This is a genomic window from Mangrovibrevibacter kandeliae (assembly GCF_024519155.1).
GTDB lineage: Bacteria > Pseudomonadota > Alphaproteobacteria > Rhizobiales > Rhizobiaceae > Mangrovibrevibacter > Mangrovibrevibacter kandeliae.
The window spans coordinates 113,591-226,356 of record NZ_JANIFJ010000001.1 but is presented as its reverse complement, the minus strand read 5'-3'; the positions used below and the strand labels follow the sequence as shown (position 1 = coordinate 226,356).

The following is a 112,766-nucleotide window of genomic DNA, read 5'->3' as shown; positions in this document are numbered from 1 at the left end:
CGTGCCGCTCTTTGCCTACGGCTTCGGCTTCGCGCCCGAGGAGCTGGACGACACCGAGCGGGCGAACGCCACCCGCTACGCCTGCATGCTCACCGACAAGCACGGCGAGTGGGAGGCGATGGGCCTGCCCTCGCGCGAGCAGGAGCATCTCGACGACATGGTGACGGGCTACCGCACCGAGCGCCTGCCGCTCGACGGCGAGGGCGAGAGCCACACGCTCGACACCAAGGCGGCCTGCCGCAAGCTGCTGGGCAGCCTCGACAACGCCAAGATCGGCGGCCTGCACTTCTGGACGCAGCCGAACTCCTGGCACCACTTCATGGGCGACCACATCGTCACCTTCTCGGTGCTGCCGCTCGACGCCGAGCGCTCGCTGCTTCGCACCAAGTGGCTGGTCCACAAGGACGCGGTCGAGGGGGTCGACTACGATCTCGACAACCTGATATCCGTCTGGATGGCGACCAACGCGCAGGATTCCGAACTCGTCGGCTTCTGCCAGCAAGGCGCGCGCACCGCTGCCTACGAACCCGGGCCCTACTCGCCGCACACCGAGATGCTCGTCGAAAAGTTCGCCAACTGGTACGTCAAGCGCATGCGGGCGCACGCCGACCCGCGCACGGCCGAGTAAGGGCAAGCTGCGATGGATGCGCCCGCGCCGACCGCCGGCCCGATTCCGACCGGCTACTTCCGCTGGGAGCCGGAAGAGGACGACGTCCTGATCTGCCGCGCCGTGCGGGAGGAGACGCACGACGTCAAGACCTTCGTCTTCGCGCCGCGCAACCGCCGCCAGTTTGAGTTCATCTCCGGCCAGTTCCTGACCTTCGAGTTCGAGATTTCGGGCGAGACGATCCACCGCTGCTACACGATCTCCTCGCCGCCATCCCGGCCGGACACGGTGTCGATCACCGTCAAGCGCGTGCCGGGCGGGCCGGTCTCGAACTGGCTGCACGACGAATTCAAGCCTGGCATGATGCTGAAGGCGACCATTCCGATGGGCACCTTCTCCTGGTCCGGGATGGCGGCGACGAAGTACCTCTTCATCTCCGGCGGCTCGGGCATCACGCCGCTGATGTCGATGACGCGCTCGTCCTACGATCTCGCGCTGATCGCCGACATCGTCTTCCTGCACGCGGCGCGTTCGCCGTCCGACATCGTGTTCCGCGACGAGCTGGATTTCATGGCGCGCCGCAACCGCTCGATCCGGCCGTTCCACGTCGTCGAGCGCGACGCGCCGGGCGAGCCCTGGAGCGGCCTGCGCGGACGGATCAATCTCGACGTCCTCAAGGCGGTGGCGCCGGACTTCCTGGAGCGCGAGATCTTCGTCTGCGGGCCGACGCCCTTCATGGACGCGATGCGCACCGTCTTGCGCGGCGCCGGCTTCCCGATGACGCGCTACCACCAGGAGAGCTTCAACTTCGAGGACTTCACCGAGGAGGCGCAGGAGGCGATCGCCGAGGCGCAGGCCGAGATCGACTCGGCGGTGAAGACCTATCGCGTCGAGTTCGCCAAGACCAAGCGCGTCGTCGAGGTGCCGGCCGACCTGACGGTGCTCGAGGCGGCCCGTCGTGCCGGCATGCGCCTGCCCTCCTCCTGCACCAAGGGCGTCTGCGGCACCTGCAAGTCGAAGCTCGTCTCCGGCACCGTCGACATGAAGCACGGCGGCGGCATCCGCCAGCGCGAGATCGACAACGGCATGACGCTGCTCTGCTGCTCCAAGCCGACCAGCGACCTCGTGATCGACCGGTAGCAACGATGCTGCGGCATGGCGCGCGCTCCCCCTCACCCCCTGCCGGGACTTCTCTCCTCAGGGGAGAAGGACGCGGCTTCGCTGTTTGCGGCTTCGCCCTCAGACACAGCGGCCCCGGATGGAACGCCCCTCCTCTCCCCTCGGGGGAGAGGGTGGCGGCGCAGCCGCCGGGTCAGGGTCGCGGCGGTGCGCCTTCCGCAGGACGGAATGATGCTCTTCACCCCATGCCCTCATCAGGCGCCTGGGCACTTCCCCTGAGCGGAGACCCCGCCTCTCATCACGGCCTGCCCTCATGATCGCCAATGCCGACGCTCTCCTGAAGCCGCTGACCATCAAGGGCCTCACCATCCGCAACCGGGTGATGTCGACCAGCCACGCGCCGGGTTACGGCAGCGGCGGGCGGCCGCAGGAGCGTTACCAGCTTTACCACGAAGAGAAGGCCAAGGGCGGCATCGGGCTGACGATGTTCGGCGGCTCCTCCTCGGTCGCGCTCGACAGCCCCGCCGCGCCCTGGAACCAGATCTCCGTCGCCGACGACGGCGTCATCCCCTTCTTCCGCGAGTTCTCCGACCGCATCCACCGGCACGGCGCCAGGCTGATGATCCAGCTGACCCACATGGGCCGGCGCACCAAGTGGGACACCGAGCACTGGTTCCCGGTCAAATCCGCTTCGCCGACGCGCGAGCCGGCCTCCCGGTCGATCGCCAAGGAGCTGGAGCAGGAGGAGATCGACCGCATCGTCGCCGACTTCGCCAGCGCCGCGCGGCGCTGCAGGGACGGCGGCCTCGACGGCTGCGAGATTTCGGCGGCGCACGGCCACCTCGTCGACCAGTTCTGGTCGCCCTCCTCCAACCATCGCACCGACAAGTACGGCGGCAGCCTCGCGAACCGCATGCGCTTCGGCATCGAGGTGCTGTCGGCGATCCGCGAGGCGGTCGGCGACGACTACGTCATCGGCATCCGCATGTCGGGCGACGAGATGCTGAAGGGCGGGCTCAGCCACGAGGACTGCCTGACCATCGCCAGCGAATACGTCAGGCGCGGCCTCGTCGACTTCCTCAACATCATCGGCGGCCAGGCGCGCGATCACATCGCCCATGCCGTCTCGCTGCCCAACATGAGCTTCCCCGTCGCGCCCTTCCTGTTCCTGCCGAGCGCCATCAAGCGTGAGGTGGACGTGCCGGTGTTCCATGCCCAGCGCGTCACCGACCTCGCCACCGGCGCCCGCGCGGTCGCAGAGGGCCATGTCGACATGATCGCGATGACCCGCGCTCACATCGCCGACCCGCACCTCGTCAGGAAGCTGTCCGAAGGCCGCGCCGACGACATCCGCCAGTGCGTCGGCGCCGGCTACTGCATCGACCGCATCTATGTCGGCGGCGACGCGCTCTGCATCCAGAACGCGGCGACCGGGCGCGAGGCGACGATGCCGCACGTCATTCCCAAGGCCGAGAAGCGGCTGAAGGCGGTGGTCGTCGGCGGCGGCGTCGGCGGCCTCGAGGCGGCGCGCGTGCTGGCCGAGCGCGGCCATGCCGTCGTGCTGTTCGAGAAGGAGGCGCGGCTCGGCGGCCAGATCAACACCGCCGCGAGGGCCACCTGGCGCGAGGCGCTGTCCGGCATCCCGCGCTGGCTGGTCGGCCAGGTCGGCAAGCTCGGCGTCGACCTCCGCCTCGGCACCGAGGCGGGCGAGGCCGCCATCGCCGCCGAGGCGCCCGACGTCGTCATCCTCGCCACTGGCGGCCGGCCGAGCCTCGGCCATGCCAAGGGCGCCGAGCACGTCGTCTCGACCTGGGACGTGCTCGACGGAACCGTCGAGCCGACCGGCTCGGTCCTCCTCTATGACGAGATGGGACAGCACAATGCGGCCTCCGCGGCCGAGCATCTCGCCAAGCGCGGCTGCCTCGTCGAGCTTGCCACCCACGACCGCATGGCGGCCGAGGAGGTCGGCACCACGAACCAGCCGGTCCACCTGCGCGAGCTCTACAAGCTCGGCGTGATCATGACGCCGAACATGGAGCTGATCGAGGTCTACCCCGAAGGCAACCGGCTCGTCGCGGCGCTGCGCAACACCATGACGGATGCCGAGGAGGAGCGGGTCGTCGACCGCGTCGTCGTCGACTACGGCACGCTGCCGGTGGACGGGCTTTATCCCGGGCTGAAGGACCGCTCGATCAACAAGGGCCAGATCGACCAGGCGGCGATCGTCGCCGGCCGGCCGCAGCCCTGGACCTCCAATGGTTCGGGCGGCTTCGCCCTCTACCGCATCGGCGATGCCGTCGCCGGGCGCAACATCCACGCCGCGATCTACGACGCGCTGCGCCTGTGCAAGGACATCTGATGGGCGCGGTGCGGCTTCGGATGCTCAAGCCGACCGGCCCGGTGGCGACAGTCGGCGGGGGCGGCTGCCGGTCCGCGGATCATCCGCCGTCCCGTGGGGCGCATTGGGCTCCGGTACCCCCCTCTGCCTGCCGGCATCTCCCCCTCAAGGGGGGAGATCACGCGGCTTGGATGGTTTTGCCGTGCCTTCCAAGCCGAGAGACCAGCGCCCGCTCGGACGGCCATCCGAGCCTCATCAATGCCGCCTCGCGAACCGTTGCAGACAGGCGCCAGCAAGAGCGCAGGCCGATCTCCCCCCTTGAGGGGGAGATGCCCGGCAGGGCAGAGGGGGGTGCCATGGCGGCGCCGCCCGTCCAGCAGGCTCCGGCATGACCCCCGCCGCGCTCCTCCCCTACGTCGTCCTCGCCATGCTGGCGCTCGCCGCGCTCCAGGCCTGGCGACGCTTCCGGCACTGGCGCGCCGGCCGGCCGGCCTTGGTCGACTGGGCACGCGGTCTGGTGGCGCTGCCGAAGCGCTACCTCGTCGACGTCCATCATGTCGTTGCGCGCGACGCGTATGCCTCGCGCATGCACATGGTGGTCGCCGGCGGCCTTCTCGCCGCCTCGGCCCTGTCGGTGCTGACCGCCGTGCCGCCGCTCGGCCAGAGCCGGATCTGGCTCGGCCTTGTCGCGCTCGCCTTCGCCGTCACCCTCGCCGGCGCGCTCCTGGTCGGCGCGCGTCGGTATCCGCAGCGGCCGAGACGCCTGTCCGGCGGCAGGTTCCAGATCCTGCCGATCCTGCTCCTCGCCTATGCGCTCGGCGGCCTCCTCACCGCGGGCCTTGCCGCGGCGGGCGCTTCCCTGCCGCCGCTGTCGGCGCTCGGCCTCCTCCTCGCCGCCGCAGGCGGGCTCGGCCTTGCCTGGCAGGTGCGGGCGGGACCGATGCGCCACGCGCTCGCCGGTGCGATCCACCTCGCCGCCCATCCGCGCCCCGGCCGCTTCGAGGGCGAGCGCGCGAGCGCCCTGAGGCCGCTCGACCTCGACGCTCCCAAGCTCGGCGTGGAGACGCCGGCCGATCTTGCCTGGAACCAGCTCGCCGGTCTCGACGCCTGCATCCAGTGCGGCCGCTGCGAGACCGCCTGCCCGGCCTTCGCCGCCGGCCAGCCGCTGAACCCGAAGCGGCTGATCCAGGATCTCGCCGCAGCGATCGCCCCGGAGGCCGACAACCGGCACTATGCGGGCAGCCCCTATCCCGAGGCACGGCCCGTCGCCGGTATCGGCGGCCTGACGCGACCGGTGATCGGCGCGGACGCGATGATCCATCCGGACACGCTGTGGTCCTGCACCACCTGCCGGGCCTGCGTCGAGGAATGCCCGATGATGATCGAGCACGTCGATGCCATCGTCGGCCTGCGGCGCTTCCAGACGCTGGAGCTCGGCGCCGTTCCGATGAAGGCGGCGGAGACGCTGGGCGAGCTGCGCGGCGCCGACGAGCCGGGCGGCCGGGCGCTCGCCGCGCGCACCGACTTCGCCGCCGGGCTCGACCTGCCGCGGCTTGCGGACACCGGCACCTGCGACGTTCTGCTCTGGCTCGGCGAAGGCGCCTACGACCTGCGCTACGGCCGCACGTTGCGCGCGCTGGTGACGCTCCTGCGGCGAGCGGGCGTCGACTTCGCCGTGCTCGGCGCCGAGGAACGCGACTGCGGCGACACTGCCCGCCGCCTCGGCGACGAGGCCACCTTCCAGCGGCTCGCGCGAGACAATGTCGCGACCCTTACCCGATACCGCTTCGCCCGCATCCTCACCGCCGATCCGCATGCGCTGCATGCGCTGCGCAACGAGTATCCCGCCTTCGGCGGCACCTTCGACGTGGTCCACCACACCGCCTTCCTGCTGGAGCTGATCGAGGCGGGGCGGCTGCCGGCGGGAAGTGTCGCAGGACTCTCCGTCGCCTATCACGATCCCTGCTATCTCGGCCGCTACAACGGCGAGGTGGAGGCGCCGCGGGCGCTGCTCGATCGGATCGGCGCCGAGCGCCGCGAAATGGCGCGCTCGGGCAGGCGCTCGATGTGCTGCGGCGGGGGCGGCGGGGCGCCGATCTCCGACATCGCCGGCGAGCGGCGCATTCCCGACATCCGTATGGGCCAGGCGAAGGACACCGGCGCCGGCATCGTCGCGGTCGCCTGCCCCACCTGTACGGCGATGCTGGAGGGCGTCACCGGCGAGCGGCCTGACGTGCGCGACATCGCCGAGCTCGTGCTGCAGGCGGTAGACGCAGGCGCGCAGGCTGCCTCCGCGCGCCCTCCAGTTGCAGCGGCGATGCCGATGTCCGCCCTGGAGCCGGCCGAATGAGCCGGCCGCGCAAGGATCCGCGCGCCGAGCGGCAGGCCAGGGCAGTGCCCGGGCAGCGACCGCGCTACGACCTCGCCAGGCGGCCCGAGACGCCGGGCGGGCGTCCGCGACACGACCCGCGTGTCGAGATCGCCCGAGCCCGCGTGCCCGGCGGGGCCCGTCTGCGGCTCGACCGGACCCAGCACGCGGGCTCGTCGCCCTCCGTCGCGATCGGTGCGATGAGCGCCACCCCGCCGGCCAGCACGACTCTTTTGGCCGCGCCGACCCCGCGCGTCGTTGCCGAGCCGGCCTTTCTCGTCTTCGCGGTTGCCGACGCACCGGACGGCCGGCTGACGGGACACGACCGGCAGGTGCTGGGTGGCGCACGGCTCCTGGCCGATGCGGACGGGGGCGCCGTCGTGCTTCTTGCGCCGCCACTGGTCGACGATGCGGGCGCGGCGGGTGCCGACCGGCTGCTGGCGCTGCCGTCCCTCGGCTATGCCCCGGAGACGCTCGCCGCGGCCCTTCTCGCCGAGATCGCAGCCCGCGCGCCGCGTCACATCCTGTTTCCCGAATCGCCCGATGGCGGCGACCTCGCCCGCCGAGTCGCCGTCTCCCTCGGCGAGCCGTTGTTTGCCGATGTCGAGCAGCTGTCGGCCCGCACGGCGATCCGTCCGACCGGCGGCCGCAGGCGCGAGCAGGCCGGTGCACCGCCGCGCCTGATGACGCTTGGCGAAGGTCGGGTGGCGCCGCATCTGGGCGACCCGCACGAGGCGCGCACGATCGACCCGTGCGAACCAACCGAGACGACGCCCGGCATCCTCCGCGCCGAAGCGGTTCCGGCCGATCCCGCGACGGTGTCGCTGGCAGATGCGCGCTTCGTCGTCTCGGCGGGCAACGGCATCACCGACTTCACGAGCTTCAAGCATCTCGCCGCCGCCCTCGGCGCGACCCCAGGCGCGAGCCGCGTCGTCTGCGATGCCGGCCTGATGCCGCGCGCCGCGCAGGTCGGCGCGTCGGGAACCGTGCTCGACGCGGACTGCTATTTTGCTCTCGGCATTGCCGGGGCGCCGCAGCATCTGCAGGGCATTGCCGGATGCGAGCACGTCGTCGCGGTCAACACCGACCTGCATGCGGCGATGGTGGAGCGCGCGGAGCTGTCGATCATCGCGGACGCGCAGGCGGTCATGCCGGCGCTGCTTCGGCTGCTCGCCGAAGGTGGCGCATGAAGATCACCGTCCTCCTGTCGCCTGGCCTGCACCCGCTGTCCGGCAAACCCGTGCTGCCGCGACTCGAGGCGCAGGCGATCGCGCTCGGCAAGAGCCTCGGCGGCGTCCTTTCCGGCCTCGCGGCCGCGTCCTGTCCGGACGGCGTCGCCGATGCCCTCGGCCATGGCCTCGCACAGCTGGATCTGATCGCGACCACCGAGGGCGAGGACCCGATGCCGCTTCTCGCCGCAGCGCTGGCCGAAGACGGGCCCAAGCTCGTCCTGGCCGGCCGGCGCAGCCAGGGCGGCGAGGAGAGCGGGCTCGTGCCCTATGCTCTGGCGAAGGCGCTCGGCCTCGGGGTCGTCGCCGATGCCGTCGCCATCGAGCCGGGCACCGAACCGGGCACGCTCAGCATTTTGCAGGCCCTGCCGAAGGGCGCCCGGCGTCGGGTCGTGGCGCGACTGCCCATGGTCGTGACCGTGCATCCCGCGGCTCCGCCGGCCCTCCCCTACGCCTATGGCGCCGCCCGACGCGGCACGCTTCGCGCGCGACGGGTGCAGGCCGCGCCCGGTGCCCCGGACGCGGCGCCCGGGCTCTTCGAAGAACGCGCTTATCGCAAGCGCCCGAAGCTGATGCGCGGCGCAGGCACCGGCGGCTCGGCGGCCGAGCGCCTGAGGGCCGCCACCGAAGCCGGTGGCGCCGGCGGCCGCGTCCTCACCGATCTGTCGCCGGAACAGGCTGCACGGACGATCCTGGACCATCTCGCCGGGCTGGGAATCCTGCGCTGAGCGCTACATAGCGCAGGTATGGCACCGGCCGCCTCGATGGCGACCGGCGGGCTTGCGCCGGCACCGGAACATTCGTGCTGCCGCAACGTTCGCTAGTGCTCTCTCGTGCGGGGAATTCCATGAAGCGAAGTGTGACGTCGAAGCAGGCCCCCAAGGCCGCCGTGCCAACCCAGCGCGCCACCGTCCGGGAGGGCCGTCCCTTCCCGCTCGGCGCCACCTGGGACGGCCTCGGCGTCAACTTCGCGATCTTCTCGGCCAATGCGACCAAGGTCGAACTCTGCCTCTTCGACAATGACGGCGAGACCGAGATCGAGCGCGTCGAGCTGCCCGAATACACCGACGAGGTGTGGCACGGGTATCTTCCGGAAGCCCGTCCCGGCACCGTCTACGGCTTTCGCGTCTACGGCCCCTATGAGCCGGATGCCGGTCATCGCTTCAACCACAACAAGCTGCTGATCGACCCCTATGCCAAGCAGCTCGTGGGCAACCTGCAATGGGGTCCGGAGCTGTTCGGCTATCAGCTCGACTCGCCCGACAAGGACCTGTCCTTCGACGAGCGCGACAGTGCCCGTCTGGTGCCGAAGTGCCGCGTCATCGATCCGGCCTTCACCTGGGGCAACGAGCGCCGTCCGATGGTGCCGTGGGATCGGACGATCTTCTACGAGGCGCACGTCAAGGGCTTCACGCGGCTGAACCCGCACGTGCCGGAGGACGAGCGCGGCACCTTCGCCGGGCTGGCGCACCGGCGGGTCGCAGAATATCTGCGCTCGCTCGGCGTCACGTCGATCGAGCTCCTTCCGACCCACGCCTTCGTCGACGACAGCTATCTGGTCGAGAAGGGCCTCGTAAACTACTGGGGCTACAACTCGATCGCCTTCTTCGCGCCGGCGCCCCGCTATCTCCACTCGCCCTTCGTGAACGAGTTCAAGGAGATGGTGAACCAGTTCCACAGCGCCGGGCTCGAGGTGATCCTCGACGTCGTCTACAACCACACCGCCGAGGGCAACGAGCTCGGCCCGACGCTGTCGCTGAAGGGCATCGACAATTCCAGCTACTACCGGCTGCTGCCCGACAAGAAGCGCTACTACATCAACGACACCGGCACCGGGAACACGGTGAACCTGTCGCATCAGCGGGTTCTGCAGATGGTGGCGGATTCGCTGCGCTACTGGGCTCAGGAGATGCGCGTCGATGGCTTCCGCTTCGATCTGGCGACGATTCTCGCCCGCGAACCCTACGGCTTCGACGAAGGCGGCGGCTTCCTCGACGCATGCCGACAGGATCCGATCCTGTCGAGCGTCAAGCTGATCGCCGAGCCGTGGGACATCGGCCCCGGCGGCTACCAGGTCGGGCAGTTCCCGCCGGGCTGGGCAGAATGGAACGACAAGTTCCGCGACACCGTGCGCTCCTACTGGAAGGGCGACGGCGGCGTGATGCCCGAGTTCGCCAAGCGCATCTCCGGCTCGGGCGACCTCTTCAACAAGCGCGGCCGCAAGCCGTGGGCGAGCGTCAACTTCATCACCGCCCATGACGGCTTCAACCTCAACGACCTCGTCTCCTACAACGACAAGCACAACGAGGCGAACGGCGAGGAAAACCGCGACGGTCACTCCAACAACCACTCCTGGAACCATGGCGTCGAAGGTCCGACGGACGACGCGGAGATCGTCGAGCTGCGCGAGCGGCAGAAGCGCAACCTCCTCGCGACGCTGCTCCTCTCCCAGGGTACCCCGATGCTGCTCGCAGGCGACGAGTTCGGCCACACCCAGGGCGGCAACAACAACGCCTATGCCCAGGACAACGAGATCAGCTGGCTCGAGTGGGACAAGATCAAGCCGGAAGGCCGCGACCTCATGGAGTTCGTGCGCAAACTGATCGCCGTCCGCCGCGCCTACCCGATCCTGCACCGTGGGCGCTTCCTGACGGGCGAGCACAATCCCGAGCTGGACGTGAAGGACGTCACCTGGATCTCGCCGGCGGGCAGCGAGATGACCCAGGAAAACTGGATGGACGGCAACGCCAAGTGCTTCGGCATGGTGCTGGACGGGCGCGCGCAGCCGACGGGTATCAAGAAGCGCGGGGACGACGCGACCATCCTGATCATCGCGAACTCGCACTACGACGTCGTCAACTTCACGCTGCCGGAGGTGCCGGAGGGCAAGCGCTGGTTCTGCCTGATCGACACCAACGCGCCCAAGCGCACCGACATCCCAGTCTTCGAGTTCGGGCACGAGTTCGCGGTGACGGCGCGATCCCTCCTGGTCTTCGTCCTGAGCATGGACGACCGGCAGCCGCGCAACCTGCGTGAGGCCATCGGCGCGATCCTCGACATCGCCGAGCGGCCGATGGCATCGACCATCGCCTGACGCGTATCCGGGCGAACCGTTCGCAGCGGCCCTCCGGCTGGATCGGAGGGCCGCTGGACGGAATCTGGCGACGATGAGCGAACGCGACGACATCCGCTTCGACACGGAGTTCGACCCCTGCTGGGGCGAGCCCGTCGAGGTGCGCGCGGGTGTCGCGCGGCTGACGGCGCGAAACGCCGGGCCGATGACCTTCAAGGGCACCAACACCTACCTTCTCGGCGAGACGCGGCTGGTGGTGATCGATCCCGGACCCGCCGACGACGGTCACTTCGAAGCTCTTCAGCGGGCCATCGGGGCGCGGCCCGTCGAGGCGATTCTGCTCACGCATCGCCATCGCGACCACACCGGCCTCGTCGACCGCCTGCGGCGCTCGACCCGCGCGCCGGTGCTCGCCGCCCCGCCAAGAGCCGTCGCGCCGACGGATCGTTCGGGTGCAACGGACGATTCGCCGGACGACGAACTCCTCGTCGACCGGTATCTCGCCGACGCCGAGACGCTCGCAACGCCCGCCGGCACGCTGGAAGTCGTCGCCACGCCCGGCCATACCGCCGATCATCTGGCCTTCGCCCTCGCCGGTCCGGGCATTCTCTTCAGCGGTGACCACGTGATGGCCTGGTCGACGACGGTGGTCGCCCCGCCGGAGGGATCGATGGCCGCCTTCATGGCTTCGATCGAGCGCCTCCTCGCACGCGAGACCGACCGCATCTACTTGCCGGGCCATGGGGGGCCGGTGACCCGACCGCAGCCGTTTCTGCGTGCTCTGCGCACGCATCGGCGGATGCGCGAGGCGGGCATCCTCGAGCGTGTCCGGGCCGGCGACGGCAGCGTTGCCGAAATCGTCGCCGCGCTCTATCGCAGTCTCGACCCGCAGCTGAGGGGCGCCGCGGCGCTGTCGGTGCTGGCCCATCTGGAGGCGCTCTGCCAGGCCGGGCTGGTCCGTACGGATAGCGAAGGGGCTCCACGGGTGGACGGGCTGTTCTGGCCGGCCTGACGGCGGCTCATTCGTCTGCGGCCGGCGCGCCCTGAATGCCGGCCAGCGCGATGTCCAGACGCGCGAGGATGTCCTCGATGAATCGCCGGTTCTGGCCGAGATCGTACGGCGCCACCTGCGACTGCGCGCGCATGTCGAGAAGCGCTTCGCCGTCGCTCTCCGCGATGTGGATCGTCACCTCGCTCGGCAGCTTCAGGACGAAGTCCCTGGCGAGGACGTGGAGGGTATACTCCGCCGATTCCGGCGGCTCGTCGGGCGCGGGACCGCCGGCGGCGCCGTCGGCCTCTTCGCGTGGATCGGGCAGCGGGATCGGGATCAGGCCGTGGCGCGCCGGGTCGACGCCGAGCGCGCCGGGCAACGGCATCGGCGGCGGGTTGATCGGGCGCGCGGTCGACACCTCCTGCAGTGTCCAGCCCTTGTCGGCGACGATGGTGCGGACGGCGGCAAACACCTGCGCCGCGCTCGCTGCAAACCGCCGCCCCGGCAGGGTCGCGGTCCCCGCAGAAGCGGCTGGCGCCCCGGCCTCCCGCGTGCGCACCGGGTCGGGTTCGGCAAAGCCCTCCGTCGTTGCAAGGTTGCCGCCGGCCGAGGACTCGTAGAGAATCACGGCGCCCGCGAACGGCAGGGACACCAGCGTGGCCATGAACAGCGCCGCGATCGCGCGGCCCGCCCCCACGTCGCCGCGGTGCCAGGCACGCGCGATGGTCACGACGGCGAGCAGTGCCGCCAAGACCGCGAGGACCGCCGCCGTCGCGAGCGACCCGTACAGCGTCTGCAGGGTGATGGAGCCGAAGCGGAAGGCGGCGAGCGCGACCACGAGAAGGAGCGCCGCAAAGGCCGAAAAGCGCCAGGCGTAGTCAGCCGTGCGCAGGCGACGGCGCAGATAGTGTCCGGTCGCGCGGGTCGGCCCGTGCAGGATCGTCATGGCAGGTCTCGCACGGCGAGGTGTCGGATCAGACTGGAACTTTAGCCGCTTTGCCGGGCGAGCGTAAGCCGCGCGCCACGCGATCGAGCGCCGATGGGGGGAACGCCGGCGCGGCCGCCGAAGTTCTTGCTGCAGGCGAGGACGCGACGATCCGGCGCGGCCGCCACAGTTCAGCCGTTTGGCGGCGCGAGCCTGCGGCCATAGATCATCCGAGGATGAAAGCAGATGCTCCAGAATTTCGGACGGCACGATGCCGGCGAGGCCGTGCTCGATCCCTTCGATGCGGTCGAGTTCGAGCTCGCGCTCGATCTTCAGGATCCGACGCAGGATGACTTCGAGACATGCGTGCGCCGGGCTGCGGGTGTCGTCGGCGGCGAGATTCTGTTCGCCGTGCCCTCCGACGCCACGCTCGAGGACGCGACGGAGATCGCCGCCGTCCGCTTCCCCGAGACCGGGCCGGACGACGAGCGCCAGAGAATCCTGTTCGCGGTCCTGAGCGGCGATGGCACCGTGATCCGGGTCGCCGACCGGTCGGAGATCGGGGAGCGCTTCTATGGCTTCGCCCGCGCCTTCGTCGGCGTGCTGGAGCGCATCCGCGACACCGGCTCCGACGCGCATCTGGCGCCGGCCGGCACCGCCTGAACCCGCTGCGAGGGCCTCAGCTCTCGCTGCGATGGCGGCCGCGGGACTTCGGCGGCGCCGCACCCATCAGTGCCTGTCCGCTGCGGATCGCGGCCTGCGCGGCTGCGAGCCGGGCGATCGGCACGCGAAATGGCGAGCACGACACATAGTCGAGGCCGGTCCGTTCGAAGAAGCCGATCGACAGGGGGTCGCCGCCCTGCTCGCCGCAGACCCCGAGGGAGATGTCGGGGCGGGTGCGCCGCGCCTTTTCCACCGCCATCGCGATCAGCTCGCCCACGCCGTCGACATCCACGGTCTGGAACGGGTCCCGGTCGATGATCCCCTGCCGCTCGTAGGTGGCGAGGAAGCCGGCCGAGTCGTCCCGCGAAATTCCAAAGACGGTCTGGGTCAGGTCGTTGGTGCCGAAGGAGAAGAAGTCGGCGGCCTCGGCGATGGTATCGGCCCGCACCGCGGCACGCGGAAGCTCGATCATCGTGCCGACGAGATAGGCGACCGAGCGGCCCCGCTCGGCCATGACCCGGCCCGCAACGCGGTCGATGATCGCCTTGACGAAGTCGAGCTCGCGCCGCAGGCCGACCAGCGGCACCATGATCTCCGGCACCACGGCCGCCCCGGCGCGCTCGCCGGCCTCGATCGCAGCCTCCAGAATGGCACGCGCCTGCACCTCGATGATCTCCGGATAGGAGATCGCCAGGCGACAGCCGCGATGACCCAGCATCGGATTGTACTCCTGCAGCGAAGCGATCCGCCGCATCAGAACGGCAGGCTCCAGGCCCAGCATCGCGGCCGTCTCGGCGATCTCGCCGTCCCCCGTCGGGAGGAACTCGTGCAGCGGCGGGTCGAGCAGGCGGATCGTCACCGGCAGTCCGGCCATGATCTCGAACAGCTCGATGAAATCCGAGCGCTGCATCGGCAGGAGGCGCTCCAGCGCGGCGCGCCGTCCGGCCTCGTCGGCGGCGAGGATCATCTCGCGCATCGCCTGCACGCGCGGCCCCTCGAAGAACATGTGCTCGGTGCGGCAGAGCCCGATGCCTTCCGCCCCGAAGCTGCGGGCGGCCCGCGCCTCGAGCGGCGTTTCGGCATTGGTGCGCACCCGCATGCGGCGGGCCCGGTCGGCGAACTCCATCAGCACCGCGAACTCGCCCGACAGCGCCGGCCGCTGCAGCGGCAGGCGACCCTCGATCACCTCGCCGCTCGAGCCGTCGATCGTGATCCAGTCGCCGGCGCGGAAGATCCGGTTGCGGGCCTGCAGCACCCCGGCCTCGGGATCGATCCGCAATGCGTTGACGCCGGTCACGCAGGGCTTGCCGATGCCGCGCGCCACGACGGCGGCGTGGCTCGTGGTGCCGCCGCGCACGGTCAGGACGCCGTCGGCGACATGCATGCCGTGGATGTCTTCAGGATGCGTCTCGTTGCGCACCAGGATCACCGGCACGCCCTGCGCGGCCCGCTCGCGCGCCGCCTCGGCGCCGAACATGATCTCGCCCGATGCCGCACCCGGCGAGGCCGGCATGCCCTTGCCGATCACCGTCTCCTCGCCGTTGCGCAGGATGGTCGGATGCAGGAGCTGGTCGAGCGAGGCCGGCTCGATCCGCAGGATCGCTTCGGCCTCCTCGATCAGCCCCTCGCGCACCATCTCCACGGCGACGCGGATGGCCTCGGCCGCGCTGCGCTTGGCGACGCGCGACTGCAGGAGGAACAGCTCGCTGTCGCCGACCATGAAGTCGACCTCGACGGCATCCCCGACATGCGCCTCGATGCGGCGCACATGGTCCGACAAGGCACAGATGTCGCCCGGGAAGCCCGTGAGTTTCGCCGATCCGTCGACGTCGCAGAGGTCCGAGAGGGGCCAGCTCTGGACCTCGCCCCCGACGGCCGCAAGGTCGCGTCCGCCGAGCATGAACTCGCCGGTCAGCTGCGATCGCCCGGTCTTGAGGTCACGCGAGAGCGCGCGGCCGGTGCCGGAATTCTGGCTGCGCTCGTTGAAGATCATCGCGTGCGCGGTAACCGCAAGGCCGGCATTTTCCGGGATCGAATGAAGGATGCGGAAGGCGCGGGCCACGGGGTCGCGCCAGCTGACGAAAGCCGCCTGGATGACGGCGTAGAGTTGCTCCAGCGGCGTCTGCGGAAAGGTGCGGCCGAGTTCGGTCTCGATGAAGCGGAGGTAGCGGGCCGTCAGTGCCCGCCATTGCTCGGGCGTCGTCGGACCGTCCGTGCGCCAGCCGGCGAGCTTTCGCTCGTCGTCGGCGAGATCCTCGAACTCGGCCGGATCGGCCTTGTAGACCACCGCCGCGAAGGACTCGATGAAGCGCAGGTAGCTGCGGAAGGCAAAGCCGAGATCCTCGAGTTCGCGCGCCAGGAGCTCGACGGTGCGGTTGTTCAGGCCGACGTCGAGGACCGTTTCGGCAAGGCCCGGCATCGCGGTCCGCGCGCTCGTGCGCACCGCGAGGAGCAGCGGCCTCTGGTCGCCGTCGAAGCGCCGGCCGGTCGTCGTCTCCAGCCAGTCGATCGCGTCGCGGATCTCGCCGCGCAGGGCCGGCGACAGTCCCGATTCGGGCGACGACGCCTCGCGCCAGGCTGCGGTCGACAGGGTGAAGCCCGGCGGCACTGGAAGGTCGAGCGAGGCGAGCAGCGACAGGTTGGCGCCCTTGAGGCCCAAGGTCTCGGCGGCGTCGACTGGACGCGCCGCCGCGCCGCGTGAAAAGGTGAACAGTCGCTTCGACATCGCACTCTGCGCCCGGACCGGGGGATCGGTCCCGAAGGTCGGATGCTAAGGCAAAGCGTCCGCCTCCGCCACCTGCCGCGCTGCGGGATGAACGGGCGCCCGCAGGCGCTGCGTCGGCTGGTGATGCCGCGGGTCAGGTTTGCCGCGCTCGCGCGGCGAACCTGAAGCCGGCAACGGATCACTTCTTGGCGTGCGCCTCGATCACCGCCGCCATCTCCTCCGGCGACAGGTCGCCGGCATACTTGTCGCCGTTGACGAAGAAGGTCGGGGTGGCGTTGACGCCGAAGACGGTCTCACCGCGCTGCTGCACGGCGACGACCTTCTGCTGCAGGTCCTTGTCGTTCAGGCAGGCCTTGAAGCTCTCCTCGGTGAAGCCGGCCAGTCGGCCGATCTGCAGCAGCGCCTCCGACGCATTCTGAGCCCGCGCCCAGGTGTCCTGCTGGTCGAAGAGGACGTCGACCATCGCGGTGCGCTTGTCGCCCGGCGCGCAGCGCGCCAGCATGAAGGCCGCGAGCGCGCGCGGGTCGAACGGGAACTCCCGCAGGATCAGCTTGGCCTTGCCGGTGTCGAGGTAGTCGCGCTTGATCACCGGATAGGTGCGGGCGTGAAAGTCGCGGCAATGGGTGCAGGTCATCGAGGCGTATTCGATGATCGTCACCGGCGCGTCGGCCTTGCCGATCACGACGTCCGGCAGAGGCTGGTCGGCCATCAGCGCCTCGACGTCGGCGTGCCCGTCGGGCTTCGGCGCCTCGGCCGCCGGCGTCACCGGGGCATCGGTGGCCGGCGCGTCGGCCTGTGCCACGAGCAGCGTCGCATCCGCCGCCGCAATCGGGCTGTCCTTGGCCTCGTCCGAGCAAGCCGCGAGCGCCAGTCCGGCGACCCCGGCGAAGAACAGCGCCAGCACCCGGTGGCGAGGCGCGCCCGGGCGCGTCTTCGATCTCGACGGGAAAGGCTTCATGCTCGATCTCCAGAACCTTGCAAGGGATGGCGGCTCCGCCGCCACGTGCGCTGTCATAAGACAAAGACTGCGGCATTTCCAAGCACTGCCGACCGCCACGCCGGCAAAGGCTTGATCACGTCGAGGTGCGCTGACGCGCAAGGATGCTTTCGGCGAACTGCTTCAACGCCTCGCGCAGCTTGTCGTCCGCGATGTTGGCGACCATCGCCTCCACCCGGCGATGATCCTCGGCAGCCAATGGCCGCAAACGCGGCCGCCGGTCCGGGGGAGCCGTCCGCACGGCACGCTGCACCAGCTTCAGCCGCGCCACCGCGTGAAAGCCGAAATAGCCGTCGATGCGCGCCAGGATCTCGCCGGCCTGATGCTGCAGTCGCAGCACCGCCGTCCCCTCGCAGGCGACGACGAGGGTTGCGGGCTCGAACGGATCGTCCTCGCTGCGGCGGGGCGGCCAGAGGAGCTTCTCCGGCCGCGACACGTCGGCGAGCGAAGGACCCGCGATGTCGGCCCAGGAGGCGAGCAGACCCGTGGTCATTCCCGCCTTGCGGGCGAGGATGGGATCCATCACCCCCGACACCAGTTCGCCCACCTGCCGGGTGCCGCGTGTCACTCGGTCGTTCATCGCTGCTCCGCCTCGCTCTCCTCCGCGTGCACCGGTGCTGTGACGGAGGCCGCGATCAAGGACAGCGAGTATATCCAGACGGCATCGAGGATGTCGTGGTAAAGCATGATGTTGGTGAGCCCCGGCAGCAGGAAGGACGTCACCAGGATCACCGCGAAGCCGAGGCGCAGCCGCCCCTCGACGCCGTGACGGGCGCGCCACGCGGTCCACAGCGGCGCGACGATCATCGCCAACAGCGACAGGAGACCGAGAAGGCCGCTGCCCACCCCGACGGTCAGGCCGATGTCGTGCAGGTGGCTGTAGCGGTAGCCGGGGAAGGTCTGTTCATCGAGATAGGGCGTGATCGCTTGCCAGATGTTCTGGGGCCCGTAGCCGAACAGCGGGCGCTCCAGGAAGGCCTCGACGGACGCGACATAGATGGCCTTGCGCTGGTTGAGCGAGGTGGCGTCCTCCGGCAGCGTCGTCATCCGTGCCAGATCCGACCAGAACGCGTCGACGCGCGCATCCATCGCCGGCGCGACGACGGCGACGATACCGCATGCGAGCAGGATGCAGAGCGAGGCGGCTGCGATGCGCCTGCGGCGCGAGGCCCGCCGCCACAGCGCCGCGATGTCGCTCTTGCGGATCGCAAGCCCTGCCAGAAGCACCAGCGGCAGGGCGGGCCAGGCGCCCCGCATCCCGGACAGCAGGACCGCCGTCGAAGCGCCTGCCGCGCCGAGGATCGCCAGGACGTTGTAGGCGCGCGAGCGGCTACGGCTGAGACCGAGAAGCGACAGGCCGCAGGTGAGGAGCGCGGTGATCGAGAGGGGCCCTGGATTGCCGGAAAAGCCTTGGACGCGGTCCGTCCAGAGCGCGTACTCGATGCCGATGATCGGCAGGAGAAGCGTGCCGCCGATCGCCGCCCCGAAGAGAGCCGGTCGAAGGGTGTGGCGCAGTCGGCTGAGGCGCATACGCGGCACCAGGAAGATCGGCGCGAAGTAGATCACCATCGGCAGGATCAGCCGAGACGCGTCGGCCCCACCCGGCTGCGCGAGCACCGCGCCGATCGTCACCAGCGCGAAGGCCGTGGTGGTGACGACGATGGGCAGCTCCTCGCGGCGCAGCGCGAGCGGAAAACGGCCGAGCACGGCGGAGATGACCGCCCAGCACGCGAGGAGCGCACAGACGATCGAGGCACCGGAGCCGAGGCACGCCGCCGCGACGTAGAAGAAGCCGTTCGACAGGCGATTGCGGCGGCCGAGCGCCTCCGGCGGAGCGGTCAGGAGCGTTGCGAGGGGGTGCGGGAGCTGCTTGGCGATGTACCGATTGACGGAACGCTGCATGGATGATCTCTCGCCACCATGCCCCATGCCGACCCCTCGATCACTGTTACGCTGCTCGACTGGTACGGCCGTCACGGCCGCGCTCTGCCCTGGCGCATGCCACCGGGAGCGGATGCCCCACCGCCGGACCCCTACCGCGTGTGGCTGTCCGAGATCATGCTGCAGCAGACCACCGTCGCGGCGGTCAAGCCGTATTACGAGCGGTTTGTCAATGCGTGGCCAACGGTCGCTGACCTCGCTGCGGCCGAGCCTGCAGCCGTGATGAGCGCCTGGGCGGGGCTTGGCTACTATGCCCGCGCCCGCAACATGCTCGCCTGTGCCAAGGCGGTCGTCGGCGAGCATGGCGGTCGCTTCCCACCGAACGCCGCGATGCTGCGCGAGCTTCCCGGGATCGGCGACTACACCTCGGCTGCCGTCGCGGCCATCGCGTTTGGCGAAGCGGTCGCCGTGGTCGACGGCAACGTCGAGCGCGTGGTGACCCGTCTCTTCGCCATCGAGGCCCCGCTGCCCGGCGCGCGTGCGAGCATCCGGCGACACGTCGTCGCGCTGGTGCCGCCGGATCGCCCGGGCGACTTCGCCCAGGCGACGATGGATCTCGGCGCGACGATCTGCACGCCGAAGTCACCTGCCTGCGTGATCTGCCCGGTCGCCGCGCCATGTGCGGCGCGCGCCGAAGGGCGCCAGACGCTGTTCCCGGTCAAGCCGCAGCGAGCCAGGAAGCCGCTGCGGCGCGGCGCCGCCTTCGTCGCGCTGCGGCCCCACGACGGGGCGATCTGGCTGCGCCGGCGACCGGAGGGCGGCCTTCTCGGCGGCATGAGCGAGCCGCCGACCACCGGCTGGAGCGCCCGGGCTGACGGCGCCGTCGATGCCTCCGAAGCGCCGGTCGCGGCCGCCTGGGCGAGCATCGGCAGCGTGTCGCACGGCTTCACCCACTTCGATCTCGAGCTGACGGTGTGGCGCGCCGAGGTTGCGGCCGATCCGCCCGGCGAAGGCTGGTGGTCGCCGCCTGCGGCCCTGGCGCACGAGGCGCTGCCGACACTGATGCGCAAGGTCGTCCGGCTCGCCCGGCCGGAGCCTGCGCTCGCAAGCGGCTGATCGTCGAAGGCGTCTAGGCCGCGACGGCGGCCATGCGGGTGCGCAGCTCCTGGCGCAGCGTGTCGATCAGCGTCAGCCGGTCGCCCTCCCGCAGATGCCAGAAGGTCCAGCCGTTGCAGGCGTCCAGCCCCTGCACCTTCGCGCCGAGGCGATGGATCGAGGCGGCCTCCTCGCCGATCGCGATGGTTCCGTCGGCTCGCACCGTCGCCGTCCAGCGTTGCTTGGCATCGGTCAGGCGTGCCCCCGGCGCCAGGAGCCCGGCCTCGATCAGGCTGACGAAGGGGATCCGGGGCTCGGCACGCTTGCCCGCGGCGATGCGGATCGACAGCGGATCGAGGGGCTCGATGGCCGCGATGCGGGCCTCGGCAGCGGCGATGTAGCCGGCGTCGCGTTCGATGCCGACGAAGCGTCGCCCGAGCCGCTTGGCGACCGCACCCGTGGTACCGGTGCCGAAGAACGGGTCGAGGACGACGTCGCCCGGCCGTGTCGACGACAACAGGATGCGGGCGATGAGTGCCTCCGGCTTCTGGGTCGGATGAACCTTGTGTCCGTCGGCGTCCTTCAGGCGCTCGCTGCCCGAGCAGATCGGGAACAGCCAGTCCGAACGCATCTGCAGGTCGTCGTTGGCGGCCTTCATGGCGTCGTAGTTGAAGGTGTAGCCCTTGGCCTCCTGATCGCGGGCCGCCCAGATCAGCGTCTCGTGCGCGTTCTGGAAGCGGCGGCCGCGGAAGTTCGGCATCGGGTTGGTCTTGCGCCAGACGACGTCGTTGAGCAGCCAGAAGCCGAGATCCTGCATCATCGCGCCGACGCGGAAAATGTTGTGATAGGAGCCGATCACCCAGATCGAGCCGGTCGGCTTGAGCACGCGGCGTGCCGCGAGCAGCCAGGCGCGGGTGAAGGCGTCGTAGGCCTGGAAGCTCTCGAAGCGGTCCCAGTCATCGTCGACCGCGTCGACCTTGGACTGGTCGGGGCGCGTGAGGTCCCCGCCCAGCTGCAGGTTGTAGGGCGGGTCGGCGAAGATCGCATCGACCGAGCGATCCGGCAGAGCCGACATCCGAGCGACGCAATCGCCCTTGAGGATCGTGTCGAGCCACTCCCGGCTCTCTGCTTCGACCCGTGCTGCGGCACCTTTTGCGACCATCGACATCCACCGGCTACGCGTGACCTGAATCCTCGGTCATGGTTACCGAATGGCGTTAACAGCGGGTGAAGCGGGCACCGATCGCCGTGACGGTTCCCGCGTGGCCGGCGCCAGCGGCCCGTATGAGGCGTCTCCCGTGCGCTTCCCTTGCAGCGCGGCGGCTCGGCGTTTAGCTAGTCGGCCATCACCGACCACCCGGAGTCCGCATGTCTTCGCTCGCCCTCGCCATCTTCGACTGCGACGGAACCCTGATCGACTCGGAGATCATCGCCGCCGAGGTGCATGCCGAGAACTTCCGCGAGTTCGGACTCGAGATCGACGCAGGCGAAATCGCCGGCCGCTTCGCCGGCCTGACCGGGGCACGGATGCTGGAACTGCTGGCGGAGGAGAACGAGATCCGCTTTCCCGACGACTTCCTGAAGCGCGCCAACGAGGAGATCGATCTTCGGCTCGGCCGCGACGTGAAGGCGATCGCCGGCGCCGACGACGTGCTCGATCGTCTCGATCTCGCCCGCTGCATCTGCTCGAACTCCTCCTCCGAGCGGCTCAGGATCTCGCTGACCCATGTCGGCCTGTGGGACCGCTTCCGGCCTTACGTGTTCGCGGCCAAGGAGGTCGGCACCCGGCGGGAGAAGCCGGCCCCGGACGTCTTCCTGTATGCCTGCAAAGAGTTCGAGGTGACGCCGGAGCAGGCCATCGTCCTGGAGGACTCGGTGCATGGGGTTGCGGCAGCCGCGGCCGCCGGCTGTCGTGTCGTCGGCTTCACCGGCGGGCGCCACAGCTATCCCGGCCACAGCGACAGCCTGAGCGACGCCGGCGCCGAGACGGTGATCGCCCGTCTGTCCGATTTTCCCGCCGTCGCCGAAGCTCTAGGCGGATGGGAGCGGGCCTGACCGCTCCCGGCCCGCTCACTTCTTGGCGGGCGCGCCCTCGTCGAAGCCGGCATAGATGATGATGTTCTTCTCCGGCGGCTCGGGAATGACGATGGCGTCGTCGACATAGGTGAAGCTGTCGGCGCCGCCGCCGCCCTTCACCGGCACGCCGACCGTGCCGAGCTTGGAGTAGAGCACGTCGGTGCCGCGCACCACCGCGACGCGCACCGGCAGCGGCTCGGTGCGGGCCTTTGCCGCCGCGCCCGCCGTCAGGCGGCCTGCGACGCCGACCGAGATGTGCAACTGGCCGTCGATCAGCCGGCAGCTGCGCGAGGTGTCGCCGATCGAGGCGATGTAATCGATGTCCTCGCCGACCTTCTTGCGCAGGATCGCCGTCCCCTCGCGCAGCGAGATGCGCGGACAGTAGTCGGGGATTCGCCCCTCCTGCTTTTGCGCGACCGGCTGCGCCGCCTCCTCGAGAGCGGGGCCGGAAGCCGTGGAATTACAGCCAGCTAGCGCAGCCGCAACTGCCAGGAAGGCCGTCATGCGGGCGACACGAGACATATGCATCCTTCGGTTCTTCCCTTCTTGTGCCGGGCCGTTCTATATCAGCGGATCGCCGAATGCGCGACCGACGCGGCCCCACGCGCCGCCGGCACAGATCCGCGCGAAGCAGAGCGAAGTGGAAACGACGTGGAATATCTGAGTTCGCGGGGGGAGGCCCCCGTTCTCGGCTTCGCCGACGTGCTCCTGGCGGGCCTGGCGGAGGATGGCGGGCTCTACCTTCCGAAGACCTGGCCGCAGCTGTCCGCCGCGACGATACGCGGCTTTGCCGGGCGCCCCTATGCCGATGTCGCGCTGGAGGTCATCAGGCCGTTCGTCGGTGGCGACATCGCCGAGGCCGACCTGAAGCGGATGATCGACGACGCCTATGCGACCTTTCGCCATCCGGCGGTGGCGCCGCTGGTGCAGATCGGCCCTTCGCATTTCGTGCTGGAGCTGTTCCACGGCCCGACGCTCGCCTTCAAGGACGTCGCCATGCAGCTGATCGCGCGGCTGATGGACCACGTCCTGAAGGAGCGCGGCGAGCGGGCGACCATCGTCGGCGCCACCTCTGGCGACACCGGCGGCGCCGCGATCGACGCCTTCGCCGGCTCCGAGCGCTGCGACATCTTCATCCTGTTCCCCGAGGGCCGCGTCTCTACCGTGCAGCAGCGGCAGATGACGACCTCCGGCTCGGCCAACGTCCATGCGCTGGCGGTCGATGGCACCTTCGACGACTGCCAGGCGCTGGTGAAGGCGATGTTCAACGACCGGCGCTTCCGCGGCGCGGTCGGCCTGTCCGGCGTCAACTCGATCAACTGGGCGCGCATCATGGCGCAGGTGGTCTACTACTTCACCGCGGCCGCCGGGCTCGGCGCGCCGGAGCGCACCGTCTCCTTCACCGTCCCGACCGGCAATTTCGGCGACATCTTCGCCGGATACGTCGCCAAGCGCATGGGCCTTCCGGTCGACCGGCTGGTGATCGCCACCAACGACAACGACATCCTCGCCCGCACGCTCGAGACCGGGCGCTACGAGACGGCGGGCGTCGTCGCCACGAGTTCGCCGTCGATGGACATCCAGATCTCCTCCAACTTCGAACGCCTGCTGTTCGAGGCATGCGGACGCGACGGCGCCGCCGTACGCCGGATGATGCAGCAGCTTCAGCAGTCGAAGAGCTTCAGCCTCCCGGCCGACGCCCTTGCGGCGATCCGCGCCGAGTTCGAGGCTGGACGCTCCGACGTCGCCGGGACCGGCGCGACGATCGCGTCGACGCTCGCCGCAACGGCCTACCTCCTCGATCCCCACACCGCCGTCGGCGTCGGCGTCGCTCAGCGGATGCAGGGCGAAGGCGTGATGGTGACGCTCGCCACCGCGCATCCGGCGAAGTTCCCGGATGCGGTGCGCCAGGCCTGCGGCCTCGCGCCGGACCTGCCGCCGACCCATGCCGGCCTGATGGAGAAGGCCGAGACGTTCGACCGCCTGCCGAACGCGCTCGACGCGGTGGAGGCCTACATCTCCGAACGCAGCCGTGCGGCATGGACGGGAGCGACGGCATGAGCGTCGAGATCAGCCGGCTCGCGAACGGCCTGACGATCGCCACCGACACGATGCCGCAGCTTGAAAGCGCGGCGCTGGGCATCTGGGTCAAGGCCGGCGCGCGCGACGAGGCGCCGGAGGAGCACGGCATCGCCCATCTCCTCGAGCACATGGCCTTCAAGGGCACCAGCCGGCGCTCGGCACGGCGCATCGCGGAGGAGATCGAGGACGTCGGCGGCGAGTTGAACGCGGCAACCAGCGTCGAGACGACCGCCTACTACGCGCGTGTCCTCAAGGACGACGTGCCGCTGGCGCTCGACCTTCTCGCCGACATCATCACCGATTCGCGGTTCGATCCGCAGGAGCTGGAGCGCGAGCAGCAGGTGATCCTGCAGGAGCTCGGCGCTGCCGAAGACACGCCGGACGACATCGTCTTCGACCACTTCCAGGAGGCGGCCTTCCGCGGCCAGATCATCGGCCGCCCGATCCTCGGCACGCGCGACACGGTGAAGTCCTTCACCTCCACCGGCCTGCGCGCCTATCTCGGCCAGCACTATGCGCCGGACCGGATGATCGTCGTCGCGGCGGGCGCGGTCGATCACGACAAGGTCGCGCGTCAGGCCTCCGACGCGTTCGGCGGCATGGCCGCGCCCGGCCCGGAGAAGCGCCGGGCGATCGCCCGCACGCCGGCGAGCTACACCGGCGGCGAGTTCCGCGAGGTGCGCGACCTGATGGACGCGCAGATGGTGCTCGGCTTCGAGGGCCGGCCCTACTATGCGCGTGACTTCTATGCCTCGCAGATCCTGTCGATGATCCTCGGCGGCTCGATGTCATCGCGCCTGTTCCAGGAGGTCCGCGAGCGACGCGGCCTGTGCTACGCGATCTCCAGCTTCCATTGGAGCTTCTCCGATTCCGGCATCTTCGGCGTCCATGCGGCCACCGGCGAAGCCGAGCTGGCGGAGCTCGCCGAGACCATCGTCGCCGAACTGATGAAGGCCGCTGAGGGAATCGGCGAGGACGAAGTGGTGCGGGCCCGAGCGCAGATGCGCTCCAGCCTCCTGATGTCGCAGGAAAGCCCGGCCTCGCGTGCCGGTCAGATCGCGCGTCAGATCCTGTTCAACGGCAATCCGATCACCAACACCGAGCTCATGGACCGGCTGGGAGCGATCACCGCCGACCGGCTGGCCGATCTCGCCGGCCGGATCTTCCAGGACAAGACACCGACCCTCGCCGCCATCGGGCCGGTGGGCAAGCTGCCGACGCTCGACGACCTCGCCGGGCGCATGCGCGGCACGACCTCCTCGCGTCGGGCAGCCGGGGGGCGCTGATTTCGAGCGATGAGCGTGCTGGACACCCTCTTCCGGCCCGTGCTTCCCAGCCTGGAGGGAGAGGGCGTCGTGCTGAGGATGCCGCAGAGCGGCGACTATCCGGCCTGGCGCGAGCTGCGCCAGCAAAGCCGGGCGTTCCTGACGCCCTGGGAGCCGGCCTGGTCGGCGGACGAATTGAGCCGTCGCGCCTACCAGCTGCGCCTGCGCCGCTACCGCCACGAAGCGCGCGAGCGCACCGGCTACACCTTCTTTCTGTTCGACGCCGAAGGCCGCATCCTGCAGGGCGGCGTGACGGTCGGGCTGATCCGGCGCGGCGTCGCCCAGTCCTGTACGCTCGGCTACTGGATGGGAGCGCCTTTCGCTGGTACCGGGCGGATGCACCGCGCGGTCGAGGCGCTGAAGCACCTCGTGTTCGAGCTGGAGGGGCTGCACCGGATGGAGGCCGCCTGCCTGCCGAGCAACGAGCGCTCGATCCGCCTCCTCGAAAAGGCCGGGTTTCGGCGCGAGGGCTATCTGAAGAACTACCTCAAGATCGCCGGGCGCTGGGAGGACCATTACCTTTATTCGTTGATTGTGGACGACTGGACCCGTTCGCCCGCGTCAGCGCCCGCCCGATCTGCTAGCATCGCCTGACCCCTGTCCGGGGCGCATCTCACCTGCCCGGAAAGAGGCTGATTCCCCGTCGATGTCCGTGTTCAGCCGCCTCGCCGCGTTTCTCGTCCTGCTTCTGGCGATGCCGTTCCTCGGCGCCGGTCCTGCGGCAGCGCTGGAGCCTGTGCAGATCTCGCAGGAGGACGTCGCCATCGACCTGATGCCGGCGGTCGACCTCTATCGCGACAAGGGGCGCAGCTTCCAGGTCTCGACCGTGCCGGGCGCCGACGGCATCGTTCGCCGCATCGAGGTCGAGGCGAACTCGGCGAATGCCTCCGGCAGCTGGGCGGTCTTCGCGCTCGCCAACAACACCGACGAGCAGATCGACCGGCTGATCGTGGTGCCGCACTTCAAGCTCGCCGGCTCCGGGCTGCTCTGGCCCGATCTCGGCGCGCAGCGGGTCGCGGCGATCACCCCGTCCGAGGGCTTCGCGCTCGAGCGCCAGCCGAGCAGCGAGGCGGACGTCTTCCTCGTCACCCTCGATCCCGGCTCGATCATCACCTTCGTGGCGGAGATGTCGTCGGACACCCTGCCGGAGATGCGGCTGTGGGAACCCGACGCCTACAAGGACACGCTGAACGCCTACACGCTCTATCGCGGCATCGTGCTCGGCATCGCGGGCCTGCTCGCGGTGTTCCTGACCATCCTGTTCGTGGTCAAGGGATCGGCGATGTTCCCGGCCGCCGCGGCGCTCGCCTGGGCCGTGCTCGCCTATATCTGCATCGACTTCGACTTCTGGCAGAAGCTCGTGCCGCTGATCGCCGGCGGCGAGCAGGTCTGGCGAGCCGGCACCGAAGTCGCCCTCGCCTTCACCTTCGTCCTCTTCCTCTACGCCTATCTCAACCTCAACCGCTGGCACGGCGTCCTCTCGGCCTTCACGCTGATCTGGCTGATCGGGCTGCTCGGACTGGGAGCCGCCGCGGCGGTCGACCCGCCACTTGCGGCCGGCGTCGCCCGGCTGTCGCTCGGTCTCGCGGCGGTGGTCGGGCTCGGGCTCATCCTCTATCTCGCCTGGCTCGGCTTCGACCGCGCGATCATGCTCGTGCCGAGCTGGCTCCTGATCCTCGTCTGGCTGGCCGGGGCGTGGATGACGGTGACCGGCCGCCTGTCGAACGACATCATCCAGCCGGCGCTCGGCGGCGGCCTGGTCCTGATCGTGCTCCTGATCGGCTTCACCGTCATGCAGCACGCCTTTGCCGGCAGCGGCATCGGCAGCGGCCTCATCTCCGACCTCGAGCGCCGTGCCCTGGCGCTCGCCGGCACCGGCGACGCGGTCTGGGACTGGGACGTGACGCGCGACCGGATCTTCGCCGCCTCCGACTTCGACGGAGCGGCCGGTCTGCCGATCGCCTCGATGAACGGGCCGGCGCGCAACTGGCTGCCGATCCTCCACCCGGACGACCGCGACCGCTTCAAGCTGACGCTCGACACCATCGTCGAACACCGCCGCGGGCGCATCGCGCAGGAGTTCCGGGTGCGCAGCGAGGACGGGCACTATCACTGGATGTCGCTGCGCGCCCGGCCGATCCTCGGCAGCGACGGCGAGGTGGTGCGCTGCGTCGGCACGCTGAAGGACGTCACCGACCACAAGAAGGCCGAGGAGCGCCTGCTCCACGACGCGCTGCACGACCAGCTGACCGGCCTGCCGAACCGCGAGCTCTTCATGGACCGCCTCGCCGCCATCGGCAGCCTTGCGGCGTTGCGCCCCGAGCTGAAGCCGAGCGTCTTCGTCATCGACATCGACCGCTTCCGGCAGGTCAACGACGCGTTCGGCATCGCCACCGGCGACACCATCCTCCTCACCATCGGTCGGCGCCTGAAGCGTCTCCTGAAGCCGCAGGATTCGCTGGCGCGTCTGTCGGGCAATCAGTTCGGGCTGATCCTCGTCTCGCAGACCGACGTGGAGGGCGTCGCCGTCTTCGCCGAGACGCTCCGCGAGGCGATCACCGCGCCGATCCAGTTCAACAACAGCGAGATCGTGCTGACCGGCGCGATCGGCCTCACCGGCTGGTCGGATACCCGCTGCGAGGACGTGCTGCGCGAGGCCGAGCTCGCGATGTATCAGGCCAAGCGCCTCGGCGGCGACCGGATCGAGCCCTTCCGCCCGGCCTTCAAGGTGGCCGGCTTCAGTCGCCTGGAAATGGAGTCGGACCTGCGCCGCGCCTTCAGCCGCAACGAGCTGTCACTCGCCTTCCAGCCGATCGTCCGGCTCGAGAGCGGCGCGACGGCCGGCTTCGAGGCGCTCTTGCGCTGGGAGCATCCGCGCCGCGGGCCGGTGTCGCCGTCGGAGTTCATTCCGATCGCCGAGAGCACCGGCCTGATCGTCCAGCTCGGGCAGTTTGCGCTCGACGAGGCAGCGCGCCGCCTGTCGGACTGGCAAAAGCTGACGGGTGACCCGGCGCTGACGATGTCGGTCAACATCTCCAGCCGGCAGCTGATCCGGCAGGACCTCCTCAACGACGTCAGCGCGATCCTCAAGCGCTACGAGCTGGCGAGCCGCACCCTGAAGCTCGAGCTGACGGAGTCGCTCGTCATGGACAATCCCGAGCGCTCGGCCCAGCTCCTGACGCGCCTGCGCGAAATGGGCGTCGGCCTGTCGCTCGACGACTTCGGCACCGGCTACTCCTCGCTCGCCTATCTGATGCGCTTCCCGTTCGACACCCTGAAGATCGACCAGTCCTTCCTGAAGAACGACCGGCGGCCGCAGCGCCCGATCATCGTCAGTTCGATCGTGACGATGGCGCACGAGCTCGGGCTGAAGGTGGTGGCGGAAGGGGTCGAGACGGAGGCGGATGCCGAGCAGCTGCGCAAGCTCGGCTGCGAGTACGCGCAGAGTTTCTTCTACGCCGCCCCACTCTCCGCCGACGACGCACGCCGGCGGCTGCAGGACGGCATGGGCGGGATGAAGCGGGCGGTGTGACGCGTGGACAGGGACCGGTGGTCCGCCGCCCCAACGGGATCAGGCGTGGCCGGCGTCCGCCGTCAGGAAGGTCGGGTCAACGCCGAGCAGCGCCAGCGCCCGATTGTACTTGGTGTCGAGATCGGCGTCGAAGATGATCGTCTGGTCGGCCTTGCAGGTCAGCCAGCCATTGGCCGCGATCTCGGCCTCGAGCTGCCCCTCGCCCCAGCCGGCATAGCCGAGCGCCATCATCGCGACCCGCGGCCCGATCCCTTCCGAGATCGCCTTGAGTATGTCCAGCGTCGGCGTCAGCGCGATCGCCTCGTCCACCGCCACGGTGGACTCGGAATCGTAGTCGCTCGAGTGCAGCACGAAGCCCCGCCCCTTCTCGACCGGTCCGCCCGCGCAGACGGAGATCTCGCGGCCGTGGCCCGGCAGGCGGATGTCGTCCTCGCTCTCTACGATACCGAGCTGGGTCAGCAGCGCGGCGAAGCTCATGGGCTGCGACTTGTTGATGACGAAGCCCATCGCCCCGTTGGGCGAGTGCGCGCAGATGTAGACGACGCTGCGGGCGAAGCGTTCGTCCTCCATGCCGGGCATGGCGATCAGGAAGTGACCTTCCAGCGACGGCACTTCGTCGTCGGCGTCGGCTAAATGTAGATCCATCATCCGCAGATAGGACCTCTCGCACGCGATTGCACGGCCGGGCCGGCGGCCCTCGGCCTGAAGCCCAGTCTGATCATAACGCACCTGCGAGGGAAATCACGTTTCTCGCGATGGTGACTGGCTTGCTGGAGAGGCGGCGTCTAGGTCACGACAGAAGGCAACGGGTGGATCGGGCACGGCGGAGCGAGGCGATGGCGGACATGCGGAACGGGACAGCCTGGCTCCTCCTCATTGCGTCGGCATGGCTCGCCTGCGCCTCGGCGGCGGCCAAGGGCGCTGCCGCCTCCTACGAGGACGAGCACGTCGCCCTGCATCTCGATGCTGGTGCGCCTGCGAAAGACGGCAGCGGCCGCGCCGCGCTGACGATCGAGCTCGCCCCCGGCTGGAAGACCTACTGGATTGATCCGGGCGACTCCGGCGTTCCGCCGACCCTGGACGTTCCACCCAGCGGCGCCGTCACGCTCTCGCAGATGCGCTTTCCCGCGCCGCACCGCAGCGACGACGGCTACGGCCAGTCGAACGGCTACACCGGAACGGTCGGCATCGCGCTCGACTACAGCGCCAAGGCGGACGCGCTCGACGCCGTGCTTGCGATCAACGTCACGCTCGGCGTCTGCCGCGAGATCTGCATTCCGGTCAGCGCCAGCCTCGCCGCACGGCTCGGCGACGGCAACGTCTCCCGCATCGCCGCCGCCTTCGACGGCCTGCCTCAGGCGAGCACGGCGGACGTCGGGATCCTCGGCGCCCAGCTCGCCGCTGACGCACAGTCCGTCGATATCACGACGGCTCTTCCGAACGGGAACGGCGAGCCCGATCTCTTCGTCGCGGCAACGGGCGGCTGGTATTTCGGTGCCCCCCGGAGCGTGGCGCGGGCCGAAGGAGGGCGGCTCGTCTTCACCGTGCCTGTGCTGCAGGCGCCGCGAAAGGCTGATCCGGACAAGCTCGCGCTCGACATCGTCCTCACGCGCGGCGATGCCGCCTGGGAAGCCCGCGAGCTCGCCGCTACGCCGGAGGCGGACTGATCTCGACATTTCGCGCCGCCCGCCTAGTCTCCCGCGCGACGCCGCGCATGCAGTGACCGGCGGCAACGTGAGGAAGGCTTCAGATGACCATCACCGTCGGCGACAAGATCCCGAACGCCACCTTGAAGACGAAGACGGCCGATGGCCCGACCAACCTGTCGACCGACGAGATCTTCGCCGGCAAGCGCGTCGTCCTGATCGGCGTACCCGGCGCCTTCACCCCCACCTGCTCGATGAACCACCTGCCCGGCTACATCGCGCAGGCCGATGCGCTGCGCGCCAAGGGCGTCGAGACGATCGCCGTCGTCGCCGTCAACGACGTGCATGTGATGAACGCCTGGGAGAAGTCGACGGACGCGGACGGCAAGATCCTGTTCCTGTCGGACGGCAACGGCGAGTTCACCAAGGCGCTCGGCCTCGACGCCGACCTCTCGGTCGCCGGCATGGGTCTGCGCTCCAAGCGTTACTCGATGCTGGTCGAGGACGGTACGGTGAAGGCGCTCAACGTCGAGGATTCGCCCGGGCAGGTCGACGCCTCCGGCGCCGACGCGCTGCTCGCCAGCCTCTGAAGGCCGTCAGCGCGTGGCGGGCATCCCGCCGCGCTTCGGCTTGAACGGCGCCATGCCGGCGCGGGCGAGTTCGTCCGCGCGCTCGTTCATGTCATGGCCGGCATGGCCGCGAACCCAGCGAAACGCGACGTCGTGGCGTTGGCGCTGGGCGTCCAGCGCCTGCCACAGTTCGGCGTTCTTCACAGGCTTCTTGTCGGCCGTCTTCCAGCCGTTCTTCTTCCAGCCGTGGATCCACTTGGTGATGCCGTCGCGCAGATACTGCGAGTCGGAGTGGAGATCGACCGCGCAGGCGCGCTTCAGCATCGTCAGCGCCTCGATCGCGGCGGTCAGCTCCATCCGGTTGTTGGTGGTCACCGCCTCCCCGCCGGAGATCTCCTTCTGCTGGCCGTCGAAGCGCAGGATCGCGCCCCAGCCGCCCGGGCCGGGATTTCCCGAGCAGGCGCCGTCGGTGTAGATCTCGACCCGCTTGCCGGGCTCGTCAAGCGCACTCATGCCGCCCCCTCGACGCCATCGATACCGTATTCGGCGGGCGATATGATCGCCCGGTGGAAGCGCAGCTTGCGCAGATACTCCCGCGGATCCTTCTTGGTGACGAAGGTGCCGTCCGGCACGTGCAGCCAGTCGTAGAGCCGCGTCAGCAGGAACCGCATCGACGCCCCGCGGGCAAGCATCGGCAGCGCGGCGATCTCGGAGGCCGAAAGCGGCCGCACGGCACGATAGCCCTCGATCAGCGCGCGGCCCTTGGTGAGGTTGTAGGCGCCATCGGGCTCGAAGCACCACGCGCAAAGGGCAATGGCGAGATCGTAAGCGAGGATGTCGTTGCAGGCGAAGTAGAAGTCGATGAGGCCGGACAGATCGCCTGAGAGGAAGAAGACGTTGTCGGGGAAGAGGTCGGCATGGATGACGCCCGTCGGCAGCTCGGTCGGCCAGCCGGCCTCGAGGATGGCGAGTTCCGCGTCGATCTCCGCGACGAGACCCGCCTCGACCGTGTCGGCCTTCGGCCGGGATCCCTCGAAGAGGGGGCGCCACGCGTCGACCGAGAGCGCGTTCGGCCGCGTCATGGCGAAGTCGGCACCGGCGCGATGCATCCGTGCCATCGCGCCGCCGACGGCACGACAGTCCTCGGCGCCGGGACGGCGGGTCCACATGCCCTCGAGAAAGGTGAAGACGGCAGCCGGGCGGCCGGCGAGTTCGCCGAGCGTCTCGCCGCCGCGCATCGCCACGGGCAGCGGACAGGACAGACCGCGTGCGTTGAGGTGCTGCATCAGGCCGAGGAAGAACGGCAGGTCGCCGCGCTCGACCCGCTTCTCGTACAGCGTCAGGATGAAGCTGCCGGCCGAGGTGCGCAGCAGGAAGTTCGAGTTCTCCACGCCTTCGGCGATGCCCTTGTAGCTGAGCAGCTGGCCGAGATCGTAGTCGGCGAGGAAGCCGGCGAGCTGCGGCTCGGTCACGTCGGTGTAGACCGCCATTCAGCCCCTGCTCCGCGGCATCGTCGTCATCGCGCTGTCCTTGCTGGCCGTTCGTTGCGGCGCGTCAGCCGCGCCCGTTCACGAAGGCCATGTCTTCGCCGAGGAGCGGCGTGTCGCGCAAGCTGCGCATCACCGGAAAGTTCTCGTTCTCCTCCGCCGTCTGCACGAGCTCGAGCCGCACCTCGAATCGCTCGCGAAAGGCGGCGATGATCGCGTCGACGAGGATCTCCGGCGCCGAGGCGCCGGCGGAGATGGCGACCGTCGCGCCGTCGCCGAGGATCGCCCAGGGGATCTCGGCCACGCCCTCGACCAGCCGGCCGACGAGCGCGCCCGCCCGCTCTGCCACCTCGACGAGGCGGCGCGAATTCGACGAGTTCGGCGCGCCGACGATGAGGAACAGATCGGCGCCCGAAGCCGCCGCCTTCACCGCCTCCTGGCGGTTGGTCGTGGCATAGCAGATCGATTCGGAGGACGGCGCCTGAAGCGCCGGGAACTTCGCCTGCAGCGCCGCGACGATGCCGACCGTATCGTCCACCGACAGCGTGGTCTGGGTGACGAAGCCGAGCGCCTCGGGATCGGCGGGCGTCAGCCGCACGACGTCGTCCTCGCTCTCGACCAGCGTGACCGATCCCGGCGGCAGCTGCCCCATCGTCCCGATCACCTCCGGATGACCCCGGTGGCCGACGAGGACGACGTGGCGGCCGCGCTTGACGTGCAGCATCGCCTGCTTGTGCACCTTGGAGACCAGCGGACAGGTCGCGTCGAGATAGAGGAGATCGCGGGCCTGCGCCTCGGCCGGCACCGACTTCGGCACGCCATGTGCAGAGAACACCACCGGCTGGCCGTCGTCCGGCACGTCGCCCAGTTCCTCGACGAAGATCGCGCCCATGTCGCGCAGGCCGTCCACGACATAGCGGTTGTGCACGATCTCGTGGCGGACATAGACCGGCGCGCCGTACTTCTTCAGCGCCAGCACGACGATCTGGATGGCTCGGTCGACGCCGGCGCAGAAGCCGCGCGGCTCGCACAGGCGCAACGTCAACTTCGGCTTGTCGGATGCTTCGGCCAAGTCGGCCTCCCGGATCTCTGTCGCGCGCAATGAAGGAATGGCGGCGCCTCGTGTCAAGGCGCGCTAGCCCGGCGGCGCTTGATCCACACCGCGATGAGGACGCCGGCGAGGCCGAGCGCGAGCCCGTACCATGTGATGGCGTATTGCAGGTGGTCGTTCGGCAGGTCGATGATGGTCTGGCCGCCGATCGGCAGGCGCTTCGGATCGGAGCCGAGGGCGGTGTCCACCGTGAAGGGCAGGATCTGCGCGGCAGCCGACACCTCGACGCCCTTCGCCATCTCACCGACGCTGCGCCAGAAGAATGTCCCTTCCGCCGTGTCGTTGTCCGGCAGGAACCAGTCGGGCTTCTGCGTCGGCGCGCTGCGGGCGAGCCCCGTGACGACCGTCTCGCCCTCGATCTGGCTGTCCGGGCGACGGGACGGATCCCGCAGGGCGTAGGGCACGAACCCCCGGTTGACGAAGACCAGCCGCTCGTCGTCGGTCAGGAAGGGCGTGTAGACGTTCCAGCCGGCATCACCGTCATAGGTCGCGAGGAAGTAGCGCTCATAGGCGTTGAGGTACTGGCCCTGCATCGTCACCGGCCGGTAATCCACATCGTCACTGGCCGCAGCCCGCGCGGCCACGGCGTCGAGGCTCTCAGGCGTCGCGTGGATGCGCTGGTCGATGGTGGCGAGCAGCGCCTCCTTCCAGTGCAGGCGCTGGATCTGCCAGCTGCCGAGGCCGCACAGGATCGCAATGCCGACGAGCCCGGCGGCGATGCCGATCCAGCCGACGCGGCGCCCCGCCGGCAGTGCAGGACCTGTCGCGTGCGGCAGCGGCTCAGTCTTTCCGGTCATGGTCGAGGCGGCCCTGGCCGGCGCGGTTGCTGTATTGCAGCGTGATCAGAACCCCCTTCAGCATGCGCAGCATCGGCAGACAGAGGAGAAGCGTGACGGGCAGCCAGAGCATGGCGTGGACCCAGACCGGAGGACTCCAGGTCACCTCGACCCACAGCGCCATTCCGGTCACGATGATCCCGGCAAAGAGGATCACGAAGACCGCCGGTCCGTCGCCCGCGTCGATGAAGGAATAGTCGAGCCCGCACGCGCTGCATTCGGGCGCCAGCGACAGGAGGCCCTTGAACAGGGGGCCCCGGCCGCAGCGCGGGCAGCGCCCCGCGAGCCCGGCGCGGATCGGCTCCACCTGCGGATACATCGAGTCGTCGTGGCTCATCGGGTTCTCCCTGCGCGCAGGCCTGCCTGTGAGGAGACCGGTTGAGGCCGCTCCCCACCCGCTTCAAGTGGCGCTCCCTCGCCAAAGCAAAAGGGCGGCCGCTCGACGCGCCGCCCTTTGCAGACCCGGGTCGGACCTCGGCCTCAGCCCTGATGGATGACGCCGCCCCAGCCGCCCCACACGTAGATGCAGAAGAACAGGAACAGCCAGACGACGTCGACGAAGTGCCAGTACCAGGCCGCGGCCTCGAAGCCGAAATGCTTCGTCGGGGTGAACTGGCCGGACACTGCGCGGATCAGGCAGACGATCAGGAAGATCGTGCCGATGATCACGTGCGCGCCGTGGAAGCCGGTCGCCATGAAGAAGGTCGCGCCGTAGATCGAGCCGGAGAAGGCGAAGGGTGCGTGCGCATACTCGAAGTACTGCACGTAGCTGAAGATCAGGCCGAGGACCACCGTCAGCGCAAGACCCTGGATCAGACCGCGGCGGTCGCCATGGATCAGCGCGTGGTGCGCCCAGGTGACCGTGGTGCCCGACAGGAGCAGCGTGATCGTGTTGAACAGCGGCAGGTGCAGCGGATCGAGCACCTCGATGCCGGCCGGCGGCCACTGCCCGCCGAGCACGTTGGTGCGGGCGGCCTGCACCGCCTCGTTGGGATACAGCGAGGCGTCGAAGAAGGCCCAGAACCACGCCACGAAGAACATCACCTCGGAGGCGATGAACATGATCATGCCGTAGCGAAGCGACAGCGACACCACCTTGGTGTGGATGCCGTGCAGGCTCTCGCGCACCATGTCCGCCCACCAGGCGTACATCGTGTAGAGCACGATCACGAGGCCGGCGACGAAGATCCAGGGCGTGGCGAGATCGGCGCCGAAGACGACGAACTGGCCGCCGTTCGAGTAGCGCATCAACCCGACGAGGCCGAAGAACATGATGAAGGCGCCGACGGAGCCGACCAGCGGCCACGGGCTGGGGTCGACGATGTGGTAATCGTGATGTTTGGCGTGCGTGTCGGCCATGTGCGCTACCGCTCTTCCCTCTCGTCCAGCCGATCTTCCCATATACGAGATCGCCGGCAAGCTCCAGTTTCCTACCCCGCCCGGCGCCACCTGTCGCCGGCCGGCTCCCCAGTCGTCACAACTTGCTGCCCGCCTTCGCACCGTCCTTCGCCGGAGCCTCCGCCACGTCTTCCGAAGCGACGGTGAAAAACGTGTAGGACAGGGTGATCGGCGGCGCCGTCGTCAGCTCCGGCTCCTTCACCATGTCCGGGTCGACGAAGAAGACGATCGGCATCTCCTTTTCCTCGCCGGGCTCCAGCGTCTGGTCGGTGAAGCAGAAGCAGGCGATCTTGTTGAAGTAGCTGCCGGCGAGCTCGGGCGTGACGTTGTAGGTGGCGCGCGCGGTGATCCGCTTGTCGGAGAGGTTCTTCACCCAGTAGGCGGTCTGGCGCGTCTCGCCGAGCTTGACCTTGACCTCCCGTTCGGTCGGCCGGAACGTCCAGGGCACGCCGGGCGCCGCATTGGAGTCGAAGCGCACGGTGACGGTGCGATCGGACACGCGCGTCGACACGTGCTCCACCCGCTGCGTCGTGCCGCCATAGCCGGTCGCCTGACAGAACATCTGGTAGAGGGGCACCGCGGCGTACGCGGCGCCGACCATGCCGACGGCAAGGCCGGCGCAGATCGTGGCGATGACGACGCCGAGGCGATCGCCGCCAGCGTTCGTCCGGCGCGGAGTCGGGTCTTCGGTCATTTCGGCACCGCCAGCTTGGCCAGCGTGATGACGTAGAACAGGATCACCAGCGCCGCCAGCGCGACGCCGATCGCGAGCGACCGGCGCCGGCGGGCACGTTGCTGCTGGTCCGTGAGCCGGATGCGGTCCTCGGCCACCTCAGCCACCGACCGCCGGCAGGAGCTTGGCGACGACGGCTTCGCCGAGGAGCAGCGCGTAGAGCGCGAAGAGATAGACGATGGAGAAGCCGAACAGGCGCTTGGCCGGCCGCATCACCGGATCGGCGTCGGCCATCCGGTAGGTCGCCCAGGCCTGGCGCAGGAACTCGAGGCCGAGCAGGACCGAAGCCACGCCGTAGACGGGGCCGGCGAAGCCGAGGATCCAGGGCGCGACCCCGACCGGCACCAGGATCACCGCGTAGAGCAGGATCTGGAACCGCGTCGCCGCCTCGCCCGCGACGTTCGGCAGCATCGGGATGCCCGCCGCCTCGTAGTCACCCCGCTTGAACAGCGCGAGCGCCCAGAAGTGCGGCGGCGTCCAGAGGAAGGTGATCATGAAGAGCACGATGCTCTCCATCGACACCGATCCGGTGACGCAGGCCCAGCCGATGATCGGCGGGAAGGCACCCGCGGCGCCGCCGATCACGATGTTCTGCGGCGTCGAGCGCTTCAGCCCCATCGTGTAGATGACGGCGTAGAAGAAGATGGTGAAGGCGAGGAGGCTCGCCGCGACCCAGTTGACCGCGAGACCGAGGATCGTGACGGAGAAGGTCGCGAGCGTCAGGCCGAAGGCGAGCGCACCCTCCGGCGAGACCCGGCCGGCCGCCACAGGCCGCTTGCGGGTGCGCGACATCACCCGGTCGATATCGGCGTCGTACCACATGTTCAGCGCCCCAGAGGCGCCGGCGCCGATGGCGATGCACAGGATCGCGACGCAGCCGAGGACGGGATGGATCGAGCCCGGCGCCAGCATGAAGCCGGTGATCGCCGTCAGCAGGACCAGCGACATCACCCGCGGCTTCAGGAGCGCGAGATAGTCGCCGGGCTCGGCGAGTCCGCCGTCCGTCACAAGGGGAGACTGTGCGTCGAGAACCGTCAAAAGCTGAACCCCGGGCATGCCCACCGTCGGGCGATGCGACCGCCGCCGCGACCGTCGCCGGCGGCCGTCGAGAACGTCGTGGTCCCGCCGTTGGCCGGCGGGACCCTCTTCAGGCGTCGCGCGTCAGGAGATGCGCGGCAGCTCTTCCCACTGGTGGAACGGCGGCGGCGACGACAGCTGCCACTCGAGCGTCGTGGCGCCCTCGCCCCAGGGGTTGGGCCCGGCGACGCGCTTCTTCATGAAGGCCTCGACGATGCCCCAGATGAACACCAGGACCGCAGCGCCCGCGAGATAGGAGCCCATCGAGGAGATGAAGTTCCAGTGCGCGAAGGCATCGGGGTAGTCGGCATAGCGGCGCGGCATGCCGGCAGCCCCGAGGAAGTGCTGCGGGAAGAAGACGAAGTTGACGCCGATGAAGGTCATCCAGAAGTGCAGCTTCCCGATGAACTCGTTGTACATGTAGCCCGTCATCTTCGGGAACCAGTAGTACCAGCCGGCGAAGATCGCGAACACCGCGCCGAGCGACAGGACGTAGTGGAAGTGGGCCACCACGTAATAGGTGTCGTGCAGGTAGCGGTCGATCGAGGCGTTGGCCAGCTTCACGCCGGTGACGCCGCCGACGGTGAACAGGAAGATGAAGCCGAGCGCCCAGATCATCGGCGTCTTGAAGGAGATCGACCCGCCCCACATCGTCGCGATCCAGGAGAAGATCTTGATGCCGGTGGGGATGGCGATGACCATCGTGGCGAAGACGAAGTAGCGCTGGGTGTTGAGAGAGATGCCCGTGGCGTACATGTGGTGCGCCCAGACGACGAAGCCGACCGCGCCGATCGCGACCATCGCATAGGCCATGCCGAGATAGCCGAAGACCGGCTTCTTGGAGAAGGTCGAGACGATGTGGCTGATGATGCCGAAGGCCGGCAGGATCAGGATGTACACCTCGGGGTGACCGAAGAACCAGAACAGGTGCTGGTAGAGGATCGGGTCGCCGCCGCCCTCCGGCGCGAAGAAGGTCGTGCCGAAGTTGCGATCGGTGAGCAGCATCGTGATGGCGCCCGCCAGCACCGGCAGCGACAGGAGCAGGAGGAACGCCGTCACCAGCTGCGACCAGACGAACAGCGGCATCTTGTGCAGCGTCATGCCGGGCGCGCGCATGTTGAGGATCGTGGTGATCAAGTTGATCGCGCCGAGGATCGACGAGGCGCCGGAGACGTGCAGCGCGAAGATCGCGAGATCGACGGCCGGGCCGGGATGGCCGGCGGTCGACAGCGGCGGATACATGGTCCAGCCGGTACCCGCGCCGGTGGAACCGGGCGCGCCCTCGACGAACATCGAGAGGATCAGCAGCAGGAAGGACGGCACCAGCAGCCAGAAGGCGATGTTGTTGATGCGCGGGAAGGCCGTGTCCGGCGCGCCGATCATCACCGGGACGAAGTAATTGCCGAAACCGCCGATCAGCGCCGGCATGACCATGAAGAAGATCATGATCAGGCCGTGGCCCGTGGTGAACACGTTGTACATCTGCGGATCGCCGAAGATCTGCAGGCCCGGCTCCTGCAGCTCGGCGCGCATGGCGACCGACAGGGCGCCGCCGATGACGCCGGCGCAGATCGCGAAGATCAGATAGAGGATGCCGATGTCCTTGTTGTTGGTCGAGAAGAACCAACGGGTAAAGAAGGACGGGCGGTGGTCGTCGTGATCGTGAGCGGCCGCGTAAGCCATGGGCGATCTCTCCTTGAAGCTCGTGTCAGCGGCCGGCGAGCGCGACGCGCTTGGCGGAGTCGAGCTCCGCGTTCAGCTGCTTGTTCGCATCGTCGACGCTGGTGCCGGCAGCGGCCAGCCAGCGCTGGAACTGATCCTTCTCGACGGCGCGCACGGCGATCGGCATGAAGGCGTGGTCCTTGCCGCACAGCTCCGAGCACTGGCCGTAGAACAGGCCCGGCTTGTCGATCGAGAACCAGTACTCGTTGAGGCGACCCGGCACCGCGTCGACCTTCACGCCGAGCGAGGGCATCGCCCAGGAGTGGATGACGTCGGCGCCGGTCGTGATGACGCGGATGACCGTGCCCACCGGCAGCACCAGCTCGTTGTCGACCGCCAGGAGCCGCGGGTAGGTGCGCATGTCGGTCTTGCCCGAATCCGCGCGATCTTCCTCATGCAGCATGTAGGAGTCGAACGAGACGTTCTGCGCCTCGTTGGCAGGATCCTGTCCCACCGGCTGATACTCGTAGCCCCAGTACCACTGGTAGCCGGTCGCCTTGATCGTCAGCTCCGGATCGCTCGGCGGATTGTACTGCGCCGTCAGGATCTGGAAGGAGGGGAAGGCGATGCACAGGAGCACCAGGATCGGCGCCACCGTCCAGATCACCTCGATCACCGTGTTGTGGCTGGTGCGCGAGGGCACCGGATTGCGGGCGGCGCTGTAGCGGTAGATGCACCAGCCGAGCAGGCCGGCGACCAGCGCGGTGATCGGGATGATGAAGAAGAGGACGTAGTCGTTGAACCACACCATCTGGTGCTGCACGGGCGACAGGGCCGTCTGCATGCCGATCTGCCAGTCATGCGGCTGGCCCAGCGGCTGGTCGGCGTCCTGCGCCAGTGCCGCAGCCGGCATAGCCGCGATGACCGATGCTGCGGTGAGTAGTCTCTTCACGAATAGGCTCTCCCCTGTCGGCCGCATCCGCCACTGCGCCTCTCGACCACCGGTCGAAGCAGCCGGACCTCCGGCGGCGGCCGGGCGCACTCGGCGCATTGGGCAGCTTCAAATCATGAAAATGCCGATTTCGCAACATTCTAAACGGTCGGAAAGATTGCGACAAAAGCGCTGAAACGGCGGGCGTGCGGGCTCGCAGGCGGTGGCGCGGGGCGCCGACCTGTTCCGCTGGACGGTGACGCCTCGCCCCGGGCGCGATAGCATCGCGTCGCGTCCGGCCGGCAAGCTTCTGTTATCCATATCCGTGCAAGGTCGCAGGGACAGCTGATTCGGAAAGTCTTTATGGGACGCTTATTGTTTTCGGCGACGCGCGTGGTTCTCTTGCTGTGCGCTCTCGCCTTCGCCGGCACGGTTCTGCCGGCGTTCGCGCAGCCGAGTCCGGCCGCCACGGGCACCGTCCGTTCCAAGCACGGCGCCTGGGCCGTCGTCTGCGACCAGCCGGCGGGCGCGGCGGGCGACCAGTGCGCGCTCCTGCAGACGGTGGTCTCGGCAGAACGGCCCGATATCGGCCTCGCCGTGATCGCGTTGAAGACCGCCGACGGCAAGGCGCGCATCCTTCGCGTCCTGACGCCCCTCGGCGTCATCCTGCCGGCGCAGATCGGCGTCTATCTCGACGGCGTGCAGGTCGGGAGCCTGGAGTTCAAGCGCTGCTTCGAGGACGGCTGCTACGCCGAGGCGATCCTCGACAAGGTCGAGACCATCAACGGCCAGCAGATGAGCCTGCTCGATGCGCTGACCAAGGCGAAGAAGGTGGTCTTCACCGTCTTTGACACGCTCGAGGTCGGCATCGGCTTCGACATCGACATGAACGGCTTCCCGGAGGGCTTCGCCGCCCTCCCCTGAGGCCCGCCGGGGTGCCTTGCGTGCCGGCACGCAGGACACCCCGATATCCGACGCTGCCTGCCGCATTGGCAGCGCCGGGCGAAGCGCCTATGTGCGGACCGACGCAACCCGCCGAGGATCACCGCCATGGCCGCCTCCCTGCTCGACCATTTCGACCTTTCGCGTGACGGGGTCGAGGCGCTGCTCGGCGAGACGCTTCACGGCGCCGACGACGGCGAACTCTTCCTCGAGTACCGCGAGTCGGAGTCGCTCGTCTTCGACAACGGCCGGCTGAAGTCCGGCAGCTTCAACACCGGACAGGGCTTCGGCCTGCGCGCCGTCGCCGGCGAAGCCGTCGGCTATGCCCATGCCGGTGACCTCTCCGAAGCCGCGCTGCGCCGGGCTGCCGATGCCGTTCGCGCCGTCACGACCGGCCACAGCGGGCGCTACAGCGAGCCGCCGCAGGGCACCAACCAGAAGCTCTACGGCGAGGAGAACCCGATCCCCGCTCCGTCCTTCGAGGCGAAGGTCCGCCTGCTGCAGGAGATCGACGCCTATCTGCGCGGCAAGGACGAGGCGGTGCGGCAGGTTTCGGCAACGCTCGGCGCGACCTGGCAGACGGTGGAGATCCTGCGCGCCGACGGTCAGCTGGTGAAGGACGTGCGGCCGCTGGTGCGCATCAACGTGTCGGTCGTGGCCGGCCGCGGAGACCGCCAGGAGACCGGCTCCTACGGCGCCGGGGGGCGGCTCGGCTTCGGCGAGTTCTTCGCGGCCGACAGCTGGCGCAAGATCGCCGACGAGGCGCTGCGGCAGGCGCTGGTCAATCTGGAGGCCGTCCCGGCCCCGGCCGGCAACTTCGACATCGTGCTCGGCGCCGGCTGGCCCGGCGTGATGCTGCACGAGGCCGTGGGCCATGGTCTGGAAGGCGACTTCAACCGCAAGAAGACATCGGCCTTCGCCGGCCTGATGGGCCAGCAGGTGGCGGCCAAGGGCGTGACCGTGGTCGACGACGGCACCATCGCCGAGCGGCGCGGCTCCCTGACGATCGACGACGAGGGCATGCCGACCAACCACACGGTGCTGATCGAGGACGGCAAGCTCGTCGGCTACATGCAGGACCGGCAGAACGCCCGGCTGATGGGCATGCGTCCGACTGGCAACGGCCGACGCGAATCCTACGCCCACGTGCCGATGCCGCGCATGACCAACACCTTCATGCTCAACGGCGACAAGACCCCGGCCGAGATCATCGAGTCGGTGAAGGACGGCATCTATGCCGTCTCCTTCGGCGGCGGCCAGGTCGACATCACCAGCGGCAAGTTCGTCTTCGGCTGCACCGAGGCCTATCGCATCCGCGACGGCAAGGTGCAGGAGCCGCTGAAGGGCGCGATGCTCATCGGCAACGGCCCTGACGCCATGCACCGCGTCTCGATGATCGGCAACGACATGGCGCTCGACACCGGCATCGGCATGTGCGGCAAGAACGGCCAGGGCGTGCCGGTCGGCGTCGGCCAGCCGCATCTGCGGATGGACCAGATCACGGTCGGCGGCACGCAGGCCTGACGACGTCCTGCGGCGCGGGCGTCGTCTGCAGCGCCTTATTTGTACCAGTGTTCCTTGCCGGTGTGCTCCTTGTCGTGCCCGACCTCCGTCTTGCGGTGGCCGTCCGAGTATTCGTGGCACTTCATGATGATCTGGCAGCGCATGCCGCAGCGGGTCGGGCAGTTCGTGCCCGGCTCGTCGGATTCGCTTGCAGCCCAGACGGTCTCGATGAGCGAGCCCGGCTCGAAATGGTCCTCGATCGCGTACCGCAGCACGTTGGCGCGTCGCTCGACGTCGGTCCGCTCGACGAGGATCGTCGGAGACTGCGGGTCCGCGAAGCGGAAGTACCGGCGCTCGAAGGCGCACAGGCCGATGGTCTGCGTCGCCTCCATCTCGACAAGGGCCGCGGCCATCTCGCCGAGGAAGGCCGTCTCCCCCTTCAGGCGATCCCCGACCCTGCGCACGCCCTCGTCCGCGCTGAACTCCACGGGATGCCATCCGTCGGGTGTCAGCGCCCAGCTGTTCGGTGCAGCCGTGATCGCGCCGTCCGTGAGCGGCCGGGTGGTCAGCTGGACGACGGCATCCTCCGCAAGTTCCTCATCCTCGACCATCGCCTCGCCCGGCTCGATGGGGCAGTGGCTGTGCAGGAGACGCAGCCCGACCAGATCGCCGAGCTGATGCTTCACGATGATCGCGATCAGCCGGTCGATCGCGTCGTAGCGGCCGAGGCGCGTGACATGCGCATTGGCGTCCATGACGTCTGGAAGGGCGTTGTAGAAGTCGGCGGCGGGGCGGAGCGGGCTCAGCAATGCGGTCGCAAGCATCGGGCACCTGTCGATCGGACGCCACATCCGCAGGCACTCTATGCAGGGGTGCAACGTCCGGTCAATGCTCCTTATGGGCGCACTTTCTGTTCAGGGGAACAGCCGCGTCACCGTCCACGCCTCCTCCGGCGCCCGTCGCCGGTAGACGATGCGGTCGTGCAGGCGGAAGGTGCGGTCGCGCCAGAATTCGATCTCGCTCGGAACGATGCGGAAGCCCGACCAGTGCGGCGGCCGCGGCACCTCGCCGGTCTCGCCGTAGCGGTCGCCGACGGCGGCGACGCGCTCCTCGAGCAGCTGGCGGCTCGCCAGCGGACGCGACTGGTCCGAGGCCCAGGCGCCGATGCGGCTGCCGCGGGCGCGCGAGGCGAAATAGGCGTCGGCCTCCGCGTCGCCGACGATGTCCACCGGCCCGCGAACCCGCACCTGCCGCCGCAGGCTCTTCCAGTGGAAGCACATCGCGGCCTTGCGGCTCGCCAGCACCTCGCGGCCCTTGGCGCTCTCGAAGTTGGTGTAGAAGACGAAGCCGCGGGAATCGACGCCCTTCAGGAGCACCATGCGCACGTTCGGCAAGCCGTCCGGGTCGACGCTCGCCACCGCCACGGCGTTCGCATCGTTCGGTTCGCTGGCCTGCGCGTCTTGCAGCCAGCCCTCGAACACGGCAAAGGGGTCGGCACCGGTCGGGATCTCGGTCTCGGTTAAGTCTTTGTTCGTCATGCGCGTGCGATCCTCGGGCTGCTATGGCTGCCGATATAGCTCGGGCGTTCTGCAAACATAAGGTTCGACGCGTGTGATGATCCGAAGCGCCGCCCTCCTGAGCCTCGGCCTTGCGCTCGGTGGCTGCACGATCTCCGGCGGCGGCCTGAGCGACATGGTCGACGACAGCATCCAGACCGGCTCGATCACAAAGACCACGGCGCCCGCCCCCGAACCCGACCAGTTGTCCGACAGCCGCACCGTGCGCAACGCGGTCTCGGCGGCGAACGTCGAGCGCGTCCAGTCGCAGCCGCTCGCCTGGAGCAATGCCGACACCGGCGCCAGCGGCGAGATCACCGCCATACGCGAGGTCCGCGAGGGCAACCGGATCTGCCGCTCCTTCCAGACCTCGCGCCAGCGCTTCGACGGCATAGCGCTCTACAACGGCGAAGCATGTACGCAAGGACAGGGCCAGTGGGTCCTGACCCGCTTTGCCGAAGGCAAGCCGCAGACGAGCGACGCAGCGAACTGAGCGCCGCAGGGGGAGCCACCTCCGCAAGCCCTTTCAAATGCCGTTGACGGAGCCCATATGTGGGCTGTCTGCGCGGATGTCGCCGCGCCGTTCCCGCCAGTTTCCTCCGGAGGACCCGAGCCCGATGCGTGATCTCTATGCCGTCCTCGGCGTTGCCAAGTCGGCCGATGAGAAGGAGATCAAGTCGGCCTTCCGCAAGCTCGCCAAGCAGTACCACCCGGATGCCAATGCGGACGATCCGGCGGCTGGCACCCGGTTCAACGAGATCAACCAGGCGTACGAGATCCTCGGCGACAAGGACAAGCGGGCCAAGTACGACAGCGGCGAGATCGACGCGGAGGGCAAGCCGAAGTTCACCGGCTTTCCCGGCGGCAGCCCGTTCGGCGCGCGCGCCGGCGGCACGCGGTCGCACAACTTCAACTTCGGCGGCGGGCCTGGCGGCGCGGGCGCCGGCGCGGACGCCTTTACCGACCCGGACAGCCCGTTCGCGGACCTTTTCGAACAGGCGCTCGGCGGTGCCTTCGGCCGCGGCGGGCGCCCGCCGCGCGGTGGCGGCTTCGCCGGTGCGCGCAGCGCGTCGATGCGCGGCGAGGACCTGCGCGCCAACCTCAAGGTGCGGTTGGAGGACGTGGTCTCGGAGGACAAGGTCGAGGCGGTGTTCCCGACGGGCAAGCGTCTTGCGATCCGGTTGCCCGAGGGCGTCGAGAACGGCCAGGTGATCCGCCTGCGCGGCCAGGGCCAGCCGGCGCCCTTCGACGGCGGCCAGCCGGGCGACGCGCTGGTGACGATCGAACTCGTCAAGCATCCGCGCTTCGAGGTGACGGGCCGCGACCTGACGCTCGATCTCGCGGTGCCGGTCGAGGACGCGGTGCTCGGCGGCAAGCTGCAGGTGGACACGCTGGACGGACGTGTCTCGATCAGCGTGCCCGCATGGTCGTCCTCCGGCAAGACCCTGCGCCTGAAGGGCAAGGGGCTGACCCGAAAGGAGGGTGGGCGAGGCGACATTCTCGTGCGTCTCCAGATCGCGCTGCCGGCCGAACCGGACGAGGCGCTCATCGCCTTCCTGCGCGAGCGCGGACGTAAGGCGGCCTGAGCAGTCCGGGCGTGCGCAGCTTGAAGGCACCCGGACCCTATGCCATACCCGCGACCGTAACGTGCGTGACGAGACGGTCCGGAGGATGCCCAGCATGGTTCAGTCGAGCGGGATGATGGCTGGCAAGCGGGGCCTGGTCATGGGCGTCGCCAACAACCGCTCGATCGCGTGGGGAATCGCCAAGGCTCTCGCCGACCAGGGTGCCGAGATCGCCCTCACCTACCAGGGCGACGCCCTGAAGAAACGGGTCGAGCCGCTGGCGCAGGAGCTCGGCGCAGTGCTCGCCGGCCATTGCGACGTGACCGACGAGGCGACCATCGACAGCGTCTTCGAGGACGTGAAGGCGCGCTGGGGCACGATCGACTTCCTCGTCCACGCGATCGCCTTCTCCGACAAGGACGAGCTCACCGGCCGCTATGTCGAGACGTCGCGGGACAACTTCCGCAAGACGATGGACGTCTCGGTCTACTCCTTCACCGCGGTCGCGGCACGCGCCGAGAAGCTGATGGAGAACGGCGGGTCGATGCTGACCCTCACCTATTACGGCGCCGAGAAGGTGATGCCGCACTACAACGTCATGGGCGTGGCCAAGGCGGCCCTGGAGGCCTCGGTGCGCTATCTGGCGGTCGATCTCGGCGGCAGGGCGATCCGCGTCAATGCCATCTCGGCCGGGCCGATCAAGACGCTGGCCGCCTCCGGCATCGGCGACTTCCGCTACATCCTGAAGTGGAACGAGTACAATTCGCCGCTGAAGCGCACCATCACCATCGACGAGGTCGGCCAATCGGCGCTCTACCTCCTGTCGGACATGTCGCGTGGGGTGACCGGCGAGGTGCACCACGTCGATTCCGGCTACCACACGGTCGGCATGAAGGCGGTCGACGCACCGGACATCTCGGTCGTCAAGGACTGACCCTCGCCGGATGGCGCTGCCGCTCCTCTATTTCGTCCGCCACGGCGAGACCGACTGGAACGCGCAGGGGCGCTTCCAGGGCCAGCGCGATATCCCCCTCAACGCGACCGGACGCGCGCAGGCCCGGCGCAACGGCGCCTTTCTGCGCCAGACGCTGGGCGATGCGCTTGGCCGCTTCGACTTCGTCGCGAGCCCCCTGTCGCGGGCAGCCGAGACGATGCGGCTCGTGCGCGCCGAACTCGGCCTGCCCGAGACCGGCTACCGCAGCGACGAGCGGCTGGTGGAACTGCACTACGGTGGCTGGGAAGGCCGCACCTTCGTGGAATTGCGTGGCCTCGACGCCGCGCTGATGGACCGGCGCGAGGCGGACAAATGGCGCTTCGTGCCGCCCGGCACCGGGGCGGAATCCTATGAGATCCTGGCGCTGCGCATCCAGCCCGTGCTCGACGCGCTGAAGGGTCCGACGGTGATGGTGGCCCATGGCGGCATCGCGCGTGTGCTGCTCCTCGCCTATGGCGGAATGACGCCGCAGCACGCGGCGCATGTCGGCATTCCGCAGGACCGGGTGCTGCGCATCGAGAACGAGCGCGCCATCTGGCTCTGACGATTTGCGTCCTCCAGAGGCCTCAGCCCGGTGGGTCCTTACGAACCGTCACTCCCGCAGCCCCGACAGGGCAGCGCCCTTGCTGCACACGGCAATCGCCGTGGTCCGGGGTGTCACTGCTCCGGCTGCAGGTCGATCACCGGGTGCGTCGCATCGGTCTCGTCGAAGATCACCACGACTTCCATTCCGGGCTTCACCGCGGTGTAGTCGAACTCGCCGGGCAAGGCATAGGTCGAGCCGTCGTCGAGGGTCAGCGTCGCCGAGGCCTGGTCGATCGCCTTGATCGTGCCGGACACCTCTTCCGCAAGCGCCGGTATGCTCATCGCCACGCACAGGAAGGAGGAGGCGAAAAAGGCGACGATATGCTTGGTCATGACCGATCCCCTGCTCTCACGACTGCGCCGGCCACCCGATGAGCCCCGCGCCGCAGGACTTGCCTACCCGCTGCGTCGGCCGAACGGTGCGATGTTTTCCGTCGAATTGTGTCTTTTTGCGCGGTGCCGCAGGGTTAAAAGACGGTAAAGCCTCGGCGGGAACACGCAGCGCGCCGATTTGACCTTAGAGGTTCCGCCGGCCTAAACCCGCCCGACACCGCCTCATCCCCGGATCCCGCCCGCATGTCGCACAACAGCTTCGGCCACCTCTTCCGCGTCACCACCTGGGGCGAAAGCCACGGACCGGCGCTTGGCTGCGTCGTCGACGGCATGCCGCCGCAGATCGCCTTCTCGACCGCCGAGATCCAGGCCTGTCTCGACCGCCGCCGGCCCGGCCAGTCGCGCTTCACCACTCAGCGCCAGGAGCCGGACCAGGTGAAGGTGCTCTCCGGCGTCATGCCGGGCCCGGGCGAAGGCGAATGGATCTCCACGGGCACGCCGATCGCGCTGATGATCGAGAATGTCGACCAGCGCTCGAAGGACTATTCGGAGATCGCGACGCGCTATCGGCCCGGCCATGCCGACATCACCTACGACGTCAAATACGGCATCCGCGACTATCGCGGCGGCGGGCGCTCCTCGGCCCGCGAGACCGCGGCGCGCGTCGCCGCCGGCGCCTTGGCCCGCAAGGTGGTGCCTGGTGTCACGGTCCGCGCCGCGCTCGTCCAGATCGGCGAGATCGAAATCGATCGCTCGCGCTGGGACTGGGAGACGGTGGGCGACAACCCGTTCTTCTGCCCGGACCCGCAGACCGTACCGCTTTGGGAGAACTATCTCGACGGCATCCGCAAGGCCGGCTCCTCGGTCGGCGCTGTGATCGAGGTGGTCGCCGAAGGCGTGCCCGCCGGCCTCGGTGCGCCGATCTACGGCAAGCTCGACCAGGACATCGCCAGCCTCCTGATGTCGATCAACGCGGTGAAGGGCGTCGAGATCGGCGACGGCTTCGCGGCCGCCAGGCTGTCCGGCGAGGCCAATGCCGACGAGATCCGCATCGGCGCCGACGGGAAGCCGGAGTACCTGTCGAACCATGCCGGCGGCATCCTCGGCGGCATCTCCACCGGCCAGCCCATCGTCGCACGCTTTGCGGTGAAGCCGACCTCCTCGATCCTCACCCCGCGCCGTTCGATCTCGGCCGAGGGCGAAGAGGTCGAGGTGCGCACCAAGGGCCGGCACGATCCCTGCGTCGGCATTCGCGCCGTGCCGATCGGCGAGGCGATGGTCGCCTGCGCCGTGGCGGACCATTACCTGCGGCACCGCGGGCAGACCGGGCGGGTTTGAGCCGCGCCGCCGTGGCCAAGACCATCTCGCCACGGCGGATCCAGCGTAGAAGATGCCGAGGTCGCTTCGCCGCCTCTTCGGGAGGCGGCGCTGCGACCTCGACCATTCAGGCCTTCGCCGCATCGGCCGCGATGCCTTCGGCGAACGCGCGATATGAATGCAGCGGCCGACCGAGCAGTGTCGTCAGCCGTTCGACGTCGCCAGCCTTGGGGATCATGCCCTCGCTGACATAGCGCTCGGCCATCAGGCGCATCTCGTAGGCCGTCCATTTCGGCATGAAGGTCGCCATGTTCGCCTCGAACCCGCTCGGATCATCGCCGCCATAGGCGATGGGGCGGCCGAGCACGTCCGACCAGATCGCCGCCACCTGAGGGCCGGTCAGCGTGTCCGGGCCGACGAGGTTGATCGTCTCGATCGGCAGCTTGCCGGCGGCCTGGTCGCGGCGGATCAGCTCGATCGCCGCGACTTCGGCGATGTCCCGTGCGTCGACCATCGCGAGTCCCTTGCTGCCGATCGGCATCGGATAGACGCCGTGACCGAGGATGACGTCCTTGATCATCACCTCGTTGTCGATGAAGTAGCTGGGGCGCAGGATCGTGGCGCTGAACCCCATCTGTACGAGCATCCGCTCTGCCCCGGACTTCACCGCGAAATGCGGCACGTTCACCGCTCGATCGGCGTCGAAGACGGAGAGGTAGACCACCCGCTCGACGCCCGCCTCGCGGGCGACGTTGAGGGTGATGATCGCCTGCGCGAATTCGTCGCCGGTCACGGCATTCAGGAGGAACAGCGTGCGCACGCCCTCGAAGGCGCGGCGCAGTGCGTCGAGGTCGAGGATCTCGCCCTCGGCGACCTCTACGCCTGCGGGAAAGACGACCTTGGAGGGGTCGCGGGTGAGGACGCGCACCGCAGCATTGCGCTGGACGAGCTGGTCGACGACGTGGCGGCCGACGCGGCCGGTGGCGCCGATAACGAGGATGGTCATGGGGATCTCTCCGGGTTGGTGTCAGAAGACAGCCCGTATTTGATCGATCCACATTCGGTGAGATAGACGATAGATCTAGACGCGCCGTCTCACAGGTGGAACAGATGGATCTCCTCGCTCTGACCGACTTCAACCTCGTCGCCCGCCATGGCGGCTTCGGCCGGGCGGCGCGCGCTGCAGGACGACCGAAGGCCACGCTGTCGCGCCGGGTGGCGGACCTCGAGGCGGCGCTGTCGCTGCGCCTGTTCGAGCGTGGAGGACGGATGCTGAAGCTGACCGAGGAGGGTCGTGCGCTCCATGAGCGCACGGGCGCCCTCTTGACCGAGCTCGACGAGACCGCAGCGTCCATCGCAGCGGGTGGGGGACGCCCGCGCGGACCGCTGCGGATCAGCGCGCCGCTCGTCTTCTCGCAGACCGCCATGGGCCGGCTGGCCGCGAGCTTCGCCCTGCAATATCCGGAGGTTCGCTTCGAGGTCACCACCGAGGACCGGGCGGTGGACATGGTGGAAGAGGGCTACGACCTCGTCATCCGGGTCAATCCGGCTTCGGACGAGAGCCTCGTCGGCCGGGCCTTCCTGCACGACCGCCTCGTCGTCGTCGCCAGCCCCGACGTGCCTCGATCCACCGATGACCGCGCGGTTCCGGCGGTGGTTCGGGATCGGATCGGCGGCAGCGCAAGCTGGGACGTCACGGCGCAAGCCGGACGCACGCGGATCGCGATCGAGCCCGTGCTTCGCCTCTCGTCGCTGATCATGGTGCGCGACGCGGTGCGCGCAGGGGTCGGCGCGGCCCGCCTGCCGATCTCGCTCGTCAGCCACGACCTGTCGACCGGCCGGCTGGTGCATTGGGGTGACGTCGAGGGCTCGCAGATCGCCTTGTGGGCGCTCTATCCCTCGCGACGCCTCCTCAGCACGCGCGTCTCGGCGTTTCTCGACCACCTGAAGGCAGCCTTTCCCACCGGAACGCCGGAGGAGCTGGCGGCCTATGTCTCGGGATGATGCGGGCGGGCGGGGTGACCCGCCGCCCGTCGTCCTTCCCGCCGGCGCGTCAGCTCTTGCCCTTGGTCTTGTCGGAACCGAGGCTGCCCTTGCCGAGCGGGGGCGTTGCCGATGCGGCGGGGGCCGCCGTCTTGTCCTTCTTCGGCTTGCGGACTTCCTTGTTGCTGCGCTGCTGCCCCTTGGCCATCGTCACCTCCCGAAGAGGCCGCCACCGCCCGACGGGCGGTCATGCGCGGCCTCAGATACAGAAATGGCCCCGCATCCGGTCAGGAGCAGGGCCACCCGTGGCACGAGCGGCGTTTCACCGCTCCAGTGCCGCCCGCATGGCTTGGAACCGCCAGTACATCCGTGGTCGGTCCGCCGCAATGCGGGAAATTCTTGTCCGCAGCCGCCTGGGCTGCGACGGCGCGCCTTAGTCGGCGGCTGCCAGGTTGTCGGCGCTCATCTTGCCGGTGCGGCGATCCGACACCAGCTCGTAGGAGACCTTCTGGCCTTCGCTGAGGGTGCCGAGGCCGGCACGCTCGACGGCGCTGATGTGGACGAAGGCGTCCTTGCCGCCGTCTTCCGGCGAGATGAAACCAAAGCCCTTAACGCTGTCGAAAAACTTCACGGTTCCCGTCGTCATGGGAGACCTTTCTATAGTGGAGAACATGCGGCACGCACGTTTTGCGCGCCGTCGCATCGATCGTTGAGAAGGAAATTAGATGAACAGGCGCTGTAGTTTCAGCGCAGGCCAAATGATCCGGCCGTCTACCGACTACGCTGATGTGCGCCTTATCCACCGAAATTACAAGCCCCGCACGGAAATCGATTTCGAAAGATCTATTCGACCCGCCGCAGCTCGTCACGAAATCGGCGGATATGCGGCGGCATTGAGACGGCGCGGCGCGCGCGGACCTGTTGCACGCGTCCGGCTTCGAAAGCGAACAGGCAGCAGCAAAGGCGATACGATGCCCATCGAGACACGCATGCTCTATCGCAGTTCCAACGGCGACGACTGGTTGCTGGCAAGGGAGGACGGCCGGGTCTTCGTCCTGCACCGGCCAAACGCAGGGTCCGGCGGCCGCGAGAGCCGGATCGAGATCGGTGAATTCCTGTCGCGCGGCAGGCGTCGCGATGATTTGATTCGTTTGTGCGCGGTGCTACTTCCCTTGCCCATGCGCACCCGCCTCTACCATCACGCGATCTTCGCCGAACACCTGACCGGCCCGGGCCATCCGGAGCGGCCGGAGCGCATGGCGGCGGTCGCCGGCGCGCTCGAGGCGGAGGCGTTCCAGAACCTGGAGCGCGAGGAGGCGGCGGAGGGTGACGTTGAGGCGGTCTATCGCTGCCATCCCGAGAGCTACGTGCGCAAGATCGCGCTCGCGGTTCCGGAGGAGGGCCTGACCCGGCTCGACGCCGACACGCTGATGAGCCCGAAGAGCTTCGCCGCGGCCATGCATGCGGTCGGCGCCGCCTGCGCGGCGGTGGACGCTGTGGCCTCGGGCGAGGTGTCCAACGCCTTCGTGGCGGCCCGGCCACCGGGCCATCATGCCGAGCGCGAGACGGCGATGGGCTTCTGCCTGTTCGCGACGGCCGCCATCGCCGCGCGCCATGCGCAGGCCGCGCATGGCCTCGGACGCATCGCGATCGTCGACTGGGACGTGCATCACGGCAACGGCACACAGGACATCTTCTGGTCGGATCCGAGCGTCTTCTACGCGTCCACCCATCAGATGCCGCTGTTTCCCGGCACTGGCGCGAAGGACGAGACCGGCGCCGGCAACATCGTCAATGCTCCGCTCCTCGAGGGGGACGGGACCGACGCCTTCCGCGAGGCCTTCCGATCGCGCATCCTGCCGGCGCTCGACGCCTTCCGGCCCGACCTCGTCATCGTCTCGGCCGGCTTCGACGCGCACTGGCGCGACCCGCTCGCCGGCATCCAGCTGACCGAGGCCGACTTCGACTGGGCAACCGCCGAGATGATGGCGGTGGCCGACCGGCACTGCGACGGGCGCCTCGTCAGCCTGCTCGAAGGCGGCTATGACCTGACCGGACTGGCAGGGTCCGTCGCCGTCCACGTCAAGCGCCTGATGACAGGCTGACACCGACCGAAGAAGAGCACCCGATGAGCGAAGACACCGTCCCGGCAGACGATTCGGACATCAAGCGCATGAGCTTCGAGGAAGCGCTGGCCTCGCTGGAGCGGATCGTGGCGGATCTGGAGCGCGGCGATGTGCCGCTCGACCGGTCGATCCGCATCTACGAGCGCGGCGAGAAGCTGAAGAACCACTGCGACCGGCTGCTCTCCGCGGCCGAGGACAAGGTGGAAAAGATCAAGCTCAACCGCGCCGGCAAGCCGGTCGGGGTCGAGCCGCTCGATCCCGCCTGAGCCCGGCCCGGCACTGCCGCCTGCGCGAGACGCGCGTCCCTGGAACCCGTCCAGACTTGATCCCGTCCGGCGAAAAGCCGATGTTAGAGCGACATCATGCGCGGGCTGATCGTCCGTGGCCGGGCGTATCAGCCCCGATGACGACGCAGAAGGTCCGAGGCCATTGACCGACATCTCCCAGACACCGCTGCTCGACCGCGTCCGCGATCCGTCCGATCTTCGCAAGCTCGACGAGAAGGAGCTGAAACAGCTTGCTGACGAGCTGCGCACGGACCTCATCGACGCGGTGTCGAAGACCGGCGGCCATCTCGGCGCCGGCCTCGGCGTCGTCGAACTGACGGTCGCCCTCCACTACGTGTTCGACACGCCGCGCGACCGGGTCATCTGGGACGTCGGCCACCAGGCCTATCCGCACAAGCTGCTGACCGGCAGGCGCGAGGCGATGCGCACGATCCGGCAGGAGGGCGGGCTCTCGGGCTTCGCCAAGCGCACGGAGAGCGACTACGACCCCTTCGGCGCCGGCCATTCCTCGACGTCGATCTCGGCCGGCCTCGGCATGGCGGTCGCGCGCGACCTGTCCGGCGGCACCAACAACGTCGTCGCGGTGATCGGCGACGGCGCGATGTCGGCGGGCATGGCCTACGAGGCGATGAACAATGCCGGAGCGCTGAACGCGCGGCTGATCGTCATCCTCAACGACAACGACATGTCGATCGCCCCGCCGACCGGGGCGATGAGCGCCTATCTCGCCCGCCTCGTCTCCGGCAAGACCTACAGGACGCTGCGCGGCCACGCGAAGAGCTTCTCGCGGCGCCTGCCGGAGTTCATGCGCGAGGGCGCCCGCAAGACCGAGGAGTTTACCCGCAGCTTCTTCACCGGCGGCACGCTGTTCGAGGAGCTCGGCTTCTACTATGTCGGCCCGATCGACGGCCACGATCTCGACCATCTCCTGCCGGTCCTGAAGAACGTGCGCGACGCCGGCGAGGGGCCGATCCTCGTCCACGTCGTGACCAAGAAGGGCAAGGGCTATCCGCCGGCCGAAAACTCCGCCGACAAGTATCATGGCGTGTCTAAGTTCGACGTCATCACCGGCGCGCAGGCGAAGGCCAAGGCGAACGCGCCGAGCTACACCAACGTCTTCGCCGACAGCCTGATCCAGGAGGCCGAGGCGGACGACAGGATCGTCGCGATCAATGCGGCAATGCCGAACGGCACCGGGCTCGACCGCTTCGCCGAGCTGTTTCCGACCCGATCCTTCGACGTCGGCATCGCTGAGCAGCACGCGGTCACCTTCGCCGCAGGCCTTGCGAGCGAGGGCTACAAGCCCTTCTGCGCGATCTACTCGACCTTCCTGCAGCGCGCCTACGACCAGATCGTCCACGACGTCGCGATCCAGCACCTGCCGGTCCGCTTCGCGATCGACCGCGCGGGCTTCGTTGGCGCCGACGGGCCGACCCATGCCGGATCCTTCGACACCGGCTTCCTGGCGCCGCTGCCGGGCATGGTGGTGATGGCGGCGGCCGACGAGGCGGAACTGCGTCACATGGTGCGCACCGCCGCGCTCTACGACGCCGGGCCGATCTCCTTCCGCTACCCGCGCGGCAACGGCACCGGCGTCGACCTGCCGGAGCGCGGCGAGGCCCTGCCCATCGGCAAGGGCCGGGTGATCCGAGAGGGCACCAAGGTCGCGATCCTGTCCTTCGGCACGCGCCTCGCGGACGCGGTTTTGGCGGCCGAGGAACTCGAGACCTTCGGCCTCTCGACCACCGTCGCCGACGCGCGCTTCGCCAAGCCCCTCGACGCCGACCTGATCGCCCGGCTAGCGCGCGAGCACGAGGTGCTGATCACCGTCGAGGAGGGCGCAGCCGGCGGCTTCGCGGCGCAGGTGCTGCAGTTCCTGGCCGCGCGCGGCCTGCTCGATCAGGGCCTCAAGATCCGGCCGCTGGTGATGCCCGACCGCTTCGTCGATCATGCGGCCCCGGAGGCAATGATCCGCCAGGCCGGGCTCGACCGTGCCGGCATCGTCGACGCCGTCTTCGCCGCGCTCGGCGACCGAGCGAAGCGCGTGATGCAGGCCTGAACGGCGACGCTCCGGCACACGCAGCCTTGCCATCGGCCGGCGCGGGCCGCATGAGAGGCGCCATGCCCGTCCCCGATGCGACCTCCGACGCGGCGCGCCTGCGCCTCGACCTCCTGCTTGCCGCCCGCGGCCTTGTCGAAAGCCGCGCCCGTGCGCGCGACGCGATCCTGCGCGGCCACGTCATGGTGGATGGCATGGCCGTGACGAAGCCGGGTCAACTCGTCGGACCGGACGCCGTCGTCACCGTTTCCGACCCCGCCGGCGCCTATGTCTCGCGTGCCGCGCTGAAGCTGAAGGGCGCACTGGAAGGCTTCGGGCTCGACGTCAGCGGCCGCACCGCGCTCGACGTCGGCGCCTCGACCGGCGGCTTCACCGAGGTGCTTCTGGAGGCCGGCGCCGCCCATGTGATCGCCCTCGACGTCGGCCACGGCCAGATGCACCCGCGCATCGCCGGTGATTCCCGCGTCACCTCGATCGAGGGGCTGAACGCCCGCGCGCTGACGCGCGAGCATCTCGGCGGCCATCACGTCGACCTCGTGGTGTCCGACGTCAGCTTCATCTCGCTGAAGCTGGCGCTGCCGCCGGCCCTGACGCTCGCCGAGACGGGAGCCGTCGCGGTGCTTCTCGTCAAGCCGCAGTTCGAGGCGGGTAAGGCGGCGATCGGCAAGGGCGGGCTGTTGCGCGATCCGGATAGCGCACCGGCGGTCGCCGAAGATCTGCGGGCCTGGCTCGGCACTCTGCCCGGCTGGCGCGCGACGGGCCTTGTCGAATCGCCGATCACCGGTGGCGACGGCAACCGGGAGTTTCTTCTGGCCGGGGTGAAGGCGTGAGCGAGACGCTGACGATCACCGCGCTCGCCGGCAAGGGCGACGGCCTCGCCGAATCGAACGGACGGCCGGTCTTCGTGCCCTTCACGCTGCCGGGCGAAACGGTCGAGGCGGTGCGCGAAGGCGACCGGGGTCGTGTCGTGTCGATCATCGAGCCTTCGGCCGAGCGCCGCGGGGCGCCCTGCCCGCATTTCGGCGAGTGCGGCGGCTGCGACCTGCAGCATGCGAGCGAGCCCCTCTATGCCGACTTCAAGCGCGACCTCGTCGTCGGTGCCCTCCGGCAGAAGGGGATCGCGGCCGAGGTCGAGCCGCTCGACCCCTGCCCGCCCGCCTCGCGGCGGCGCGCCGTCTTCACCGCCCGGCGCGCCGGCCCGCGGGTCGTGTTCGGCTTCCACGAAGCCGGCAGCCACCGCATCGCCTCGATCGAGACCTGCCTCGTCGTGGTGCCGGAGATCGAGGCGCGCCTGCCGCTCCTGCGCAAGCTGGCGAGCCTCGCGATCGACCGGCGCCGTCCCCTGCGGCTGACCGCGACCTGGACCGCCAGCGGCCTCGATGTCGCGCTCGCCGACGCGGCGCCGCTGAAGGACGACCTGCGCCAGGCGCTGGTGACGCTCGCGCTCGCCAACCGGCTGGCGCGGCTGTCGCTCGGCGACGAGGTGCTGATCGAGGCGCAGAAGCCGGTCATCGACGTCGACGGCGTGCCGGTCACGCCCGCGCCCGGCGGCTTCCTGCAGGCGGTCGCCGCGAGCGAGGCGGCGATGGCCCGTCTCGTCACCGATCATCTGGCCGGCTGCAAGAGCGTCGCCGACCTCTTCTGCGGCATCGGCACCTTCGCGCTCCGCCTCGCCCGTCACTCGGCCGTGCATGCGGTGGAGAGCGAGGCGCCGGCGCTCGCCGCGCTCGATCAGGCGGTGCGTGGCGCGCGCGGGCTGAAGCCGGTGACGAGCGAACGGCGCGACCTGTTCCGCCGGCCGCTCACGGCAAAGGAACTCGCGCGCTTCGAAGGGCTCGTCTTCGATCCGCCGCGCGCCGGCGCCGAGGCGCAGGCGGGCGAGCTCGCCCGGTCGCACTTGCGCAAGATCGCGGCGGTATCCTGCAACCCGGTCACGCTCGCCCGCGATGCCCGTCTTCTTCTCGACGGCGGCTTCAGGCTCGTGCGGGTGGTGCCGGTCGATCAGTTCCTGTGGTCGTACCACACCGAGGTCGTGGCGCTGTTCGAGCGCTGAGGCAGCCCGCCGCGCACTGGCGCAGCGGCCTTAAGGCTGGCAAGAGGGAGCCCGCATGTACGATACCGCCCTCTTCTACCTCGAGCACTACGGCTATTCGGTCCTCTTCGGCATCGTGTTCCTTGAATCGACGGGGATCCCGCTGCCCGGAGAGAGCCTCGTCATCGCCTCCGGCATCCTCGCCGGCCAGGGCACGCTCGGCATCGGCTGGGTGCTCTTCTTCGCCTGGCTCGGCTCCACGCTCGGCGACAATCTCGGCTACTTCGTCGGCCATCGCTACGGCCGCAAGCTGGTGGTGCGCTACGGCGCCAAGGTCGGGTTGACCGAGGAGCGCTTCGAACTCGTCGAGGAACGCTACCGCAGGAGCGGGCCGGCGCTGGTGCTGATCGCCCGCTTCATCCTGATCCTGCGGCAGCTGAACGGCTTCGTCGCCGGCACCATGCGGATGCACTGGATCCGCTTCGGCCTCTACAACGCGATCGGCGCGGCGCTGTGGGTCGGCGGCTACGCCCTCGGCGCCTACCTCTTCGGGCAGGCGCTGCAGAGCTTCTTCGAGCGCGACATCACCTGGATCCTGATGCTCGGCGCGCTGGCTCTGGCGCTCACCGGCTGCATCGGCACCTTCCGCTACCTCTTCGCGGCCGAGCGCAAGCGGGAGCCCGCCGACGGGCGGTAACCATCCCGGCAAAGCCTTCTCGCCGCCCTTCGCTTCCGCCATCTCCCCTTGGCCGTCTGCCGCCTTATCTGTGGCGCCACGGCGTCGCGGCAGAACCCTCGCGCCGGCTCTTGCCCGGGTTCCGGGCGGGCAATCGGGAGGAGCAGTGGATGCGTCTGGTACGCTTCGGCGACCGCGGAATGGAAAAACCGGGAGTCCTCGACAAGAACGACAAGATCCGCGACCTTTCGCATCATGTGACGGCCCTTGGCGGGCCGCAGCTCGACCCGGACGCCCTCGCCGCGCTACGCGGGATCGACATCGACGCGCTGCCGCGCGCACCGGAGGGGGTGCGCGTCTGTGCGCCGGTCTCCCGGATCGGCAAGATCATCGGCGTCGGGCCGAACTTCCAGGACAGTGCGCGGCTCGCCGGCTTCAAGATCAACCCGGAGCCGACCATCTTCATGAAGGCGCCGAGCGCGGTCAGCGGACCGAACGACCCGATCGAGATCCCGCGCATGTCGACCCGCACGGACTGGGGCGTCGAGCTCGGCGTGGTGATCGGCCGGACCGCCAAATACGTGACCGTCGAGCAGGCGATGGAGCACGTCGCCGGCTTCACGCTCGGCAACGACGTCACCGAGCGCAGCTTCCAGCTGCAGCGGGCCGGTCAGTGGTTCAAGGGCAAGTCGCACGACACCTTCGCCCCCCTCGGTCCTTGGCTCGTGACCAAGGATGAGCTGCCGAACTACGACGAGCTGCCGCTGTGGCTCGACGTGAACGGCGTGCGCCAGCAGGTCGGCAACACCCGCGAGATGATCTTCAAGGTGCCCTACCTCGTCTCCTACATCTCGCGCTTCACCCGGCTCGATCCCGGCGACGTCGTGCTGACGGGCACGCCCGGCGGCGTCGGCCTGTCCTTCGATCCGCCGCGCTTCCTGACGCCGGGGGACCGGGTGCGGCTGGGCGGCGAAGGGCTGGGCGTGCAGGATTGCGTCTGCGTCGCGGTCTGACCGCCGGGCCGGCGGCTGCCGGCCCCTCAGCCTTCAGCGGCGGCGCCAGCCGAAGAGCGCGAGAACCGCGAGCAGAACCAGCACGACGCCTGCCGGAAACGCCGCGAGCGGACTGCCGGCGACGGTGAGGCTCGCCGCGCCGGCCCAGCCGATGGACATGATCGTCTCGCACAGCGTGGCGAGCCGTGACGCATGCTGGCGCCGGCGGAAGGCGCTGCGGCTTGCCGGCCGGCGGTGGACGGTCTGGACGAAGCAGTTGCTGGCGACGCCGAGCGCCACGAACAGGATCGCCACGAGCGCCGCCCGGCCATCATCGAGCGCGAGGAGCAGGATCAGGGGTGCAGCGACGGCACCCACCGCCACGAGCACCGCCTCGACCTTGGCGTGCAGCGCGCCGCCGCGGCCGACCGGCGCCGTGCTGACGAGATCCGGCGCATCCTCGGCCGACAGGGCGAGCCAGGCGAGCCCGCCGGCCAGCTGCGAGGTCGCCATCACCAGCACCGGGACGAGCAGCGGACCGGCTCCCGCCGCGTTGCCGAAGCTTTGCCACAGCAGCAGCGCCGGCGGCAGGAGGTAGAGGATCTGGGTCAGGCTTTGGGACAGGAGCCAAGGATCGCGCAGAATGAGGCGCAGCTCCTTGGCGCGCAGCGCCGATCGCGGCGAGGCCGGCAGCCGCAATGCGACCCGGCTCGGCCGCCGCCGGCGCTGCCCCGTCTCCATGCCGACGGCGGCCGTCGCCATCTCGGCGAAGCCGGGTGCGGTGGCGAGCACCGCCGCCCCGAGCAGGCCGGCGCTGACCGCGAGGAGGCCGGCAAGCACGCCCCAGTCGCCGTGCACGGCCCGCGACGGCACCCAGACCAGGCTGCCCGGTCCAGGCAGGCCCGACAGCACCCAGGGGTCCGACAGGTGGCCGGCGACAGACAGGCTGCCGAAGTGCAGGATGAAGGGGACCTGCGCGCCGACCACCGTCACCGCGCCGATGACCGCCGCAGCGACCTGCGCCAGCAGCCGCGTGCGCCTGGCGCCGAAGCCGCGGAACAGGAGGTAGGTCACCGTCACCGCCAGCGCCGAGGCGGCGAAGGCGAGCGACAGGAGCACGCCGAAGGCGCTCGCCCACGGCCAGCCGCGCTGGAAAACGAGGACATCGGCGATCGGCAGCACCAGAAAGCCGCCGAGCCAGAGCGTGGTGACGCTGGTCGCGGCCATGCGCGCCGCGAACAGGCGGCGCGGCGGCACCGGCGAGGCGAGGATCAGGTCGAGGTCGCCCCGCACGAAGATCGCCCGCGCCACCGACTCCACCGCCTGCGCCGCCAGCATGAAGAACAGGGAGACGAGGAAGAAGGTGATGAGGACGGCGGCGAAGTGCCGCTCGGCCGGCGTCCCGACGGTCGGATCCGGCAGCGCGCCGGCAACCCACAGGCCGACGAGATGCATGGCGGCGACGAGCGGCAGGAGGGCGAGCGCCATGCGCCAGCCGCGCCCGGCCCGCACGCGGTCGCGGATCGCGAGCCTCAGGTCGTGGCCAAAGAACCAGAGGACGCCGCCCGGCGCCGGCGCCCGGCCCTGAAGCGGCCGCGGCCGCGACGGCAGCCGGCCGGCGAGCATGTCGGTCACGCCGCGTCCGCCTGCCGGGCGAGAAGGTCGAGGAAGAGGTCCTCCAGATGCCCGTCGCTGCGACCGGCGGCGGCGCGCAACTCCTCGAGCGTGCCCTCGGCGATCAGCCGGCCGCGAGCGATGAGGCCGATGCGATCGGCCATCCGCTCGGCCACCTCGAGGATATGCGTGGTCATCACGATGGCCGTGCCGGCTCGCGCCCGCGCGATCAGGACGTCCTTGACGAGGCGTGCCGCGCCCGCGTCGAGGCCGGTCAGCGGCTCGTCGAGGATCAGGAGCTTCGGGTCGTGGATCAGCGCGCCGGCGAGCGCCACCTTCTGGCGCATGCCTTTCGAGAAGCCCTCGCAGCGCTCCTGCGCATGCGGGCGCAGCTGCAGCCAGTCGAGGAGTTCGACCGCGCGCGCCTGCGCGAGCTCCGGCGGCACCGACCACAAGCCGGCGACGAACTCCAGATACTCGACCGGCGTCAGCTTGTCGTAGATCAGCGGCTCGTCAGGCACCCAGGCGGTGATCCGCTTGGCCGCGATCGGCTCGCGCAGGACGTCGACGCCGAAGACGCCGATCGACCCGGCATCCGGGCGCATCAGCCCGGCGACCATCCGGAGCGTCGTCGTCTTGCCCGCGCCGTTCGGTCCGAGGAGGGCGTAGAAGCAGCCGGGCTCTACCTTGAGATCGAGGCCATCCACCGCGGGACGGCCAAAGCGCTTGGCGAGACCGCGGATATCGAGGGCGAGAGGCGTCACGGCGGCTCCGGCGTCAGAGGATCGGCCGAAGCATAAGGCCAATACCCTTACCGTTTGCTCGCCTCCGTCCGGACAATTCACCCGAGCGGCTCTAGTGGCGCTGCGGCACCCCGGCTGCGTCAGCCGAGCGACTGCCAGCCCGGGTCCGGCCGGAAGCGCTCGCCATGCACCGCCTGCAGCGCCTCGAGCCGTCGGACGATCTCGCCGATGCCGCGGGTGCGCGCATAGGCGATCGGCCCGCCGCGGAACGGCGCGAAGCCGGTGCCGAAGATCATCGCGCCATCGGCGATGTCCTCGCTCGCCACGACCCCCTCGCGCAGGCAGGCGACGACGGCGTTCAGCATCGGCAGGATCAGCCGGTCGAGAAGATCGGGGTCGTCCTTCGATTCGTCCGGCAGCGCGTCGACCCGCATCTTGCGCGGCTTCCCGTCGCTGTCCCATTCGTAGAGGCCTGAGCCGGTCTTCCGGCCGAGGCGCTTGTCCGCCACCATCCGACGCAGCCGGTCCGGCACCTCCGGGAATACCGGACCGAGGCGTTCGCGCAGCGAGGTCGAGACTTCGAGCGCGATGTCGAGGCCGACCTGATCGGCGAGCTCGACCGGCCCCATCGGCATGCCGAAACGCTCGGCGCGATCGTCGATACGCTCCTTCGGGATGCCCTCCTCCAGGAGGATCATCGCTTCGGCGAGATACGGCGTCAGCGCCCGGTTGACGAGGAAGCCCGGTGCCGAGGCGACGGGCGCCGGCAGCTTGCCGAGTTCGGTCGCGAAGGCCGTGGCGCGTCGCTCGGTCTCGGGATCGATGCGGTCGTGGCCCACCACCTCGATCAGCTGCATGCGCGAGACCGGATTGAAGAAGTGCAGCCCGACCAGGCGCGACGGATCCGCGAGCCCCTCGGCGAGATCCGGCAGCGGAATCGCGGAGGTGTTGGTGGCGAGCAGCGCGCCGGGCTTCAGCTTCGGCTCGACTTTGGCATAGATCTGCCGCTTCAACTCGATGCGCTCGGGCGCCGCCTCGATGACGATGTCGGCATGGCGCACGCCGAGCCCACCGGGATCCGGCACCAGCCGGTCCAGCGCGTCGCGCACCAGAAGCGGGTCCTTCAGCGTCGCCGCCAGCATCTTGCCGGCGCTGCGGATCGCCTTGCCGATCGGTGCGAGGGCGATGTCCTCAAGCGTGACGTCGAAGCCCTGCTTGGCCGCCCAGGCGGCGATCTCGCCGCCCATCGCGCCGGCGCCGATGACGTGGACGTGCCGGACACCGGACCGGCCCTTGCGCAGGCCCTTCATCGCCTCACGCAGGAAGAACACCCGCACGAGGTTGCGCGAGGTGTCGGTGGCGATCAGGTCGACGAAGCTGTCGATTTCCCCCGCCTGCATCGCCTTGGCGTTGCCACCGTGCGCCTCCCACAGGTCGATCAGCCTGTAGGGCGCGGGATAATGCTCGCGCGGCGCCTTCTCGGCGACGCTCTTGCGCATCCGGGCCGCCGCGAGCGTGCGCGCCGGGCGGAACTGCAGCGCTCGCGACTGGAAACTGCCGGACGTCGTTCTCAGCTCGCCGTGAACGGCGGCGAGCACCGCGTCGTGGACGTGGCGCTCCTCGGTAACCGCGTCGACAAGGCCGATGCGCTTGGCCTGGCGCGCCTGGAGCGTCTTGCCGTTCAGCATCAGCGTCATCGCCTCGATCGGGTCGGCGACGCCCGTCGCGCGAAAGGTTCCGCCGAGGCCCGGATGGAAGCCGAGCATCACCTCGGGAAAGCCGAGGCCCGCGCCCTGGATCGCGATCCGGTGGCGGCAGGCGAGCGCGAGTTCCAGCCCGCCGCCGAGACAGTGCCCGTGGATGACCGCGACGCAGCGCGGCAGCGCGGCGAGCCGGTCGAACACGCGGTGACCGTCGCGCAGCATCGCCAGGATCTCGTCGTGCGGCAGCGCGACGAACTGGTTGATGTCGGCTCCCGCGGCAAAGCCCGAGGGCTTGGCCGAGCGCAGAACGACGCCGGCCGGCTTCTCCGCCTCGATCCGGTCGAGGAGCGCGTCGAGCTCCTCCAGCACCGCCCGGTCGATGACGTTGACCGACTTGTCGGGCCGGTCGAGCACCAGCCAGAACAGGCCCTCCCCGTCACGCGCCGCGCGCCAGTTGCCCTCGCGCTCGACGTGGCGCGTCGGCCCGAGCTCTAGCGTGCGGTCGGCCAGCGCGTCCAGCATGCGTCCCATCACTTCGCCCCGCCGTGTTCGAGAAGGTCCGTCATGCCGCCTCCAGCAGCATCGCGCCGCCCTGGCCGCCGCCGATGCACTCGGTGGCGATGCCGCGCCGCTTGCCACGCCGTCGCAGCGCATTCGCCAGATGCAGCGTGATGCGGTTGCCGCTGGTGCCGACCGGATGACCGAGCGCGATGGCCCCGCCGTCGACGTTCAACCGGTCCTGGGCAATGGTGCCGAGCGCGCCGTCGAAGCCGAGCACCTTCCGGCAGACGGTCTCGTCCTCCAGCGCCCGCAGGCAGGCGAGCACCTGCGCCGCGAAGGCCTCGTTGAGCTCCCACAGGTCGATGTCGTCGAGCGACAGCCCCCCGCGCTTCAGAAGCGGCGCGGCCGAGACGACCGGTCCAAGGCCCATGATCGACGGATCGAGCGCGCCCCACTCCGAATCGAGGATGCGCGCGATCGGCTTCAGCCCGTATTTCGCCACGGCCTCCTCCGAGGCGAGGATCGTCCAGGACGCGCCGTCGGTGATCTGCGAGGAATTGCCGGCGGTCACCTTGCCCCAGGGCCGCTCGAAGGCCGGCCGCAGCTTGGCGAGCGCCTTGGCGTCGGAGTCGGGCCGGACGCCATCGTCCCGGTCGAAGGCACCGCCGTCGCGCGAGACGGCCGGCACCACCTCGTCGGCAAAGGTCCCGTCGGCCTGCGCCCGCGCCACCCGGCGGTGGCTTTCGGCGGCATAGGCGTCCGCGTCCCGCCGCTCGATGTGGAAGAGATGGGCGAGCACCTCGGCTGTCTGGCCCATGTTGAGCTCGGTGATCGGGTCGGTCAGGCCGCGCTCGAGACCGATCACCGGCTTCAGGAAATCCGGGCGCAGGCCGGACAGCGCCTTCAGCCGGTCGCCGGCGGTCTTGGCGCCGTTGAGCCGGGCGAACCAGTCCACCGCGCCGCGGCGCAGCACCAGCGGCGAATGGCTCAGCGCCTCGGTGCCCCCCGCGAGCACGATCTCGGCGGTGCCGCGCTCGATGTAGCGGAACGCCGTGTCGATCGACTGCATGCCCGAGCCGCAGTTGATCTGCGTGGTGAAGGCCGGGATCTCCTCCGACAGCCCAAGCCTCAGGCTCGCGACGCGCGCCGGATTCATCTCGTCGGCGATGACGCTGACGCAGCCGAGGATGACGAGGTCGATCGCGTCCTTCGGGAAGTCCTGGCGCAGGAGCAGCGGTCGGCCGCACTGGACCGCGAGATCGACGGGGGTGAACGGGCCCGGCTTGCCGCGCGCCTTGAGGAACGGCGTGCGGGCGCCGTCGACGATGTAGACGGCGCGGGTCATTCGGCGGCCTCCGCCTCGGCGTCTCTCGGATCCGGATCTTCGGCGAAGGCGGCGGCGCGCTCGCGTCCGGCGAAGGCCTCCGGTGGAAAGGCATCGACCGCCACGACCGTGTCGACCGCCGCCTTGGCGGCGGCCAGACGCTCGCGCTCCCCGGTGGTGATCAGGCCGGCGGCGAGCGCCGCCTCGGGATCACGCAGCTTCGCCTCGCGCATCCGCCTGGCGATCGGCTCCACGGCGGTGACGCGCTCGAGCGCGATCTCCAGATCCTTCAGCGCATAGTCCGTCTTGCCTTCGCCGAGATAGATGTCGGCGGTGAGCCGGTCGCGCTGCGACGAAGGCGCCATCAGGATCGAGGCCACCTCGCGGGTCAACTCGTCCGACGGCGCCGGCACGGGCACTCCGAAAGGGAAGGCGACGGTCCGCGTCAGGACCGCGGCCCAGCGAGCCGGCAGGTTGTCGAGGACGCCGATGAAGGCAAGGCCCATGCGGTTGTAGCCCTTCTGCAGGATGAACTCGACGAGCGGGCGGTCGACCTCCGGCCGCCCTTCGCTTTCGAAGCGCTTCAATGTGGCGGCGAGGAGGTAGAGCTCGGACAGGATGTCGCCGAGCCGAGCCGACAGCATCTCGCGCCGCTTGAGCGCGCCGCCCAGCGTCAGCAGCGCCAGATCGGCGAGCAGCGCGAAGGCGGCGCTGTAGCGCGACAGCTGCCGCCAGTGCCGCACGAAGCTGACGCCCTCCGGCGCCGGGCCGACGAGGCCGCCGGTCCAGCCCCGCAGCCAGGTCCGGGCGAGGTTCTTCGCCGAATGCGCCACATGCCCCCAGAAGGCCTCGTCGAAGGCCGTCAGCCCGCGCTTCCGGTCCTCGTCGGCGAGGGCGCGCATCTCCTCGAGCATGAACGGATGTGCGCGGATCGCACCCTGCCCGAAGATCATCAGGCTGCGCGTCAGGATGTTGGCGCCCTCGACCGTGATGCCGATCGGCACCGAGCGATATTGCAGCCCGACGGCGTTCTTCGGCCCGTCGATGATCGCCTTGCCGCCGTGGATGTCCATCGTGCGCTCGATCGACTCGCGCATCCGGTAGGTCGCGTGTGCCTTCATGATCGCCGACAGGACCGCCGGCCGATGGCCGGCATCGAGTGCCGCCAGCGTCAGCCGACGCGCCGCGTCGATCTGATAGACGTTGCCCGCGATGTCGGCGAGCGGCTGCTGGATGCCCTCGAAGAGGCCGATCGGCACGCCGAATTGTGTGCGAATACGGGCATAGGCGCCGGTGGCCCGGGCGCAGAGCGCGGCCGAGGCGGCCGACTGCGACGGCAGGGAGATCGCCCGACCCGCCGCGAGTGCCGTGACGAGCATCGTCCAGCCCTTGCCGATCTGCGCCTCGCCCCCGAGCACCCAATCGAGCGGGATGAAGACATCCTCGCCGCTGATCGGCCCGTTCTGGAAGAAGGTCATCTGCGGAATGTGCCGCGCGCCCTGCACCACGCCCGGCGTCTTCGTCGGGATCAGCGCGACGGTGATGCCGAGATCGACGCCGCGGCCGAGGTGGTTCTCGGGGTCACGCAGCTTGAAGGCGAGGCCGAGCACGGTCGCGACCGGCGCCAGCGTGATGTAGCGCTTGGCAAAGCTCAGGCGGATGCCGAGCACCTCGCGGCCCTCGTGCTCGCCGAGGCAGACGGTGCCGGTGTCGGTCATGGCCGCGGCATCCGAGCCGGCCTCGGCCGAGGTCAGGCCGAAGCAGGGGATCTCGCGCCCGTCGGCGAGACGCGGCAGCCAGAAGTCCTTCTGTGCCTCGGTGCCCCAGTGCAGCATCAGTTCGCCCGGGCCGAGCGAGTTCGGCACCATCACCGTGACGGCGGCGACGACGCTCGAGGACGAAATCTTGCGCACCACCTCCGAATGAGCGGTGTTGGAGAAGCCGAGACCGCCGTAGCGCTTCGGGATCACCATGCCGAAGAAGCGCTTCGCGCGCAGGAAGGCCCAGACCTCGGGCGGCAGGTCGCGGTCTTCCCAGACCACACGCCACTCGTCCACCATGGCACAGAGCTCGGTGACCGGGCCGTCGAGGAAGGCCTGTTCCTCGGGCGTCAGGCGCACCGGCGGCATGTCGACCAGCGCCTGCCAGTCCGGCGTGCCGGTGAAGATGCCGCCGTCGATCCAGACGGTGCCGGCGTCGATGGCGTCGCGCTCGGTCGCCGAAACCGCCGGCAGCGCGGACTTCGCCCAGCGATAGATCGGCTTCGTCAGCTTTTCTTTGCGGAAAGACACTGCCGACCTCGTCCCCGGCTCCGGTGCGCGGAACTTAGGAAAGCGGCGCCGATTTGCCAAACGCAAAAGCGCGCGGTGCTTTGCGCGCGACTAAGGTCGTGGATCAGTCCTGCTCGCGCATGATGGCGCGATGGCCGATGTCCGAGCGCCAGAACCCGTCGGCCCAGTCGACCTTCTCGACGAGACGATAGGCGCGCTGCGCAGCGTCCTTCACCGTGCGCCCGGTCGCGGTGACGTTGAGGACGCGCCCGCCGTGGGCGGTCAGCGCCTCGCCCTCCCGCCGCGTGCCGGCCTGAAAGATCATGGCGCCCGGCTCGACCTGCGGCAGGGCGATCAAAGTGCCGGTCGCGTAGGCGCCGGGATAGCCCTTCGCCGCCATCACCACCGTCAGCGCCGCGTCGTCGGTCCATTCGGGCGCGACGGCCGACACGTCGCCCTTCGCGGCGGCCAGGAGCATCGGCAGGAGATCGCTCTTCAGCCGCGGCATCAGCACCTGGCACTCCGGGTCGCCGAAGCGGACATTGTACTCGATCAACTGCGGCCCGGTCTCGGTGAGCATGATCCCGGCATAGAGGATGCCCTTGAACGGCGTCCCGGCGGCGCGCATCGCGTCCATCGTCGGGCGGACGATCTCGCGCATCACCCGCTCGGTCATGCGCGCGTCGAGGATGTGGGCCGGCGAATAGGCGCCCATGCCGCCGGTGTTGGGGCCGCGGTCGCGGTCGAAGGCGCGCTTGTGGTCCTGCGCGGTGCCGAGAAGCAGCGCACGCTCGCCGTCGCACAGGCAGAAGACGCTGGCCTCTTCGCCCTCCAAGCACGCCTCGACGACGATCTCGACGCCCTCGCCCGCGCCTTCGAAGCAGGCGTCGATCGCCTGCAGGGCCTCCTGCGCCGTCTGCGCGACGGTGACGCCCTTGCCGGCCGCCAGTCCGTCGGCCTTGACGACGATCGGAGCGCCCTCGCGCTCGATCAGCGCGCGCGCCGACGCCGCGTCGGTGAAGCGGTGGTAGCGGGCGGTCGGGATGCCGTTCGCCCGGCACAGGTCCTTGGTGAAGGCCTTCGAGCCTTCCAGCCGCGCAGCCGCCGCCGAAGGGCCGAACACCGGCACAGCCTCGGCTTCCAGCCGGTCGGCGAGGCCGGCGACCAGCGGCACCTCAGGCCCGACGACGACGAGCCCGATGGCTCTGTCCTTGCAGAAGCGGACGACGGCCTGCTGGTCGGCCGGATCGAGCCCGACGAGTTCGGCGTGTTCGGCAATGCCCGGATTGCCGGGCGCGGCATAGAGGCGGCCGAGGTCCGGCGACTGCGCAAGCTTCCACGCGAGTGCGTGCTCGCGGCCGCCCGCACCGATGAGAAGAACGTCGATCGCCACGCCGAAGAGATCCTAACCTTTTTTTGACCGAGGTCGCTCGGACACGCGCGGATACGGGCAGCCAGCCCGCATGGTCAAGTGCAGCGGCGTGACAGCGCCCGGAAATTCACTTGACCACTGTGGCAAACTCGGCACTGTCGCGGCATGGCGAATCTGCATGACGGGCTCTTGGCCGACTCGGGGCGCGTCGCCGATGCGCCCTCGCACAACTGGGTCTACCGTGCCCTGCCGCGACGCTTGTGGCCCTATGCGCAGCTGGCACGGTGGGACCGACCGATCGGCTGGCAGCTCCTGATGTGGCCGTGCTGGTGGTCGGCCGCGCTCGCGCCCCAGGCGCTGGCGCCGACCGCGCTCCTCACCGGCCTGCCGAGCCTCTGGCACCTCTTCCTGTTTCTCCTCGGCGCGATCGCCATGCGCGGCGCCGGCTGCACCTACAACGACCTCGTAGACGAGGACTACGACGCGAGGGTGGCGCGAACCCGCTCGCGCCCCCTGCCCTCCGGCCGGGTGACCCGCCGGCAGGCGAAGGTCTTCCTCATGCTGCAGGCGCTGGTCGGCCTTACCGTGCTCGTCCAGTTCAACCTGTTCGCGATCCTGCTCGGCACCGCCTCGCTCGCGGTCGTCGCCATCTACCCGTTCCTGAAGCGGGTGACGGATTGGCCGCAACTCGGACTTGGCCTCGCCTTTTCCTGGGGTGCCCTGATGGGCTGGGCCGGCTACTGGGGCTCGCTCGCCACGGCGCCGCTCCTGCTCTATGCGGGCAGCATCCTGTGGACGATCGGCTACGACACGATCTACGCCCATCAGGACAAGGAGGACGACGCGCTCGTCGGCGTGCGCTCGACCGCGCGGCTGTTCGGGCGGCACACCCGGGCTGCGCTGGCGGTCCTCTATCTCGGGGCAATCGCGCTGTTCACCCTCGCCTACCTCGCGACGGGCAGCGACGGGGTCGGCCCCTCCTGGCCGGCCTATCTCGGCCTGGCGCTCGGCGCGGTCCAGATGGTCTGGCAGCTGCGCGTGCTCGACATCGACGATGCCGACCAGTGCCTCAGGCTGTTCAAGTCGAACAGCCTGTTCGGCTGGATCCTGTTCTTCGGCCTGATCTTCTCGGCGCTGTGGCAGCTCTCGGTGCCGGTCGCGCCCTGAGGGTCCGGCCGGCCGCGGCCGACCGCACACCCGCCCAAGATCAGTTCCGGGCGATGATCTCCTCGCCGCTGATCTTCATGTGGATGCCGAGGCCCGGCTTGCGGCGCGCCAGGAAGCGCGGGCGGCGGTTCTTGTGGCCGGCGTGACGACGTGGCGCGGGCTCGCCCTTGCGCAGCTGGCCGATGGTGTCTTCCAGCGAGGTGACGGTGCCGTCCGCCTCGACCATCAGCATCGGCAGGCCGAAGAGATCGGCCCACTCGCGCCAATCGGCAGCGACGTCGAAGAGGTCGGTGGCGACGAGCAGCGGCACGGACAGCTGCGCATCGTCGTGGTAGAGTTCCAGGGTGACGGTGACCTCGCCGGCCTCGTCTTCCATCGCCCGGGCCGCGACGCCGCGGAAGGCGCGGGGCGACAGCGCGATCGAGATCGGCACGCCGCTGCGCTCGAGCTTGCGGCGGATCACGGCGCCGCGGTGGTCGACGCGGTAGCTCACGGTCTCGTCGCCCTCGACGGCCTCGAACACCTGCTTGCGGTGGCTGGCGGACGGGTCGAGCCGGACCGGCAGGTTTGCCCACAGGGGCCGGACCGCCGCCGGAAGGGTGCTGGGTGCAGTGTTCATGTGACGCCTCATGCCTCTCCTGAGAGCCGCTTAGCGGTCTTCTCGTGGCCGATGTGTCCCGGCCTTGTTGATGAGAAGCTACGGGCGCACGCCTTGCAGGCGCGCTAAGAAGTTCGGTTAAGTGAAGGTCACCATTTTTACGGTTACCGAGACCAATATCTGATAAACTTTTCAGACAACTTTGCCCGGATTCAGAATACAGTAAGGGTCGAGCACCTGCTTGATCCCGCGCATCATTTCCATCTCGACGCGATCCTTGGTGCGGGCGAGTTCGTCGCGCTTCAACTGGCCGATCCCGTGCTCGGCCGAGAAGGTGCCATCCAGGTCGGCGACGATGCCGTGGACGATCGCGTTGACCTCGCTCCAGCGGTCCAGGAAGGCGGCCTTGTCGGCCCCGACGGGCTGCGAAATGTTGTAATGGATGTTGCCGTCGCCGAGATGGCCGAAGGCGACGATCCGCGCACCCGGCACAGCCTTCAGCACCGCCGCGTCCGCCGCCCTCAGGAACTCCGGCACGCGCGCCACCGGCACGGCGACGTCGTGCTTGATCGAGCCTCCCTCCGGCTTCTGCGCCCAGCTCATGTCCTCGCGCATCCGCCAGAAGCGCTTGGCGTCGGCGAGCGACTGCGCGACCACGGCATCCTCGACGCCGCCCGCCTCGAACGCCTCGGAAAGGATCGTCTCCAGCATCTCGCGCGCGTCCTCGGCGGAGCGGCCGGACGAGATTTCGATCATCACGTACCAGGCGTGCGGCTGGGTCATCAGATCGCGCGCGCCCTCGGTGTGGCGCAGGGTGAACTCCATGGCCGTGCGGCCCATGAGTTCAAAGGCTGTCAGCTGGGTGCCGGCCCTCGCTTGCGCCGCCTTCAGAAGATCGAGCGCAGCCTCGGGATCGGCAAGACCGACGAAGGCGACCTCGCGGCCCGCCGGCTTGGGGAAGAGACGCAGCACCGCGGCGGTGATGATGCCGAGCGTGCCTTCGGAGCCGACGAACAGGTCGCGCAGGTCGTAGCCGCGATTGTCCTTCCTGAGCCGGCCGAGACCGTGGAACACCTCGCCGGACGCCAGCACCGCCTCGATGCCGAGACACAAGGCACGGGCGTTGCCATAGGCAAGGACGCCGATGCCGCCGGCGTTCGAAGCGAGGTTGCCGCCGATCTGGCAGGACCCCTCCGAGCCGAGCGACAGCGGGAACAGGCAATCGGCCTCGTCCGCCGCGGCCTGGACCGTGGCCAGCACCGCGCCGGCCTCGACCATCATCGTGCGGCCGAGCGGGTCGACGTCGAGGATCCGGTTCATGCGGGCGAGCGAGACGACGATCTCCGCGTCCGACCGCGGCTGCTGGCCGCCGACGAGGCCCGTGTTGCCGCCCTGTGGCACGACAGGCGTTCGCGTCTCGCTCGCAAGACGCAGGATGGCGGAGACCTCTTCACGCGAGCCCGGACGCAGCACCAGCCGCGTCCGGCCGCGGAAGAGGTCGCGCGGCTCGCTGAGGAACGGCGCCTTCAGCGCCTCGTCGGTCAGCGCGTTCGCCGGCCCGACGATCGCCGCAAAGCGCTGCAGAAGCGCATCCGACAGAGCTTCGGCCATGAAAGGTCCTCCCTCGCCTCTTCAGTCGCGCGGCGCAGCGGCGCGGCGCAGGCGATCGTTGATCGCCTCGCCAAGTCCCTGGCGCGGGATCGGCGCGACCGCGATCCGTTCGATGTCCCCTCGGTCTGCTTCGTTCAGCACCGCGAACAGGTTCGCCGCGGCTTCCCGAAGATCGCCTGCCGGGCTGAGATCGACGATCTCCGCAGCATCCTCGACGCCTTCGGGCCGATAGCGCCCGAAGGTGATCAGCAGTTCGCCCGGCTCGACATGTCCCGCCTCGAGCCGCACCCGTCCTTGCGGCGCATAGTGGGATCTCATCTGGCCCGGTGACTGGAGCGCCGCACCGGGCTCGGGGCGCAGCACGGGAAGGCCCGAAGCCTGCGCCAGGTCATCCGCCGAGATGGCGCCCGGTCGCAGCAGGCGCACGGCGGCCGGCTCCAGCGCGATCACCGTGGACTCCAGTCCGAAGGCGGTCGGCCCGCCATCGAGGATCAGGTCGATCCGGCCGCCGAGGCTTCGCGACACGTGCTCGGCCGTGGTGGGGCTGACCCGGCCCGACCGGTTGGCGCTCGGCGCCGCGAGCGGGCGCCCGAGCCGGGCGACCAGATCGCGCGCGACGCCTTGCGGCATCCGCACGGCGAGCGTCGGCAGACCGCCGGAGACGAGCGGGTGGACGCGCGCATCCGGGCGCGCCGGTGCAACGATCGTCAGCGGGCCCGGCCAGAACCGCTCAGCCAGCGCAAGCGCGGCCGCGTCGAGTGTAACAAGCGCCTGCGCATCCTCGGTCGCCGCGACATGGCTGATCAGCGGATTGAAGCGCGGCCGGCCCTTCGCCTCGAAGATGCGCGCCACCGCCTCTCCGTTCGCCGCATCGGCGGCGAGGCCGTAGACCGTTTCGGTGGGTACGGCCACAAGCCCGCCCGCCGCGAGGCATGCAGCCGCTTCGGCAAGACTTTGTGGATCCGAAGCGGGAAGGGTGCGGGTGTTCATCGCCAATCCATAGGGCGTGACCGCGCATAGAAAAAGGGCAGCGGCCCGAGGGGGGATGGCCGCTGCCCTTAATTCGTCCGGAGGGGGCCGGACGGGGGTTCCAAAGACTACTGGGCGGGCGCGGGGGTCGCCGGACCAGTCAACCGGCCTGGGGATGCCGTTTCAGCAGTCCCGGCACCGGCAGGAAGGTCGTTCGGATCTCCGGAACTGCGCACCACGAAAAACCAGATCGCGGCGATGGCCACCACAATGAGGATGACCGCAAGAACCAGCTTCACCGTACCTCCCTCACGACATCACGTCGTTCAGTCCAGACATGAACCGTCAGGCGAGGCGCTGGTTCCCTCGCCTGATAAAAAAGTTTTCGCAGCGACTGGGGTAGTCCAGCGCCGCTCCTGCCAGCGCCGATCGGACAGCGGAGCTCCAGACAGCAGAAAGCCCGGCACGGGCCGGGCTTTTGCAGACTTCGCGCCTTAAGGCAGACGTCAGCGAGTCGTGTCGAAGGCGCGCGAGACACGCCGCTCCGCGAAGGAAAGTTCGGCCAGCACCGGGCCGGCCGGCATCGCGACGCGCGGGCCGCGTCCGGACAGGTCCGACGCGCCGTCGAAGCTCGCCGGCACCAGCCGCTGTTGCGCGTCCTTCGACTGCGCGGCGAGGAGCAGCTTCAGGACCTTCGACTTCTGCACGGGGCTCAGCTTCCGGGCGACCAGCGCATTGCCCTGGAGGTCGGCGCGCTTGTCCTCGGCAGCGGCGGCGGGAGGCGTTGCAGGCTTGTGCGCGTCCTCGACCACGCGGCGCACCTGGCTCATCTCATCCTTGAGGTCGCCCAGTGCGGGCAGCATCGCGTTCACTTCGGCGTTGCTCGCGGCGCGCGCGGCCGGCGCCGGCACCGGCGCCGCGGCACGGGGCGTGGTCGCCTTCGCCGCAGGCGCGCCTTCGGCCTTCCAGTCCCCGGCCTGCCGTTCGCGCATCGCCGTCTCGGTGATCAGCTTCAGCGGATCGACCGTCGCATGGCGGGTCGCCGGCCCGTAGGCGGCGAGCATGCCCTCGCCCACGCCGGGTGCCGGTGCGGTCTTCGCCGGCTCGGCCGCGGCGGTGAGAAGGCGCTGGCCCTCCTCGCCCTTGACCAGATCCCCGACCTCGGTGGCGATGCTGGCGACCTTGCGCATCGTCGACTGCGCCGTATCGTCGAGCGCGGCCATCAGCATCGAGCCCGCATCGTCGTCCTGCGGCGGCAGCAGGCCGTCAAAGGGCCAGGCCTTCTGCAGACCGGCAACGTCGAAGGAGGAGACATTGACGTCGATGTCGGCCTTGGCACCCTTCACCCGGTACGGGCACTGCTTCTCGGAGCAGTTGTGCATCGAGGAGAACTGCCACAGCGCGTAGCTCGGCCAGTTGTCCTCCGGAAACAGCCCCGTGATGTCCTCGCGGTAGCGCGCGTACCAGAGCGGCAGGCGCGACAGCAGCGGATACTCGTCCTTGTGCTCGGCGACCCACTTGGCGGTGGAGCCGTTGGTGTAGAGGACCGGATAGCGGCCGATGCGGATCTTCACCTGCTGGGCGAAGATCTCGGCGTCCTTGAGCGACATCCACTCATCGGTGTTGTCCTCGATGTCGAGGGCGATGAGGTCGTCGGCTTCCGGCTCGGCGAAATCGACGAAGTGATCGGCCTGCTCGCGCGGATTGCCAGGGCGGCCGAGATGGTAGGCGCCCCACTTCAAGCCGAGCGTCTTCGCCATCGCCCGGCGGGTCATGTAGAGTTCCTTGGTGACCGAATACTTCCACCAGCGGTTCTTGCAGAGCAGCGCCTCGTCGCCGCTTTTGCCGCTGCAGTTCCACTCGGGGGGCAGGCCGTCGGACGCCTTGTTGATGAAGCCGGCGATGCGCTTGTCAGAGGTGAGTTCCTTCCAGTCGATCGGATTGAACTCGTAGGCATCGATGACCAGGGCCCGGTCATCCTTCTCCCAAGGCTTGTTGTAACCCGTCGCCGAAGCCGTGGCATGGCTGACGACGGTGATGGCAACGATGGCGCAGGCAAGCTTCATGGCTGCCGCAAAAGCGGCGCGCATCTTCGGCATTCGCTGTGTCCCCTCGAAGTCGCTCTAACGTTCAATTCAGCGGGTCGGGTGTCCAGTCCGTCCCAAGCGGCTGTGGCTCTTCTGCCGCACGTTTGGGGCAGGTTCCAGGCAGCCGCATCACGAATTATTTCAAAGAGGCGATTTCTTAGGAGTTTTTGCGCATGTCCCGCGCCTGCCGGGACATTTCCGGCGGGTGCGCAAGCCTGAGGTCAGCTCCGGCGCCCGAAACCGGCCGGGCGGTAGAAAAACGTGGCGTGGTTCAGCCGGTGATTCGTGCGAAATCGGCAACACGCAACGTCAGCGCGCGGATCCGCTGCAACAGCGCCAGGCGGTTGGCCCGCACCGCCTCGTCCTCGGCGTTGACGAGGATCCGCTCGAAGAAGGCGTCCACCGGCAGGCGCAGTTGCGCGAGCGCTGCCATGGCGTGAGCATAGGTCTCGGTCGCCAGGGCCTCGTCGAGTTCGAGCTCGGCCCGGTCGATGGCGCCGGCGAGGGCCTTCTCCTCGGGTTCGACGAGGAGCGCGAGATCGACCTGCGGCGCGACATGCGTGCCCTTCTTCTCCTCGGCGGCGAGGATGTTGGCGGCGCGGCGATAGCCGGCGAGGAGGTTGGCCCCGTCTTCCGTCGCCAGGAAGGCGCCCAGCGCCTCGATCCGGCGAGTGATGTCGAGAAGATCATCGCCGTCCGAGGGGGCGAGCACCGCGTCCACCAGGTCGTGCCGGGCGCCGGCGTCGCGCAGCTGCACCTTCAGTCGATCGTGGAAAAAGGCGACGAGATCGCCCGCCGGCACCAGCGCACCGAGCCCGAGCCGCAGCCCGTTGTCGACGAGAATGCGGATCACGCCGAGCGCGGCGCGGCGCAGCGCATACGGATCCTTGGAGCCCGTCGGCTTCTCGTCGATCGCCCAGAAGCCGACCAGCGTGTCGAGCTTGTCGGCGAGCGCCACGCAAAGCGCGACCGGGTCGGTCGGCACCGTGTCGGTCGGGCCGAGCGGCTTGTAGTGCTCGGCGATCGCGGTCTGCACCGAGGGATGCTCGCCCTGCAGCGCCGCATAGTAGCGACCCATGACGCCCTGCAGCTCGGGGAACTCGCCGACCGCCTCGGTGGTGAGGTCGGCCTTGGCGAGAAGCGCCGCGCGTCGCACCAGCACCTGCAGCTCCGCCTTCGACACCGGTGCGCCGTCGAGGGTCGTGCCCTTCGGCCAGAGGCTCGCGGCCAGCGTGTCGGCGAGCGCGGCGATGCGCTCGACCCGCTGGCCCTGCGTGCCGAGCTTGGCGTGGAAGGTGACGCCGAGCGCGTCGAGCTTGGCCATGCGCTGGTCGAGCGGCCTGGCGAGGTCGAGACCAAGCCGGTCCGCCGCGGCCCGCAGGCCATCGAGATCGGGCAGGTCGCCCTGGTCGGTCTGCCAGAAGTAGAGCGCGTCGGAGAGCCGGGCGCGCACCACCTTGCCGTTGCCGCGTGCAATCTCGGCCCCGCCATCGACCGCATCGATGTTCGCGACGAGGATGAAGATATCGGACAGCTTGCCGCCTGCACTGCCCTGAGGCCGGGTGACGAAGCACTTCTGGTTGGTCCGGATGGTCAGCTGCACGACCTCCGGCGGGATCGCCAGGAAGTCCGACTCGAACGTGCCGGCCAGCGCGACCGGCCACTCGACGAGGCCTGAGACCTCCTCCAGCAGCCCCTCGTCCGGCACCACCTCGAGCCCGCGCGCGAAGGCGAGGTTCTCGGCGTCATGCCGGATGATCTCCTTGCGCCGATCGGCGTCGAGCACGACCCGCGCCCGCTCGAGCGCCGTGACGTAGTCGTCGAAGCGCCGCACCCGGATCGGCTCCGGCGCATGGAAGCGGTGGCCGTAGGTGAGGTTGCCGGAGCGGATGCCCTCCACCTCGAACTCGACGACCACCGGCTCGGACGTCTCCGGACCGAAGGTGCAGAGGATCGACTGCAACGGACGCACCCAGCGCAGCGACCCCGGCTCGCGCGACGCCTTGCCCCAGCGCATCGACTTCGGCCAGGGGAAGTCCCGGATGATCTCGGGCATCAGCGCCGCGACGATGTCCTCCGCCGGCCGGCCGGGCGTTTCGATGACCGCAACGTAGAAGTCGCCCTTCTTCGGATCGGAACGGACCTCGGCCTCGGCGACCGAGGTCAGGCCGGCACCGCGCAGGAAGCCTTCGACGGCCTTCGCCGGCGCGTCCGTCCGCGGACCCTTGCGCTCTTCGCGCAGGTCCTTGGACCGGGCGTCGACGCCGCGGATGTCGAGCGTCAGGCGGCGCGGCGTCCAATACTCGCGTGCTGCCTCGTACGTGAGGCCTGCGGCGACGAGCCCACCGGTAACGAGCGCCTTCAGATCGCCTGCCGCCTTGCGCTGCATGCGCGCGGGGATCTCTTCGGAGCGGAGTTCGAGAAGCAGGTCGGGCATGGCGTCAGTCTGATGTGGCCGGGTCGGCCGCTTGCACCATGACACCACCACGAATGCAAGCCGATGCCGATCCCCGGACGAGCGGGCGATCTCGCTCTGTCACCGCGCCCAACGCACAACAGCGCTGGGCGAACCTCCCTCACCTGCAAGCCCGGCGCGCCTTCCTCGCGCGTCGGGCCTCCGGCGAAGCCGCTGTCAGATCCCGCCCTTGAAGGTATCGCAGGCGTTCATGTCGCCGCTCAGGTAGCCCGTGCGGAACCACTTCACGCGCTGCGCCGAGGTGCCGTGGGTGAAGCTGTCGGGCACGACGACGCCCTGGCTGCGCTTCTGCAGCGTGTCGTCGCCGATCTGGTTGGCCGCGTTCAGCGCCTCCTCGATGTCGCCGTCCTCCAGATAGCCGGCATTGGCGTCGTCATGAGCGAAGATGCCGGCATAGCAGTCGGCCTGCAGCTCGATGCGGACGGAGGTCGCGTTGGCGCCCGCCTGGTCGGCGCCGCCCTGCTTGCGCTGCAGGGTACCGAGCACGTTCTGGACGTGGTGCCCCACTTCGTGCGCGACGACATAGGCCTGGGCGAAGTCGCCCGGCGAGTTCAGCTGGCCCTGCAGCTGCCGGAAGAAGCCGAGGTCGATGTAGAGCTTCTGGTCGTTCGGGCAGTAGAACGGACCCATCGCCGACTGCGCGGTGCCGCAGGCCGAGCGCACCTGGTTGTCGAAGAGGACGAGCGTCGGCAGGGGATAGTCCCGCCCCATCGACTGGAAGCGCTTCGTCCAGACGTCCTCGGTGTCGGCAAGAACGGTCGCGACGAAGTCGTCGGTCTCGTCCTGCGTGCCCTGCACGCCTGGCCCGCTGTTCTGGCTGGTCTGGTAGCTGCCGCCGCCATCCTCCATGCCGAGAAGGGCGAGCGGGTTGATGCCGAAGCCGAGCCAGAGGATCAGGGCGAAGATGATCAGGCCGATCCCGCCGAACCCGCCGCCGCGGATCGGAATTCCCATCCCGCCTCCACCGAGGCCGCCGCCGAAGCCGCCGCCGCGGCGATCTTCGATGTTGCTCGACTGTCTGCGTCCGCGCCACTGCATGATCAGGCCCTCGAATGGTCGGCGGCTAAACGCGGCAGGATCGATTTCGTGCCACCGCACGAAAAAGGCGCCCGAACCGTGGTTCGCGCGCCTTCCCTGCCCCTTATGGCTCCGGCTTACTTGCCGGGCGCCTGGACGTTCACGTCGGGCAACTTGACGTTGATGTCGCCGCTGCCGCCGCCGAACAGTCCGCCGCCGAAGAGGTAGATCGCACCGATCACCACCACGACGAGGAGGATGCCTGCGAGGAGGAAGCCCGAGCCGCCTGCGGCCGCAGGCGCCGAGCGGTCATTGTTGACGATCACCGTCCGCTCACGCGGCTCGTTCGGATCCACTGCACTCATACTGATGAACTCCTTCGTGGAAGGGCGGGTCGCCGCTCCAGGCCACCCGCCGTCATCCTGTTCAGCGAACGACGTAGACGACCTGACGCGTGCGGGGGTCGACCAGCATCGGCTGGCCGTTCACGTAGACGTAGTCGTAGTCGTAGTCGGGGATCGGACGCAGCGGCACGGCCTCGGGCAACTGGGCGCCCACCACGGCCTCGCCTTCGAGATAGACCGGATCGACCGGGTTCGACTCGATGTACTGGATGCGCTGCTGCGGCGGTGGCGCGATGCGCTCGACCTGCGGGCCGGCAACGAAGCGGCCGACGGTCGGCCGGCGCTCGTAGGTCTGCTCATAGGTGACGACCGGCACGTCGCGGCGCTGGGTCACGATTACGGTCTGGCCGCCGACGTCCTCCGACAGGTAGTCGCTGTAGGCCCAGCCGGTGACTCCGTTGTAGTCCACCTGGCACCAGGATCCGGTGTCGTTGCAGCCGTTCAACATGGCGGCATCGCCGCCCGGGATGACGGTCACGACCTCGAACTGCGGGTCCGGACCGGCGCGCACGTTGAGGTCGGTGGTGGCGGAAACCGCGGTCTGCGCCAGCGCCGGGGCTGCGGCAAAGGCGCAAAGCGCCGCCGCGCCGGCGAGCAGCGTGGTACGAATGGTCATTGGATCGAACTCCTGCTTGTCCCTTGCCCGGCGTAATGGCGGGACTGCGCAGTTGTTCCAGAACGGGCCGTCGCCGCCGGCTCAGCCGATGCCGGTTTTCAGCTCCTGCCAGATCGCCACGGCGCCGAGCACGGCCTGCATCTGCGCCGTCTGCTGCAGGACGAAGTCGTCGCCATAGACCGTCTCGTCCGGTGCCTCGGTGATCAGGCTGACCGGTGTCCCGTAGTTGGTGGTTTCGTTGATGAAGAACGGAATGCCGTTCATCACCTCGAAGGTGATGCCTGCCGTGTGGGCGCGAACGGCGTCGAGCTGGCGGGCGTTGTGGGCGACCAGTGCCGAATTCTCCGCCAACCGCTCGGTCAGGCGCTCGACGAGGGTTCGGGCGGTCGCTTCCCAGCCCGGCTGATGGCTGCCGATCAGGAAGAAGCCCTTCGGGATGGTCCACATCTCGAAGCCCTGCGGCAGGTAGCCGGACAGCGGCCGCGTCCACTCGTGGGCCGGATAGCCGTGCAGGTTGACGTGCAGTTCGGCGCCGCTGAGGGCGAGGCCCTCCAGCCGGGCGCGGCGCTCGTCGTCGGGCTCCTCCAGCCGATGCGACATGTCGTTGCCGCAGGCGGTGTAGCGTGCGGCATGATGCATGTGCCGCGGATTGTGACGGATCAGGCGCTGGTGCAGCTCGTAGCCGTCGATGTTCTCCACCGGGACGAGAGCGAAATGCGCCGCCGGGTCGGCGGCCAGCACCTGCGCCGCCCTCAGCGCGCCGACGACGCCGCTCGTCTCGTTGGCGTGCTGGGCGGCCGTGATCAGCACGGGCGCCCCGGATCCCTCCTTGTAGTAGCCCTGCGAGACGCGGCCCTGCCGCGACGCGGCGGTGAAGCGCCGTCCGCCCGGCAGCGCGTCGAGCTCGGCGCGCACCTGCGCGATCGTCAGTGGGCGGTCCGCGCTCGCGAGCGTCACAGCAGGGCCCTCGGTCTCGGCTCCCGCCTCCGCGGCATGGATGCCCGTCGCGATCTCGAGCCGGGCCGGTCCGTCGCTGCCGCGGATGTCGGGGATGATCTGGCCCGGCCGGGCCGCGAGCCGGCCGCTCGCAGCGCCGGTCGAAGCGTCGCGCACCTCGCGCGCGGCAAAGTAGAGGTCCTCGTGCAGCGCCTCGCGCAGGCTCAGCACCTCGTCGCCCCAACCGAGCGGCTCGTCGGCGGCGGCGATGTCCGCCCGCAGCGTCAGGCGCTCGAAGGGATCGGCCGAGCGGACGGCCCCGACCGCAGTCGCAAAGACGTCCTCGTAGTCCGTCGCGATCGCCGCGCCGGCCTCGCCTGCGACGCGCAGCCAGCCGCAGGAGGACAGGACGTCCTCCCCGAGCGTGCCGGGGTGCAGGCGATTGGGTGCGAAGACGCGCCGCTCCTCCGTCCGACCATCGGCGAAGCGGAGCTCGACCTCGTAGTCGAGCCCCTCCGCGCCCGGCTCCATCACGATCTCCGCGTCGGCGAAGAGCAGCTTGAGCGGGTAGGCTTCGAGCAGGAAGCGCTCGGGGTGGGCGTTCGGATGCCGCGGGTAGCGGATGCGCGCGCCGACAAGCGCGTCCGCATCCACCTCCTCGCGGAAGGCGCACAGCAGCGGCTTGTAGGCACTGCGGATCCGCACGGTGATGCCGCGGGCCGCCAGCGCCGCCTCGCCGGCCCGGCGCGCCCCGGCATCCTCGAAGAGCCACGCTTCGAAGCTCGCACCGGGCGCCGCAGCCGGCAGGAGATCGGCAAGGCCGTCGAGGGTGCGCTGGAAGGTCTCAGTCAGGAGCGTCGTCATCTTGAACTCGTCGGATCGAGGCGGTCGCGCAGCCAGTCGCCGAGAAGGTTCAGGCCGAGCACGGTGAACATGATGGCGAGCCCGGGAAAGACGGTGACCCACCAGGCGGTCTGCACGTAGGTGCGCCCGTCGGCGAGCATGCCGCCCCAGCTCGGCACCGTCGGATCCACCCCGAGGCCGACGAAGGTCAGGCTGCTCTCGAGGAGGATGTTGTTGGCGACGTTGAGCGTCATCAAGACGATGATCGGGCCGGCCGCATTGGGCAGCACGTGCTTCCAGATGATCACCGGCGCGGCGACGCCGATCGCCCGGGCGGCCTGCACGAACTCGCGGTCACGCAGGGTGAGCGTGATGCCGCGCACGAGACGCGCATACTGCACCCACTGCGCCACGATCATCAGGGTGATCAGGATCGGCAGCCCCGGGCCGAGAATGGCGATGAAGGTGATCGCCATCAGCATGAAGGGCAGCGCCAGCTGGATGTCGGCGATCCGCATCAGGATCGTGTCGGCGATGCCGCGATAGTAGCCGGCGACGAGTCCGGCCAGCGTCCCGACGCTGACGGCACCGAGCACCGAGACCACGCCGACGACGAGCGAGATGCGGCCGCCCGTGGCGATGCGCGCAAAGACGTCGTGCCCGAGCGGATCGGTGCCGAGCCAGTGCGCGAGATCGGTGAAGGGCGGCAGCAGGCGGGCCCGCAGGTCCATCTTGTTGACGTTCGGAAACAGCGTCGGCGCGACGAGCGCGAGAGCGACCATCGCCGTCGTCAGGATGCCGCCGGCGATCAGTTCGAAGTTGCGGATGCCGGCGCTCCGGCGCCGGCCGCGGACGGGAAGAGCAAGGCTCATCGCAGGCGCACCCTCGGGTCGACGAGGCCGTAGGCGATGTCGACGGCAAGGTTGACGAGGACGATCAGCGTGGCGAGCACCAGCACCACGCCCTGGATCACGGGGTAGTCGCGGGCCGAGATCGCGTCGAAGGCAAGGCTCCCCATGCCCGGCCAGTTGAACACCTTCTCGACGATGACGACGCCGCCGATGAGGTCGCCGAACTGCAGGCCGACATAGGTGAGGATCGGGATCAGGCAGTTGCGCAGGGCGTGCTTGTAGAGCACCAGCCGCTCGGCGAGGCCCTTGCTGCGCGCGACGAGGATGTACTGCGTCGACAGCGTCTCGAGCATCGCGCCGCGCACGAGGCGCACGTTGATCGCGCACAGGATGAGCCCCAGCGTCGCCGCCGGCATCACCAGGCTGGACGCGCCGAAGAAGCCGCTCGTCGGAAGCCAGTGAAGGGTGATGGCGAAGATCAGCACGAACATCATGGCCAGCCAGAAGTTCGGAAAGGACAGGCCGACCAGCGACAGCAGCCGCACGGTCTGGTCCGACCAGGAGCCGCGGTGGACGGCGGCATGGATGCCGAGCGGAATGGAGATGAGAAGCGACAGGCCGAGCGAGAGGAAGGCGAGCAGCAGCGTCGCCGGCAGCGCCTGCGCGATGAGGGCATTGACCGAGGTCTTGCCGAAGAAGGTCAGGCCGAGGTCGCCGTGCAGCACGCCGCCGAGAAAGTCGAGATACTGGGCGACGAACGGTCGGTCGACGCCGAGGGCCGCGCGGATCCGGTCGATGTCGGCCTGGGTGATGTTGCCCGAGCCGGTCAGCAGCATGGCCGTCGGGTCGCCCGACAGCCGCACCGAATAGGCGACCAGCACGGTGACCGCCAGGATGACGAAGACGGCAAGGCCGATTCGCCTGAGGAGAAAACCGGTCATCGAAGCGTCCGGAAGAGGGCGGGGACGGCGCGCCCATCGACCGGCGCGCCGCGTCTCTGGATGTCGCTCAGTCGAGCGTGACGCCGTTGAAGCGGAAGCGGATGTCGGGCGTCGGCGGCAGGTCGTGCACCCGCTTGTTCATCGCGTAGATGGTGTTGAGGTTGTAGAGCGGCATTTCGATCGCCTGGTCGGCGACATAGTCGGCGATCTGCCGCAGGATCGTCTGGCGCGCATCCTGATCGTAGGTGTTGCGCTGCTTCTCCAGCATGTCGTCCAGCGTCTGGTCCTTGTCGTACGGGTTCCAGTACTGGCCGCTGTGGTAGAGGAGGTAGGCGGTGTTGTCGTAGTCGAAGGTCCAGCCGCCCCAGGTCATCTGGAAGAGATCGCCGGTCTTGCCGTTGGGGATGACGTCCTTGAACAAGACGTTGGTCTCGTAGGACTTGAGCTGCGGGTCGAGACCGATGCCCTGCAGGAAGGCCGCGACGGTCTGTGCCACCTCGCGGAAGGTCGCGTCTGAGCCGACGAAGTCGAGCTCGACCTTGCTCCCAGGCGCGACGCCCGCTTCCGTCAGCGCGGCCTGCGCGGCATCGGGATCATAGGGGATCGGCTTCAGGTCGGGATCGTTGCCGAAGGAAAGCGAGCTCTGGAAGCTCGCGATCGGCTTGCCGTTGCCCTGCAGGATCTGCTCGATGATCGCCTCGCGGTCGACCGCCTCGATCAGCGCCTTGCGGACCTTCGGGTCCTTGGTGATGCCGTCCTTGGTGTTGAAGCGCAGCGCCACGGCGTTCGGGCCGGTGATGCTCTCCACGGTCAGATTGGAGTCCGCCTTGATGGTGTCGAGAAGGCTGATCGGCACCAGCGTCGCGATGTCGATGCCGCCCGACTGCAGCTCGGCCACCTGCGTCGCCGCCTCCGCAATGAAGCGGTAGACGAGCTTGTCGACCTTCGGGGCGCCGTCCCAGTAGTCCGGGTTCGCCTCCAGCGTCAGGCTGACCTTCGGGGTGTACTCGACGAACTTGAACGGGCCGGTGCCGCAGGGATGGGCGTTGAAATACTCCTCGCCGTGCTCCTCGACGTATTTCGGCGGCACGATCATCGCGCCGTAGCCGGCGAGCTTGGTCAGGAGCACCGGGTCGGGCGAGCCGAGATGAAAATCGACCGTCATGTCGTCGATCACCTCGACCGACTTGATGGCGGTGTAGTTGGCCTGCTGCGGGCCCTTGCCGCCCTCCTCGCCGAGCAGCCGGTCGAAGCTGTACTTCACCGCGTCGGCGTTGAAGGGCTCGCCGTCGTGGAACGTGACGTTCGGGCGCAGCTTGAAGCGAATGCGGGTGTTGTCGTCCAGCATTTCCCAGCTGAGCGCCAGGCCCGGCTGCAGCTTGAGGTCGGGCGTGCGCTGGATCAGCCCGTCATAGATGTTGCTGCCGACCCGGCCCCAGTCGAGGATGAAGGTGTCGATCGGGTCCCAGCTCTCGGCGTCGCTGGCGAGCGCGACGGTGAGCGTGCCGGCCGCCTGTGCCAGCCCCGGCGCCAGGAGCGCGCCACCAAGCGCGAGGGCCATCGTCAGGTGTCTCAAAGTTGGCGTCGCCATTTCAGTTCTGTCTCCTGGCTCGGGGTCTTGATCTCTATGCTCACGCCGCGCGGACGATCGCCGCGCCGTCCTCGGTCGCGACGAGGTGGCCGGGACCTTCCCGGCGGAAGCGGGCGATCGGCGGCGTCTCGCCGACGGGTCGCACGGGGCTGCGGATCTCGCCGGTGAGGCCGCTGCGGTCGGGCACCCGGTCGGGATCGGGCACCGGAACCGCCGAGAGCAGCCGGCGCGTATAGGAATGCTGCGGGTTGCCCAGCACGGCCGCCGCCGGTCCGATCTCGACGAGCTGGCCGAGATAGAGCACGGCGACGCGGTGACTGATCCGTTCGACCACGGCCATGTCGTGGGTGATGAAGAGGTAGGCGAGTCCGCGCTCGGCCTGAAGCTGCATGAAGAGGTCGAGCACCTGCGCGCGGATGGATACGTCGAGCGCCGAGACCGCCTCGTCGGCGATGATCAGCTCCGGTTCCGAGGCGAGCGCCCGGGCGATGCAGATGCGCTGGCGCTGGCCGCCGGAGAACTCGTGCGGATAGCGCTTGGCCTGCCCCGGCTCGAGACCGACCCGCTGCAGCAGCTCGGCAACGCGCGTTTCGATCGCCCGCCGCCCGTTCAAAAGCCGATGCGTGCGGATCGGCTCGGCGATCGAGTCGCCGACGGTGCGCTTCGGATCGAGCGAGGCGTAGGGATCCTGGAAGACGTACTGCACCTTCTGCAGATGTGCCCGCTGCGCCGGTCCGCGCAGCTCGGCGACGTCCTTGCCGCGGAAGCGGATCTTGCCGCCGGTCGGCACCGTCAGCTGCTGGATCATCCGGCCGATGGTGGTCTTGCCCGAGCCGGATTCGCCGACCAGCGCCAAGGTTTCACCCGGCTGGATCTCGAAGCTCACCTCTTCGACCGCATGGACGCGGTGCGTGACCCGCCCGAGCCGGTCGTGCCGGACGTCGAAGCGCGCCGTCAGGCCATCGACCTGGCACAGCGGGGGCGCCGCCTTCCGATCCGCGAACGCGCCGGCCAGCGCGTTGCCCGGCGTGCCGAGATGCGGAACCGCGTTGAGCAGCAGCTTCGTGTAGGGGTGCGCGGGCGCCCGGAACAGCTGACGAACCGGCGCCTCCTCCACCTTCGCCCCGGCGCGCATCACGAGGACGCGGTCGGCGATCTCGGCGACGACGCCCATGTCGTGGGTGATGAAGATCACCGCCATGCCCAGCTCGCGCTGCTGCTCGCGGATGATCGACAGGATCTGCGCCTGGATCGTCACGTCGAGCGCGGTCGTCGGCTCGTCGGCGATCAGCAGCCGCGGCCGGCAGGAGAGCGCCATCGCGATCATCACCCGTTGCCGCATGCCGCCGGACAGCTGATGCGGGTAGCGATCGAGGACGTGGACGGCATCGGGGATGCGCACCTGATCCAGCATCGCCTCGGCCTGGCGCAGGGCCGAAGCATGATCGAGCCCCTGATGCAGCATGACGGCTTCGGCGATCTGGTTGCCGACGCTGAAGACGGGGTTCAGCGAGGTCATCGGCTCCTGGAAGATCATCGCGATCTCGTTGCCGCGGATCGCCCGGATCGTGTCCGGCGCGGCCCTGAGCATATCCTGGAGACTGCCGTCCGGCCGCCGGAACTCGATCGCGCCGGTGACGTCCGCGCCGGGCGCATAATCGGTCAGGCGCATGATCGCGTGCGAGGTGACGGACTTGCCGGAGCCGGATTCGCCAACGATCGCCAGCGTTTCGCCGGGCGCGAGAGCGAAGTCGAGACCATCCACCACCGGGCCGGTCCCTCGCCCGAAGCGGACCGACAGCGACGTCACGCTGAGCAGGGACTCCCGGTCGGCCGCGTTCCCGAGCCCCGCCGTCGGCTCGCCCGGCAAAGGCGCGCCATCACCCATCGACCCCGCCTGAGAGCCTGCCGGGATCATCTTGCGTCAGCGCTCTGTGGGGTGCGGATCGGCAGAGGCCCCAAGCCGGGACTCCGCACCGCGATACGGTCTGACCATCTCGACGCTGAACCCTGCACTCGCAACCCGTCACCGGCGGCCGGGGCGGCAATCACCGACCCCGGAAGGACGTGTCGAGGTTATGCGGCCGGTCTCTGCGGCACAAGAAGAGCCGCTGCGCAAAAGTAAGGCACACGTAGGTCTGGCTTGCCAATGCCTCGCGTCGGGCGTGCCTATTGCCCCGGCGTTGCTTGCCTGCAACGTGCCCAGACGAGCGGCGGCTCGATGTGCAACTTCGGGCTCACCGCTCGCCCCCTGTGCGCAGGAGCGGGCTGCGTTTCGACCCTCGTATACTGCCTGACGCTCTTGAAATGAGCTCCGCCCGGGGGTGCCGGGCGGAGCGATCGAAGCCGCGGCTCAGGCCGCGGCGCGCATCCGCGTGTTGCCGTTGCTGTGCCGGGTCTTGAAGCCGGAGATCAGGCGACCGAGTGTTTCCGTCTCGTCCGCAAGCGTCCGGGTGGCGGCGGTCGCTTCCTCCACCATCGCCGCATTCTGCTGCGTGACCTTGTCCATCTGGTCGGCCGCCGCCGACACCTCGCGCAGCGAGCCCGACTGCTCGCCGGCGCTGCTGGCGATCTCCGACACGACGGCCGACATTTCAGTCACGCGGGCGAGGATTTCCTCCAGCGACCGGCCGGTGGCGGTGACGAGTTCCACGCCGTCCTCGACATGTCCGGCCGAGGTCGAGATCAGGTCCTTGATCTCCTTGGCGGCCTCGGCCGAGCGCTGCGCGAGACCACGCACCTCCTGCGCGACGACCGCGAAGCCCTTGCCCGCCTCGCCGGCGCGCGCGGCTTCCACACCCGCGTTCAGCGCCAGCAAGTTCGTCTGGAAGGCGATCTCGTCGATGACGCCGATGATCTTGCCGATCTCTTCGGAGGAGCGTTCGATCGCACTCATCGCCGACACCGCCTTGGCGACGATCTCGCCGCCCTTCTCGGCATTGCCGCGGGCCGCCTGCGCCGTTCCCCGGGCCTTGCCTGCGCCTTCGGCCGTGCGGGCAACGCCGCTCGTCACCTGGCCGAGAGCCGCGACGGTTTCCTCGAGGTTGGCCGCCTGCTGCTCGGTGCGCTGGGCGAGATCGTTGGAGGCCGTATTGATCTCCTCGAGGCCCGCTCGGATCGCCCCGATCGAGGTCAACACGGCACCGAAGGTGTCCTCGAGCGACGTCACCGACGTGTTGAACAGCGTGCAGACCTCGGCATAGTCGGCATTGCGCTGCGGATCGAGGCGCGCCGTGAGGTCGCCCGTCGCCAACCGCTCGAAGCTCGGCCGGATGGCCGCGACGAAGCTGTCGCGCGCGGCCGCGGTCGCCGCGGCTTCGGCTTCGCGCCGCTGCGCTTCGGCCGCCGCGCGCTCGGCCTCGATCTGCGCCTCGGTCTTCGCCTTCTCGATCGCGGCGAGACGGAAGACCTCGACCGCCTCGGCCATGTCGCCAAGCTCGTCGCCACGACCGACGCCCACCACTTCGACCGTCGTATCGCCGCCGGCGAGCGTCTTCATCACCCGCGTCATCGCACCAAGCGGCTGAGCAACCATCCGGGTGAGCACGACCCCGAAGCCGATGGCGGTCGAGACGGCAACGAAGCACCCGAGCGCGATCACGACATAGCCATGGGTGAACGCGGACGCGAGCGCCTGGCTGCGCGTCGCGAGCAGCGCACGTTCCGCGCCCGAGATCTCCTCGACGAGCTCACGGATCCCGTCCATGATGTCCTTGCCCACGCCGGTGCATTCCATGTCCTGCGCGGCCTGCAGCATCCCCGGTGTGGACGCCAGCGCGATCTCGGGTTTGGCGACCTGCTCGACCCATTCGTCGCGCCGCTTGCGCAACTCCGCGATGCGAGCCTGCTGCTCGGGGTTGTCGCGGGTAAGATCCGCCATCCTGTCGACCGCCGCGGTGAATTCCACGGCGCCTCGCTCATAAGGCTCGAGGAAGCTCTTTTCGCCACTGATGATGTAGCCGCGCAGACCTGTTTCCTGGTCGATCATCGCCTTTTCAGCAGCCGCCTCGGCGTCGATCACCTTCATGGTGTGGATGTCCCACGCATTCGCCGTCTGGATCGCCTGAAGATCCCACCAGACCAAGGCGGACATGGCACCGACCGACACCAGGATTGCGGCGAAAGCGATCAAGAGCTTCCGCTGAATTTTGGCGTTTACGAACGACATCCCTGCTACTCCGACTACAATGCAGATATGCATAGAGTTGAGCCAGGAATTTTAACAACACGCTTACATTGCACGACCGCAATCAGGTTGTGGCTAAATGTAGGAGGCACTGATTGTTATGATTGTACTTCGTGGTTATACTCGGCGGTCCAGATAATTGTCGCGATTTCTGCGCCGTCGACCGTCCCGCGATGCCGCTTGTGCGACCAGAGAAACGCCGAGCCGTCTGTCGATCGGGTGACGACGCCAGCGGCACGAGTTCGCGCCCCGCCTCGTGCGCGTCAGTTGTGCCGGCGGCGCCGTCGCGCGTCGCGGGCCGCCAGCAACACGGAAGCGGCGCACCTGCGCTCAAAAAGCTGTGGCGACGCCTCACCGGCAGGATCAGGCAGCCGCAAAGTCGAACAGCGTCTGCGGGTTGTCGACCAGGATCGCCTGCCTGTTCGCTTCGCCACCCATCCAGCCGAGGACGGTGTCGGTCAGCGCGAGGTCGTCCGGATAGTCCTCGGTGGTGCGCGCCAGGTTGTGCGGCCAGTTGGTGCCCCAGATCACGCGCTCGGGCGCATGAGCCGCGATGGCCTTCGCGACCGCGGCGACGTCGGCATAGTCGGGGCCGCCGCTCTTCGACGACTCGTAGCAGCCGGCGAACTTGAACCAGCAGTTGCCCCTGTCGATCAAACGCTTGATCGCCGCGACGTCGACATCACCGGCCGGCCGCGACAGGAATTTCGCATGGTGGTCGAGGATCCAGCGACCCTCGAGCGCCGCGAGACGGCCCTCGATCTCGGGAAGCTTGGCGCCGTCGAACTGCACGGCCGTGACCCAGCCCATCGCCGCCGCCTTGGCGTCCACGGCCTCCAGCGCGTCGAGGCCGAACGCGCCGCCCGGCAGGTCCATGATCCGCGCGCCGCGCACGCCGGCCGCGTGAAGCCGCTGCAGCTCGGCCTCCGCCGTGTCCGGTCCGATCACCGCCACGCCGCGCGCGACCTCGCCCATGACCTCGAGGCAGGCGACGAGATTGGCGTTGTCCGCCTGATGCGCGTTACCCTGCGTGATCACCACGCGGTCGATGCCGAGCCAGTCCATCACCTGGCGGTATTCAGCCGGCCCCGGCAGCCCCTCAGGCAGCGGCGGGCCGGGCTCGACCGCCGGGAAACCCGGCAGATACATGTGCATCTGCGTGTCAACAGCGCCCTTCGGCAGCGCGATCTTCGGCTTGTCGCCCGTCAGCGTGCGGATGATCATCAGGCGGGCTCCTTCAGCCGGAAATCGTCGAGGGCATCGCGGTCGATCTCGATGCCGAGGCCCGGCGCATCAGGAATGACGACGGTGCCGTGGTCGTGCTCGATCGGCTTCGTCACGATCGCCTGGCGGAACGGGTTGTGGGTGCGGTCGAATTCGAGGATCGGCTCGATCGGCTCGCGCCGGGGCGGATCGGGCGGCAGGGCGGCGATGAACTGCAGGCTGGCGGCGATCTGCACCGCCGTTCCCCAGACATGCGGCACCACGCGCACGCCATGCAGCGCGGCGAGGTCGGCCACCCGCTTCATCTCGGTGAAGCCGCCGGTGCCGCAGAGGTCGGGCTGCGCGATGTCGATGGCGCGCGTCTCGATCGGCTCCTTGAAGCCGAAGCGGCCGTGCCAGGTCTCGCCGGCTGCGACCGGGATCGGCTGCCCCTCGCGCACCGCGCGATAAGCGCCGAGCTGCTCGGGGATGACGGGCTCCTCGAACCAGTCGATGTCGAATGCCGCGGCCGCCTTGCCGACCTTTACCGCCTCGACGACGTCATAGCCGTGATTGGCATCGATCATCAGACGCGTCTGCGGCCCGATCGCCTCGCGCACCGCGGCGATCACCTTCAGGTCGTTCGCCGGGTCGAAGCCGATCTTGATCTTCACCGCATGGAAGCCGGCGGCGACATGTCCGGCGCACTCCTGCGCGTTGTCGGCGACGCGGTCCACGCCGTCCTTGCGGAACGAGCCGGTGGCATAGGCCTTCACGCTCTCCCGGAAGCGGCCGCCGAGGAGCACCGAGACGGGCACGCCGAATCGCTTGCCCTTGATGTCCCACAGCGCGACGTCGATGCCCGACAGTGCGGTGACGGCGAGGCCACGCTGGCCCTGGTCGCGGAAGAGGTTGTACAGCTCCTGCCAGAGCTTCTCGGTCTCCAGCGGATCGCGGCCGACCAGCCGGCCGGCATAGGCCTTGACGACGGCCGCATTCGGCAGCGCCGGGCCGAGGCATTCGCCCCATCCCGTGGTGCCGTCGTCGCAGACGATCTCGACGAGGACGTGCTGGCGCCGGTCGAAGCGCATCGAGGCGCTCTCGAAGGCCTGCGCCAGCGGCACGTCGAGGACGTGCGTATGGACTGCGGAAATCTTCATAGGGTCTTGGCGCGCTCGATCAGATCGGCGAGCATGCCCTCCTCCTCCGCCGTCAGGTCGGTCAGCGGCGGGCGCACTTTGCCGGCCTCGAAGCCGACCTGTCGGACGCCCGCCTTGATCGCCGAAACCGCATAGCCCTTCTGCCGGTTGCGGATCGCCATGAAGGGATAGAAGAAGCCCTTCAGGATCGCCTCGCAGCGGGCCCGGTCGCCGCCGCGGAGCGCCTTGTAGAAGTCCTGCGCCAGGGCCGGCACGAAATTGAAGACCGCCGAGGAGTAGGTCGAGAAGCCGGCGCCGAGATAGGCCTCGGCGAAGAGTTCGGCCGTCGGCATGCCGCCGAGATAGGTCAGCCGGTCGCCGGCGGTGGCGGTGATCTGGCGCACGAGACCGATCTCCCCCGAGCCGTCCTTGAAGCCGACGAGGTTCGGGCAGGCCTCGCACAGCCGCATCAGGGTGTCGGCCTGGAGGATGGCGTTGTCGCGGTTGTAGACCATGACGCCGATCTTCACCGCGTCGCAGACCGCCTTCACGTGGGCGAAGAGGCCGGCCTGCGGCGCGTCGATCAGGTAATGCGGCAGGAGGAGGATGCCGTCGGCGCCGGCGGCTTCCACCGCCTTGGCGAGATCGACCGCCATCGCCGTGCCGTAGCCGCAGCCCGAGACGATCGGGGTGTCGCCGGCGGCGTCCTTCGCCGCCTTGACGATGGACGGCACCTCTGACGGGGCGAGCGAGAAGAACTCGCCGGTGCCGCCGGCGGCGAACAGCGCCGACGCGCCGAACCCGGAGAGCCACTCGATGTGAGACCGGTAGGGCGCCTCGGCGAAGGCGCCGGCGGCGTCGAAGGCGGTGACCGGAAACGACAGGAGACCGGCGCCGAGCGCAGCCTTCAGGCCTTGGGGGTCCATCGGAACGTTCCTCTTCAGGATGGATAGGGTCGCCGCATCATAGAAACCGACTTCGGCTTGTCAAATAGTTGTATGATGACTTTGCATGACGCCGGTCAAGCCCGGGGCAGGCAGACGACGCCGACGGCGCCGCAAGCCGGCCGACGTGGGAGGCAGCGCGGTGCGTGCGCTAGAGCTGTCGCAGCAGACGGCGGTAGCGTGACTGGCTGCCCTTGAGATGTTGGCGCATCGCGTCACGCGCCGCCGTCTCGTCGCGGGTCGAGATCGCCTCGGCGATCATCCTGTGCTCGTTCTGGATCTGCTGCAGGTAGTCCGGCGGGGTCGTCTCGCGATGGCCGTCCTGCAGGGCGCGCCGCGGAATCAGCCGGGTGCCGAGCATCTCCAGGAATTCGCGGAAGCGCAGGTTGTTGGTGGCGTCGGCGATGGTGAGATGCAGCGCGAAGTCGGCGTCGGTGGTCGCCTCGCCCGTCTCGATCAGCCGCTCGATCGCCTCGCAGCCCTCGATCACCGCCTCCTCCTGCGCCGGCGAGCGCCGCTGGCTGGCGAGCCCGGCGGCCTCGATCTCGACCGCAGCCCGCAGCTCGAGCAGTTCGATGACCGAGGAGATGCGGGTCGGATCGACCGAGGTGAAGGGCTGGATCGCCGCGGGCTCCTTGGCGAGGACGTAGACGCCGGAGCCCTGGCGGGCCTCGACGAGACCGTCGGCGCGCAGCGAGGCGACCGCCTCGCGCACCACCGTGCGGCTGACGCCGTATTCGCCGGTCAGCGAGGCCTCGCTCGGCAGGCGCGAGCCCACCGGCGCCGCGCCCGACAGGATCGAGCGCCGCAGCGCGCCGGCGACCTGCTGCACGAGATTGACGCGACGCTCGATGCCGGCCCGCGCCCGACCCGTTCGCTTGTCCTGCGTCACGTCCACGCCTCGCCCTCCACGCCGCCCGTTCATCGCGCCGCCCGAGAGCGACGGCGCGCCGCACCCAGCGCCACTCGCATCACAAGCCGATCGTTCTTGACAGCTTGTATGATAGATGCATCATGGATCAACCAAACACATATGACAAGTTTCGGAACTGTCTGGGAGGACGACGACCGTGACCATCAAAGCTCTTCTGCGCACCACGCTTCTCGCCGGAGCGGCCGCCCTCGCGGCCACCGCCGGCGCCAACGCCGCCAGCTGGCGCGGCTGGAACATCCATCCGGACGGCTACCCGAACACGGTGGCGCTGGAGGACTTCGCCAAGGCCCTGACCGCCAAGACGGACGGACGGCTCAGCGCCCAGGTCTACAACAACGCCGTCCTCGGCGACCAGCCGGACGCGATCGACCAGCTGCGCAACGGCGCGCTCGACTTCGCCAACTTCAACCTCGGTCCGATGGGCGAGTTCGTCCCCTCGATCAACGTCCTGTCGCTGCCCTTCCTGTTCTCCAGCGTCGACCAGATGCATGCCGTGATGGACGGGCCGATCGGCAAGCGGTTTTCCGACGACATGTCCGAACAGGGCATCGTCTCGCTCGCCTGGTTCGATTCCGGCGCGCGCAGCTTCTACGACACCAAGCGGCCGATCGAGAAGCCGGCCGATCTCGACGGGCTGAAGATGCGCGTCATGAACAACCAGCTCTATGTCGACATGGTCGACAACATGGGCGGCAACGCCACGCCGATGGCCTATGGCGAGGTGTTCCAGTCGCTGAAGACCGGCGTTCTCGACGGAGCAGAAAACAACTTCCCGTCCTTCGACAGCTCGAACCACTACGAAGTGGCGAAGTACTTCTCGCTGACCGAGCACCTGATCCTGCCGGAGTGCGTCTGCATCTCCAAGACGAGCTGGGACGCGCTCTCCCCGGAGGACCAGACGATCGTGCGGCAGGCGGCGATCGACGCGGCCAACGAACAGCGCGAGCTGTGGGCCAAGCAGGAAGAGGAGAGCCGCAAGAAGGTCGAGGCGGCCGGCGTGAAGATCAACGAGATCGCCGACAAGGGTCCGTTCCAGGACAAGATGAAGCCGGTCTATGACGACTTCCTGAAGGCCAATCCGGACCTGAAGTCGCTGGTCGACGACATCCGCTCGACCAAGGCCCAGTAAGCTTCCTCCTGCTGCGGGCGGGCTGTCCCGCCCGCGGCAGGAGCTTTTTCCCTGAGACCCTGCCGGGCCTTGTCCGGCAGGCCCCGCGGCGCCACCGGGCGCCGCGCGTCGTATGGACCTCATCCCGATGCCCCTGTCGCCCCACTCCGTTACCGCTGCGCCGGCCGCGCCGCTGCGCCCGCGCTGGCTGGCCCTCCTGGTGACGGGCGCCGAGCTCCTCTCCTCGCTCTGCATGTTCGTCACCGGCATCATGATGGTGATCCTGATCGCGATCTTCGGCTGGCTGGTGTTCGGCCGCTACGTCCTCAACAACACGCCCACCTGGGTCGAGCAGATGTCGCTGATGCTGATCGTCTGGATCACCTTCCTGGGCGCCGCCGTCGGCGTTTGGCGCAACACGCACCTGTCCATCGGCTTCCTGCGCGATGCGCTGCCCGAGCGGCCGCGCGAGGTGATGACCATCGCCGCCGAGCTGCTGCTCGGCGTGTTCGGCGCCTTCATGGCCTGGTACGGCGTCACCCTCGTGACGGCGACCGGCCGACGCATCGTCCCGATGCTCGGCGTCTCGGAGGGCTGGCGCTCGGCGCCGCTCGCGATCTGCGGCGCGCTGATCGTCCTGTTCTCGCTCGTCGGCCTCCTCACCCGCGCCGCCGACCTCTCCGCAAGGCGCGTCTGATGGGTCTCCTGCTTCTGTTCGGCGTCTTCTTCCTGGCGCTCCTGATCGGCGTGCCCGTGGCCTTCGCGCTCGGCATGGCGACCCTCTGTGGCTTCATCTACGAGGGCATTCCGACCTTCGTCGCCTTCCAGCGCATGGTGTCGGGCGTCTCGGTGCTGTCGCTGCTGGCGATCCCCTTCTTCATCTTCGCCGGCGAGCTGATGATGCAGGGCGGCATCGCGGTGCGCCTCGTGCGGCTCGCGGCGGCCGCCGTCGGCTCGGTGCGCGGCGGTCTTGGCCTCGTCAACGTCGCGGCCTCGATGCTGTTCGGCGGCATCTCCGGCTCGGCGGTCGCCGACACATCGGCGCTCGGCTCGATCCTCATCCCGGTGATGAAGGAGAAGGGCTATGACGGCGACTATGCGGTGAACGTCACCGTCACCTCGTCGGTCGCCGGCGTGGTGATCCCGCCGAGCCACAACATGATCCTCTACTCGGTGGCGGCCGGCGGCGTCTCGGTGACGCAGCTGTTCATCGCCGGCGTCATCCCGGGCGTCCTGATGTGCCTGTGCCTGGCGGTGGCGGCCTATGTTGTCGGGGTCCGGCGCGGCTATGGCGGCGAGCCATTCCCGGGCTGGCGGGCGCTGGGCCTCAGCTTCCTCGTCGCCCTGCCCGGCCTCTTCACCGCCGTCATCATCGTCGGCGGCGTCCTGTCCGGCATCATGACGGTGACCGAGTCCGGGGCGTTCGGCGCGATCTATGCGGTGCTGGTCACCGCCCTCGTCTATCGCGAGCTGACCTGGACCGGCTTCAAACGCGCGGTGCTGGACTCCGTCCGCACCACCGCGCTCGTCATGATCCTCGTCGCGACGGCCCTCGGCTTCGCCTATCTCCTCGCCCTCTACCGGGTGCCCGAGGCGCTGGCAGGCTCCTTGCAGGCGATCTCCGAGAACCCGATCGTCATCCTGTTCATGCTGAACGTCATCCTGCTCGTCCTCGGCATGATCATGGACATGGCGGCGCTGATCCTGATCTGCACCCCGATCTTCCTGCCGGTGGTGCGCGAGGCGGGCATGGACCCGGTGCAGTTCGGGATCGTCATGATGATGAATCTCGGCCTCGGCCTGACGACGCCGCCGGTCGGCGCCTGCCTCTTCGTCGGCTGCGCCATCGGCGGGGTGAAGCTCGAGCGCGCGGTGCAGACGATCTGGCCGTTCTACCTTGCCATCTTCGTCGCCCTGATGCTCACCACCTACATCCCGGCCCTGTCGCTGACGCTGCCGGGCTTCTTCCAGCAATAGGAACGCTCCGATGCTCGAACGCCTCCTCATCACCGGCGCCGCCGGCGGTCTCGGACGTCTCGCCCGCTCGCGCCTGAAGCATCTCGCCAGGACGCTCCGCCTCTCCGACGTCGCCCCGATGGAGGCGCCGGGCGAGGGCGAGGAGGTGATCCAGTGCAACCTCGGCGACCGGCAGGCCGTCCGGGACCTCGTCGCCGGCTGCGACGGCATCCTGCATCTCGGCGGTGTCTCGGTGGAGCGGACCTTCGACGAGATCTGCGAGGCCAATCTCGTCGGCGTCTACAACCTCTATGAGGCCGCCCGCGCGGCGGGCCAGCCGCGCATCCTCTTCGCCAGCTCCAACCACACGATCGGCTTCTACACGCAGGACGTCCGCCTGCAGGTGGACGATCCGCACCGGCCGGACAGCCTCTACGGCGTCTCGAAGTGCTTCGGCGAGGCGATGTCCAGCCTCTACTTCGACAAGTTCGGACAGGAGACGGCCCTGGTGCGGATCGGCTCGTGTTTCCCCGAGCCGCGCGACCACCGGATGCTCGCCACCTGGCTGAGCCCGGACGACTTCGTCTCGCTGGTCGAGTGCGTGTTCCGCGCCCCGCGCATCGGCCGGCCGATCGTCTGGGGCGTGTCGAACAACCAGGCGACCTGGTGGGACAACTCTTCGGCCGCCTTCCTCGGCTGGCAGCCGAAGGACTCCTCCGAAGCCTTCAGGGCGAAGATCGACGCCGCGATGTCCGTGCCGGACAAGGATGCCGTCGACGCGGTGTACCAGGGCGGCAAGTTCTGCGCCGAGCCGATCCACGAGAGCTGAGCTGGCGCTCCAGGCTTTGACGAGGCGCTGGGGCCTTCCGGCCGGACGGCGTCACGCGCGTGGCGGCATTTGCGATTCGCTTTCGCCTTGGGCATGGTTCGCGCCCAGGGAGAGTGACGATGCTTTCGGAACGCCAGACCCAGATCCTCGAACTGGCCAAGCGCAGCGGCAAGGTCGTGGTCGAGGATCTCGCCGGGCAGTTCCAGGTCTCGCTCCAGACGATCCGCAAGGACCTCAATGGCCTGTGTGACGCGCGCCTGCTGGCGCGCATCCATGGCGGCGCCATCCTCTCCTCCGGTGTCGAGAACGTCGACTACGACGCCCGCCGGGCGATCGCTGCGCAGGAGAAGGCGATCATCGGCCGGGCAGTGGCCGACCTGATCCCCGACAACGCCTCGCTCTTCATCAACATCGGGACGACGACCGAGGCGGTCGCGCAGGCGCTCCTGCGCAAGTCGGGCCTGATGGTGATCACAAACAACATCAATGTCGCCTCGCTGATGCGGCCCTACCCCAATGTCGAGATCGTCATCGCAGGCGGCGTCGTGCGCCGTGCGGACGGCGGCATCGTCGGCGAGGCAGCCGTCGACTTCATCCGCCAGTTCAAGGTCGATTATGCCGTCATCGGCGTGTCGGCGATCGACGCCGACGGATCGCTCCTCGACTACGACTACCGCGAGGTGCGCGTTGCCCAGGCCATCATGTCGAACGCCCGCCACGTGATCCTCGCCGCCGACGGCTCGAAGTTCGACCGGACCGCACCGGTGCGGATCGGCCACCTCTCGCAGGTCCACAGCTTCGTCACCGATCGGGCTCCGGCTGCGATACGGGCCGTCTGCGCCCGGCACGAGCTCGCCCTGATCGAAACCGGCGGCGATGGGTCGGACGACGGTGAAGCCTGATCGTACGGTGTTGCGCCGTCGTCGAACCCTGGGGAGAGGCTCGCATGCACGGTTCGCTGGCGGCGGCGGGGTCCTGTCCGCTTTCGCTCCGCACGCGGTAGATTTCGTTTGATCTTCGTTTCTCTTTCACGTTAGCATTCGCTTCATTCGCAACTTGCGAAGAAATGCTGCGATGCGAAAGGGGCCGAGACGTTCGATGCGCGACTACGACATCTTCGTCATCGGCGGCGGCATCAATGGCTGCGGCGTTGCGCGCGACGCGGCCGGACGCGGCTACAGCGTCGGCCTCGCCGAGATGAACGATCTCGCGTCGGGCACCTCGTCCTGGTCGACCAAGCTGATCCACGGCGGCCTGCGCTATCTTGAGCACTACGAGTTCAGCCTGGTGCGGCATGCGCTGATGGAGCGCGAGGTGCTGTGGGCGATCGCGCCGCACATCATCCGCCCTCTGCGCTTCGTGCTGCCGCATCACAAGGGCCTGCGGCCGGCCTGGCTGCTGCGGCTCGGCCTGTTCCTCTACGACCACATCGGCGGGCGCAAGCGGCTGCCGGCAACGCAGTCGGTGGACCTCGGCGGCCCGCTGGGCGCGCCGCTGAAGCCGGAGTTCCGCAAGGGCTTCGAATACTCCGACGCACGTGTCGACGATGCGCGTCTCGTCGTCCTCAACGCCCGGGACGCGGCGGCGCGCGGTGCCGACATCCTGGTGCGGACCGAGCTCGTGGAAGCGCGGCGCGAAGGCGATCGCTGGCGGCTCAAGCTGATCGACCGGGCGAGCGGCGCCACCCTTCAGGCCTCGGCGCGCTTTCTCGTCAACACCGGCGGCCCCTGGGTGGACGCCATCCTGCGCGGCGCGCTCGGCCGCAACGAGGCGCACCACATCCGACTCGTGCAGGGCTCGCACATCGTCACCCGAAAGCTTTTCGACCACGACCGCGCCTACATCTTCCAGAACGCCGACGGGCGGATCATCTTCGCCATTCCCTACGAGGACGACTTCACCCTCGTCGGCACCACCGATCGCGACTATGAGGGCGACCCGGGCGCGGCGGCGATCAGCGAGGCGGAGGTCGACTACCTCCTCGCCTCGGCGAGCGACTACTTTGCGCGCCCGGTGACGCGGGCGGACATCGCCTGGACCTATTCCGGCGTGCGGCCGCTCTATGACGACGGCGCCTCGAAGGCGCAGGAGGCGACGCGCGACTACGTTCTGAAAGTCGAGGGCGGCCCCGGCGAGCCGGGCCTCCTGAACTGCTTCGGCGGCAAGATCACCACCTATCGCGTGCTGGCGGAGGAGGTGCTCGAGCAGATCGGCCGTGCGATCGGCGCGAAGGGCAAGGGCTGGACCGGCACGCAGCCGTTGCCCGGTGGCGACTACCCGGTCGACGGCACAGATCGGATCGAGGCCGAGTTGAGCCGCCGCCTGCCGGATCTGGACGCGCGGACCGTCCGCCGGCTGGTGCGCGCCTACGGCACCGACGCCAGCCGCATTGCCGCGTCCGGCGATCTCGGTCACGATCTCGGGCATGGCCTCAGCGAGGCCGAGGTCGGCTGGCTCGTACGCAACGAATGGGCGCGCACGGCGGACGACATCCTGTGGCGCCGCACCAAGCTCGGCCTGCGCTTTTCTCGGGAGGAGACGGCGCGGCTCGAAGCACACCTGGCGCAGGTCAGAGAGGAACGGAGGGCGGCCGCCGAATAGGCACCGTTTGGGAGGACGATGCTGGACCTACAATCCGTCAGCCGCACCGTCGGCGGCGAGGCACATATCGTGGACGTGTCGCTCCGTCTGGAGCGCGGCACGCTGAACGTGCTGCTCGGGCCGACGCTGTCGGGCAAGACGAGCCTGATGCGGCTGATGGCAGGGCTCGATGCGCCGACCGCGGGGCGCGTGACGATGGACGGCAAGGACGTGACAGGCGTGCCGGTGCGACGGCGCAACGTCGCGATGGTCTACCAGCAGTTCATCAATTACCCGACGCTGACCGTCTACGAGAACATCGCCTCGCCGCTGCGCATCCAGAAGCGCCCGGCCGCCGAGATCGACGCGGCGGTCAAGCGGGCCGCCGAGCTTCTGAAGATGACGCCCTATCTCGACCGCACGCCGCTCAACCTCTCCGGCGGCCAGCAGCAGCGCACCGCCCTTGCCCGCGCGCTCGTCAAGCAGGCCGACCTCGTGCTGCTCGACGAGCCGCTCGCCAATCTGGACTACAAGCTGCGCGAGGAACTGCGCGAGGAACTGCCGCGGATCTTTGCCGAGACGGGCGCCATCTTCGTCTATGCCACCACCGAGCCGCAGGAGGCCCTCCTCCTCGGCGGCCACACCGCCACCCTCTCGAAGGGCCGCATCACGCAGTTCGGCGAGACGACGGCGGTGTTCCGCCGGCCGCGCGACCTCCTGACGGCGCGCACCTTCTCTGACCCGCCGCTGAATGTCGTCGCAGTGGAGAAGGCCGGCCGGCGCTTCAGCGGGCCGGATGGCCTCGTCTTCGAGGCCGCGGCCGCCCATGCCGGTCTTGCGGACGGCGCCTATCTCGTAGGCATCCGGCCGCACCGGCTGACACTCGCCGGGTCTGAATCCGCAGGATTCGAGGCAACCGTGTCGCTGACGGAGGTCACGGGTTCGGAGACCTTCATCCACGCCGATTTCGGCCACGAGCGCATCGTCGCCCTGGTCCACGGCATCCGACGGGTGGAAACCGGCGACCGCGTCCGCCTGACCTTCGATCCGGCCAAGGTGCTGGTCTTCGATCGCACCGGCAGCGCCGTCGGCGAACCCGCCGCCCTGGCGGCCTGAGGAGACGCCGATGGCCCGCATCCGCCTCGACCACATCCGCCACGCCTACACGCCCGATCTTGCCCGCGCCGGCACCTACGCCCTGCGCGAGGTCGACCACAGCTTCGAGGACGGCGGCGCCTATGCGCTGCTCGGCCCCTCCGGCTGCGGCAAGACCACGCTCCTCAACATCATCTCCGGCCTGCTGACGCCGTCCGAGGGGCACGTGCGCTTCGACGACCGGGACGTTACGCGGCTGACGCCCGAGGCGCGCAACATCGCCCAGGTGTTCCAGTTCCCGGTGATCTACGACACCATGACGGTGCGCGAGAACCTCGCCTTCCCGCTGAAGAACCGGAAGGTGCCGGCCGCCGAAATCAGGACGCGCGTCGCCGACATGCTGCGCCGCATCGGCCTCGAGGCGAAGGCCGACCGCAAGGCCCGCGGCCTCACCGCCGACGAGAAGCAGAAGATCTCGCTCGGCCGCGGCCTGGTGCGCTCCGACGTCAACGCGATCCTGTTCGACGAGCCGCTGACCGTCATCGACCCGCACATGAAGTGGCAGCTCCGCTCCGAGCTGAAACAGCTGCACCGCGAGTTCGCGATGACCATGGTCTACGTGACCCACGACCAGACCGAGGCGCTCACCTTCGCCGACAAGGTCGTGGTGATGCATGCCGGCGAGGTCGTGCAGATCGGGACCCCCGAGGAGCTCTTCGAGCGGCCGCGGCACACCTTCGTCGGCTACTTCATCGGCTCGCCCGGCATGAACATCCTGCCCTGCCGCCTCGAGGACGGCGCGGCGGTGGTGTCGGGCGCCCGCATCGCGTTGCCGGGGATCCTTCCGGCCCGGACGCCCGGACGCATCGAGCTCGGCGTGCGGCCTGAATTCGTGCGGATCGTGCCGCGCGGCAGCGGCGTGCCCGTCACCATCGACCGGGTCGAGGACGTCGGCTCCGAGCGCATCGTGCGGGCCCGGCTGAACGGCGCACCGCTGAGCGCCGTCCTGCGCGACGACGCTCCCATTCCGGCCGAGGCGGATGCGAGCTTCGCGCCGGAAGGACTGAACCTCTACGCCGAGTCCTGGCTGGTCGAGCGCGACGGGAGGCTGGCGCATGGATAAGACCTGGAACAACCGGGCCTGGTTCCTGGTGCTGCCGGTGCTGGTGCTGGTCGCCTTCTCGGCCGTCATCCCGCTGATGACGGTGGTCAACTACGCCTTCCAGGACACCTTCGGGAACAACCAGTTCTTCTGGTACGGCACCGACTGGTTCAAGGAGATGCTGACCTCCGACCGCTTCCACGACGCGCTGGTCCGCAACCTTCTCTTCTCGGCCATCATCCTCGCCATCGAGGTGCCGCTCGGCATCCTCGTTGCGCTGTCGATGCCCAAGAAGGGCGTCTGGGTGTCGGTCTGCCTCGTCCTGATGGCGCTGCCGCTCTTGATCCCGTGGAACGTCGTCGGCACGATCTGGCAGGTCTTCGGGCGGACCGACATCGGGCTCCTCGGCTACACCCTCGATGCGATGGGCATCGACTACAACTACGTCGCCAATCCGGTGGACGCCTGGGCGACGGTGATCCTGATGGACGTCTGGCACTGGACCAGCCTCGTCGTCCTGCTCTGCTACGCCGGGCTCGTGTCGATCCCCGACGCCTACTACCAGGCCGCCAAGATCGACGGCGCCTCGCGCTGGGCCGTCTTCCGCTACATCCAGCTGCCGAAGATGGGCCGGGTGCTTCTGATCGCCGTGCTCCTGCGCTTCATGGACAGTTTCATGATCTACACCGAGCCCTTCGTCGTCACCGGCGGCGGCCCCGGCAACTCGACGACCTTCCTGTCGATCGACCTCGTCAAGCTGGCGATCGGGCAGTTCAACCTCGGCGAGGCAGCGGCGATGAGCCTGATCTACTTCCTGATCATCCTCGCGCTGTCCTGGGTCTTCTACACCGTGATGACCAATGTCGGGGCGGACCGGCCGGTCAAGGAGGCCGCACGATGAGCGACCAGGCGACCACTGCGGCCGGCGCGCTGCCCGCCGAACCTCGCTCTGAGACGGCGCTGTCGGCGCGCGAGCATGCGGCGAGCGGGCGCTTCCGGCCGAAGGCGCTGATCCCGATCCTCTACATCCTCTTCCTGCTCCTGCCGATCTACTGGCTCGTCAACATGAGCTTCAAGACGAACCAGGAGATCGTGACGACGATGACGCTCGTCCCGAACCATCCGACGCTGAAGAACTACGCGACGATCTTCACCGACCCGTCCTGGTATTCGGGCTACGTCAACTCGCTGATCTACGTGTTGATGAACATGGTGATCTCGGTGGCGGCGGCGCTGCCGGCGGCCTACGCCTTCTCGCGTTACCGCTTCCTCGGCGACAAGCACCTGTTCTTCTGGCTCCTGACCAACCGGATGGCGCCGCCGGCCGTCTTCGCCCTGCCCTTCTTCCAGCTCTACTCGGCCTTCGGCCTGATCGACACGCACATCGCGGTGGCGCTCGCCCATTGCCTGTTCAACGTGCCGCTGGCGGTGTGGATTCTGGAGGGCTTCATGTCGGGTGTCCCGAAGGAGATCGACGAGACCGCCTACATCGACGGCTATTCGTTCCCGCGCTTCTTCGTCCGGATCTTCATGCCGCTGATCGCCAGCGGTATCGGTGTCGCCGCCTTCTTCTGCTTCATGTTCTCCTGGGTCGAGCTCCTGCTCGCCCGCACGCTGACGGTGACGGCGGCCAAGCCGATCGCCGCGATCATGACCCGCACCGTCTCGGCGGCCGGCATGGACTGGGGGCTCCTCGCGGCCGCCGGCGCGCTCACCATCATCCCCGGCGCGGTCGTGATCTGGTTCGTGCGCAACTACATCGCCAAGGGCTTCGCCCTGGGGAGGGTGTGATGATCGACCTCACCTGGATGGCCTGGACCTGGCCGACGGCGATCTTCTTCGTCGCGATCGTCCTGATGCTCGTCGGCATGGGCGTCTGGGAATGGGCCGTGCCCGGCGGCACCCCGAGGGTCGGCATCCTCAACTTCGAGACGACCCGCGGCGACCGCCTGTTCGTGTCGCTGCTCGGCTCGGCCTTCATCTGCCTCGGCTGGCTGTGGGGCACGGAACTGCCGCTGTGGTACGCGCTGATTCCCTGCGCGGCCTTCTTCATTCTCGTCTTCCGGCTGGTCTAGCCGGGGGCGGAACTGCCGGGGCGCGCCGCCGGTCGCGCGTCCAGTGCGGCATCACGACCGGCAGGCCGATCGGGAGGATCGGCCGGGCAACGACACGGGAGGGTTTGACATGAAGCGCATTCTTTGGGGCTCGACGGCGCTCTTGGCCGTCGCACTGGCGAGCGGTCCGGCGCTGGCCGGCATGGACGAGGCCAAGCAGTTCCTCGACACCGAGATCAAGGACCTGTCGACGCTCTCGCGCGCCGACCAGGAAAAGGAGATGCAGTGGTTCGTCGACGCCGCCAAGCCCTTCCAGGGCATGGAGATCCACGTCGTCTCCGAATCGCTCACGACGCACGCCTACGAGTCGAAGACGCTCGCCCCCGCCTTCACGGCGATCACCGGGATCAAGGTCGTCCACGACATCATCCAGGAGGGTGACGTCGTCGAGAAAATCCAGACCCAGATGCAGACCGGCCAGAACCTCTATGACGGCTGGGTCAACGATTCCGACTTCATCGGCACCCACTGGCGCTACGGCCAGGTGCGCAGCCTGACCGACTGGATGAAGAACGAGGGCAAGGACGTCACCAATCCGATGCTCGACATCGACGACTTCATCGGCAAGTCGTTCACCACCGCGCCGGACGGCGAGATGTACCAGCTGCCGGACCAGCAGTTCGCCAACCTCTACTGGTTCCGCTACGACTGGTTCAACGACGAGAAGAACAAGGCCGACTTCAAGGCCAAGTACGGCTACGACCTCGGCGTCCCCGTCAACTGGTCGGCCTATGAGGACATTGCCGAATTCTTCACCGGCCGCGAGGCGGACGGCAAGAAGGTCTACGGCCACATGGACTACGGCAAGAAGGATCCATCGCTCGGCTGGCGTTTCACCGACGCCTGGCTGTCGATGGCCGGCAACGGCGATAAGGGCCTGCCGAACGGCAAGCCGGTCGATGAATGGGGCATCCGCGTCAACGACAAGAGCCAGCCGACCGGCTCGTGCGTCGCGCGCGGCGGCGACACCAACGGCCCGGCGGCCGTCTACTCGATCGCCAAGTATCTCGACTGGCTGAAGGCTTACGCGCCGGCCGAGGCGCAGGGCATGACCTTCTCCGAATCGGGTCCGGTGCCGGCGCAGGGCAACATCGCCCAGCAGATCTTCTGGTACACCGCCTTCACCGCCGACATGGCCAAGGAAGGCCTGCCGGTCGTCAACGAGGACGGCACGCCGAAGTGGCGCGTCGCGCCCTCGCCGCACGGCGTCTACTGGAAGGACGGCATGAAGCTCGGCTACCAGGACGTCGGCTCCTGGACGCTGATGAAGTCGACCCCGGTCGACCGGGCGAAGGCCGCCTGGCTCTACGCCCAGTTCGTCACCTCCAAGACGGTGGACGTGAAGAAGAGCCATGTCGGCCTCACCTTCATCCGCGACTCCACCATCCGCGACAAGTCGTTCACCGAGCGCGCGCCGAAGCTCGGCGGCCTGATCGAGTTCTACCGCTCGCCGGCCCGCGTGCAGTGGACTCCGACCGGAACCAACGTCCCGGACTACCCGAAGCTCGCCCAGCTCTGGTGGCAGAACATCGGCGACGCCGCCTCCGGCGCCAAGACGCCGCAGGAGGCGATGGACGCGCTCTGCGCCGACCAGGAAAAGGTGATGGAGCGCCTCGAGCGGGCCGGCATTCAGGGCGACATCGGCCCGAAGCTGAACGAGGAGCACGACATGGACTACTGGGTCGCGGAGGCCAAGAAGGATGGCAACATCGCGCCCCAGCCCAAGGTCGAGAACGAGAAGGAAAAGCCGGTCACCGTCAACTATGACGAGCTGGTGAAGAGCTGGCAGGACTCCGAGGCGGCGACCAAGACGTCGAACTGACCGCGCGGGGTCGGACACGAGACGAAGGCCGGGCGCAAGCCCGGCCTTCTGCATGTCGACGTCCCTGCCGCGGCTGCCTGTCCGCCCTGTCGGACCCGGGCAGCAGCTCCCCGTGTGGGGCCCGCCGCGTCACCGCGGTCGGAAGGGCCGCCTGTCGTGCAAGCGCCGGCCGCGCCGCCCGAAGACGAGCGCCGCTTGCGACGGTAGCCTAGACCGCCGCGCTCACCACGATCTCGATCAGGATGTCCTTGCCGAGATCGGCGACACCGATCGTGGCGCGAGTCGGCAGGTCGCCGGCTTCGATCCAGCGCGTCCAGGACTGGTTCATCGCGTCCTTCTGGCTCATGTCCGTGATGTAGAGCATCGCCGTCAGGAGCCTGGTCTTGTCGGTGCCCGCCTCGGCGAGCAGCGCATCGATCTTCTCGCAGATCTGGGCCGTCTGGCCGCCCATCGACTGGCTGCGGTCGTCGGCGACGATGCCGCCGAGATAGACGACGCCGTTGTGCTCCACCATGCGGTGCATGATCGGGGTCTGGAGAATGCGCTTGACCATCTGTTGTCCTTTCGTGGTCGCTGGAGGTGCCGGTGATGACCGGCGGGAAAGCCTGGCTCAGGCGGCCGCTGCGGCGGCGAAGCGGCCGATCGAAAAGGGCTCGATCGGCAGGTTGGTGCGCCCGGACACGACGAGCTCCGCGATGATCGCGCCGCAGATCGGCCCGAGCTGGAAGCCGTGCAGCGAGTAGCCGAAGGAGTGGAACAGCCCCTCCTGCGTCCCGCTCGGCCCGATCACCGGGATGCCGTCGGCCATGCGCGCCTCGATGCCGGCCCAGGCCCGGACGAGACGCGCGTCCCGCATCACCGGAAACAGCTCCCTCGCCGTCCGGGCGTTTTCGCCGAGCTTGACGTAGTCGAGTTCGGTGCGGTTGCTCGCGGGATCGGCGCGGCCGAGATAGCCGCCTCCGATCAGCACCGTGCCGTTGGCGAACTGCTTGAAGGACAGCGTGCGCGAGGTCGCGCCGACCACGGGCGTCAGGAAGTGCGGGCGACGTTCGGTGATCATCAGCATCGGGGCCACGACCTCGAGCGGCACCGGTTCGCCGGCGGCCGCGGCGATGGTGCCGGCCCAGGCGCCGGCCGCGTTCACCAGCACCGGCGCCGAATGTCGGGTGCCGTCGGCGAGCGTCGCCGTCCAGACGCCATCGCGACGCTCGACGGTGGCCGTTCCGCACCCCTCCACGATGTCGGCGCCCAATCGCGCCGCCTTGTTGCGGAAGGCCTGCACCGTCCTGAAGGGCAGCGCCGCGCCGTCGGCCCGCGAGATCAGGCCCCCGACGCAGTGCTCGGCGACCGCCGGCAGAAGCTCGCGCAGCTCGCTCTGCCCGATGACCTCCTCGTGGTCGAACCCGGCGTCCATGAGCTCCCGTGCGCGAGCCCGGCAGAGCGCGAGATCGGCTTCGCTCTCCGCGACCTTGATCTGACCGTGGCTCTCGAAGCCGCAGTCGTCGTCGACGAGGTCCTCGATCCGATGCCAGAGCTCCATCGAGGCGATGGAGAGCGGGACCTCCGGCATCGCGCGTCCGAGCCGGCGCACGCCGCCGGCATTGACGCCGGAGGCATGCCGACCCGGATAGTCCTTCTCGATCAGCCGCACCAACAGGCCGCGCATCGACAGCTGCAGCGCGGCCGAGCAGCCATGCAGGCCGCCGCCGATGACGAGGACGTCGCTGGTCGCCATGTCAGCCCCGGGCCACCGTCTTGATCTCGGCCTCGCTGTGCTCGAGCGTCGCGAGCTCGGCGAGCGTGATCGGCTTCACCGGGGCGCGCAGACGGTAGTAGCCGACTTCTGCCGGATCGACGCCGCGCGTGCGGGCGATCGTCTCGGTGACGGTGAGGCCGCAGAGGCGTCCCTGGCACGGGCCCATCCCGCAGCGCAGGAACGACTTCAGCTGGTTCGGCCCGAGCACGTTGAGGTTGGCGACGACGTCGCGGATCTGGCCCCCGGTGACCTCCTCGCAGCGGCAGGCGACGGTTGCATCGGTGGCGACACGGAACTGCTCCGCCGGCCGGTAGAGCCGGTCGAGGAAGGCCCGCCCCCGGTCGTACCGCGCGACGATCGCACGGATCGGCGCCGCGCGGCGCGCCTTCTCCTCCGGCGTGATCCTGCCGAGCGCCGCCAGCGCATCGAGCGCGGCGAGGCGGCCGCGCTCGGCCGCCGCCTCTGCGCCTGCGATCCCGGCCCCGTCGCCGGCGATCGCGATCCCGCCGACGCTGGTGGCGCCCCACGCGTCCACCCGCGGCACGAAGGCGAGCTGCTCGTCGTCCCAGTCGATGGCGCAACCGCTGGCGCTGGCCATGTTGATGTTCGGGACCACCCCCTGATGCAGCAGAAGATGGTCGGCGTCGATGACGCTCTCTCGTCCAGCGACGGTGTAACGGACCTGCGTGAGATGGTCCGAGCCCTCTGCGGCGAGCGCGGTGACGCCGGAGATGACCCTGGCGCTGCCGCGCACGGTCGCCATCAGCCGCAGTCCCTTGCGCAGGTAGGGCGAGGCGAGGAAGCGAGGCAGCTCCGACAGCGCCTTGCGCCAGCTTCCCTTCGGGGTCGTGTCGAGGATCGCATCGAAGCGCTTGCCGGCGGCGAGGTACTGGGCGGCGATGAGCCACAGCAGCGGTCCGGTGCCCGCCAGAACGACCTTGCCGGAGACCGCGACGCCGGCCGTCTTCAGGAGGATCTGCGCAGCGCCAGCGGTCATCACGCCGGGCAGCGTCCAGCCCGGGATCGGAAACGGCCGCTCCAGCGCGCCGGTCGCCATGATCACGCGCGTCGCCCGGATCATCCGGGTCCGCCCGCCCCGGGAGATGCCGAGCTCGCGCTCCGGCGACAGCTGCCAGACGGTCGCCTGCGGCAGGTAGCTCGCAGCGCTGCCGGCAAAGGCCGACGCGATCTCCGCGCCCTTCCAGTACTCCTCGCCGAGCAGCCTGCGCTCGGTGAGCGGCGTCGAGCCGATGCCGCGATAGATCTGGCCGCCCGGCGCCGGGTTCTCGTCGACGAGAAGGCACGACACCCCGGCTCCGGCGGCGAGCGTCGCCGCGGCCATGCCCGCCGGTCCTGCGCCGATCACGACGAGATCGTAGGCGGCGGCGAGTTCGGAAACCTCGTTCAGCGTGTTCATCGCGCCAGCTCCCGCTTGCCGTGCCCGAGCTGGGTCTCGACCGCCATGCCGGCCTGCAGCGGCACGAGGCAGCCCTGGCGGTTGCCGACGCCGTCGATCGTCACGAGGCACTCGAAGCAGACGCCCATCATGCAATAGGGCGCGCGCGGAGCACCGCCGACGGCGCTCGTGCGGCACGTCTCGACTCCGGCCGCCAGCAGTGCGGCGGCGACGGTGTCTCCGGCGCGGCCCTCGAGCCGCCGGCCGTCGAGGGTGAAGGGGATCGGCATGCCGCCGGGCTCAGGAAGCCGCTGATACATGGAACCTCCGTGCGGAGAAGTCGTCGAAGTCGGACGTGAGACCGCCGTCGGCGAGCTTGCCGGCGAGGATCTGCGAATGGGCGGCGGCCAGCGTGACACCGGAGTGGCAGGTGACGACGTAGGCGCCGGGATGGCTGGGGGACTCCTCGTAGATCGGGAAGCCGTCGCGGCTGTAGACGCGAAGCGCCGACCAGGTGCGCACCACGTTGAGGCGGCCGAGCCGCGGAAACATGCGCACCGCCCGGTCGGCCATTACCGCGTTGATGCCGGGTCGCATCACATCGTGGTCGTCCGCCTCCTCCTGACTGTCGCCGATCATCACGCCGCCCTCGTCGGTCTGACGGATGGTCGACAGCGGCATGTCGAGGAAGGGGGCGGTCTTCTCGGTGACGATGACCTGGCCGCGGAGCGGGCGCACGGGCACGTCGAGCCCGACCATCGCGCCGAGCCGCGGGTTGTCGAGGCCGGCGGCGAGCACGACCCGGTCGGCGGTGTGGGCGCCATCCGGCGTGACGAGGCGATAGCCCCCGTCGCCCGCCTCGATCCGGTCGACCAGCGCGCCGTTGCGGTAGCTCCCGCCGTTCCGGACGAAGCCTGCGTGCATGGCACGGAAGAGCTTCAGCGAGTTGACGTCGCCGTCGAGCGCGCAATAGGTGCCGCCCGCGACCTCCGGCCCGGCCTCGGGCAACCGCCGGCGGATCTCGTCTCCATCGAGCACCTCGATGTGATACGGCTCGACCTCGTCCTGGTTGTGCAGGCGCTGGATGGACGCGGCGCGCCGTTCGAGTTCGTCCTGCGACAGCACGAGGTGAAAGCCGCCGGGCCGGCGATAGGCGAGATCGAAGCCGGCGACCTCGCGCAGCTCAGCGGCGAAACCGGGCCAGTGGTCGGACGAGGCCCGCGTCCAGGTGGCGTAGCGGGGCATTCCGAGCCCCTTGCTCTGGACCCAGACCAGGGCGAAGTTGCCGCGCGAGGCACGCTTGGCGACGTCGCCTTCGTCCAGCATCAGGACCTTCAGCCCGCGCTTGCCGAGGCCGTAGGCGACGGCAGCGCCGACCAGCCCGCCTCCGACGACGGCAAAATCGTAATCGTTCTGCATTGTCTTGTTCTTTCGATAGCCCCAGAGCCGGCTAGCTGCGGCCGGGCCCGACCAGAAGGCGCTCCATCCCGAAGACCCTGTCGAGGACGATCATCACGAGGACGGTGCCCATGATGAGGATCGCCGAGACCGCGGCGACGAGCGGATCGATGTTGTCCTGGATGTAGAGGAAGAGCCGCACCGGGAGCGTCGTCGTCTGTGGCGTCGAGACGAAGACGCTCATCGTCACCTCGTCGAAGCTCTGGATGAAGCAGAGGATCCACCCCGACACGACGCCTGGCAGGATCAGGGGCAGCGTCACCCGTCGGAAGGTCGTCCAGCGCGCGGCCCCGAGCGAGACAGCAGCATTCTCGATCTGCCGGTCGATGCCGACGGCACTGGTCAGCACGAGCCGCAGGGCGAAGGGGAACACGACGATGAGGTGGCCCGAGAACAGCGCCCAGGCCGAGATCCCGATGCCGGTCTCGGTGAAGAGGCGCAGCAGCGCGATGCCGAGGACGAGGTGCGGGATCATCAGCGGCGACTGGAACAGGCTGAGGATGAGCCCGCGGCCGGCGAACTGGTTGCGCCCGATCGCCAGCGCCGCAGGCACCGCGAGGCACACTGCCGTCGTCGAGGCGAGCGCCGCGAGCCACAGGCTGTCGAGGAAGGACTGCAGGAATTCCGGCCGCTCCGCGAGCGTCCTGAACCAGCGCAGCGAGAGCCCGCTGGTCGGCAGCGACAGGTAGCCGTTCGGCGTGAACGCGACGACGCAGACGACGAGGATCGGCGCGACCGTGAACAGCACGACGAAGCAGTGGAAGGCGAGCGCCAGCGGACCGTTGCGCCTCATTGGAACACCTGCTGGTAGCGCCGCTCGACGAGCCGGTTGCAGCCGACGATGATGACGATGTTGGCGGCGAGGAGGAGCACCGCGATGGTGGCGCCGAGGGGCCAGTTCAGGGTCGACAGGAACTCGTCATAGGCGAGCGTCGCCGCGACCTTCAGGCGGCGGCCGCCGATGATCGAGGGGGTGGCGAAGGACGAGGCCGCGAGCGCGAAGACGATGATCGAGCCGGACAGGATGCCGGGCATGATCTGCGGCAGCACGACGCGTCGCAGCACCGTCGCCTGGCCGGCGCCGAGCGAGACCGCCGCGTTCTCGACCTGGGGATCGAGCTTCTGCAGCGCCGCCCAGACCGAGATCACCATGAACGGCATCAGGACGTGCGCCAGCGCCACCACGACGCCAGTCTCGGCGTACATGAACTCGACGGGCGTCTGGATGAGCCCAAGAGCGATGAGCGTCTGGTTGACCACCCCTGTCGCGCCGAGAAGCATCGCCCAGCCGAGCGTGCGCGCGATCACCGAGATCAGCAGCGGCCCCAGCATCACCAGGAGGAAGATCGAGCGCCACGGACTCGACATCCGGTGCAGGATATAGGCCTCAGGCGCGCCGAGCACGGCGGCGAGCAGCGTCGTGCAGAGCGAGATCCGCAGCGTGCGCAGGAAGATCTCGCCGAAATAGGGGTCGGTGAAGACGTCGACGTAGTTGGCCAGCGCGTAGTCGCTGCTGATCCCGGTGTACATGCCGAAGGAGTGCAGCGACAGGACCAGCGTCATTGCCAGCGGCACCAGCAGCAGCACGCCCATCACCGCAAGCGCCGGGAGCGACAGGAGATAGGGCGCGTAGGTGCCCCTCACGCGCAAGGTGGTGGCGGGTCGTCCCGGCGTGGCGGCGACCGCGCTCATCGCACGGCCTCGCGCGGCAGCACGCGCATGTCGTCGGCCGACCAGGTGAGCCGCACCGCCTCGTCGACGGCGGGTACGCGGCCACGGCCGTTCGGCGCCAGCACCGCCAGCGGACCGACGACGCTCTCGACCTCGAAATACCACTGGCTGCCCTGGAACACCCGCTTGCGCACCGTCCCGGCAAGGCCCGTCTCAGCGAAGGTCACCCGCTCGGGCCGCACCGCGACATGCACGGGCCCGGCCGGCGCGCCGCCAGGAACCGTCCAGGTTTCGCCGGCCACCGAGACCGCCGCTCCCGCGCAATCGCCCTCGACCGTGTTGGTGCGGCCGAGAAAATCGGCGACGAACCGCGTCGCCGGCACCTGATAGGCCGCCTCCGGCGCGTCGATCTG

103 protein-coding genes (2 of these 103 running past the window's edge) are annotated in these 112,766 nt (G+C 69.0%); 45 read left to right on the top strand and 58 right to left on the bottom strand.

From position 1 onward, the window contains the following. The 8 genes from NPA30_RS01020 to NPA30_RS00985 form a co-directional block, all read left to right on the top strand. Positions 1-628, top strand: the 3' end of a protein-coding gene (locus tag NPA30_RS01020) for an aromatic ring-hydroxylating oxygenase subunit alpha (RefSeq protein WP_256800463.1). Its footprint begins 644 nt before the window's first position; only the last 628 of its 1,272 coding nucleotides appear in the window; its start codon lies off the left edge, out of view; the stop codon is at positions 626-628. A gap of 12 nt (positions 629-640) precedes the next feature. After that, positions 641-1,747, top strand: coding sequence for a hybrid-cluster NAD(P)-dependent oxidoreductase (locus tag NPA30_RS01015; RefSeq protein ID WP_256800462.1), 1,107 nt, complete (start codon positions 641-643; stop codon positions 1,745-1,747). A gap of 292 nt (positions 1,748-2,039) precedes the next feature. Continuing rightward, on the top strand, positions 2,040-4,085 hold the full coding sequence (locus tag NPA30_RS01010; protein WP_256800461.1) for an oxidoreductase: 2,046 nt from the start codon (positions 2,040-2,042) through the stop codon (positions 4,083-4,085). Between the two features lie 367 nt (positions 4,086-4,452). Further along, positions 4,453-6,414: a DUF3483 domain-containing protein gene (locus NPA30_RS01005; protein WP_256800460.1), complete on the top strand. Its 1,962-nt coding sequence runs from the start codon at positions 4,453-4,455 to the stop codon at positions 6,412-6,414. Beyond that, positions 6,411-7,622 (top strand): electron transfer flavoprotein subunit alpha/FixB family protein, encoded by a 1,212-nt coding sequence (locus NPA30_RS01000; RefSeq protein WP_256800459.1) that lies wholly within the window; start codon positions 6,411-6,413, stop codon positions 7,620-7,622. The genes NPA30_RS01005 and NPA30_RS01000 overlap by 4 nt, the downstream gene beginning before the upstream one ends. Further along, positions 7,619-8,389 (top strand): adenine nucleotide alpha hydrolase family protein, encoded by a 771-nt coding sequence (locus NPA30_RS00995; protein ID WP_256800458.1) that lies wholly within the window; start codon positions 7,619-7,621, stop codon positions 8,387-8,389. The genes NPA30_RS01000 and NPA30_RS00995 overlap by 4 nt, the downstream gene beginning before the upstream one ends. 119 nt (positions 8,390-8,508) lie before the next feature. After that, on the top strand, positions 8,509-10,755 hold the full coding sequence (glgX, locus tag NPA30_RS00990) for a glycogen debranching protein GlgX (RefSeq protein WP_256800457.1): 2,247 nt from the start codon (positions 8,509-8,511) through the stop codon (positions 10,753-10,755). A gap of 73 nt (positions 10,756-10,828) precedes the next feature. Beyond that, on the top strand, positions 10,829-11,746 hold the full coding sequence (locus NPA30_RS00985) for an MBL fold metallo-hydrolase (RefSeq protein ID WP_256800456.1): 918 nt from the start codon (positions 10,829-10,831) through the stop codon (positions 11,744-11,746). A gap of 7 nt (positions 11,747-11,753) precedes the next feature. On the opposite strand, the gene NPA30_RS00980 is transcribed toward NPA30_RS00985, so the two are convergent. Next, a complete protein-coding gene (locus tag NPA30_RS00980; RefSeq protein ID WP_256800455.1) occupies positions 11,754-12,671 on the bottom strand; it encodes a DUF1499 domain-containing protein in 918 nt (305 codons plus the stop codon). Between the two features lie 225 nt (positions 12,672-12,896). On the opposite strand from NPA30_RS00980, the gene NPA30_RS00975 reads away from it, so the two are divergent. Then, positions 12,897-13,313, top strand: a complete 417-nt coding sequence (locus tag NPA30_RS00975) for a hypothetical protein (protein WP_256800454.1) — start codon at positions 12,897-12,899, stop codon at positions 13,311-13,313. 16 nt (positions 13,314-13,329) lie between these two features. On the opposite strand, the gene ppdK is transcribed toward NPA30_RS00975, so the two are convergent. From ppdK to NPA30_RS00955, 4 genes are all read right to left on the bottom strand, one after another. After that, entirely contained in the window at positions 13,330-16,038 is a 2,709-nt protein-coding gene (gene ppdK / locus NPA30_RS00970; RefSeq protein WP_256800453.1) for a pyruvate, phosphate dikinase, read from the bottom strand. 178 nt (positions 16,039-16,216) lie between these two features. Continuing rightward, complete coding sequence (locus tag NPA30_RS00965; RefSeq protein ID WP_256800452.1) at positions 16,217-16,996, bottom strand: DsbA family protein; 780 nt, start codon at positions 16,994-16,996, stop codon at positions 16,217-16,219. A gap of 115 nt (positions 16,997-17,111) precedes the next feature. Further along, a complete protein-coding gene (locus NPA30_RS00960) occupies positions 17,112-17,615 on the bottom strand; it encodes a DUF721 domain-containing protein (RefSeq protein WP_256800451.1) in 504 nt (167 codons plus the stop codon). Continuing rightward, positions 17,612-18,937 carry an O-antigen ligase family protein gene (locus tag NPA30_RS00955; protein WP_256800450.1) on the bottom strand — a complete coding sequence of 442 codons (1,326 nt, stop codon included), beginning with the start codon at positions 18,935-18,937 and terminating at the stop codon, positions 17,612-17,614. Before NPA30_RS00955 ends, NPA30_RS00960 begins: the two co-directional genes overlap by 4 nt. A gap of 18 nt (positions 18,938-18,955) precedes the next feature. Here NPA30_RS00955 and NPA30_RS00950 point away from each other — a divergent pair, with 18 nt between their 5' ends. Beyond that, complete coding sequence (locus NPA30_RS00950) at positions 18,956-20,032, top strand: A/G-specific adenine glycosylase (RefSeq protein ID WP_256800449.1); 1,077 nt, start codon at positions 18,956-18,958, stop codon at positions 20,030-20,032. A gap of 13 nt (positions 20,033-20,045) precedes the next feature. Here NPA30_RS00950 and NPA30_RS00945 read toward each other — a convergent pair whose 3' ends face one another. Continuing rightward, positions 20,046-21,179 (bottom strand): site-specific DNA-methyltransferase, encoded by a 1,134-nt coding sequence (locus NPA30_RS00945; RefSeq protein ID WP_256800448.1) that lies wholly within the window; start codon positions 21,177-21,179, stop codon positions 20,046-20,048. 200 nt (positions 21,180-21,379) lie between these two features. On the opposite strand from NPA30_RS00945, the gene NPA30_RS00940 reads away from it, so the two are divergent. Continuing rightward, entirely contained in the window at positions 21,380-22,066 is a 687-nt protein-coding gene (locus NPA30_RS00940; protein ID WP_256800447.1) for an HAD family hydrolase, read from the top strand. A gap of 15 nt (positions 22,067-22,081) precedes the next feature. On the opposite strand, the gene NPA30_RS00935 is transcribed toward NPA30_RS00940, so the two are convergent. Beyond that, the gene (locus NPA30_RS00935) at positions 22,082-22,615 is read right to left on the bottom strand and encodes a hypothetical protein (RefSeq protein WP_256800446.1); all 534 of its coding nucleotides are present in this window, start codon (positions 22,613-22,615) and stop codon (positions 22,082-22,084) included. Between the two features lie 123 nt (positions 22,616-22,738). Between NPA30_RS00935 and thrC the strand changes: the two genes are divergently transcribed. The 4 genes from thrC to NPA30_RS00915 are packed head-to-tail and all read left to right on the top strand — an operon-like array spanning position 22,739 to position 29,026. Then, positions 22,739-24,148: a threonine synthase gene (thrC, locus tag NPA30_RS00930; protein WP_256800445.1), complete on the top strand. Its 1,410-nt coding sequence runs from the start codon at positions 22,739-22,741 to the stop codon at positions 24,146-24,148. Further along, positions 24,145-25,455 (top strand): M16 family metallopeptidase, encoded by a 1,311-nt coding sequence (locus NPA30_RS00925; protein WP_256800444.1) that lies wholly within the window; start codon positions 24,145-24,147, stop codon positions 25,453-25,455. The genes thrC and NPA30_RS00925 overlap by 4 nt, the downstream gene beginning before the upstream one ends. A 9-nt stretch (positions 25,456-25,464) precedes the next feature. After that, positions 25,465-26,088, top strand: coding sequence for a GNAT family N-acetyltransferase (locus tag NPA30_RS00920; protein WP_256800443.1), 624 nt, complete (start codon positions 25,465-25,467; stop codon positions 26,086-26,088). Positions 26,089-26,140: 52 nt separating this feature from the next. Continuing rightward, a complete protein-coding gene (locus NPA30_RS00915; protein ID WP_306228627.1) occupies positions 26,141-29,026 on the top strand; it encodes an EAL domain-containing protein in 2,886 nt (961 codons plus the stop codon). A 39-nt stretch (positions 29,027-29,065) separates the two neighbouring features. Here the strand turns inward: NPA30_RS00915 and NPA30_RS00910 are convergent, their stop codons facing one another. Then, positions 29,066-29,674, bottom strand: a complete 609-nt coding sequence (locus tag NPA30_RS00910; protein WP_372338720.1) for a YqgE/AlgH family protein — start codon at positions 29,672-29,674, stop codon at positions 29,066-29,068. Positions 29,675-29,862: 188 nt separating this feature from the next. On the opposite strand from NPA30_RS00910, the gene NPA30_RS00905 reads away from it, so the two are divergent. Together NPA30_RS00905 and NPA30_RS00900 are read left to right on the top strand one after the other, a co-directional pair. After that, positions 29,863-30,693, top strand: coding sequence for a protein-disulfide reductase DsbD domain-containing protein (locus tag NPA30_RS00905; protein ID WP_256800442.1), 831 nt, complete (start codon positions 29,863-29,865; stop codon positions 30,691-30,693). 83 nt (positions 30,694-30,776) lie between these two features. Then, complete coding sequence (locus tag NPA30_RS00900) at positions 30,777-31,262, top strand: peroxiredoxin (protein WP_256800441.1); 486 nt, start codon at positions 30,777-30,779, stop codon at positions 31,260-31,262. A gap of 6 nt (positions 31,263-31,268) precedes the next feature. Here NPA30_RS00900 and rnhA read toward each other — a convergent pair whose 3' ends face one another. The 11 genes from rnhA to coxB all read right to left on the bottom strand — a co-directional run bounded on the left by rnhA (position 31,269) and on the right by coxB (position 40,458). Beyond that, positions 31,269-31,754: a ribonuclease HI gene (gene rnhA, locus NPA30_RS00895; protein WP_256800440.1), complete on the bottom strand. Its 486-nt coding sequence runs from the start codon at positions 31,752-31,754 to the stop codon at positions 31,269-31,271. Beyond that, the gene (locus NPA30_RS00890) at positions 31,751-32,731 is read right to left on the bottom strand and encodes a homoserine kinase (protein WP_256800439.1); all 981 of its coding nucleotides are present in this window, start codon (positions 32,729-32,731) and stop codon (positions 31,751-31,753) included. The genes rnhA and NPA30_RS00890 overlap by 4 nt, the downstream gene beginning before the upstream one ends. A gap of 64 nt (positions 32,732-32,795) precedes the next feature. Continuing rightward, the gene (gene ispH, locus NPA30_RS00885; RefSeq protein ID WP_256800438.1) at positions 32,796-33,800 is read right to left on the bottom strand and encodes a 4-hydroxy-3-methylbut-2-enyl diphosphate reductase; all 1,005 of its coding nucleotides are present in this window, start codon (positions 33,798-33,800) and stop codon (positions 32,796-32,798) included. Between the two features lie 53 nt (positions 33,801-33,853). Beyond that, complete coding sequence (locus tag NPA30_RS00880; RefSeq protein WP_256800437.1) at positions 33,854-34,636, bottom strand: SURF1 family protein; 783 nt, start codon at positions 34,634-34,636, stop codon at positions 33,854-33,856. Continuing rightward, a complete protein-coding gene (locus NPA30_RS00875; RefSeq protein WP_256800435.1) occupies positions 34,620-35,012 on the bottom strand; it encodes a DUF983 domain-containing protein in 393 nt (130 codons plus the stop codon). The genes NPA30_RS00880 and NPA30_RS00875 overlap by 17 nt, the downstream gene beginning before the upstream one ends. Before the next feature lie 143 nt (positions 35,013-35,155). Further along, complete coding sequence (locus tag NPA30_RS00870) at positions 35,156-36,034, bottom strand: cytochrome c oxidase subunit 3 (protein ID WP_256800434.1); 879 nt, start codon at positions 36,032-36,034, stop codon at positions 35,156-35,158. Between the two features lie 115 nt (positions 36,035-36,149). Next, a complete protein-coding gene (locus NPA30_RS00865) occupies positions 36,150-36,767 on the bottom strand; it encodes a cytochrome c oxidase assembly protein (protein ID WP_256800433.1) in 618 nt (205 codons plus the stop codon). Beyond that, the gene (locus tag NPA30_RS00860) at positions 36,764-36,904 is read right to left on the bottom strand and encodes a hypothetical protein (RefSeq protein ID WP_256801582.1); all 141 of its coding nucleotides are present in this window, start codon (positions 36,902-36,904) and stop codon (positions 36,764-36,766) included. Before NPA30_RS00860 ends, NPA30_RS00865 begins: the two co-directional genes overlap by 4 nt. 1 nt (position 36,905) lies before the next feature. Then, complete coding sequence (locus NPA30_RS00855; protein ID WP_372338750.1) at positions 36,906-37,844, bottom strand: heme o synthase; 939 nt, start codon at positions 37,842-37,844, stop codon at positions 36,906-36,908. Positions 37,845-37,967: 123 nt separating this feature from the next. Beyond that, complete coding sequence (gene ctaD / locus NPA30_RS00850; RefSeq protein ID WP_256800431.1) at positions 37,968-39,566, bottom strand: cytochrome c oxidase subunit I; 1,599 nt, start codon at positions 39,564-39,566, stop codon at positions 37,968-37,970. Positions 39,567-39,591: 25 nt separating this feature from the next. Continuing rightward, complete coding sequence (gene coxB / locus NPA30_RS00845) at positions 39,592-40,458, bottom strand: cytochrome c oxidase subunit II (protein WP_256801520.1); 867 nt, start codon at positions 40,456-40,458, stop codon at positions 39,592-39,594. Between the two features lie 381 nt (positions 40,459-40,839). On the opposite strand from coxB, the gene NPA30_RS00840 reads away from it, so the two are divergent. After that, positions 40,840-41,400: an invasion associated locus B family protein gene (locus NPA30_RS00840; RefSeq protein WP_256800430.1), complete on the top strand. Its 561-nt coding sequence runs from the start codon at positions 40,840-40,842 to the stop codon at positions 41,398-41,400. Between the two features lie 126 nt (positions 41,401-41,526). Continuing rightward, a complete protein-coding gene (gene tldD / locus NPA30_RS00835; RefSeq protein ID WP_256800429.1) occupies positions 41,527-42,942 on the top strand; it encodes a metalloprotease TldD in 1,416 nt (471 codons plus the stop codon). A 35-nt stretch (positions 42,943-42,977) separates the two neighbouring features. Here tldD and NPA30_RS00830 read toward each other — a convergent pair whose 3' ends face one another. Together NPA30_RS00830 and pdxH are read right to left on the bottom strand one after the other, a co-directional pair. Beyond that, on the bottom strand, positions 42,978-43,745 hold the full coding sequence (locus NPA30_RS00830) for a hypothetical protein (RefSeq protein WP_256800428.1): 768 nt from the start codon (positions 43,743-43,745) through the stop codon (positions 42,978-42,980). 90 nt (positions 43,746-43,835) lie between these two features. Then, on the bottom strand, positions 43,836-44,459 hold the full coding sequence (gene pdxH, locus NPA30_RS00825; protein WP_256800427.1) for a pyridoxamine 5'-phosphate oxidase: 624 nt from the start codon (positions 44,457-44,459) through the stop codon (positions 43,836-43,838). Positions 44,460-44,535: 76 nt separating this feature from the next. Between pdxH and NPA30_RS00820 the strand changes: the two genes are divergently transcribed. The 4 genes from NPA30_RS00820 (at position 44,536) to NPA30_RS00805 (ending at position 47,580) form a co-directional block, all read left to right on the top strand. Further along, the gene (locus tag NPA30_RS00820) at positions 44,536-44,970 is read left to right on the top strand and encodes an RT0821/Lpp0805 family surface protein (protein ID WP_256800426.1); all 435 of its coding nucleotides are present in this window, start codon (positions 44,536-44,538) and stop codon (positions 44,968-44,970) included. A 124-nt stretch (positions 44,971-45,094) separates the two neighbouring features. Beyond that, positions 45,095-46,063, top strand: coding sequence for a DnaJ C-terminal domain-containing protein (locus NPA30_RS00815; RefSeq protein ID WP_256800425.1), 969 nt, complete (start codon positions 45,095-45,097; stop codon positions 46,061-46,063). 94 nt (positions 46,064-46,157) lie between these two features. Further along, positions 46,158-46,976 carry an enoyl-ACP reductase FabI gene (fabI, locus tag NPA30_RS00810; RefSeq protein WP_256800424.1) on the top strand — a complete coding sequence of 273 codons (819 nt, stop codon included), beginning with the start codon at positions 46,158-46,160 and terminating at the stop codon, positions 46,974-46,976. Between the two features lie 10 nt (positions 46,977-46,986). Continuing rightward, positions 46,987-47,580, top strand: a complete 594-nt coding sequence (locus NPA30_RS00805) for a histidine phosphatase family protein (protein WP_256800423.1) — start codon at positions 46,987-46,989, stop codon at positions 47,578-47,580. 113 nt (positions 47,581-47,693) lie between these two features. Here NPA30_RS00805 and NPA30_RS00800 read toward each other — a convergent pair whose 3' ends face one another. Continuing rightward, the gene (locus NPA30_RS00800) at positions 47,694-47,954 is read right to left on the bottom strand and encodes a DUF1344 domain-containing protein (RefSeq protein ID WP_256800422.1); all 261 of its coding nucleotides are present in this window, start codon (positions 47,952-47,954) and stop codon (positions 47,694-47,696) included. A gap of 243 nt (positions 47,955-48,197) precedes the next feature. On the opposite strand from NPA30_RS00800, the gene aroC reads away from it, so the two are divergent. Then, positions 48,198-49,292 carry a chorismate synthase gene (gene aroC, locus NPA30_RS00795; protein WP_256800421.1) on the top strand — a complete coding sequence of 365 codons (1,095 nt, stop codon included), beginning with the start codon at positions 48,198-48,200 and terminating at the stop codon, positions 49,290-49,292. Between the two features lie 106 nt (positions 49,293-49,398). On the opposite strand, the gene NPA30_RS00790 is transcribed toward aroC, so the two are convergent. Beyond that, the gene (locus tag NPA30_RS00790; RefSeq protein ID WP_256800420.1) at positions 49,399-50,277 is read right to left on the bottom strand and encodes an SDR family oxidoreductase; all 879 of its coding nucleotides are present in this window, start codon (positions 50,275-50,277) and stop codon (positions 49,399-49,401) included. A 104-nt stretch (positions 50,278-50,381) separates the two neighbouring features. On the opposite strand from NPA30_RS00790, the gene NPA30_RS00785 reads away from it, so the two are divergent. Then, positions 50,382-51,275, top strand: a complete 894-nt coding sequence (locus tag NPA30_RS00785; RefSeq protein ID WP_256800419.1) for a LysR family transcriptional regulator — start codon at positions 50,382-50,384, stop codon at positions 51,273-51,275. 49 nt (positions 51,276-51,324) lie between these two features. On the opposite strand, the gene NPA30_RS00780 is transcribed toward NPA30_RS00785, so the two are convergent. Then, the gene (locus NPA30_RS00780; protein WP_256800418.1) at positions 51,325-51,462 is read right to left on the bottom strand and encodes a hypothetical protein; all 138 of its coding nucleotides are present in this window, start codon (positions 51,460-51,462) and stop codon (positions 51,325-51,327) included. Positions 51,463-51,687: 225 nt separating this feature from the next. Then, positions 51,688-51,900, bottom strand: coding sequence for a cold-shock protein (locus tag NPA30_RS00775; protein WP_256800417.1), 213 nt, complete (start codon positions 51,898-51,900; stop codon positions 51,688-51,690). A 532-nt stretch (positions 51,901-52,432) separates the two neighbouring features. Between NPA30_RS00775 and NPA30_RS00770 the strand changes: the two genes are divergently transcribed. The 7 genes from NPA30_RS00770 to NPA30_RS00740 all read left to right on the top strand — a co-directional run bounded on the left by NPA30_RS00770 (position 52,433) and on the right by NPA30_RS00740 (position 59,447). Continuing rightward, complete coding sequence (locus tag NPA30_RS00770) at positions 52,433-53,359, top strand: histone deacetylase family protein (protein ID WP_256801519.1); 927 nt, start codon at positions 52,433-52,435, stop codon at positions 53,357-53,359. A 23-nt stretch (positions 53,360-53,382) separates the two neighbouring features. Continuing rightward, positions 53,383-53,646 carry an exodeoxyribonuclease VII small subunit gene (locus tag NPA30_RS00765; RefSeq protein WP_256800416.1) on the top strand — a complete coding sequence of 88 codons (264 nt, stop codon included), beginning with the start codon at positions 53,383-53,385 and terminating at the stop codon, positions 53,644-53,646. A 172-nt stretch (positions 53,647-53,818) separates the two neighbouring features. Beyond that, on the top strand, positions 53,819-55,726 hold the full coding sequence (dxs, locus tag NPA30_RS00760) for a 1-deoxy-D-xylulose-5-phosphate synthase (RefSeq protein WP_372338749.1): 1,908 nt from the start codon (positions 53,819-53,821) through the stop codon (positions 55,724-55,726). Between the two features lie 62 nt (positions 55,727-55,788). Further along, complete coding sequence (locus NPA30_RS00755) at positions 55,789-56,556, top strand: TlyA family RNA methyltransferase (RefSeq protein WP_256800414.1); 768 nt, start codon at positions 55,789-55,791, stop codon at positions 56,554-56,556. Continuing rightward, positions 56,553-57,779, top strand: a complete 1,227-nt coding sequence (locus NPA30_RS00750; protein ID WP_256800413.1) for a class I SAM-dependent RNA methyltransferase — start codon at positions 56,553-56,555, stop codon at positions 57,777-57,779. The genes NPA30_RS00755 and NPA30_RS00750 overlap by 4 nt, the downstream gene beginning before the upstream one ends. A 55-nt stretch (positions 57,780-57,834) precedes the next feature. Continuing rightward, a complete protein-coding gene (locus NPA30_RS00745) occupies positions 57,835-58,455 on the top strand; it encodes a DedA family protein (RefSeq protein WP_256800412.1) in 621 nt (206 codons plus the stop codon). Positions 58,456-58,604: 149 nt separating this feature from the next. After that, positions 58,605-59,447 carry a fumarylacetoacetate hydrolase family protein gene (locus tag NPA30_RS00740; RefSeq protein ID WP_256800411.1) on the top strand — a complete coding sequence of 281 codons (843 nt, stop codon included), beginning with the start codon at positions 58,605-58,607 and terminating at the stop codon, positions 59,445-59,447. Positions 59,448-59,480: 33 nt separating this feature from the next. Here NPA30_RS00740 and NPA30_RS00735 read toward each other — a convergent pair whose 3' ends face one another. The 6 genes from NPA30_RS00735 to purD all read right to left on the bottom strand — a co-directional run bounded on the left by NPA30_RS00735 (position 59,481) and on the right by purD (position 68,968). Then, the gene (locus NPA30_RS00735) at positions 59,481-61,061 is read right to left on the bottom strand and encodes a permease (RefSeq protein ID WP_256800410.1); all 1,581 of its coding nucleotides are present in this window, start codon (positions 61,059-61,061) and stop codon (positions 59,481-59,483) included. After that, the gene (locus NPA30_RS00730; RefSeq protein ID WP_256800409.1) at positions 61,058-61,804 is read right to left on the bottom strand and encodes an ABC transporter ATP-binding protein; all 747 of its coding nucleotides are present in this window, start codon (positions 61,802-61,804) and stop codon (positions 61,058-61,060) included. Before NPA30_RS00730 ends, NPA30_RS00735 begins: the two co-directional genes overlap by 4 nt. Positions 61,805-61,923: 119 nt before the next feature. Then, entirely contained in the window at positions 61,924-64,017 is a 2,094-nt protein-coding gene (locus tag NPA30_RS00725; protein WP_256800408.1) for a 3-hydroxyacyl-CoA dehydrogenase NAD-binding domain-containing protein, read from the bottom strand. A gap of 31 nt (positions 64,018-64,048) precedes the next feature. After that, a complete protein-coding gene (locus NPA30_RS00720) occupies positions 64,049-65,332 on the bottom strand; it encodes an acetyl-CoA C-acetyltransferase (protein WP_256800407.1) in 1,284 nt (427 codons plus the stop codon). Continuing rightward, a complete protein-coding gene (locus tag NPA30_RS00715) occupies positions 65,329-67,602 on the bottom strand; it encodes an acyl-CoA dehydrogenase (RefSeq protein ID WP_256800406.1) in 2,274 nt (757 codons plus the stop codon). The genes NPA30_RS00720 and NPA30_RS00715 overlap by 4 nt, the downstream gene beginning before the upstream one ends. A 103-nt stretch (positions 67,603-67,705) precedes the next feature. After that, a complete protein-coding gene (gene purD, locus NPA30_RS00710) occupies positions 67,706-68,968 on the bottom strand; it encodes a phosphoribosylamine--glycine ligase (RefSeq protein WP_256801518.1) in 1,263 nt (420 codons plus the stop codon). A 150-nt stretch (positions 68,969-69,118) separates the two neighbouring features. On the opposite strand from purD, the gene ubiA reads away from it, so the two are divergent. Beyond that, positions 69,119-70,120 (top strand): 4-hydroxybenzoate octaprenyltransferase, encoded by a 1,002-nt coding sequence (ubiA, locus tag NPA30_RS00705; RefSeq protein WP_256800405.1) that lies wholly within the window; start codon positions 69,119-69,121, stop codon positions 70,118-70,120. A gap of 40 nt (positions 70,121-70,160) precedes the next feature. Here ubiA and NPA30_RS00700 read toward each other — a convergent pair whose 3' ends face one another. The 19 genes from NPA30_RS00700 to NPA30_RS00610 all read right to left on the bottom strand — a co-directional run bounded on the left by NPA30_RS00700 (position 70,161) and on the right by NPA30_RS00610 (position 93,430). Continuing rightward, the gene (locus NPA30_RS00700) at positions 70,161-70,739 is read right to left on the bottom strand and encodes a DUF6101 family protein (protein WP_256800404.1); all 579 of its coding nucleotides are present in this window, start codon (positions 70,737-70,739) and stop codon (positions 70,161-70,163) included. Between the two features lie 171 nt (positions 70,740-70,910). Then, a complete protein-coding gene (locus NPA30_RS00695; protein ID WP_372338719.1) occupies positions 70,911-72,329 on the bottom strand; it encodes an FAD-binding oxidoreductase in 1,419 nt (472 codons plus the stop codon). 21 nt (positions 72,330-72,350) lie between these two features. After that, entirely contained in the window at positions 72,351-73,319 is a 969-nt protein-coding gene (locus NPA30_RS00690) for an L-threonylcarbamoyladenylate synthase (RefSeq protein WP_256800402.1), read from the bottom strand. Positions 73,320-73,426: 107 nt separating this feature from the next. Then, positions 73,427-73,597 (bottom strand): hypothetical protein, encoded by a 171-nt coding sequence (locus tag NPA30_RS00685; protein WP_256800401.1) that lies wholly within the window; start codon positions 73,595-73,597, stop codon positions 73,427-73,429. Positions 73,598-73,804: 207 nt separating this feature from the next. Next, complete coding sequence (locus NPA30_RS00680; protein WP_256800400.1) at positions 73,805-75,397, bottom strand: glycoside hydrolase family 25 protein; 1,593 nt, start codon at positions 75,395-75,397, stop codon at positions 73,805-73,807. 259 nt (positions 75,398-75,656) lie between these two features. Further along, entirely contained in the window at positions 75,657-77,822 is a 2,166-nt protein-coding gene (glyS, locus tag NPA30_RS00675; RefSeq protein ID WP_256800399.1) for a glycine--tRNA ligase subunit beta, read from the bottom strand. A gap of 195 nt (positions 77,823-78,017) precedes the next feature. Next, a complete protein-coding gene (gene ypfJ, locus NPA30_RS00670; RefSeq protein WP_256800398.1) occupies positions 78,018-78,899 on the bottom strand; it encodes a KPN_02809 family neutral zinc metallopeptidase in 882 nt (293 codons plus the stop codon). 116 nt (positions 78,900-79,015) lie between these two features. Then, positions 79,016-79,243 carry a hypothetical protein gene (locus NPA30_RS00665; RefSeq protein ID WP_256800397.1) on the bottom strand — a complete coding sequence of 76 codons (228 nt, stop codon included), beginning with the start codon at positions 79,241-79,243 and terminating at the stop codon, positions 79,016-79,018. 61 nt (positions 79,244-79,304) lie between these two features. Further along, positions 79,305-79,898 (bottom strand): DUF1236 domain-containing protein, encoded by a 594-nt coding sequence (locus NPA30_RS00660; protein WP_256800396.1) that lies wholly within the window; start codon positions 79,896-79,898, stop codon positions 79,305-79,307. Between the two features lie 81 nt (positions 79,899-79,979). Beyond that, positions 79,980-81,698 carry a M14 family metallopeptidase gene (locus NPA30_RS00655; RefSeq protein WP_256800395.1) on the bottom strand — a complete coding sequence of 573 codons (1,719 nt, stop codon included), beginning with the start codon at positions 81,696-81,698 and terminating at the stop codon, positions 79,980-79,982. After that, on the bottom strand, positions 81,695-82,549 hold the full coding sequence (locus tag NPA30_RS00650; protein WP_256800394.1) for an ABC transporter permease: 855 nt from the start codon (positions 82,547-82,549) through the stop codon (positions 81,695-81,697). The genes NPA30_RS00655 and NPA30_RS00650 overlap by 4 nt, the downstream gene beginning before the upstream one ends. Beyond that, positions 82,546-83,469 (bottom strand): ABC transporter permease, encoded by a 924-nt coding sequence (locus tag NPA30_RS00645; protein ID WP_256800393.1) that lies wholly within the window; start codon positions 83,467-83,469, stop codon positions 82,546-82,548. The genes NPA30_RS00650 and NPA30_RS00645 overlap by 4 nt, the downstream gene beginning before the upstream one ends. A 67-nt stretch (positions 83,470-83,536) precedes the next feature. Beyond that, the gene (locus tag NPA30_RS00640; RefSeq protein ID WP_256800392.1) at positions 83,537-85,030 is read right to left on the bottom strand and encodes an ABC transporter substrate-binding protein; all 1,494 of its coding nucleotides are present in this window, start codon (positions 85,028-85,030) and stop codon (positions 83,537-83,539) included. A gap of 70 nt (positions 85,031-85,100) precedes the next feature. Further along, on the bottom strand, positions 85,101-86,948 hold the full coding sequence (locus NPA30_RS00635; RefSeq protein WP_256800391.1) for an ABC transporter ATP-binding protein: 1,848 nt from the start codon (positions 86,946-86,948) through the stop codon (positions 85,101-85,103). A gap of 465 nt (positions 86,949-87,413) precedes the next feature. Then, on the bottom strand, positions 87,414-89,192 hold the full coding sequence (locus NPA30_RS00630) for a methyl-accepting chemotaxis protein (RefSeq protein WP_256800390.1): 1,779 nt from the start codon (positions 89,190-89,192) through the stop codon (positions 87,414-87,416). A 417-nt stretch (positions 89,193-89,609) separates the two neighbouring features. Further along, positions 89,610-90,470, bottom strand: coding sequence for an amidohydrolase family protein (locus tag NPA30_RS00625; protein ID WP_256800389.1), 861 nt, complete (start codon positions 90,468-90,470; stop codon positions 89,610-89,612). After that, complete coding sequence (locus NPA30_RS00620) at positions 90,470-91,609, bottom strand: mandelate racemase/muconate lactonizing enzyme family protein (protein WP_256800388.1); 1,140 nt, start codon at positions 91,607-91,609, stop codon at positions 90,470-90,472. The genes NPA30_RS00625 and NPA30_RS00620 overlap by 1 nt, the downstream gene beginning before the upstream one ends. Continuing rightward, complete coding sequence (gene kdgD, locus NPA30_RS00615) at positions 91,606-92,514, bottom strand: 5-dehydro-4-deoxyglucarate dehydratase (RefSeq protein WP_256800387.1); 909 nt, start codon at positions 92,512-92,514, stop codon at positions 91,606-91,608. Before kdgD ends, NPA30_RS00620 begins: the two co-directional genes overlap by 4 nt. Before the next feature lie 169 nt (positions 92,515-92,683). After that, entirely contained in the window at positions 92,684-93,430 is a 747-nt protein-coding gene (locus NPA30_RS00610) for a FadR/GntR family transcriptional regulator (protein ID WP_372338718.1), read from the bottom strand. Between the two features lie 172 nt (positions 93,431-93,602). On the opposite strand from NPA30_RS00610, the gene NPA30_RS00605 reads away from it, so the two are divergent. The 12 genes from NPA30_RS00605 (at position 93,603) to NPA30_RS00550 (ending at position 106,072) form a co-directional block, all read left to right on the top strand. Further along, positions 93,603-94,595, top strand: coding sequence for a TRAP transporter substrate-binding protein (locus tag NPA30_RS00605; RefSeq protein WP_256800386.1), 993 nt, complete (start codon positions 93,603-93,605; stop codon positions 94,593-94,595). Positions 94,596-94,722: 127 nt separating this feature from the next. After that, positions 94,723-95,271 carry a TRAP transporter small permease gene (locus NPA30_RS00600; RefSeq protein WP_256800385.1) on the top strand — a complete coding sequence of 183 codons (549 nt, stop codon included), beginning with the start codon at positions 94,723-94,725 and terminating at the stop codon, positions 95,269-95,271. Continuing rightward, positions 95,271-96,551, top strand: a complete 1,281-nt coding sequence (locus NPA30_RS00595; protein WP_256800384.1) for a TRAP transporter large permease — start codon at positions 95,271-95,273, stop codon at positions 96,549-96,551. The genes NPA30_RS00600 and NPA30_RS00595 overlap by 1 nt, the downstream gene beginning before the upstream one ends. Before the next feature lie 10 nt (positions 96,552-96,561). Continuing rightward, positions 96,562-97,359: an NAD-dependent epimerase/dehydratase family protein gene (locus NPA30_RS00590; RefSeq protein ID WP_256800383.1), complete on the top strand. Its 798-nt coding sequence runs from the start codon at positions 96,562-96,564 to the stop codon at positions 97,357-97,359. Between the two features lie 119 nt (positions 97,360-97,478). After that, positions 97,479-98,261, top strand: coding sequence for a DeoR/GlpR family DNA-binding transcription regulator (locus tag NPA30_RS00585; RefSeq protein WP_256800382.1), 783 nt, complete (start codon positions 97,479-97,481; stop codon positions 98,259-98,261). A 196-nt stretch (positions 98,262-98,457) separates the two neighbouring features. Further along, positions 98,458-99,960 carry a glycerol-3-phosphate dehydrogenase gene (gene glpD / locus NPA30_RS00580; RefSeq protein ID WP_256800381.1) on the top strand — a complete coding sequence of 501 codons (1,503 nt, stop codon included), beginning with the start codon at positions 98,458-98,460 and terminating at the stop codon, positions 99,958-99,960. Positions 99,961-99,978: 18 nt separating this feature from the next. After that, entirely contained in the window at positions 99,979-101,055 is a 1,077-nt protein-coding gene (locus NPA30_RS00575) for an ABC transporter ATP-binding protein (RefSeq protein WP_256800380.1), read from the top strand. 10 nt (positions 101,056-101,065) lie between these two features. Then, positions 101,066-102,157 (top strand): ABC transporter ATP-binding protein, encoded by a 1,092-nt coding sequence (locus NPA30_RS00570; RefSeq protein ID WP_256800379.1) that lies wholly within the window; start codon positions 101,066-101,068, stop codon positions 102,155-102,157. Then, positions 102,150-103,037: a carbohydrate ABC transporter permease gene (locus NPA30_RS00565; RefSeq protein ID WP_256800378.1), complete on the top strand. Its 888-nt coding sequence runs from the start codon at positions 102,150-102,152 to the stop codon at positions 103,035-103,037. Before NPA30_RS00570 ends, NPA30_RS00565 begins: the two co-directional genes overlap by 8 nt. Continuing rightward, positions 103,034-103,927, top strand: a complete 894-nt coding sequence (locus tag NPA30_RS00560; RefSeq protein WP_256800377.1) for a carbohydrate ABC transporter permease — start codon at positions 103,034-103,036, stop codon at positions 103,925-103,927. The genes NPA30_RS00565 and NPA30_RS00560 overlap by 4 nt, the downstream gene beginning before the upstream one ends. Continuing rightward, a complete protein-coding gene (locus tag NPA30_RS00555; protein ID WP_256800376.1) occupies positions 103,927-104,211 on the top strand; it encodes a DUF2160 domain-containing protein in 285 nt (94 codons plus the stop codon). The genes NPA30_RS00560 and NPA30_RS00555 overlap by 1 nt, the downstream gene beginning before the upstream one ends. 109 nt (positions 104,212-104,320) lie before the next feature. Beyond that, complete coding sequence (locus NPA30_RS00550) at positions 104,321-106,072, top strand: ABC transporter substrate-binding protein (RefSeq protein ID WP_256800375.1); 1,752 nt, start codon at positions 104,321-104,323, stop codon at positions 106,070-106,072. A gap of 208 nt (positions 106,073-106,280) precedes the next feature. On the opposite strand, the gene NPA30_RS00545 is transcribed toward NPA30_RS00550, so the two are convergent. The 8 genes in view from NPA30_RS00545 to NPA30_RS00510 are tightly spaced (at most 57 nt apart) and all read right to left on the bottom strand, a layout consistent with a single transcriptional unit that may run on beyond the window. Continuing rightward, a complete protein-coding gene (locus NPA30_RS00545) occupies positions 106,281-106,625 on the bottom strand; it encodes a RidA family protein (protein WP_256800373.1) in 345 nt (114 codons plus the stop codon). A gap of 57 nt (positions 106,626-106,682) precedes the next feature. Beyond that, a complete protein-coding gene (locus NPA30_RS00540; protein ID WP_256800372.1) occupies positions 106,683-107,807 on the bottom strand; it encodes an NAD(P)/FAD-dependent oxidoreductase in 1,125 nt (374 codons plus the stop codon). 1 nt (position 107,808) lies between these two features. Then, positions 107,809-109,245 (bottom strand): FAD/NAD(P)-dependent oxidoreductase, encoded by a 1,437-nt coding sequence (locus NPA30_RS00535; protein ID WP_256800370.1) that lies wholly within the window; start codon positions 109,243-109,245, stop codon positions 107,809-107,811. Beyond that, positions 109,242-109,544 carry a (2Fe-2S)-binding protein gene (locus NPA30_RS00530; RefSeq protein ID WP_256800368.1) on the bottom strand — a complete coding sequence of 101 codons (303 nt, stop codon included), beginning with the start codon at positions 109,542-109,544 and terminating at the stop codon, positions 109,242-109,244. The genes NPA30_RS00535 and NPA30_RS00530 overlap by 4 nt, the downstream gene beginning before the upstream one ends. Further along, the gene (locus tag NPA30_RS00525; RefSeq protein WP_256800366.1) at positions 109,525-110,643 is read right to left on the bottom strand and encodes an NAD(P)/FAD-dependent oxidoreductase; all 1,119 of its coding nucleotides are present in this window, start codon (positions 110,641-110,643) and stop codon (positions 109,525-109,527) included. Before NPA30_RS00525 ends, NPA30_RS00530 begins: the two co-directional genes overlap by 20 nt. A 31-nt stretch (positions 110,644-110,674) precedes the next feature. Next, positions 110,675-111,475 carry an ABC transporter permease gene (locus NPA30_RS00520; RefSeq protein WP_256800365.1) on the bottom strand — a complete coding sequence of 267 codons (801 nt, stop codon included), beginning with the start codon at positions 111,473-111,475 and terminating at the stop codon, positions 110,675-110,677. Beyond that, positions 111,472-112,374 carry an ABC transporter permease gene (locus NPA30_RS00515; RefSeq protein WP_256800364.1) on the bottom strand — a complete coding sequence of 301 codons (903 nt, stop codon included), beginning with the start codon at positions 112,372-112,374 and terminating at the stop codon, positions 111,472-111,474. The genes NPA30_RS00520 and NPA30_RS00515 overlap by 4 nt, the downstream gene beginning before the upstream one ends. Continuing rightward, positions 112,371-112,766: the 3' end of an ABC transporter ATP-binding protein gene (locus tag NPA30_RS00510; protein WP_256800363.1), read on the bottom strand. Its footprint extends 639 nt past the window's final position; only the last 396 of its 1,035 coding nucleotides appear in the window; its start codon lies off the right edge, out of view; its stop codon occupies positions 112,371-112,373. The genes NPA30_RS00515 and NPA30_RS00510 overlap by 4 nt, the downstream gene beginning before the upstream one ends.

Excerpts from the sequence above, each read along its gene's own strand:
- NPA30_RS01015 (WP_256800462.1), top strand. The coding sequence starts at position 641 with ATGGATGCGCCCGCGCCGACCGCCGGCCCGATTCCGACCGGCTACTTC.
- NPA30_RS01010 (WP_256800461.1), top strand. The coding sequence starts at position 2,040 with ATGATCGCCAATGCCGACGCTCTCCTGAAGCCGCTGACCATCAAGGGC.
- NPA30_RS01005 (WP_256800460.1), top strand. The coding sequence starts at position 4,453 with ATGACCCCCGCCGCGCTCCTCCCCTACGTCGTCCTCGCCATGCTGGCG.
- NPA30_RS01000 (WP_256800459.1), top strand. The coding sequence starts at position 6,411 with ATGAGCCGGCCGCGCAAGGATCCGCGCGCCGAGCGGCAGGCCAGGGCA.
- NPA30_RS00995 (WP_256800458.1), top strand. The coding sequence starts at position 7,619 with ATGAAGATCACCGTCCTCCTGTCGCCTGGCCTGCACCCGCTGTCCGGC.
- glgX (WP_256800457.1), top strand. The coding sequence starts at position 8,509 with ATGAAGCGAAGTGTGACGTCGAAGCAGGCCCCCAAGGCCGCCGTGCCA.
- NPA30_RS00985 (WP_256800456.1), top strand. The coding sequence starts at position 10,829 with ATGAGCGAACGCGACGACATCCGCTTCGACACGGAGTTCGACCCCTGC.
- NPA30_RS00980 (WP_256800455.1), bottom strand. The coding sequence starts at position 12,671 with ATGACGATCCTGCACGGGCCGACCCGCGCGACCGGACACTATCTGCGC.
- NPA30_RS00975 (WP_256800454.1), top strand. The coding sequence starts at position 12,897 with ATGCTCCAGAATTTCGGACGGCACGATGCCGGCGAGGCCGTGCTCGAT.
- ppdK (WP_256800453.1), bottom strand. The coding sequence starts at position 16,038 with ATGTCGAAGCGACTGTTCACCTTTTCACGCGGCGCGGCGGCGCGTCCA.
- NPA30_RS00965 (WP_256800452.1), bottom strand. The coding sequence starts at position 16,996 with ATGAAGCCTTTCCCGTCGAGATCGAAGACGCGCCCGGGCGCGCCTCGC.
- NPA30_RS00960 (WP_256800451.1), bottom strand. The coding sequence starts at position 17,615 with ATGAACGACCGAGTGACACGCGGCACCCGGCAGGTGGGCGAACTGGTG.
- NPA30_RS00955 (WP_256800450.1), bottom strand. The coding sequence starts at position 18,937 with ATGCAGCGTTCCGTCAATCGGTACATCGCCAAGCAGCTCCCGCACCCC.
- NPA30_RS00950 (WP_256800449.1), top strand. The coding sequence starts at position 18,956 with ATGCCCCATGCCGACCCCTCGATCACTGTTACGCTGCTCGACTGGTAC.
- NPA30_RS00945 (WP_256800448.1), bottom strand. The coding sequence starts at position 21,179 with ATGTCGATGGTCGCAAAAGGTGCCGCAGCACGGGTCGAAGCAGAGAGC.
- NPA30_RS00940 (WP_256800447.1), top strand. The coding sequence starts at position 21,380 with ATGTCTTCGCTCGCCCTCGCCATCTTCGACTGCGACGGAACCCTGATC.
- NPA30_RS00935 (WP_256800446.1), bottom strand. The coding sequence starts at position 22,615 with ATGCATATGTCTCGTGTCGCCCGCATGACGGCCTTCCTGGCAGTTGCG.
- NPA30_RS00925 (WP_256800444.1), top strand. The coding sequence starts at position 24,145 with ATGAGCGTCGAGATCAGCCGGCTCGCGAACGGCCTGACGATCGCCACC.
- NPA30_RS00920 (WP_256800443.1), top strand. The coding sequence starts at position 25,465 with ATGAGCGTGCTGGACACCCTCTTCCGGCCCGTGCTTCCCAGCCTGGAG.
- NPA30_RS00915 (WP_306228627.1), top strand. The coding sequence starts at position 26,141 with ATGTCCGTGTTCAGCCGCCTCGCCGCGTTTCTCGTCCTGCTTCTGGCG.
- NPA30_RS00910 (WP_372338720.1), bottom strand. The coding sequence starts at position 29,674 with ATGATGGATCTACATTTAGCCGACGCCGACGACGAAGTGCCGTCGCTG.
- NPA30_RS00905 (WP_256800442.1), top strand. The coding sequence starts at position 29,863 with ATGGCGGACATGCGGAACGGGACAGCCTGGCTCCTCCTCATTGCGTCG.
- NPA30_RS00900 (WP_256800441.1), top strand. The coding sequence starts at position 30,777 with ATGACCATCACCGTCGGCGACAAGATCCCGAACGCCACCTTGAAGACG.
- rnhA (WP_256800440.1), bottom strand. The coding sequence starts at position 31,754 with ATGAGTGCGCTTGACGAGCCCGGCAAGCGGGTCGAGATCTACACCGAC.
- NPA30_RS00890 (WP_256800439.1), bottom strand. The coding sequence starts at position 32,731 with ATGGCGGTCTACACCGACGTGACCGAGCCGCAGCTCGCCGGCTTCCTC.
- NPA30_RS00880 (WP_256800437.1), bottom strand. The coding sequence starts at position 34,636 with ATGACCGGAAAGACTGAGCCGCTGCCGCACGCGACAGGTCCTGCACTG.
- NPA30_RS00875 (WP_256800435.1), bottom strand. The coding sequence starts at position 35,012 with ATGAGCCACGACGACTCGATGTATCCGCAGGTGGAGCCGATCCGCGCC.
- NPA30_RS00870 (WP_256800434.1), bottom strand. The coding sequence starts at position 36,034 with ATGGCCGACACGCACGCCAAACATCACGATTACCACATCGTCGACCCC.
- NPA30_RS00865 (WP_256800433.1), bottom strand. The coding sequence starts at position 36,767 with ATGACCGAAGACCCGACTCCGCGCCGGACGAACGCTGGCGGCGATCGC.
- ctaD (WP_256800431.1), bottom strand. The coding sequence starts at position 39,566 with ATGGCTTACGCGGCCGCTCACGATCACGACGACCACCGCCCGTCCTTC.
- coxB (WP_256801520.1), bottom strand. The coding sequence starts at position 40,458 with ATGCCGGCTGCGGCACTGGCGCAGGACGCCGACCAGCCGCTGGGCCAG.
- NPA30_RS00840 (WP_256800430.1), top strand. The coding sequence starts at position 40,840 with ATGGGACGCTTATTGTTTTCGGCGACGCGCGTGGTTCTCTTGCTGTGC.
- tldD (WP_256800429.1), top strand. The coding sequence starts at position 41,527 with ATGGCCGCCTCCCTGCTCGACCATTTCGACCTTTCGCGTGACGGGGTC.
- NPA30_RS00830 (WP_256800428.1), bottom strand. The coding sequence starts at position 43,745 with ATGCTTGCGACCGCATTGCTGAGCCCGCTCCGCCCCGCCGCCGACTTC.
- pdxH (WP_256800427.1), bottom strand. The coding sequence starts at position 44,459 with ATGACGAACAAAGACTTAACCGAGACCGAGATCCCGACCGGTGCCGAC.
- NPA30_RS00820 (WP_256800426.1), top strand. The coding sequence starts at position 44,536 with ATGATCCGAAGCGCCGCCCTCCTGAGCCTCGGCCTTGCGCTCGGTGGC.
- NPA30_RS00815 (WP_256800425.1), top strand. The coding sequence starts at position 45,095 with ATGCGTGATCTCTATGCCGTCCTCGGCGTTGCCAAGTCGGCCGATGAG.
- fabI (WP_256800424.1), top strand. The coding sequence starts at position 46,158 with ATGGTTCAGTCGAGCGGGATGATGGCTGGCAAGCGGGGCCTGGTCATG.
- NPA30_RS00805 (WP_256800423.1), top strand. The coding sequence starts at position 46,987 with ATGGCGCTGCCGCTCCTCTATTTCGTCCGCCACGGCGAGACCGACTGG.
- NPA30_RS00800 (WP_256800422.1), bottom strand. The coding sequence starts at position 47,954 with ATGACCAAGCATATCGTCGCCTTTTTCGCCTCCTCCTTCCTGTGCGTG.
- aroC (WP_256800421.1), top strand. The coding sequence starts at position 48,198 with ATGTCGCACAACAGCTTCGGCCACCTCTTCCGCGTCACCACCTGGGGC.
- NPA30_RS00790 (WP_256800420.1), bottom strand. The coding sequence starts at position 50,277 with ATGACCATCCTCGTTATCGGCGCCACCGGCCGCGTCGGCCGCCACGTC.
- NPA30_RS00785 (WP_256800419.1), top strand. The coding sequence starts at position 50,382 with ATGGATCTCCTCGCTCTGACCGACTTCAACCTCGTCGCCCGCCATGGC.
- NPA30_RS00780 (WP_256800418.1), bottom strand. The coding sequence starts at position 51,462 with ATGGCCAAGGGGCAGCAGCGCAGCAACAAGGAAGTCCGCAAGCCGAAG.
- NPA30_RS00775 (WP_256800417.1), bottom strand. The coding sequence starts at position 51,900 with ATGACGACGGGAACCGTGAAGTTTTTCGACAGCGTTAAGGGCTTTGGT.
- NPA30_RS00770 (WP_256801519.1), top strand. The coding sequence starts at position 52,433 with ATGCGCACCCGCCTCTACCATCACGCGATCTTCGCCGAACACCTGACC.
- NPA30_RS00765 (WP_256800416.1), top strand. The coding sequence starts at position 53,383 with ATGAGCGAAGACACCGTCCCGGCAGACGATTCGGACATCAAGCGCATG.
- NPA30_RS00755 (WP_256800414.1), top strand. The coding sequence starts at position 55,789 with ATGCCCGTCCCCGATGCGACCTCCGACGCGGCGCGCCTGCGCCTCGAC.
- NPA30_RS00745 (WP_256800412.1), top strand. The coding sequence starts at position 57,835 with ATGTACGATACCGCCCTCTTCTACCTCGAGCACTACGGCTATTCGGTC.
- NPA30_RS00740 (WP_256800411.1), top strand. The coding sequence starts at position 58,605 with ATGCGTCTGGTACGCTTCGGCGACCGCGGAATGGAAAAACCGGGAGTC.
- NPA30_RS00725 (WP_256800408.1), bottom strand. The coding sequence starts at position 64,017 with ATGGGACGCATGCTGGACGCGCTGGCCGACCGCACGCTAGAGCTCGGG.
- NPA30_RS00720 (WP_256800407.1), bottom strand. The coding sequence starts at position 65,332 with ATGACCCGCGCCGTCTACATCGTCGACGGCGCCCGCACGCCGTTCCTC.
- ubiA (WP_256800405.1), top strand. The coding sequence starts at position 69,119 with ATGGCGAATCTGCATGACGGGCTCTTGGCCGACTCGGGGCGCGTCGCC.
- NPA30_RS00700 (WP_256800404.1), bottom strand. The coding sequence starts at position 70,739 with ATGAACACTGCACCCAGCACCCTTCCGGCGGCGGTCCGGCCCCTGTGG.
- NPA30_RS00695 (WP_372338719.1), bottom strand. The coding sequence starts at position 72,329 with ATGGCCGAAGCTCTGTCGGATGCGCTTCTGCAGCGCTTTGCGGCGATC.
- NPA30_RS00690 (WP_256800402.1), bottom strand. The coding sequence starts at position 73,319 with ATGAACACCCGCACCCTTCCCGCTTCGGATCCACAAAGTCTTGCCGAA.
- NPA30_RS00680 (WP_256800400.1), bottom strand. The coding sequence starts at position 75,397 with ATGCCGAAGATGCGCGCCGCTTTTGCGGCAGCCATGAAGCTTGCCTGC.
- glyS (WP_256800399.1), bottom strand. The coding sequence starts at position 77,822 with ATGCCCGACCTGCTTCTCGAACTCCGCTCCGAAGAGATCCCCGCGCGC.
- ypfJ (WP_256800398.1), bottom strand. The coding sequence starts at position 78,899 with ATGCAGTGGCGCGGACGCAGACAGTCGAGCAACATCGAAGATCGCCGC.
- NPA30_RS00665 (WP_256800397.1), bottom strand. The coding sequence starts at position 79,243 with ATGAGTGCAGTGGATCCGAACGAGCCGCGTGAGCGGACGGTGATCGTC.
- NPA30_RS00660 (WP_256800396.1), bottom strand. The coding sequence starts at position 79,898 with ATGACCATTCGTACCACGCTGCTCGCCGGCGCGGCGGCGCTTTGCGCC.
- NPA30_RS00655 (WP_256800395.1), bottom strand. The coding sequence starts at position 81,698 with ATGACGACGCTCCTGACTGAGACCTTCCAGCGCACCCTCGACGGCCTT.
- NPA30_RS00650 (WP_256800394.1), bottom strand. The coding sequence starts at position 82,549 with ATGAGCCTTGCTCTTCCCGTCCGCGGCCGGCGCCGGAGCGCCGGCATC.
- NPA30_RS00645 (WP_256800393.1), bottom strand. The coding sequence starts at position 83,469 with ATGACCGGTTTTCTCCTCAGGCGAATCGGCCTTGCCGTCTTCGTCATC.
- NPA30_RS00640 (WP_256800392.1), bottom strand. The coding sequence starts at position 85,030 with ATGGCCCTCGCGCTTGGTGGCGCGCTCCTGGCGCCGGGGCTGGCACAG.
- NPA30_RS00635 (WP_256800391.1), bottom strand. The coding sequence starts at position 86,948 with ATGGGTGATGGCGCGCCTTTGCCGGGCGAGCCGACGGCGGGGCTCGGG.
- NPA30_RS00625 (WP_256800389.1), bottom strand. The coding sequence starts at position 90,470 with ATGATCATCCGCACGCTGACGGGCGACAAGCCGAAGATCGCGCTGCCG.
- NPA30_RS00620 (WP_256800388.1), bottom strand. The coding sequence starts at position 91,609 with ATGAAGATTTCCGCAGTCCATACGCACGTCCTCGACGTGCCGCTGGCG.
- kdgD (WP_256800387.1), bottom strand. The coding sequence starts at position 92,514 with ATGGACCCCCAAGGCCTGAAGGCTGCGCTCGGCGCCGGTCTCCTGTCG.
- NPA30_RS00600 (WP_256800385.1), top strand. The coding sequence starts at position 94,723 with ATGCCCCTGTCGCCCCACTCCGTTACCGCTGCGCCGGCCGCGCCGCTG.
- NPA30_RS00595 (WP_256800384.1), top strand. The coding sequence starts at position 95,271 with ATGGGTCTCCTGCTTCTGTTCGGCGTCTTCTTCCTGGCGCTCCTGATC.
- NPA30_RS00590 (WP_256800383.1), top strand. The coding sequence starts at position 96,562 with ATGCTCGAACGCCTCCTCATCACCGGCGCCGCCGGCGGTCTCGGACGT.
- NPA30_RS00585 (WP_256800382.1), top strand. The coding sequence starts at position 97,479 with ATGCTTTCGGAACGCCAGACCCAGATCCTCGAACTGGCCAAGCGCAGC.
- glpD (WP_256800381.1), top strand. The coding sequence starts at position 98,458 with ATGCGCGACTACGACATCTTCGTCATCGGCGGCGGCATCAATGGCTGC.
- NPA30_RS00575 (WP_256800380.1), top strand. The coding sequence starts at position 99,979 with ATGCTGGACCTACAATCCGTCAGCCGCACCGTCGGCGGCGAGGCACAT.
- NPA30_RS00570 (WP_256800379.1), top strand. The coding sequence starts at position 101,066 with ATGGCCCGCATCCGCCTCGACCACATCCGCCACGCCTACACGCCCGAT.
- NPA30_RS00565 (WP_256800378.1), top strand. The coding sequence starts at position 102,150 with ATGGATAAGACCTGGAACAACCGGGCCTGGTTCCTGGTGCTGCCGGTG.
- NPA30_RS00560 (WP_256800377.1), top strand. The coding sequence starts at position 103,034 with ATGAGCGACCAGGCGACCACTGCGGCCGGCGCGCTGCCCGCCGAACCT.
- NPA30_RS00555 (WP_256800376.1), top strand. The coding sequence starts at position 103,927 with ATGATCGACCTCACCTGGATGGCCTGGACCTGGCCGACGGCGATCTTC.
- NPA30_RS00550 (WP_256800375.1), top strand. The coding sequence starts at position 104,321 with ATGAAGCGCATTCTTTGGGGCTCGACGGCGCTCTTGGCCGTCGCACTG.
- NPA30_RS00545 (WP_256800373.1), bottom strand. The coding sequence starts at position 106,625 with ATGGTCAAGCGCATTCTCCAGACCCCGATCATGCACCGCATGGTGGAG.
- NPA30_RS00540 (WP_256800372.1), bottom strand. The coding sequence starts at position 107,807 with ATGGCGACCAGCGACGTCCTCGTCATCGGCGGCGGCCTGCATGGCTGC.
- NPA30_RS00535 (WP_256800370.1), bottom strand. The coding sequence starts at position 109,245 with ATGAACACGCTGAACGAGGTTTCCGAACTCGCCGCCGCCTACGATCTC.
- NPA30_RS00530 (WP_256800368.1), bottom strand. The coding sequence starts at position 109,544 with ATGTATCAGCGGCTTCCTGAGCCCGGCGGCATGCCGATCCCCTTCACC.
- NPA30_RS00525 (WP_256800366.1), bottom strand. The coding sequence starts at position 110,643 with ATGCAGAACGATTACGATTTTGCCGTCGTCGGAGGCGGGCTGGTCGGC.
- NPA30_RS00520 (WP_256800365.1), bottom strand. The coding sequence starts at position 111,475 with ATGAGGCGCAACGGTCCGCTGGCGCTCGCCTTCCACTGCTTCGTCGTG.
- NPA30_RS00515 (WP_256800364.1), bottom strand. The coding sequence starts at position 112,374 with ATGAGCGCGGTCGCCGCCACGCCGGGACGACCCGCCACCACCTTGCGC.